84 protein-coding genes and 1 tRNA gene (2 of these 85 only partly in view) are annotated in these 115,343 nt (G+C 55.7%); 39 read left to right on the top strand and 46 right to left on the bottom strand.

Annotated features, from left to right (window positions below):
- The 6 genes from CA54_RS14890 to CA54_RS14865 form a co-directional block, all read right to left on the bottom strand.
- Positions 1-336 carry the beginning of a prenyltransferase/squalene oxidase repeat-containing protein gene (locus CA54_RS14890; RefSeq protein WP_146371558.1) on the bottom strand. Its footprint begins 651 nt before the window's first position, so only the first 336 of its 987 coding nucleotides appear in the window; it begins with the start codon at positions 334-336; the stop codon falls past the left edge of the window.
- A 147-nt stretch (positions 337-483) separates the two neighbouring features.
- Positions 484-2,184, bottom strand: a complete 1,701-nt coding sequence (locus CA54_RS14885; protein WP_390816755.1) for a polyprenyl synthetase family protein — start codon at positions 2,182-2,184, stop codon at positions 484-486.
- A gap of 183 nt (positions 2,185-2,367) precedes the next feature.
- Positions 2,368-4,206 carry a prenyltransferase/squalene oxidase repeat-containing protein gene (locus tag CA54_RS14880; RefSeq protein ID WP_146371555.1) on the bottom strand — a complete coding sequence of 613 codons (1,839 nt, stop codon included), beginning with the start codon at positions 4,204-4,206 and terminating at the stop codon, positions 2,368-2,370.
- A gap of 83 nt (positions 4,207-4,289) precedes the next feature.
- Positions 4,290-5,363, bottom strand: coding sequence for an ATP-binding protein (locus CA54_RS14875; RefSeq protein WP_146371553.1), 1,074 nt, complete (start codon positions 5,361-5,363; stop codon positions 4,290-4,292).
- Between the two features lie 164 nt (positions 5,364-5,527).
- Positions 5,528-5,980 (bottom strand): glycine cleavage system protein H, encoded by a 453-nt coding sequence (locus tag CA54_RS14870; protein ID WP_146371551.1) that lies wholly within the window; start codon positions 5,978-5,980, stop codon positions 5,528-5,530.
- Positions 5,981-6,035: 55 nt separating this feature from the next.
- Positions 6,036-7,400 (bottom strand): MFS transporter, encoded by a 1,365-nt coding sequence (locus tag CA54_RS14865; protein ID WP_146371549.1) that lies wholly within the window; start codon positions 7,398-7,400, stop codon positions 6,036-6,038.
- Positions 7,401-7,591: 191 nt separating this feature from the next.
- Here CA54_RS14865 and CA54_RS14860 point away from each other — a divergent pair, with 191 nt between their 5' ends.
- Positions 7,592-8,272, top strand: a complete 681-nt coding sequence (locus tag CA54_RS14860; protein ID WP_146371547.1) for a Uma2 family endonuclease — start codon at positions 7,592-7,594, stop codon at positions 8,270-8,272.
- A gap of 1 nt (position 8,273) precedes the next feature.
- Here the strand turns inward: CA54_RS14860 and CA54_RS14855 are convergent, their stop codons facing one another.
- The 11 genes from CA54_RS14855 to CA54_RS14805 all read right to left on the bottom strand — a co-directional run bounded on the left by CA54_RS14855 (position 8,274) and on the right by CA54_RS14805 (position 22,789).
- Positions 8,274-8,642, bottom strand: coding sequence for a diacylglycerol kinase family protein (locus CA54_RS14855; protein WP_146371545.1), 369 nt, complete (start codon positions 8,640-8,642; stop codon positions 8,274-8,276).
- Positions 8,639-9,127, bottom strand: coding sequence for a tRNA (cytidine(34)-2'-O)-methyltransferase (locus tag CA54_RS14850; RefSeq protein ID WP_146371543.1), 489 nt, complete (start codon positions 9,125-9,127; stop codon positions 8,639-8,641). The genes CA54_RS14855 and CA54_RS14850 overlap by 4 nt, the downstream gene beginning before the upstream one ends.
- 56 nt (positions 9,128-9,183) lie before the next feature.
- A complete protein-coding gene (locus tag CA54_RS14845; protein WP_146371541.1) occupies positions 9,184-12,735 on the bottom strand; it encodes a class I tRNA ligase family protein in 3,552 nt (1,183 codons plus the stop codon).
- A gap of 128 nt (positions 12,736-12,863) precedes the next feature.
- Positions 12,864-13,697 carry a purine-nucleoside phosphorylase gene (locus CA54_RS14840; RefSeq protein WP_197532474.1) on the bottom strand — a complete coding sequence of 278 codons (834 nt, stop codon included), beginning with the start codon at positions 13,695-13,697 and terminating at the stop codon, positions 12,864-12,866.
- Positions 13,698-13,927: 230 nt separating this feature from the next.
- The gene (locus CA54_RS14835) at positions 13,928-14,374 is read right to left on the bottom strand and encodes a TPR end-of-group domain-containing protein (RefSeq protein ID WP_197532473.1); all 447 of its coding nucleotides are present in this window, start codon (positions 14,372-14,374) and stop codon (positions 13,928-13,930) included.
- Positions 14,375-14,812: 438 nt separating this feature from the next.
- Positions 14,813-15,181 (bottom strand): hypothetical protein, encoded by a 369-nt coding sequence (locus CA54_RS29375; RefSeq protein WP_197532472.1) that lies wholly within the window; start codon positions 15,179-15,181, stop codon positions 14,813-14,815.
- Between the two features lie 661 nt (positions 15,182-15,842).
- Complete coding sequence (locus tag CA54_RS14825) at positions 15,843-16,964, bottom strand: tRNA dihydrouridine synthase (RefSeq protein WP_146371535.1); 1,122 nt, start codon at positions 16,962-16,964, stop codon at positions 15,843-15,845.
- Positions 16,965-16,995: 31 nt separating this feature from the next.
- On the bottom strand, positions 16,996-17,625 hold the full coding sequence (locus CA54_RS14820; protein WP_146371533.1) for a Maf family protein: 630 nt from the start codon (positions 17,623-17,625) through the stop codon (positions 16,996-16,998).
- Positions 17,622-20,906, bottom strand: a complete 3,285-nt coding sequence (gene carB, locus CA54_RS14815; protein WP_146371531.1) for a carbamoyl-phosphate synthase large subunit — start codon at positions 20,904-20,906, stop codon at positions 17,622-17,624. Before carB ends, CA54_RS14820 begins: the two co-directional genes overlap by 4 nt.
- Positions 20,907-21,203: 297 nt before the next feature.
- Positions 21,204-22,349 (bottom strand): RtcB family protein, encoded by a 1,146-nt coding sequence (locus CA54_RS14810; RefSeq protein WP_146371530.1) that lies wholly within the window; start codon positions 22,347-22,349, stop codon positions 21,204-21,206.
- Positions 22,346-22,789 (bottom strand): ribosome-binding factor A, encoded by a 444-nt coding sequence (locus CA54_RS14805; protein WP_146371528.1) that lies wholly within the window; start codon positions 22,787-22,789, stop codon positions 22,346-22,348. Before CA54_RS14805 ends, CA54_RS14810 begins: the two co-directional genes overlap by 4 nt.
- Positions 22,790-23,355: 566 nt before the next feature.
- Here CA54_RS14805 and CA54_RS14800 point away from each other — a divergent pair.
- A complete protein-coding gene (locus tag CA54_RS14800) occupies positions 23,356-25,254 on the top strand; it encodes a hypothetical protein (RefSeq protein ID WP_146371526.1) in 1,899 nt (632 codons plus the stop codon).
- 87 nt (positions 25,255-25,341) lie between these two features.
- On the opposite strand, the gene CA54_RS14795 is transcribed toward CA54_RS14800, so the two are convergent.
- Positions 25,342-27,783 (bottom strand): cytochrome c biogenesis protein CcdA, encoded by a 2,442-nt coding sequence (locus tag CA54_RS14795; RefSeq protein WP_146371524.1) that lies wholly within the window; start codon positions 27,781-27,783, stop codon positions 25,342-25,344.
- 785 nt (positions 27,784-28,568) lie between these two features.
- Between CA54_RS14795 and CA54_RS14790 the strand changes: the two genes are divergently transcribed.
- The 3 genes from CA54_RS14790 to CA54_RS14780 all read left to right on the top strand — a co-directional run bounded on the left by CA54_RS14790 (position 28,569) and on the right by CA54_RS14780 (position 31,816).
- Positions 28,569-29,951 (top strand): Gfo/Idh/MocA family oxidoreductase, encoded by a 1,383-nt coding sequence (locus CA54_RS14790; protein WP_146371522.1) that lies wholly within the window; start codon positions 28,569-28,571, stop codon positions 29,949-29,951.
- 242 nt (positions 29,952-30,193) lie between these two features.
- Positions 30,194-31,303, top strand: a complete 1,110-nt coding sequence (locus CA54_RS14785) for an SPFH domain-containing protein (protein ID WP_146371520.1) — start codon at positions 30,194-30,196, stop codon at positions 31,301-31,303.
- A 45-nt stretch (positions 31,304-31,348) separates the two neighbouring features.
- A complete protein-coding gene (locus CA54_RS14780; RefSeq protein ID WP_146371518.1) occupies positions 31,349-31,816 on the top strand; it encodes a hypothetical protein in 468 nt (155 codons plus the stop codon).
- A gap of 155 nt (positions 31,817-31,971) precedes the next feature.
- Here CA54_RS14780 and CA54_RS14775 read toward each other — a convergent pair whose 3' ends face one another.
- Entirely contained in the window at positions 31,972-33,516 is a 1,545-nt protein-coding gene (locus CA54_RS14775; RefSeq protein WP_146371516.1) for a thiamine phosphate synthase, read from the bottom strand.
- 737 nt (positions 33,517-34,253) lie between these two features.
- On the opposite strand from CA54_RS14775, the gene CA54_RS14770 reads away from it, so the two are divergent.
- The 3 genes from CA54_RS14770 (at position 34,254) to CA54_RS14760 (ending at position 38,219) form a co-directional block, all read left to right on the top strand.
- Positions 34,254-36,791, top strand: coding sequence for an ATP-dependent Clp protease ATP-binding subunit (locus tag CA54_RS14770; RefSeq protein ID WP_146371515.1), 2,538 nt, complete (start codon positions 34,254-34,256; stop codon positions 36,789-36,791).
- 106 nt (positions 36,792-36,897) lie between these two features.
- The gene (locus CA54_RS14765) at positions 36,898-37,581 is read left to right on the top strand and encodes a class I SAM-dependent methyltransferase (protein ID WP_146371513.1); all 684 of its coding nucleotides are present in this window, start codon (positions 36,898-36,900) and stop codon (positions 37,579-37,581) included.
- A 368-nt stretch (positions 37,582-37,949) separates the two neighbouring features.
- Positions 37,950-38,219, top strand: coding sequence for a hypothetical protein (locus tag CA54_RS14760; protein ID WP_146371511.1), 270 nt, complete (start codon positions 37,950-37,952; stop codon positions 38,217-38,219).
- 48 nt (positions 38,220-38,267) lie between these two features.
- Here CA54_RS14760 and CA54_RS14755 read toward each other — a convergent pair whose 3' ends face one another.
- Positions 38,268-38,918 (bottom strand): metal-dependent hydrolase, encoded by a 651-nt coding sequence (locus CA54_RS14755; protein ID WP_146371509.1) that lies wholly within the window; start codon positions 38,916-38,918, stop codon positions 38,268-38,270.
- A gap of 318 nt (positions 38,919-39,236) precedes the next feature.
- Here CA54_RS14755 and CA54_RS14750 point away from each other — a divergent pair, with 318 nt between their 5' ends.
- Positions 39,237-43,625: a protein kinase domain-containing protein gene (locus tag CA54_RS14750; RefSeq protein WP_146371507.1), complete on the top strand. Its 4,389-nt coding sequence runs from the start codon at positions 39,237-39,239 to the stop codon at positions 43,623-43,625.
- 27 nt (positions 43,626-43,652) lie between these two features.
- Here CA54_RS14750 and CA54_RS14745 read toward each other — a convergent pair whose 3' ends face one another.
- From CA54_RS14745 to CA54_RS14725, 5 genes are all read right to left on the bottom strand, one after another.
- Complete coding sequence (locus CA54_RS14745) at positions 43,653-44,555, bottom strand: alpha/beta hydrolase (RefSeq protein WP_231963069.1); 903 nt, start codon at positions 44,553-44,555, stop codon at positions 43,653-43,655.
- 110 nt (positions 44,556-44,665) lie between these two features.
- Positions 44,666-45,562 carry a patatin-like phospholipase family protein gene (locus tag CA54_RS14740; protein WP_146371505.1) on the bottom strand — a complete coding sequence of 299 codons (897 nt, stop codon included), beginning with the start codon at positions 45,560-45,562 and terminating at the stop codon, positions 44,666-44,668.
- A gap of 211 nt (positions 45,563-45,773) precedes the next feature.
- Positions 45,774-47,717: an acyl-CoA dehydrogenase family protein gene (locus CA54_RS14735; RefSeq protein ID WP_146371503.1), complete on the bottom strand. Its 1,944-nt coding sequence runs from the start codon at positions 47,715-47,717 to the stop codon at positions 45,774-45,776.
- Between the two features lie 384 nt (positions 47,718-48,101).
- Positions 48,102-49,082 carry a hypothetical protein gene (locus tag CA54_RS14730; protein WP_146371501.1) on the bottom strand — a complete coding sequence of 327 codons (981 nt, stop codon included), beginning with the start codon at positions 49,080-49,082 and terminating at the stop codon, positions 48,102-48,104.
- A gap of 101 nt (positions 49,083-49,183) precedes the next feature.
- Positions 49,184-49,256 (bottom strand) — tRNA-Ala (locus CA54_RS14725).
- Positions 49,257-49,921: 665 nt separating this feature from the next.
- On the opposite strand from CA54_RS14725, the gene CA54_RS14720 reads away from it, so the two are divergent.
- The 11 genes from CA54_RS14720 (at position 49,922) to CA54_RS14670 (ending at position 69,436) form a co-directional block, all read left to right on the top strand.
- A complete protein-coding gene (locus CA54_RS14720; protein ID WP_145378946.1) occupies positions 49,922-51,601 on the top strand; it encodes a GspE/PulE family protein in 1,680 nt (559 codons plus the stop codon).
- Between the two features lie 659 nt (positions 51,602-52,260).
- A complete protein-coding gene (locus CA54_RS14715; RefSeq protein WP_145378947.1) occupies positions 52,261-53,376 on the top strand; it encodes a type IV pilus twitching motility protein PilT in 1,116 nt (371 codons plus the stop codon).
- Between the two features lie 96 nt (positions 53,377-53,472).
- Positions 53,473-55,185, top strand: coding sequence for a GspE/PulE family protein (locus CA54_RS14710; RefSeq protein ID WP_146371499.1), 1,713 nt, complete (start codon positions 53,473-53,475; stop codon positions 55,183-55,185).
- Positions 55,186-55,348: 163 nt separating this feature from the next.
- A complete protein-coding gene (locus CA54_RS14705) occupies positions 55,349-56,593 on the top strand; it encodes a type II secretion system F family protein (protein WP_146371498.1) in 1,245 nt (414 codons plus the stop codon).
- Between the two features lie 216 nt (positions 56,594-56,809).
- Positions 56,810-57,763 (top strand): type II secretion system protein, encoded by a 954-nt coding sequence (locus CA54_RS30105; protein WP_146371496.1) that lies wholly within the window; start codon positions 56,810-56,812, stop codon positions 57,761-57,763.
- A 41-nt stretch (positions 57,764-57,804) separates the two neighbouring features.
- Positions 57,805-58,773 (top strand): type II secretion system protein, encoded by a 969-nt coding sequence (locus CA54_RS29370; RefSeq protein ID WP_197532470.1) that lies wholly within the window; start codon positions 57,805-57,807, stop codon positions 58,771-58,773.
- Between the two features lie 47 nt (positions 58,774-58,820).
- Positions 58,821-59,897: a prepilin-type N-terminal cleavage/methylation domain-containing protein gene (locus tag CA54_RS14690; protein WP_146371494.1), complete on the top strand. Its 1,077-nt coding sequence runs from the start codon at positions 58,821-58,823 to the stop codon at positions 59,895-59,897.
- The gene (locus CA54_RS14685) at positions 59,894-61,255 is read left to right on the top strand and encodes a hypothetical protein (protein ID WP_146371493.1); all 1,362 of its coding nucleotides are present in this window, start codon (positions 59,894-59,896) and stop codon (positions 61,253-61,255) included. Before CA54_RS14690 ends, CA54_RS14685 begins: the two co-directional genes overlap by 4 nt.
- An 87-nt stretch (positions 61,256-61,342) precedes the next feature.
- Positions 61,343-62,974 carry a prepilin-type N-terminal cleavage/methylation domain-containing protein gene (locus CA54_RS14680; protein ID WP_146371490.1) on the top strand — a complete coding sequence of 544 codons (1,632 nt, stop codon included), beginning with the start codon at positions 61,343-61,345 and terminating at the stop codon, positions 62,972-62,974.
- 131 nt (positions 62,975-63,105) lie between these two features.
- Positions 63,106-67,875, top strand: coding sequence for a hypothetical protein (locus CA54_RS14675; RefSeq protein ID WP_146371488.1), 4,770 nt, complete (start codon positions 63,106-63,108; stop codon positions 67,873-67,875).
- A gap of 421 nt (positions 67,876-68,296) precedes the next feature.
- Complete coding sequence (locus CA54_RS14670; protein WP_146371486.1) at positions 68,297-69,436, top strand: DUF1559 family PulG-like putative transporter; 1,140 nt, start codon at positions 68,297-68,299, stop codon at positions 69,434-69,436.
- Positions 69,437-69,594: 158 nt separating this feature from the next.
- Here CA54_RS14670 and CA54_RS14665 read toward each other — a convergent pair whose 3' ends face one another.
- On the bottom strand, positions 69,595-71,211 hold the full coding sequence (locus CA54_RS14665; protein ID WP_146371484.1) for a hypothetical protein: 1,617 nt from the start codon (positions 71,209-71,211) through the stop codon (positions 69,595-69,597).
- Positions 71,212-71,839: 628 nt separating this feature from the next.
- Between CA54_RS14665 and CA54_RS14660 the strand changes: the two genes are divergently transcribed.
- Positions 71,840-72,640: a hypothetical protein gene (locus CA54_RS14660; RefSeq protein WP_146371483.1), complete on the top strand. Its 801-nt coding sequence runs from the start codon at positions 71,840-71,842 to the stop codon at positions 72,638-72,640.
- Positions 72,641-72,679: 39 nt separating this feature from the next.
- Here the strand turns inward: CA54_RS14660 and CA54_RS14655 are convergent, their stop codons facing one another.
- Complete coding sequence (locus tag CA54_RS14655; protein ID WP_146371481.1) at positions 72,680-73,342, bottom strand: tyrosine-type recombinase/integrase; 663 nt, start codon at positions 73,340-73,342, stop codon at positions 72,680-72,682.
- A gap of 270 nt (positions 73,343-73,612) precedes the next feature.
- Here CA54_RS14655 and hpnH point away from each other — a divergent pair, with 270 nt between their 5' ends.
- Complete coding sequence (hpnH, locus tag CA54_RS14650; protein WP_146371479.1) at positions 73,613-74,725, top strand: adenosyl-hopene transferase HpnH; 1,113 nt, start codon at positions 73,613-73,615, stop codon at positions 74,723-74,725.
- 31 nt (positions 74,726-74,756) lie between these two features.
- On the opposite strand, the gene CA54_RS14645 is transcribed toward hpnH, so the two are convergent.
- Positions 74,757-75,758, bottom strand: coding sequence for an aldo/keto reductase (locus tag CA54_RS14645; protein WP_146371477.1), 1,002 nt, complete (start codon positions 75,756-75,758; stop codon positions 74,757-74,759).
- Between the two features lie 176 nt (positions 75,759-75,934).
- Between CA54_RS14645 and CA54_RS14640 the strand changes: the two genes are divergently transcribed.
- Positions 75,935-77,188, top strand: coding sequence for a hypothetical protein (locus CA54_RS14640; RefSeq protein WP_146371475.1), 1,254 nt, complete (start codon positions 75,935-75,937; stop codon positions 77,186-77,188).
- A 52-nt stretch (positions 77,189-77,240) separates the two neighbouring features.
- On the top strand, positions 77,241-77,657 hold the full coding sequence (locus CA54_RS14635; RefSeq protein WP_146371473.1) for a hypothetical protein: 417 nt from the start codon (positions 77,241-77,243) through the stop codon (positions 77,655-77,657).
- Between the two features lie 7 nt (positions 77,658-77,664).
- Here the strand turns inward: CA54_RS14635 and CA54_RS14630 are convergent, their stop codons facing one another.
- Positions 77,665-78,588, bottom strand: a complete 924-nt coding sequence (locus CA54_RS14630; protein WP_146371471.1) for a VanZ family protein — start codon at positions 78,586-78,588, stop codon at positions 77,665-77,667.
- An 89-nt stretch (positions 78,589-78,677) separates the two neighbouring features.
- Positions 78,678-80,201, bottom strand: a complete 1,524-nt coding sequence (cobA, locus tag CA54_RS14625) for a uroporphyrinogen-III C-methyltransferase (protein WP_146371470.1) — start codon at positions 80,199-80,201, stop codon at positions 78,678-78,680.
- Between the two features lie 603 nt (positions 80,202-80,804).
- Between cobA and CA54_RS14620 the strand changes: the two genes are divergently transcribed.
- Both CA54_RS14620 and rpsT read left to right on the top strand, forming a co-directional pair.
- On the top strand, positions 80,805-82,232 hold the full coding sequence (locus CA54_RS14620) for a tetratricopeptide repeat protein (protein ID WP_146371468.1): 1,428 nt from the start codon (positions 80,805-80,807) through the stop codon (positions 82,230-82,232).
- A gap of 256 nt (positions 82,233-82,488) precedes the next feature.
- Complete coding sequence (gene rpsT, locus CA54_RS14615) at positions 82,489-82,740, top strand: 30S ribosomal protein S20 (RefSeq protein ID WP_145378965.1); 252 nt, start codon at positions 82,489-82,491, stop codon at positions 82,738-82,740.
- A 142-nt stretch (positions 82,741-82,882) separates the two neighbouring features.
- Here the strand turns inward: rpsT and CA54_RS14610 are convergent, their stop codons facing one another.
- The 7 genes from CA54_RS14610 to CA54_RS14580 all read right to left on the bottom strand — a co-directional run bounded on the left by CA54_RS14610 (position 82,883) and on the right by CA54_RS14580 (position 89,592).
- Positions 82,883-83,548 (bottom strand): NYN domain-containing protein, encoded by a 666-nt coding sequence (locus CA54_RS14610; RefSeq protein WP_146371466.1) that lies wholly within the window; start codon positions 83,546-83,548, stop codon positions 82,883-82,885.
- 147 nt (positions 83,549-83,695) lie between these two features.
- On the bottom strand, positions 83,696-84,694 hold the full coding sequence (locus CA54_RS14605; protein ID WP_231963068.1) for a DUF1570 domain-containing protein: 999 nt from the start codon (positions 84,692-84,694) through the stop codon (positions 83,696-83,698).
- 53 nt (positions 84,695-84,747) lie between these two features.
- Positions 84,748-86,403, bottom strand: a complete 1,656-nt coding sequence (locus CA54_RS14600; RefSeq protein ID WP_197532469.1) for a lipopolysaccharide kinase InaA family protein — start codon at positions 86,401-86,403, stop codon at positions 84,748-84,750.
- Between the two features lie 165 nt (positions 86,404-86,568).
- Positions 86,569-86,901 (bottom strand): hypothetical protein, encoded by a 333-nt coding sequence (locus CA54_RS14595; protein WP_146371462.1) that lies wholly within the window; start codon positions 86,899-86,901, stop codon positions 86,569-86,571.
- A gap of 200 nt (positions 86,902-87,101) precedes the next feature.
- On the bottom strand, positions 87,102-87,491 hold the full coding sequence (locus tag CA54_RS14590; protein ID WP_146371460.1) for a hypothetical protein: 390 nt from the start codon (positions 87,489-87,491) through the stop codon (positions 87,102-87,104).
- 156 nt (positions 87,492-87,647) lie between these two features.
- Positions 87,648-88,064: a hypothetical protein gene (locus tag CA54_RS14585; RefSeq protein WP_146371459.1), complete on the bottom strand. Its 417-nt coding sequence runs from the start codon at positions 88,062-88,064 to the stop codon at positions 87,648-87,650.
- A 121-nt stretch (positions 88,065-88,185) separates the two neighbouring features.
- Positions 88,186-89,592, bottom strand: coding sequence for an HD domain-containing protein (locus CA54_RS14580; RefSeq protein WP_146371458.1), 1,407 nt, complete (start codon positions 89,590-89,592; stop codon positions 88,186-88,188).
- Between the two features lie 149 nt (positions 89,593-89,741).
- On the opposite strand from CA54_RS14580, the gene CA54_RS14575 reads away from it, so the two are divergent.
- The gene (locus tag CA54_RS14575) at positions 89,742-91,544 is read left to right on the top strand and encodes a TrkH family potassium uptake protein (protein ID WP_146371457.1); all 1,803 of its coding nucleotides are present in this window, start codon (positions 89,742-89,744) and stop codon (positions 91,542-91,544) included.
- Positions 91,545-91,565: 21 nt separating this feature from the next.
- Here CA54_RS14575 and CA54_RS14570 read toward each other — a convergent pair whose 3' ends face one another.
- Entirely contained in the window at positions 91,566-92,498 is a 933-nt protein-coding gene (locus tag CA54_RS14570) for a leucine-rich repeat domain-containing protein (protein WP_146371456.1), read from the bottom strand.
- Between the two features lie 214 nt (positions 92,499-92,712).
- Here CA54_RS14570 and rfbC point away from each other — a divergent pair, with 214 nt between their 5' ends.
- Both rfbC and CA54_RS14560 read left to right on the top strand, forming a co-directional pair.
- Positions 92,713-93,270 carry a dTDP-4-dehydrorhamnose 3,5-epimerase gene (gene rfbC / locus CA54_RS14565; protein WP_146371455.1) on the top strand — a complete coding sequence of 186 codons (558 nt, stop codon included), beginning with the start codon at positions 92,713-92,715 and terminating at the stop codon, positions 93,268-93,270.
- A 94-nt stretch (positions 93,271-93,364) separates the two neighbouring features.
- Complete coding sequence (locus CA54_RS14560) at positions 93,365-94,228, top strand: sugar phosphate isomerase/epimerase family protein (RefSeq protein WP_146371454.1); 864 nt, start codon at positions 93,365-93,367, stop codon at positions 94,226-94,228.
- A gap of 65 nt (positions 94,229-94,293) precedes the next feature.
- On the opposite strand, the gene CA54_RS14555 is transcribed toward CA54_RS14560, so the two are convergent.
- From CA54_RS14555 to CA54_RS14545, 3 genes are all read right to left on the bottom strand, one after another.
- Positions 94,294-94,839: a DUF2617 family protein gene (locus CA54_RS14555; protein ID WP_146371453.1), complete on the bottom strand. Its 546-nt coding sequence runs from the start codon at positions 94,837-94,839 to the stop codon at positions 94,294-94,296.
- 246 nt (positions 94,840-95,085) lie between these two features.
- Positions 95,086-95,706 carry a thioredoxin family protein gene (locus tag CA54_RS14550; protein ID WP_146371452.1) on the bottom strand — a complete coding sequence of 207 codons (621 nt, stop codon included), beginning with the start codon at positions 95,704-95,706 and terminating at the stop codon, positions 95,086-95,088.
- 12 nt (positions 95,707-95,718) lie between these two features.
- Positions 95,719-96,330 (bottom strand): peroxiredoxin, encoded by a 612-nt coding sequence (locus CA54_RS14545; RefSeq protein WP_146371451.1) that lies wholly within the window; start codon positions 96,328-96,330, stop codon positions 95,719-95,721.
- A gap of 512 nt (positions 96,331-96,842) precedes the next feature.
- On the opposite strand from CA54_RS14545, the gene CA54_RS14540 reads away from it, so the two are divergent.
- The 4 genes from CA54_RS14540 to xerC all read left to right on the top strand — a co-directional run bounded on the left by CA54_RS14540 (position 96,843) and on the right by xerC (position 100,240).
- Positions 96,843-97,253, top strand: coding sequence for an FHA domain-containing protein (locus tag CA54_RS14540; protein WP_146371450.1), 411 nt, complete (start codon positions 96,843-96,845; stop codon positions 97,251-97,253).
- Positions 97,254-97,474: 221 nt separating this feature from the next.
- Entirely contained in the window at positions 97,475-98,791 is a 1,317-nt protein-coding gene (locus CA54_RS14535) for a hypothetical protein (RefSeq protein WP_146371449.1), read from the top strand.
- 167 nt (positions 98,792-98,958) lie between these two features.
- Positions 98,959-99,186, top strand: a complete 228-nt coding sequence (locus CA54_RS14530; RefSeq protein WP_146371448.1) for a hypothetical protein — start codon at positions 98,959-98,961, stop codon at positions 99,184-99,186.
- A 142-nt stretch (positions 99,187-99,328) separates the two neighbouring features.
- Positions 99,329-100,240, top strand: coding sequence for a tyrosine recombinase XerC (xerC, locus tag CA54_RS14525; protein WP_146371447.1), 912 nt, complete (start codon positions 99,329-99,331; stop codon positions 100,238-100,240).
- A 118-nt stretch (positions 100,241-100,358) separates the two neighbouring features.
- Here the strand turns inward: xerC and CA54_RS14520 are convergent, their stop codons facing one another.
- Positions 100,359-100,832, bottom strand: a complete 474-nt coding sequence (locus CA54_RS14520; RefSeq protein ID WP_146371446.1) for an ATP-binding protein — start codon at positions 100,830-100,832, stop codon at positions 100,359-100,361.
- Positions 100,833-101,457: 625 nt separating this feature from the next.
- Here CA54_RS14520 and CA54_RS14515 point away from each other — a divergent pair.
- From CA54_RS14515 to CA54_RS29825, 6 genes are all read left to right on the top strand, one after another.
- Entirely contained in the window at positions 101,458-102,021 is a 564-nt protein-coding gene (locus CA54_RS14515) for a sigma-70 family RNA polymerase sigma factor (RefSeq protein WP_146371445.1), read from the top strand.
- 130 nt (positions 102,022-102,151) lie between these two features.
- The gene (locus tag CA54_RS14510) at positions 102,152-104,560 is read left to right on the top strand and encodes a serine/threonine protein kinase (RefSeq protein WP_146371444.1); all 2,409 of its coding nucleotides are present in this window, start codon (positions 102,152-102,154) and stop codon (positions 104,558-104,560) included.
- 136 nt (positions 104,561-104,696) lie between these two features.
- Positions 104,697-105,239: a DUF2760 domain-containing protein gene (locus CA54_RS14505; protein ID WP_197532468.1), complete on the top strand. Its 543-nt coding sequence runs from the start codon at positions 104,697-104,699 to the stop codon at positions 105,237-105,239.
- A 589-nt stretch (positions 105,240-105,828) separates the two neighbouring features.
- On the top strand, positions 105,829-106,077 hold the full coding sequence (locus CA54_RS14500) for a hypothetical protein (RefSeq protein WP_146371442.1): 249 nt from the start codon (positions 105,829-105,831) through the stop codon (positions 106,075-106,077).
- Positions 106,078-106,208: 131 nt separating this feature from the next.
- The gene (locus CA54_RS14495; protein ID WP_146371441.1) at positions 106,209-107,699 is read left to right on the top strand and encodes a tetratricopeptide repeat protein; all 1,491 of its coding nucleotides are present in this window, start codon (positions 106,209-106,211) and stop codon (positions 107,697-107,699) included.
- Positions 107,700-107,793: 94 nt separating this feature from the next.
- The gene (locus CA54_RS29825) at positions 107,794-108,165 is read left to right on the top strand and encodes a DUF6368 family protein (protein WP_231963067.1); all 372 of its coding nucleotides are present in this window, start codon (positions 107,794-107,796) and stop codon (positions 108,163-108,165) included.
- Positions 108,166-108,385: 220 nt separating this feature from the next.
- Here the strand turns inward: CA54_RS29825 and CA54_RS14485 are convergent, their stop codons facing one another.
- The 4 genes from CA54_RS14485 to CA54_RS14470 all read right to left on the bottom strand — a co-directional run.
- The gene (locus CA54_RS14485) at positions 108,386-110,407 is read right to left on the bottom strand and encodes a hypothetical protein (RefSeq protein ID WP_146371439.1); all 2,022 of its coding nucleotides are present in this window, start codon (positions 110,405-110,407) and stop codon (positions 108,386-108,388) included.
- Between the two features lie 298 nt (positions 110,408-110,705).
- Positions 110,706-112,289: a multiheme c-type cytochrome gene (locus tag CA54_RS14480; protein WP_146371438.1), complete on the bottom strand. Its 1,584-nt coding sequence runs from the start codon at positions 112,287-112,289 to the stop codon at positions 110,706-110,708.
- 124 nt (positions 112,290-112,413) lie between these two features.
- Entirely contained in the window at positions 112,414-113,598 is a 1,185-nt protein-coding gene (locus tag CA54_RS14475) for a DUF1573 domain-containing protein (protein ID WP_146371437.1), read from the bottom strand.
- 87 nt (positions 113,599-113,685) lie between these two features.
- Positions 113,686-115,343, bottom strand: the 3' portion of a protein-coding gene (locus CA54_RS14470; protein WP_146371436.1) for an O-antigen ligase family protein. Its footprint extends 694 nt past the window's final position; only the last 1,658 of its 2,352 coding nucleotides appear in the window; the start codon falls outside the window, past its right edge; its stop codon occupies positions 113,686-113,688.

The following is a 115,343-nucleotide window of genomic DNA, read 5'->3' as shown; positions in this document are numbered from 1 at the left end:
GTACAACCAACTGACGATATCGATTACCGACCCACCAAACGGATCGATACTTTTCAAATATCCGGCAATCGGCCGGCAGTCGTCAGCAGTGATCGCCCCCATCACCGCCAGGCTACGCACCGCAAAGGCAGAGTAATAGAGGTCCGATTCACGGGGAGCGTCCTCGTCACCCGGATCGCGCAGTTCCTCGGGCGTCTCCCGTCCGCAAAACCCGCCATCAGCGGTTTGCTGCGCCAGAATAAATCGGCGATGCCGTTCGCGCCTCTGCGGATCCAGTCCAGCCAATCCAGCACTGAGGCGATTGCCAAGTTCGAGAAGATAGGGTTCCGCAGGCATGGTGGAGAACGGCCGTTTTCAACCAGTTGAAAAACTGGAAATCGCTAGGTAATCGGGTGCCACTGGCGGCTCGTCCGCCAGTGTTTTACAGGTAGCACAAATCCACATGCGGCAAAGCCGCTCGTAGCACCGATTTTCATCGTGCCGTTAGGCTCCGACAGTTCCCAGAATCGGCAGGGGAGCAAGGACCGACGTGGCGGGAGATGTCTGCGAGGATTCCTCGGCGAGAACCGTGTCGACCATGAAATACAACAATTGCCGCAGCGCGTCGGGTTGTACGTCGTCGGCCAATGCTTCGGCGCGTGCGCGGGATTTTTCGATCAAGGCGTTGGCTTTTTCGAATACGCCGCACTCGTCGTAAATCCGCCGCAAGCGGCCCAAACGAAATCCGCCGTCACCCTCTCCGGTGAGGATCTCCTCTAGTTCGCTGCGCTGCTGGGCATCGGCCGCTTCGAGCGCCATGGCCAACAACAACGTCGGTCGTAGCGAAAGTGCGTCTTGACCGGCGATCAACTTGTTGTCGTCGTCGCCCTGCCAGTCTTTCAGGTCGTTGAGAATCTGGAAACCCACTCCCAGGTGTCGGCAAAATGCGGGAATCATTTCGCGATATTCGTCGATCGCGCCCCCCATCCGCAGACCGGCAAACAGTGCCGCCTCGAATGCAGGGGATGTTTTGAGGGCATAGATTTTGAGGGCATCAATCGGTGTGAGGTCGATTTCACCATTGGCTTGCCACCGCATCTCGGCGCCTTGACCATCGCACAATTTGATATGTGCTTTGGCCATGCTGTCCAACACATCGGCAACCACATCGCCACCCAATTCCGCAGCTCCACGGCTCACCAGTCGGTAACCCAGGCCGATCAAATAATCGCCCACGTTGATCGCCATGCCTGTGCCGTAACGGCGATGCAATGTCTCTTGGCCGTAACGGTAAAGGTCGTCATCTTCGATGTCATCATGTGCCAACGAAGCTTTGTGGAAGGCTTCGATAGCAATCGCGCCGCGGCGAACCGCGACTGGAATTTCGATGTCATCGCCGAATCCCGCCGCCAATCCGCTGCTGCCACTCACCGCATCATAAGCGGCAAGTGTGATGAAGGGCCGCAAACGTTTTCCGCCGTGCGCCAGCCAGTCGTAGGAAATGGCTTCGGTTGAGGCCAATGGGGAATCGACATCGCTTGAGGCCCCCGTACTGCGAATCGGCGGAACCAACTCGTCGAACTGTTCCTCAAACATGCGATTCGAGGCCCGCATCAACGGGATATAACCGTTGGTCTGCGGTTCGGGGAGCGGTTCGTATTTTTCCAAACAGTCCCAGATCCACGATTCATCCAGCGTGGTGTTTTTGCAATCTCCCGTATGCAGCGGCACCGCATACGAGGGGACGCCGGCGACCAGAACTTTGTCGATCGCCTTTTCCAACACGTTGAGACAAGCGACTCCCAAGATACCGTCGACATGGCCCGAGACAATAATCTTCAGAACAATCGGCGACCCTTCAGCAACCAGGACCTTATAGCCCAGTTGTTCGGCGCGGACTTTATAATCAGCGATCGAGCAGGCGCCGCATTTTTCGCAATCGAGACCGAATTCGTCGTAGTCGGCCGGACAGCCTTCGGCGTGTTTCAAACAGTGCGGCAGCAACAACAAACGGCGGTCGAATGGTAAGGCTAGGAATTGGCGTTTCCAGTAGAAATTGCCAATGAGCACCATGACGAAGCCGAGGAATTTTTCCGGCTGATTGATCTCTTTGAGCAGTTCGTGACCGTAGGCCTCCAACTCGCCTTTATTGAACGGCTTGCTTTTGTCGAGACGCTCCACGAAGCGCTCGGCATCGTCGCGCATCGATTCCCGCAGTTCGAGCGTTTCTGGAACCGCTTTCAGGTGGCTGGTACTGCGTCGTTTCGCCCGCTTGACCGGCTTTGCCGAGGGACTGTTCGTTTCGCTGACCGTCGCAGTGGTCGCACCTTGATCTCGCCCGTGTGATTCGCTGGATGCGATCGTCAAGGAATTCTCCTTCTCTGTCGGTCAATCTGAATGCGAACTATGTAACGGAGTTTCGGCAGGGAACGTCTCGTCGCGAGTCATCTGGCTAGATTTCGCCCGCGCGCAGCCCAGGGCGGCTACGGTGAAGATTATCGGATATAACCTTTCAAAATACCACAATTTGGCGAAATAAAAACCAATCGGGGTCGTGCGAGCGAACTCATTTTGCTCTACACAGCTTACCAGCCAGCCCACCCCGCGACCAGCGGCAGGGGATATCTCCGTTTCCGCCAATATTGCTTCAACCGCCAGCGCTGTTTCCTCGACACTTGAGGAAATACCGGCATTGCCGCCCCAACCCCCGTCGGAATTTTGCACCGACTTGATACATTGCAGGCCTTGGAGTGCCTCAGGCGCGTCGTAACGACCGGCCGCGGCGTATGCAGCCAAAACCCGTGCCGTGCCGTAGACCGGATTTTCATCATCCGGTGAAAACTGATTGCCAAACCACAGCGGCAGCCAGGAGCCATCAGCCCGCTGGACTTTGCTCAAGTAGGCAAACCCCTGCTGGATAGCCTGAGCGGACCGTGACAACAACGTTGGCTCCGCCTCCGGTTGCCGTGACTTCCAGGCGAGCAATGCCCGAATCGCGTGTGCTGTCAAATCCGCGGCGCTGCGGTCGAACGGCAAGGCGCCCCAACCGCGGCAAAACGTGGGCCAGCCACCGTCGCGATTTTGCAGATCCAACAACCAATTCACTGCAGCCGCAAGTGCCTCGGCTTCGTCGGCGGGAATCGTTTCCTCTTTGCGCAATTTGAGTAGCGCTAAAATTGCCCCGGGCGTGTCATCCGCATCCGGCACGCCACCCGATAAATCGGTCCACGCCCATCCGCCCGGATCGGCGTTGGTGTAGGGATGCACCTCGCGATATTGCTGCTGCAACAGCCAATCGCGAATTGCTGATTGGTCCGCAACAGCCAGATCGTCTTGCAAAGCGTTCACCGACAACGTCGTGGTCCATGTCGCAAGATTCGTATCGATCGGCCAACTGCCGTCAGGGCGAACCGAGTCGCGCAAAAACTTCACCCCTTGTCGCACCACCGCATGATCAGTCAACCCGCAACCCGCCAAACTCATGGTGACGAAACTCGTCAGCGGCGCCGCTTCGAGAAATCCGCCGCTGGTCGGTTGGATTTTCTCTAGCAACCGCAGACTCCGCCCAATCGCTGCTTGCCGCAACCAGCGCAACGGTAAAAACCACGGTTTGCGATGCTGAAATCTAACTTGTCCAATCGCAATCAACGCCGGCAACGCATAGCTAACGACCGGCAGGCGTATGGTTTTATAAAATTGCGGCGGGATACAGGCCAATTCAAACGGCAGTGCGGAGACTTCACTCCAATCGACCAACCCGGCCAGCGCGCAGTGTGTCAAAATCGGGACCGAAAATGTCTTGTCTTTTCCATAACGCGCAATGACCGCTGGGACTCCGCCGGCGGTGTCTATGTAAGCGTGGGCAGCGGTTACGGTCTTGGAAAACGATTCAACCGTACCGGTTGCGTGAAACACCGCGTGGGCCAACATCGTGGTGGAAATATTGCTGAGACTTTGAACCGTATCGCCCCACCCGCCGTCATCGTTTTGGTGATCCACCAACCATTGCAGCCCGTCATCAATCAAATTTTGATCGTCCTGCGTCGACGGTGTGCTGTGTTTCTGCACTATTTGCAGCGCCATGACCGCCGTTGCAGTTGAGAGTGCCGACGTCGACAACTCTCCTTCCCAATGTCCGGCGGCATTGCGCTCGGACAACAGTCTCCCCGCCGCCGTTTGATAACAGCCTTCGATGCGTTCGAGAGTGAGGGAGGGGTGTGCAAACACAGGCGGGCAGTGCGGCAGGAGTCGGGTCCGCGGTGCGGACCGTGCAAGGGATTATGGTCCGCTCAGCGGACAAATACGACTGCTTAAAAATCGAGATCGTCGAGACCGTCAATCAGGTCATCGAGTTGGTCGCGCTTTTGCGGCTGGGAATCTTGACGTTTGGGAATGCCGACGGTCATGCCCACCGCATCTCGGCCATCTGCAACCAATTCGGTATCGCGTTCCTGCGCCGCCAATTCCATGGCTGACGGAGCGCCGAATAGTTTGGAAAGGTCGATCTTGAGATTCCCAATGCCCCCTTCCTCCGAACCGGCAATCGCGGGGGTTTTATGGCCCGGGAAGATGATGGCATTTTCGGGGCAAACACGACTGCAGGCAGGGCAACCTTTTTTACAGTTGTCCTGTTGCTCGACCAAAATTCGCTCCGCCCCATCGACGCCATACACCCCAAACAGACAGAAGTCGATGCACTCCATGCAATTTGTGCAGCGGCTATAATCGATCACCGGATACCAGCGACGTTTGACCGGACCGCTTTCGAGATCAATGGGACGGTGACCATTGCTGTCAGCCGGACTGTGGCCATTCCCATTTCCGTTGACCGGTTGCCCATTGCCGTTTTCATTTTTTTGCGGATTCAAGTATTGCTGCATTTGGTCCGGACGGGGCGTGCCGCCGATCCAGTCCAGCAACTCAACGGTTTGTACGGAAGCGCTGTTGGCGATCCGCTGGATCTCGCCCAGAAAATCGGCCGCTTGATCCCGGGCGCGGAGATCGATTGTATAGATTTTTCGGTTGGGAACATCTCGCGCGCCGATGGCATTGGCTGACGGCTGCAATTCTTCCTCGTCAACCTCTTCTTCCTCCTCGGACTTCAACTCGCTTTTGCCCTCTTGCCCGCTGATGCCGTTACGATCCAGAATCCACCGCGAGGCACGGGGGTATAGCCAGGAGAGCACGATCAGATCGCCGGGGACCGATTTGAGGAACAGCATGCCGGGATGATCGGTGGTCAGATCGTACAGATGAGGAACCAGCGACACCTCCACTTTGCCGTCAAGCATGAGTTGCGTGGCGATATCTTCTTCCAAGGCCCGCAGCTGGGGATTTTTGCTTTGAGCCTGGGAGATAACCACCGTAATCCGCTGACCTGCCATAAGTCGCCGCCTCTGTCGTAAAAATACCGCCTGCGGACATCGCAGCCGCCTGCCTGGATTATAAACAACCGTGAGCGCAACCTGTAGCCCGTGGTGCGACAAATACTATTACGGATGTCATTGTCCAAAAAAGAACCTGCATTCTCTGGACGTTTTTTTACCGATTAATCGTTCATTTGCCCCTTGATGATCCGCTGCGTCGCTTCCCATCCTGCTTCGAGCAATTCGATGTACTCCGCCGGCGCCAGCGTGGGGGCTTCGGTCGCAAATTCGAATAACCAGCCCGCTCCATAATTGTCGGTGTTGATCAACGACGGATCATCCAACACCGCGTCGTTAAATGCCACGAGACGTCCGTCAGCGGGGGCGTAGAGGGTGGACAGCGCTTTGGAACTCTCCACCTCGCCCACTTCTTGCTTTTTGCGAACAACGGTATCCGCATCGATCATCCAATCCAAAAAATAAACGTCTTGCAACAGCCGTACGGAATAGGCGGTGAATCCGACGCGGTACACCTCACCCTGGGGCTGAAACCACAGGTGGCTTTCCACGTAATTGCGGTCGTTGGGAAACCGAGCTTCGTAACTTCCCATCATAAAAATCAAATCATCGGACATACATGTTCGCCGTGCGGAGTGGGGGAATTGAATTGCGAATTGCGTACGGGGGTGGTTAGCCGGGATTATCGACGTTCGGAGCTATCTCTTCAACGTCGACCCTGAAATTCGCAGCCGGTTCTCGGAGTGGAAGAATCCAAAACACCGTCAAAGCACGTCCCACGAACGAAATGAGAAACAACACTTGATAAGGATCCGCCGTGAAATTCCATCCCATCGCAAGAGTCCCCTGCTCGGCCAATTTGGCGAACAAAAATCCACCCAACATTCCGCTCACACCCGCAATCAACCCCGCCACATGCCGAAATAAGGCGATGTTGGCGGCATTGTCGCTGGGAGGCGAAAGCTTGAGCATCAAATTGGGCGCTGCGATATTCACGGCTCCCCAACCGCCCCACATCACATAGGCTCCGAAAACCCACCACCACTGCGCGATCCCCGCCAGACAGAAAAACAGCATCGCCACAGCCGTTGCCAGCACGCCCAGGATCAGGGCCGTCTTGTTGCCTAACCGGTCGGCGATGACTCCCGTCTTCCAAGAGATCGGAATTTGCACCAACTTCATCACGCTGGAGAGCAGATAATAGGTGCCGAGCGAAATCGCCAACGGTCCATACAAAAATTTGAAGATGACCACCTGCGTCAGCCCGGACCAAAATGCCAACCACCAACTATAAAAACAAAGCCGACGAAACGGCCGATCCGCGAGCGTCTGGATAATTCCCCGCAACGTCACCGATCCGCCTTTCACGCCCTGCCGCTGGTAGGCCAAGTCCGCTGCGGCTTCCTGCACGGGAATCGAGCGGATGCGGAGCATGGGCCCTAGCGACAACAAGAGCAACGCGATGCCGAGGAGCATGGTCCCCATCAAGGCCCACAGGGCTTGTTGATCGGAATAATTGCTGCGCCAATATCCACGCGCATAACCAGCGGCGACCGGCACAACCAACAACACCACCAAGGTCGCAATTTGCCGCAACGCAAAAAACCGTCCCCAGCGACGACCGGGTACTAAATCGGACAACCACGAAAAGTAAGCGACAAATGCAACCGCCTGGGCCGCTTGAGCAACGGCCAGGCAGCCGATCATGATCCACACGGGATCAATGCCAGTCGGCCTGAGCGTGGGGATGGCTAGCAAGGGAATTCCACACAGCGCCCCGCGCGAAATCAAGGAACAGACAAACCACGTCCGTTTACGGTCGCCCAACCAACGAATAATTGGCCGCCCGGCGAGCGCCATGATGCCGACCGTTTCGGGCGTTGCCATCAGCACGGCCAAAACAATCGGGCTGGCGTCTAATTCCGAGGCGAAGTAGCTCAAAAACCCGCCCGAGGTCAGCGCATTGCCGGCCGTCCACAACATCGAATTCCACAGCACCGCGCGAGTGACGGCATCGAGGTTGTCGCTGGGCTTCACGAGGCGCTCCGTTGGCCGTATTGCGAACGTGGACAGAGGGAAATCGGCAGCAATGCATCACGAATGATAGCACGTTACCTCACAATTTGCAGAGACTACCGTCTCCAACCAATTCAGGGAAATAAGTTCACCTTGCTCGCGGCGCTACTGAGTGCGACAATTAAGCAGCAGTAATTCTTCAGGAGCATGACATGGCCACCGCAACCCCAGCGAACACGACGACTTTCCCCGAGGACTGGACCGTCGCTGATTTGCAGAAGCACTTAGGCGGAATCCCTGCGGAACGTATCCGCGTTAGCCCCCCGCTCGGACAAGCCACCGAAGCGGACTTGATTCGTGCCAATGATCGCAAGCAAGGCATCTGCGAACTGATCGACTATGTGCTCGTGGAGAAACCGATGGGAAGCTTTGAATCGGAGTTGGCTGCTTTGATCATTTTTTATCTGCATGATTACTTGCGAAATAGTAATCTCGGCATTGTCTTGGGCGAAGCCGGACAGTTGCGCATTTTGCCGGATCAAATACGCGTCCCCGACGTGGCCTTCATTGCCTGGGACAGTTTTCCTGATCGACGACGTCCAACTGGTGCAGTTTACGGAATCCCTCCCGACCTAGCAGTTGAGGTTCTCTCCCCAGGAAACACCAAGGCCGAGATGGATCGCAAATTACGCGACTACTTCAAAGCGGGCACGCAACTCGTCTGGTATCTCGACCCCAAAGCACGTCACATGCGGGTCTATACCTCTGTTGATGATGTCGAGACAATTGATGAATCGGGCACGGTCGGCGGTGGGGAGGTGCTGCCCGGATTTTCTATGTCGCTAAAGGAACTGTTCGAACGGGCCGAACGGGATGCTCCCGAGCAATCCTGAGTCAATTCGCGAGTCGGTCATAAAGTGGCGGGCCGAGGATCAATAGCCCGACAATCACCGCAGCAATCGCCAGAACCAATACGGCCGCAGCGGCCACATCCTTGGCCGTTTTCGCCAATTCATGTTGCTCAGGCGAGATGAGATCGACGATTGCTTCGAGCGACGTATTGAATAGCTCGCTGGAAATCACCAGGGCAATCGTCAGCACCAAGACCGCCCAATCCCGCAGCGGGATCTGCAACCAGCCTGCCAGTCCGCAGACGGCTAAGGCGACGACGACATGAATCCGCAAGTTCCGCTCGTTACGCCACGCTTGGTATATGCCCGAGAAAGCGTGCACGAAACTTTGCAGCAGCGGCGTCCGTTTCATTCTGCTGCCCCTTCCAAGCCTCCAAATTGCCGCACCGCTTCGTAGATCACTGCTGTTGCCGTGCTGGCCAAATTCAAACTGCGGACTTCTTCACGCATGGGGTACTGCAGGCAATGCCCTTCGTTTTCCTGTAGCAGTCCAGCGGGAAGTCCGCGGGTTTCGCTGCCGAAGACGACGACATCGCCTTGCCCGAACTCGGCATCCCACACTTGGCGGCGGCCGAATTTGGTGATGTACCACCACGTGCGTTCAGGGAGCCGTTCGCGAATTTCCCTCAGATCATCAACCGCTTCCCAATCGACGTACTGCCAATAATCCATCCCCGCCCGGCGAAGGTGTTTGGCGTCGAGATGAAATCCCAACGGCCGCACCAACCACAACTTGGCACCGACCGCCGCGCACGTCCGGCCAATATTACCGGTATTTTGCGGAATGTCCGGCTGATACAGGACAATGTGCAACAGCGGTTCACTTTTCTCAGGCATCGCCACCACGCACTCAACAGAGAAATCAATCAATCCACGAAAAAATCGGCGATGTCTTACACCTTGGCAATCGCCAACGCGACATCCGCGGGGCCAACGCTCACGCTTTTAGCCCCTTCCGGCGGTGTCTCGTCGCGATTCAACGCGTCGGCGAGAGTTTCGCCGCAGATATAATCCTGCCATTGTTCGATCGCCGCGACCACTTCGGCATCGTCCGTGCAATAGGTCACAACAATGCGATTCTCAATTTCCAGGTCTGCGTCTTTACGCAGTTGCTGTACGTGCCGTACCACGTCGCGGGCCATTCCTTCACCGATTAACTCCGGCGTGAGCACCGTTGCCAGCGCAATTTGAACGCCATCCTGGTCCGCTGCCGCCCAATCGGCCGCTTGCTCGGTGCCAACCATCACGTCGTCCGGTCCTAATCCGAGCTCTTCGCCACCCAGTGTGACCGTGACGGATTCGCCACTGCGTAACGGGGCCAACAGTTGACCATCCAAATTCGGCAATTCCTTGCGGATCACGCCCAATAGTTTCCCGTACCGCGGTCCAAGTGTTTTTAGGTTGGGCTTGTAGGTGTACGAAACCAATTCGTCCAGGTTTTCGCAACCGGTGATCTGTTTGATGTTCAATTCTTCCTTGATCACGTCCAACAGATTTTCGATCGCCGAGAGATGCGCCGGGTTCGCGCAAGCGAATCGCAATTCGGCCAATGGTTGCCGCACGCGGAGGCTCGTTTTTTCACGCAGCCCGTGGCCGAGATTCACTACCAGTTGCGCCAATGCCATTCGCTCACTCAATTCCGGATCGAGCACCGCTGGATCGGCTTGGGGATAGTCGCACAAATGCACGCTCTCGGGGGCCTTCTTGTCGACCGCGCAAACCAGGTTTTGATACAGACGCTCGCTGAGAAACGGAATCACCGGGGCGAGCAACTTCGTCAGCGTGACCAACACGTCGTACAACGTTTGATAGGCGGCCAATTTGTCGCGGTCACCCGCATCCTTGGAACGCCAAAACCGGCGACGGTTGCGGCGGATGTACCAGTTCGACAGGTCGTCGATAAATCGCGCCGCTTCACGCAAAAATCCGGCAACGTTGAAGTCCTGCATTTCCTCGTTGGCGGTTTGGATCAGCGCGTGCAGGTTCGCCAACACCCAACGGTCGATCTCTGGACGCTCGGCAACTGGCATCGCTTCGGTGGTGACGTCGAATTCATCAAGCCGGGCGTAGTTGACGAAAAACGTATACGTGTTCCACAGCGTGATTAAAATTTGCCGCCGCGTTTCATCGGCGGGTGGGCTGACGACTTTACATGTCGGATGTCCTTCCGCCGTCTGATCGATCGGTCCATCCGCGGTTTGTAGAGTGACGGGTTGTTCAGGGTTCCGATGCCCAAACCGGAGGTCAGTTGCGGGATTTTGTGACATGTACATCCAGCGCAGCGTGTCTACACCAATTTGCTCGGCAGCTTCCTCAAACCAAATGGCGGTACCGTCGCCTTTATGCATTTGTTTGCCCTCTTCGTTCATCACGAGCCGGTGCCCCAGCAAGTTCTTGAACGGCGGCGAATTGTCCATCATCGTGCCCATTGCCAGCAACGCATAAAACCAATTGCGGAACTGGCCGGGGAAACATTCGGTGACGAAATCGGCCGGATACCACTTCTGCCATTCCTCGCGATTGCTGTTGTAGTGCATCGTCGAGAACGGAACGATTCCCGCATCAAGCCAGGGATTGCCGACGTCGGGGATCCGCGACATCACGTTGCCGTTTTTGGGATTCGCGATTTTGACTTTGTCGATCCAAGGACGGTGCGGCGTGTGCCCTTCGAATTCATCCCAACCTTCGACGGCGCGTTCCTTGAGCTCCGCCAATGACCCGATGACTTCAAAATCGCCGGTTTCTTCATCGACCCAAATCGGCAACGCCAGTCCCCAAAAGCGTTTTTTGGAGATCATCCAATCCCGCATGTTGGTCAGCCATTCGATTTCCCGCTCCTTGCCATCGATCGAATCAGGGAGCCAACGGATTTGTTCGGTGACCGCTTTGATTTCGTCCCGCCAGTCCATATCGATGAACCATTCGTCGACGAGGCGAAACACCAACTCGTCGCCAGTCCGCCAACAGTGCGGATAGATGTGCGGATAACTCTCAACCGCAACCAACAGATGTTTGGCCTTCAGTTTTTCGAAAACCAACGCAGCCGTCTCCGGATCGTTGGCGCGGCGGCTGGCGAAATCTCCGAATTCCGACGTGAATGTGCCATCCTCTTCCAGCGGGGCAATGCCGACGATGCCGTGTTCCGCGCCGAGCTTGTGGTCGATGTCGCCACAACCGGGAGCAATATGCACGATGCCCGTTCCCTCGCCGGCAACGACGTTCGGTTTTCCTTTGGAGTCTCGTCCGCCGTCGATGACGCGGTGGCAGCTGACACCGGATTTGTCGGCCATCGAGTCTTCGGTCGGCACGCCGCCTGATTGTTGCTGTGCAGCGAGATCGTCAAACGGTCCGTCGTACTCCCAACCGACCATCTGCGCGCCGAGGATCGTCGCTTCGATTTCGAACCCGCCCTGCTCTTTGAAGATTTGCCCCAACGATTTCAGCTTAGGGACATCCTTGGGCCATTCCCATTCTGGACGGCCGAAGCCTTCTTTGAATTCGCGTGACAGGCGTTGGAAGTCGAGGTTTTCTTTGGCGAAATAATAGACAGCCCCGTCGCGTTTGGATTTGAGTTTGACGTATTCCAATTCCGGATTCACGGCAGCGGCAACGTTGCTGGTGAGCGTCCAGGGAGTCGTTGTCCATACGAGTAGGTATTCGTCCGTGCGGTCGCGCAACGGAAAGCGGACAAAGACTGATTTGTGCACCGACAGCTTACGACCGTCGGCGACTTCCATCTGGCTATAGGCTGACCCGGCGCGACCCGACCAGGGCATCACGTCGTGCCCCTTCTTGATTTTGCCCCGCTCAAAACACTTCTTCAGAAACGTCCAGATCGTCTCGTTGTTTTCGGTCGAGAAGGTGAAGTAGCTTCCCCCCCATTCCGGACAGCCCAGCCGCCCCACGAGTTGATGCGCCGGACCGGTCGCGGTTTTGCCCGACGGTGTCGTGATCGTGACCGGCTCATCCTGGCCGACGTTTTCTGACAACTTGCGCAGTTCTTCGGGATTGTCCCAATCCATCCAATAACCGAGACGGATCGATTGCTCGGTCTGTCGTGCGGCGAACTTGAGGACGCGCTGTTTGCAGGCATTCGAAAAGGTGTCGATGCCCATGGTTTCAATGCTGGCTTTGGTAGTGAAACCGAGATCGCGTTCGACTTCGATCTCGACCCACAGCCCTTGGCAATCAAACCCGTTTTGATAACGCAGTTCGTGCCCGTTCATGGCGAAAAAGCGTTGGTAGGCATCCTTATAGGTCCGCCCCCAAGCGTGATGCACGCCCATCGGGTTGTTGGCGGTGATCGGGCCATCCAGGAAACTCCAAGGGGGCTTGCCCGCATTTTTCGCGCGCAGCTTATCAAAAATCCGAGCGGACTCCCAAAACTTGAGAACCTGATGTTCTCCCCCCACAAACTCGGCATCAGCCGAAACTTTTTCAAACATGACTCTTCAATTTTCCTATTGAATAAAAACACCGCGCCTAATCGATTCTCACTTCTCTCATTCCAGCGAAGTTTGGGAACGAGATAAATTCGCGTGGCTGACCCGATCCATGTCACGCACAGCGCAACCTACTCAATGGCGGCCAATCGTGTGAGGACGTCGGGGATGACTTTTGCCAGACGTTCTCCCCCTTCGCCAGCGACCTTGATGATCGCAGCTATGTCGACCGGTTCCAAGGCATCGGGCAAGCAAACATCGGTCACAATCGAAATCGCCAACACCCGCAACCCGGCGTGAGCGGCGACGATAACTTCGGGAACGGTCGACATGCCCACCAGATCCGCCCCCCAACTCCGCAGCATGCGGTATTCGGCCCGCGTTTCTAAATTGGGACCTGCCACAGCCACAAACACGCCCCGATGGGCGCGAATTCCCAATTCCAAGGCGGACGTTTCAACCAAGGCGATCAAGTCCCGATCGTAGGGAGCACACAAATCCGGAAATCGTGGGCCGAGACTCTCGTCGTTGCGGCCGATCAGCGGGTTGTCCCCCATGAAATTAATGTGGTCTTCGATCACCACCAAATCGCCGAGATTGTGCTGTGGATTCATTCCGCCGGCGGCATTGGTGACCAATAAAATCTCGACACCGAGTTCCTGCATCACCCGCACGGGAAATGTCACTTCCCGCATGGAATAGCCTTCGTAGAAATGAAACCGTCCCTCCATGGCCACGATGGGCAGGCCGCTCAGGGTGCCGCAAACCAGTTGCCCGGTGTGCGACTCGACCGTCGATTCGGGAAAGTGCGGGATCTCGTGATAAGGAATGGTGGCCTGCTCGTCGATTTCCGCCGCCAATCCAGCCAGTCCCGTGCCCAGAATCAAACCGACCCGCGGTTTGGTGGCGAATCGCTCACGCACAGCCTTGGTGGCCTGTTGAATCTGCTCCAGCTGCTCGCTCACGATAGATCACCCTTTTTGATCGTCTCCCCGAAATCGGCCGAACATCTGCGACCGGAATGCCCCGATTGTACAGTCCTCGACAGGAGGCGAAAGGGACAGTCACTGCAGAAATTGGCGCAATTCCACAGAGGGGGAGCAGCAGCAAACCCTGGCAGAGTTGCCCGGCGAACAGGATCCGGCAAAGATTGAAATCTTCTGGAAACAGATGGCTGCAATGGCCGACTCTGCTGTCAATCCTCAAGAATTTCAAAATCGAGATCCGACAGCAAATCATGAAACTCCGGGACACTGTGAAGGCCGGTCAAATCGGGGTCCATCAGCAGATGGTCGATATCCCAATACCCGAGCTGAATCGCGCGGCGCAGCGCGTCGAGTGCCTCATTCGTCCGCCCCAACAACGAGTAACTGCACGCCAGATTGTAAGCGACTTGCGGCACTTGCGGCCGCAATTTGGCGAGTCGTCGATCAATATCCAGCGCCTCATCATGCCGCCCCTTGAGCGTCAGCAATTGGCCCAGTTGTACTAAAATATCGGCGTAGCACGGAGCTTGAGTGGCAATGCGACTGAAAAAGTCCAATTCAAAGTCCGATTGCGAACGGCTAATGATATCCTCCAGTGACATCTCTGCCGGCGGTTCCCCCTGATGCGTTGCCTTCGAGTTATGCATGTTGGACATGATGAGCAGCCTCCTAGGCCTTATTTCAGTTGTCGGGTCCGCATCATTGCGCCGCGAAAAAAGCGAGCAGTTGCACTGGTTTGGTCTTATAACCCAAACAGGGACGGACGCATCTGCGTGATCGCCATCTATTTCCTGCCTCGCTGATTGAATTATAGCGCACCGCCGCAGCAGAGCAACGTGCGCAGACCCGTCCTCCCCCTGACCAATGACTTTTGGCTGCATATCTGCATAAAGTCGGGGAAATATGGCCCATTGCCAGTTCACGTACCGCGATCATAGACTGGCCACGCTCGCCTAACGGCGAGCATTAGACACTTGGGCTAGGGGAAATGACTTGTTTGGGGGGAGTGACCTGAGCGACATACCGGCGGGTGGGAAACCCGCCGCAGTCGTCTCTTGATTTGCCAACGTCAAGAACCTGATCGGGCAACGGTATTAGAAGTCGTCGTCGATATCGTCGCCATAGTCGTCGAGATCATCGTCGTCTAGATCATCATCGTCCTCTTCGTCTTCGTCTTCGTCTTCTTCGAACTCGTCGTCTAGTTCGTCGTCGTCGAGGTCGTCGAGATCATCGTCCAGATCTTCCTCTTCCACTTCACTCTCGTCGAACTCATCGAGCTCATCGTCGAATTCGTCATCGTCGTCTTCATCGTCATCGAATTCGTCATCATCCAGTTCTTCGGCATCCTCGAGATGAACGTCAGGCGGAAACGGCTGATCGGCGGCCGCCCAGAATTCGGGCGCTTCGCCGCTCTTGAAAAGTGGCGAAGCCGTCAAACCAATGTCAGGGCTCACAACTTGCATAGTGTTCGTCCTCGAAAGCATCCTTCTTGCGTAATCCTCAGATGAGCCGCACGAATCCCATTCGATTCGAACGCCAGCCCCGTGATGTTACGGGAAATCTGAATCTGTAGTACATTGACTTCCAGAATATCAAAAACAAATCCGCTTGCGGCCGACAATCCGAATTCTTCGTACCGTCGTCAATCGCACATACTGCCGTAGCAGTCGTTCCCGTTTCACAACTTGTGAGATGGGAACATCTGAGACGGAAAACTGGGCGATCTTGCCGTAGTGGCGCTGTCGCAGCTGACTTTTAGTTGAGCAAATCCAAGGCGGCGCTGCAAGCCGCACCGGACAGTCTGATTGCCCTGATTATTAAAGTTTCCATCCTTTGTCAAGCGTTTCCGCGACATGCCCTGTCGGCAAGTTTATGTCCCTTTGCGAAGATCCAAATCTAGACGGTCGTCACCGACACAGCAAGGCAATCGCTGCAACCACGCTCCCGATTAGACCATCGCTGTTTGGGCCTTCCATGATCATCAATTGCAATTCCCCAACGTTTGCATTTTCAATGCAATCACACTGTTTTCGACCAGGGGAATTGGCGTTTTCGATCGCGCAGGGACTCCATGCCAAACAGTTCAAATCGCCGCTTAGGGCAACGCACTATTCACAAAGTTGGCTACCATCGCTCCACAGGCCCATTGGGAACGCGGACTTCGGCTGTGGGGCGCGGGTTTTTGCGCTCGCCGTGCCGCTGACGAATCTGCTCGACAATCGCGGCAAACTCGGCTTCCGACTCAAACCGTCGCAGACGATCTTCCAAGTCCTCGGGAATTCCCAGCCGGGCACCATTCCAAGCGGCGAACTTGCGGAACATCAAACAGCTCATCGTCTCGCCGTGCTGCTGTAACATCAGTCGAAAATGCCGTTCAAGGAATTCGATCTGCGCCTCAGCTGGTGGTTCCCAGACGCTAGTGTCTCCCGCGTTGACTCGCTGCAGTCGATGGAAAATCCAAGGATCCATGAGCGCACCACGGCCGATCGCCACAGCGGCGCACCCGGTGATTCGCCGCATGGCGATTGCATCCTCGACAGTCCGCACGTCGCCGTTGCCAATCACCGGAATCCGTTCGACCGCCGCCACCGTTTCGCGAATCCCCTCCAACTGCACATTGCCATGAAACCCCTGCTGTCGCGTTCGACCATGAATGGTGATCGCCGCCACACCCAACTGTTCAAATGCCCGTGCCAACATCGGTGCGGTGATGTGCTCCCGATCCCAGCCGAGTCGCATTTTGACCGTCACGGGAATCTCGACCGCTTCGATCACAGCCGATACGGCGCGGCTGGCGTTGTCGACGTCGCACATCAACCGCGCGCCGCCACCATTGCCGGTGATCTTGGCCATGGGACATCCCATGTTGAGGTCGATTCCCTCGTAGCCCTCAGCCTCCAACCATCGCGCTGCCCGGACCAGTTCTTCGTTCACACCACCGTAAATTTGGACTGACAACGGACGATCGGCGTCGTTGGTGGCGATCAGTTCCATCGATTTACGACTTTTGTGGCTGAGTTGATTGGCGAGTACCAAATCCGTCGTCGCTAAACCCAACCCGCCCAGTTCGCGTACGACCTGTCGAAAGGCCAGATGCGTGTAACCCGCCAAAGGCGATAGAAAATACCGCGATTCCATAATCCGTCCGCCAATGCAAATCCGCGGATCTTCATCGCCGAACGGTCGCTGGGCGGGTGAAACCGTCGCGGATTGCGCATTGAGTGGATGTTGGTCTGCCGTTTTCATGACGTATTTTTGACGGGCATCGAGCGGACGATTAGAGGTTTTGTTCGTTCAAAATTTCCCGCAACAGCTCCAACGGCAAACCGATGACATTGCTCAGGCTACCGGAAATGGATTCCACGAACATGCTGCCGGCCCCTTGAATGGCATACCCACCCGCTTTGCCGCGCGGTTCATCGGTGGTGAGATACCAGTTTAACAGCTCGTCATCTTCTGCGACCATAGCGACCTGCGTCGTGGCGATGCATTCAACACGCGCGCCGCTGGCATCCGCCACGCACAACCCTGTGAGCACTGTATGTTCGCGGCCGAAATAATAGTCACGAAACCATCCGGCGACCGTCTCCTGCCAATTCGAATCCTCCGGCGGCTGGCCCAGCACCACAAGGTTTCCGTCTTTGTCGCCGCAGACACCAACCGTATCGGCCGCCACGACTGTATGAAACGCTGCGCCGGATTCCGCCAATTGCTCGCAAACGTCGTCGCATTTATCGCCTGCTATGTTGAGCAACTGAGATTTGATTGACGCCCAATCACGCAGCCCGTCAAACCCAGCTTCTTCGGCGCTGCGCGGGGGCAGAACCTGAATGGACTCCTCGGCGACGAGATGCGCTAACAGTTCTCGCCGGCGCGGGGAACGGGACGCGAGAATGACACGTTTCATGAATTCGTTGACGTCGATGAGGGACTCGTCCTCGCCGCCCAGTCTTGCAATGCGCGGACACGCGGCTTGGGGTCCTCGGCCATCGCTTCCATTGCCCGTGCCACGGCCTGACAACCGCTCAAGGTCGTAATGCAGGGAACGCCGTGTGCGACGGCGGCGGCGCGAATTTTGCCTTCGTCAGTCCGCGCCCCTTTGCCGTTGGGCGTGTTGAGGATTAAATGAATGTCACCGTTGGCTAAGAAATCCAACAGGTTCGGCCGGCCTTCTTGGATTTTGCGGACCGTTTCGACTTCGATCCCCGCTTCCCGCAAGACCGCAGCCGTACCGGCCGTTCCCACCAATTGGAAGCCGCGACGATACAACACGCGCGCCGGACCAATGATCGCCTGCTTGTGCGGCGCGGCCACACTGACGAAGACTTTGCATGGTTCGCACGGCAATTGTGACCCCGCGGCCAATTGGCTTTTCGCAAAGGCCAACGAAAACCGCTCATCGATCCCCATCACTTCGCCCGTGGAACGCATCTCCGGTCCGAGAATGATATCTACACCCGCAAACCGCTGAAACGGGAACACGCTTTCCTTGACCGAGTAATACTCCGGCCACGGTTCGGTCGTGATCCCCTGCTCTTCCAAGGAAACACCCACCATGATCTTGGCCGCCATCCGCGGCAGCGAAATGCCGGTTGCCTTAGAGACGAAGGGACTCGTCCGACTGGCACGGGGATTCACTTCCAGGATATACACGAGATGGTCACCGTTGACTTCTTTGACGGCGAATTGAATGTTCATCAACCCGCGGACTTTCAGCGCCCCCGCTAAGGCATAGGTCGCTTCTTTGATCTCCGTAATCACTTCATCCGAAAGTGAAAACGGCGGCAAAGCGCAAGCGGAGTCACCCGAATGCACACCCGCCTCCTCAATGTGCTCCATCACTCCGCCGACCAGCGTCAATTCGCCATCAGAGATCGCGTCGACATCGACCTCCGTCGCATCTTCCAGAAACTGATCGATCAAGACCGGATGGTCCGGCGAAGCATCGACCGCTTCGGTCATGTATTTCACCAACGACGACTCGTCGTAACAGATCTCCATCGCCCGCCCGCCCAGCACGTAGCTGGGGCGAACGAGAATCGGATAACCGATGCGTTCCGCCGCTTGCCGTGCGCCCTCGACATTGATCGCAATGCCGTTGGGGGGTTGCCGCAAACCGAGTTGTTCCAGGATCCCCTGAAATTTTTCGCGATCCTCAGCGGCATCGATCATGGCCGGGCTGGTGCCGATAATCGTCACACCGGCTGCCTCCAACCCCCGCGCCAAATTCAGCGGGGTTTGCCCGCCGAACTGCACGATCACCCCGTCAGGCTGCATGCGGTCGCAGATATTGAGCACATCTTCGGTCGTCAGCGGCTCGAAGAATAAAATGTCCGACGTGTCGTAATCGGTCGAAACCGTTTCCGGATTCGAGTTGACCATGATGCTTTCGATGCCCAACTCCCGCAGCGCAAAGGAGGCTTGGCAACAGCAATAGTCGAATTCAATCCCCTGCCCGATCCGATTCGGGCCACCGCCCAGAATCATCACCCGCTTTTTGTCCGACTGTTTGGCGGGCGTTTCGTCTTCCGATTCGTATGTCGAATAGTAATAGGGTGTGTACGCTTCAAACTCCGCTGCACACGTGTCGACCTGTTTGAACGTTGCCACCACGCCCCGCTCCTTGCGGTGCTGACGAATGTCCATTTCCGACGCGGCCCACCAAAAGGACAACTGCCGGTCGGAAAATCCATAACGTTTGGCTTTGAGCAGCAGACTATCGTCGACATCCTCCAGCCGGGTGACTTGGCGGAGTTCCGCCTCGACTTCCGTCAATTCCAGGATATTGTCCAAAAACCAGGGATCAATCCGCGTCAGTTCATGCACATGTTCTAACGACATTCCGGCTTTGAAGGCGTAGCGGATATAGTACAACCGCTCGTCATTGGGAGTTGCCAATTTGCGTTGGATCTCATCGTCGGCCGGTTGCTCGATTGTGCCCCACAGGTCGTTCTTACCGCCACCCAGGCCAAAATGACCTGTTTCCAGTCCGCGAACGGCTTTTTGCAGCGACTCCTTAAAGGTGCGGCCGATGGCCATGGTTTCGCCGACCGATTTCATTTGCGTCGTCAGCACCGCATCGGCTTCGGGGAATTTCTCGAAGGTCCACCGCGGGATTTTTGTGACAACGTAATCGATCGTCGGTTCGAAACAGGCCAACGTTTCGCGGGTAATGTCGTTGGGGATTTCGTCCAATGTGTAACCAACCGCCAATTTGGCGGCGATCTTGGCGATGGGAAATCCGGTGGCTTTGGAGGCCAGTGCGCTGGAACGGCTGACGCGGGGGTTCATCTCGATCACGATCATGCGACCGTTTTCGGGATTGATTGCGAACTGCACATTCGAGCCACCCGTTTCGACGCCGATCTCACGCATAATGGAGATCGTAGCATCCCGCATGCGTTGATATTCTTTGTCGGTCAGCGTCTGCGCCGGAGCCACGGTGATCGAATCGCCCGTGTGCACGCCCATCGCGTCGAAATTCTCGATCGCACAGATGATCACGACGTTGTCGTTCTTGTCGCGCATCACCTCCATTTCGTACTCTTTCCAGCCGATGATCGACTCTTCCAAGAGCACTTCGCCGACGGGCGACAGGTCGATCCCCTTCTGGACCATCGCGTCGAATTCGTCGCGGTTGTAGGCGATTCCGCCGCCCACACCGCCGAGCGTGTAACTGGGGCGGATGACCGTGGGCAACCCCACCACTTTCAAAGCCGCGCGGGCCTCCTCCATGTTGTGCACGGTTTCGCTGATCGGCACGTCCAGGCCGATTTCGATCATCGCCTCTTTGAAGGTCTGCCGCCCTTCGGCTTTGGCAATGACATCCTCCTTGGCGCCAATCAATTCACAGTTGAGTTGTTTGAGAATCCCGCGGCGCGCCAGGTCCATCGCGGTGTTCAGTCCCGTCTGTCCCCCCAACGTGGGCAGCAGTGCATCGGGCCGCTCGACTTCGATGATCTTCTGGACGTATTCCCAGGTGATCGGCTCGACGTAGGTCCGATGGGCGGTGTCCGGGTCGGTCATGATCGTGGCTGGATTGGAGTTGACCAATACAACTTCATAACCCTCTTCCCGCAACGCCTTGCACGCTTGGGTTCCGGAATAGTCAAATTCGCAGGCCTGGCCGATCACGATCGGACCGGAGCCAATAATCAGAATCTTGTGAATGTCGTCACGACGAGGCACGTCGGTAGTTCCCTCTAATCTGGCAGGATTGCAGTCGGAATCCACAACCATCACCATTGGGGGATGCCACTAGCGGCGTGTCCGCCAGTGCGCGCAGGCATCCCACAAGGCTGTTTTTCGTGGAAATCTGCGTAGAAAACCCCAGTTTCAGGATTTTCGGCGCAAAGTTGGTCCAGGATAGCAAGATGGCCAGGAGAATCAAATCCAGGCGGGGGGGAATTTGCTTGGGGTGACGAGTCGTAAGAAAACTTTCCCACGCCGAGGCCACGACTAAGGCTGTCGCGTATCACCGGCAATTCAAGTCCCTTTGTAGCACAGCACGGGTCGTAGCTCGCGTTCGATTCGCGTCAGTGCGCGCTGTGCCCGCATGACTCGGCCAATCTCCTTATAGGCTGACGGGGCTTCTTCGCGAAATTTTCCCATACGCCGCCGATCAATCCAAACATCCCGCATCTCGCGTTCAAGCTTCTTTTGGCCGATAACCTGCCGTGCGTCGTGGCGGCTGAGTGCGCGGCCGGCGCCGTGAGAACTAGATTGGAGAGCCTCTGCACAACCCCGTCCTAGGACGTGAAAACTACGTGTGCCCATCGAACCGGGAATCACCCCCCGCTCTCCCGCAGTCGCCGGCAATGCGCCCTTGCGATGCACCCAAAGCTCGCGGCCGAAATGCGTTTCCTGTCGCACATGGTTATGATCGCAATGAATCAGAGTGTTTAATTGCAGATCGATGGCAAATTCTTCTTGGAGCAGTCGACCGATCGCCGTCACCATGGCCAGTCGATTTTGCCGTGCATAAGCGACGGCCCATCGCATGTCGGTGAGATAGGCAGCGCCATTGCGTGATTCGGCGGCCCAGGTGACGGTTTCGTGTGACGAACACGCGCCGGTCGCCAAATGATGCGCCGTAATCGCCTGTCCCATTCCTCGCGAACCACTGTGCAGCATCAACCACAAGCGGTTCTCCGGATCAGCCTGGAATTCCACGAAATGATTCCCGCGGCCGAGTGTGCCCAATTGCACCCGGCCATCTCGACGACTGAACGTTTCTAGTCGCGGATGGCTCAACGGCAAATTGCTCAGTTCCTCCGGTAACGCTGCAACCGCGTGGGAGCGACGATGCCGGCCGGCGGGAACACATTCATAAAGTCCGGAGAGGATCTTCGCCGCAGCCAGAGGGTTGTTGATGCGGTCTGCGTCCGCGGTTAAGGCGACGGCAAGCATGCCGCAACCAATGTCGCCTCCAATCGCTGCTGGAAAAATCTGTGTCGCGGTCGCCATGACGGTTCCCACACAGACGTGGCGAGCCAAATGCACATCCGGCATGACGGCCATGTACCGCACATCGTCGTGCGTCGCTAAACGATTGAGCGACGCACGAACCTCGCCAGGCAATGGCTCGCTGAGCCATGCCTGGATTTTCTCATGAAGATCCGAGTCCTTCATTGTTGGTCCTCCTGTTGCGAAGGAGTCTCCGCCGGAAGGGCCAGGACCTGAAACATTAACTCGGGGGTGCGACGACGATTAATCGTAGCGGCAACTTCACTGCGAAGTTTGCCCGCCACATGGCCGAGCCGCTCGAGCACCTGAACCGGTTGGAAAACCGTATCCCTAAAATAAGGGCAGAGTGTGACCAGCAATCGCGACGCATCGGGTGCTGGCACGACACTGCTGACGTAAAAATCGCGCAGAACATCATCGTCGCATTCGCCAGAAAGTACGTAGCCAAGAACCTCGTCGACCTGTTTACAAAGTTGATACGTTTTTCGTAGCGACTTATCGCGTCCACGCTGTTTATGAAATTCGCGGGGATCCGAGCCGTCTTCGGCTCCTGGAGATCCGCACAAAGACTTGAGAATTTCCTGCAACTGTCGTTCAGATTTCATACCGCTCCCCATGCCTGTCGACATTCGGCCGTGGCGCGAATCAGACGGGCATCTAGATTTTTTGAAGAGATTTGGCGCGCAGAACGAGTACGGCACAGCCGCAACTCGGCGCGAACGGTTCACTCAGAATCGTTGCTCGATCGGGGAGGAGCCTGGCTCGACAGTCGGGGAGGAATGAGCGCAGCGGTAGCCCGGCAACTCAGGTTGCCGGCAAAGCGTCTTATCTCCGTGCCCAGCACAGGCTCGACGGAACAGTAAAGCGGTATGAAATACGCATCGTCGGCCTCCGGGAAATAAGAAGTTGGCGGTCATTAAAATTCGAAGCCCTGGGGAGACACCACTGCAGCCTTACAGGTTCGCTTGACCGACAATTATTTTCAAAAATCAGGCCCTGCCATCTTGCCATGTCTTCTTTCAGTTCAAATTCCGTCAACACTGGCCATGCGACATGCGCATCGGTACGATTCGAGAATCGGTGCTAATAAAACATCGCGACGGACGAATTGCCCGTTTTAGGCGTCAGGGCAACCATTAAAATGGACTTTTAAAAATCAGGGAGTTGGAAAATGAGTGGGGCGGGAATGGGATTCGCTGAAATATTGTTGATTTTGTTGACAGGCGGCGGCCTGGGGCCGTTGATGGGGATGCCCCCGGGACCGCGTGACGAAGCGTTGCTGCGTTTACCACCGACTAATGCGATCGTTTACACCGAATGGGCGGCGCGCGGAACGGGCAAAGAAGGAGCTCCAGGCATCGAAGGGATGATCGCCGATCAGGAAGTCTCACAATTTCTCGAAAAAGTCCATACCGCTATCGTCGACGGCATCATTGCTGAAACCGAAAACCGCTCTCCCGAAGAACAAGTGCTCGGCGAAGTCCTGCCTCGCTTGGGGTTTGAACTACTCAAACATCCCGGCTGCTTGTACCTCAGTTATGAGGAAGACCACATCATCAACGGCGACACGCCGCCGGCGATGATGATGTCCGTCGCTCAAGGTGTGCGGTTTGCTTTGGTCATCAATGGCGAAAAACAAGCGGACCAAATTGCCGCCGACTTCCTGGAATTGACACAATTTCTTCCCGGCGGCGAACGTCGCGAGTCTTTGGACCATTTGCAAATCCCTGTACCGTTGCCGGGGATTCCTGTCACCGTCCACCGGCACAACGACTACTTTATTCTGGCCCTCGGCGACGGTACCTTGGATGCGGCGATTGTCGGCCTCGATGGCAAATCGAATGGGCTGGCCGATGCCGAGCGTTTCCAAGGGGGGGTGAAGCGGGTTAGCTTTGAACGCAGCGGTGGATTGACCTGGGTCGATACGCGGCAATTGCTCAAGGTCGTCACGTCGATTCTGGAACCGGCTGGTATCGATGCGGCGGGCACTGCCGAGATGCTGGGGCTGGATTCGCTGGACTACTTCGTCTCGTCCAGCGGGATGGAAACCAATGGCCAAATCAGTTGCCGCAATTTCATCGCCACCGGCGGCAAAACCAACGGCATTCTCAAGTTGGCAGCTGGGCGGGGTATCAAGACCGATGACTTGCAGCACATCCCGGCTGATGCCGACTTTGCCTTCGCCATGAGCTTCGATGCAGCGCAGATCCTGGAGGAAGTCCGTCAGATTCTCTCAGCCGTAGGACCAGGCCCGGCGCAGGCTTTGGAGGACGCGATCCAAGAAATCGATAACGAAACCGGCCTGTCGATTGAAACCGATGTGCTCACCGCGGTGGGTGACGTTTGGACATTGCACAACAGCCCCTCGGGTGGCGGACTGCTGTTCTCCGGAATCGTGCTGACCGTCGACATCCGTGATGCGGAACAGGCGCAAGCGACCTACGATAAGATCATGGAGCTGATCAAACTTAGCCTACCGGGCGTAAACGAAGGGTTCCGAGCTCGGGGCGCGGAAATGAAAAACCGGGCTTTTCTCGGTCAAGATATTGATTACTTGAATGTGGTCGGTGATGACGACGTCCCACTAGCACCGGCGCTCTGTTTGACCAAGGACCGGTTGTACTTGGCGCTGCACCCGCAAAGCATCAAGTCGCAATTGCGATTCCTCAAGTCGAAAGAGAAATCCTTTGCCAACCAAATGGCGGTCGATTTCAAACTCCCCGACGGCGACCTGCTGTCGCTGACCTATTGGGATGCGGAGGCAACCACCAAGCTGCTCTATTCTCTGGTCCCCTATTTCGGACAAATGATCATGACCGAGGTGCAATCCAATGCGGCGGTGACTATCGACATCTTCGACATCCCGTCGGCCCGCGCGCTTCTTCCCTATATTGGGCCGTACACGTCGTCGACTGTCCGGACTCCTGAGGGCATCATGACGACGTCAACCAGCACATTACCGCTGCCGATCGGATCAGCAATGAGCACGATCATGCCAATGCTAGGCCTTCGCCGCGCTCAACACTTCGCCCCAGTGCAAGAGGCCGTTCCGGCTGACGCAGATTTTTAGCCCCGCATTTTTTAACAGGACTAAACGCAGAGTGGCCGGCGCATTGCGCCGGCCACGTTTACGTTCTCAACTCTTAAGAATCAGTCGCTATCGACGAACTTCGTCCACCGCAACCGCGTTCGCAGTCGTTTTCTTGCCGCTGACCGCCTTCTCTAGATTTTCCAGCAGCATGGCCTCTGTGTACAAGTCGCGCAGTACGATCGCCTTATCGGGTTGACCGGCAGGAAAGATCACGGTGAGCGGTACGCTGATGCTTTCAAAGTTATCCAACCAGCGCTTGATCTCCTCAGACTCGGCCGTGTAGTCAGCATAGAGCGTGACGACATCGTGGTCTTGGACCAAATCCAAAGTCTTTTTGGTGTTCAATGCGAATTTTTCGTTTCGCTTGCAGGTCAAACACCAATCGGCGGAGAAATCGACCAGGACCGTTTTATTCTCGGCCAACGACGCATTCAACGTGGCTTCGGTGAAAGGCTTCCAAGGCAGTTCCGTTTCGGATTTGAGCGTCAGATTGAATCCGAACAGACAAATGACGGCGGTCAGTAAAATGGCAGACACCCGCACGGTCGTTTTATGACGGATGTGGGAGTTGATGTCGTACAAGTTGCCAATCATCCATAAGCCCAGTGCAATGCCGAGCAGCATGATCAGCGCCGGAATGGTGTAGTCATCCTGCAGAATGTGCACGATGAAGATCACGGTTCCCATCAGCACGAAACCGGCAAATTCCTTCAACCGCACCATCCAATTTCCCGGTTTGGGCAACCATTTGACCGTCGAGGGAAATGCGCCGATCATCAGATACGGAAACGCCATCCCCAAACCCATCATGCCCCACACGAGATAAACAATCAGCGTAGGTTGTGTAATCGACCAGCCGAGCGTCGCCCCCAAAAAGGGCCCGCTGCAGGGCGTCGCTAATAGTGTGGCCAGAATACCCGTGGAGAAGGCCCCCACCAGTCCTTCTTGATGTTGATTGCCGGCTGCCGTGCCGACCATGCCCGGCATGGGGATTTCAAACACGCCCAACAGGCTTAGTCCCATGGCGAACACGACGCACGCCATGATCAGATTGAAATTCGCATTTTGAAACAGCCCGCCCCATCCGTAACCCAAAAAGACTGCCAAGGTTGCCAATACCATAAACACGGCGAGCACACCCAGCGAATACACAACGTTGAGTTGCAAGATCCGCCCACGGCTTTCACCAGCCTGCTGTGCGAAGCTCATCACCTTGATCGCAATCACCGGTAGAACGCAGGGCATAACGTTCAGAATCATGCCGCCAATGAACGCAAACAGCAGATACATCGCCAATCCATAGTCAGAGTTCTCTTCTCCGATGACGGTATAATTCGCGTCCCCACCGTTAGCTTGCCGCTCCAGCCGCATTGCCGACCGCTGTTCCATAACCTGTTCAATAAACCCTGCCGCTATACCGCCCTTGATGGGAGCGGAAACACCAAACACCACTGGGGAAACTGCCGGTGTGGGGGTGACCGTCAGGTTTCCTTCAAAAATGAATCCTACCGGCTGAACGCATTTCACGCCGGTGCACGACTGAAAAGCGACTTCACCGCTAATGGGGTAAGCGCCGGGCGCCGCATCGGCAGGAACCGTAATCGAACGGGTCCAGACGACATGCCCAGAATGTTCTAAAACCTCAAGTCCGCCAAACAACGGTTCACTCGCAGCGTGCGGAGCCGGTTCGACCGTCCAATCTCCATCGAGATTTAACTCGCCATATTTTTGTATCTGCAATGCCGTCGCATACGGTCCCAATCCCTCGGGACGGGTTTGGTCCAAACCGTACGTATGCCAATCGTTTTTGATATTGGCTTCGACGCGCAGTTCAACCGTCTCTCCTGGAGCTGCTTCGCCCGAGGAAAGTGAGACGAGCCACACGCTCGAATCATGTTCAAACTTTGTTTCGCCGGTGACCGCGAGGTTCTCTTTCGGTTTGCCTTCGCTGATCTTCACCGTTGCTTGAAAGGCTGTCTTGCCGGGCACGCAAAGCCCTTCGCTGCAGACTTGATGTGTGATCTGCCCCGAGACTGTGATCTCGCCCGGGCTTGCATCGGCGGGAATCTGAAATCGCCGGGAGAACGTTACTTGACCGAAGTATTCCTCCAACCGCATTTGCGTATCGCCCAGTTTCTCTTCATGGATCTGTGGCGCTCGACTGGCTGTGAAGGTTTTGCCCAAAGGTTTCAGTGCGCCTTGGTCGCTCAGAGCGATCACCGTCGGCGAGCCGCCGAATCCGGTTTGGGTCAGGGAAAAGGTATGCCAACCTTCAGCGACCGTGGCGGTCAACTGCAAGGTGACCTCGTCCCCCGGTGCAGCGTCAGCGGGAACGATTTTGGCGTCATATTTGATCGCGTTTTTCGCGTCGTTGACCGGCGGCTTGCTGCCGAATAGATCAGTCTGGAAAACATCGTTCTGCGCCGCCGCAGGCTGTGGGGCGAGTCCCACCACGGCAACCAGCAGCAACGCAAATAGCGAACCGAAACCATTTCGGGACATTCTCATGGAGGTTTCCTGGGCAACTAAGAGCGATAAAGGGGAGTTTGAGATGCCAACTAGCAGTTTGTCACGACGTTATAATTTGTGTTGTGTGCTACTGGCTTTGCCAGTGCAACACAAAATGGGTGCAATACTTGCGAAACACGGGCAAGGTCAGCAGCAGCCTCGTTCTTCAGTTTGAGGTAGCGCTAATATAAGTAGAGCAAGACTGTAACCGACATGTCTAGGTGCCGGTGGAGACATCGTGACTGCTATATTATCGGAAGGCAACACCGCGACGGTCTGTGCCGTGGATCACATTTCGTGTTGTATACGATATTCGCACACGCCCAACTTAGAGCGCGGCGCACCAACCGCCGTATCATACAATAAAATGCAAAATCGCGGCAATCGGACTTGTTGAAGAATCGCCATCTCACTGACCAGATTTCTCACGTTGTCGCCCCCCAGCGTGCAATCAATGCGTTCTACTCGGATCGCTGCGTGTACGGTATAATCGCACTAACCGACATTCGCTGAAAGGCATGTGGTGAGCTGGGCCTATCTCAAAACAGGCGAAAAACAGCGGATTCCAGCTGGAATTCACAAGGGTTGCCATTTCCGCTACTAGGTCGACACTTCGTACGATTGATCCGGCACGCTGCGTGGAATACCATAATTAGAAGAAGAGAACCCGCATATATCCGTGATTGAGCGTATTCTCCTTGTCACCACTTAAAATTGTTACCGTGAATTGTCGTAGCAAATACCTTGGTTGCATCAGCTAACGTTCTTATTTGGAGAGTACTCGAATGACCTCAACACGACGTGACTTTCTCAAAAAATCGGCCGCGGCCGGTGCACTCGTTTCGGCCCCGTTGATCTGGACGCCTGACAAGGCATTTGGTCGCAACCTCAACAGCAAACCGACCGTTGCCTCCATCGGCGTCGGGGGGAGCCGTGGACGTTACAATCAAGGTGGAAGCATCGCTCGCAAAGCCGCCAAACTGGGAAAGATGATCGCCGTCTGCGATGTCGATTCGGTACACACCGCCGAATTCAATAAAGACTTTGAAGGCAAGCTCAACGAGTACACCGACTACCGCGTTTTGCTCGAAAAAGAAAAACCGGACGTCGTCACCATCGGCACCCCCGACCACTGGCACGTGCCGATCGCCATCGCCGCCCTCCGCGCCGGCTGTGACGTCTACTGCGAAAAGCCACTCACGCTGACCATTCAAGAAGGCATCGACGTCCGCAACGTCGTCGAAGAAACCGGCCGCGTGTTTCAGGTCGGGACACAACAGCGTAGCGAAAACGACAACCGGTTCCTCAAAGCGGTCGCCATTGTGCAAAGCGGTCGGCTGGGGAAAAACGTCAACGCCTACGTCGCCATCGGGGGTGCTCCCAACGAAGGCCCCTTCGAATCGACCGCTGTCCCCGAAGGTCTCGATTGGGATTTCTGGGTGGGTCCCGCACCGAAGGCCGATTACTCCGAAGAACGCCGCAAGCAATTCCGTTGGTGGTTTGAGTATTCCGGCGGCAAAATGACCGACTGGGGCGCGCACCACATCGACATCGCCCAATGGGCACTCGGTTACGACAAGAGCGGCCCGGTCGAAGTCGTCGGCAAGGGAACTTTCCCGCCAATCGTCCCCGATGATTTCAATTGGGATGCGTTCCTCAACGGCGATGCCAAACTCCCCAGCGGATTTAACACCGCCGTGACGTTCGACATCGATTTGAAATTCAAGAACGGCTCCGTATTGAACGTCAACGACGTTTACAAACGTCCGGACACGAATATCGAATTTGGAAACGGCATCTTGTTCGAAGGTGAAAACGGCCGTATCTTCGTTAACCGCGGCAAACTGGAAGGCAAACTCATTGACGAGTTGAGCGAAGCCGACAATGAAGAAATTAATGAACTGGTGGCCAACCTGTACAAAGGCAAAACGCCGGGCCATCACATGCGGAACTTCTTCGAATGCCTGGAAGATCGCCAACAACCGATTTCCGACGTCGGCACACATCACCGCACGATGACCTCTTGCCATCTGTGCAACATTTCGGTGATGTTGGGTCGCGACCTGAAGTGGGATCCCAAAGCTGAAAAATTCGTCGGCGACGATCAGGCCCAAGCGTTAACATCGCGCCGCAGCCGCGATTCGTATTTGGTCGCCAGCGGAACGTAGAAGAGTATTGAGACCGGGTGGCGCTGCTGGCTCGTGCAGCGGTGTTGAATCTATTCGCACGATTTATACTGGCGGACAAGCCGCCAGTGGCACCCTCTGTTGAGTTGTTTCATCAAGTTATTTGAGCGAGTCGTGAATAGGCTTTGATCACGGCGCGCCCCCATGCCGGGGCGCGCCGCATTTCTACTCGGCCTATACGGGCAGTACATTTCACCCAATTTGCGTTCACCTAGGAGATGGCCATGGGATTGCTTGATAAACTGCGCGGCGAATTGGTGGATATTGTCGAATGGATTGACGACACCAACCACACACTCGTCTGGCGGTTCCCGCGGTACCACAACCAAATCAAAAACGGCGCGCAACTGATCGTGCGTCCCGGACAAACCGCTGTCTTCGTGCATCGCGGCGAATTGGCCGACGTCTTCGAGCCGGGACACTACGAACTCACCACTGATAACCTGCCGATCTTGGGCACGCTGCAAGGCTGGAAGCACGGCTTCGAAAGTCCGTTCAAATCGGAGGTCTATTTTGTCCGCACCACGCAGATCACCGATCTGAAGTGGGGGACTCCCAACCCGATCATGCTCCGCGACCCCGACTTCGGTCCCATCCGCCTCCGCGCGTTCGGGACCTACACCCTCAAAGCGGTCGAGCCGAAAGCACTGCTTAAAGAATTGGTCGGGACCGACAGCGATTTTTCATCGGATGAAATCAACGAGTTGATGCGTTCAATCATCAGCGAAGCCTTTGCCACGATGCTGGGCAAATCACAAATCGCCGCATTGGACCTCGCCGCCAACTACCGCGCCCTCTCGGGCGACCTACGCGAGGCAGCCGTTGAACGGGTTGACGATGAATACGGACTCGATATTCCGCAACTATTCATCGTCAATATTTCACTTCCCGAAGAAGTCGAAAAGGCGCTCGACACCCGCAGCAGCATGGGAGTCATCGGCGACATGAGCCGCTATCAACAGTTCCAGATGGGCAAAGCCATGACCGCCGCCGCGGAAAACCCGGCCGGTGGCGGCGCGTCCGAAGGCATGGGACTGGGAATGGGATTCGCCATGGCCAATCAAATGTTCCGCGGCGCGGGACAAGCTGGATCAGGCATGCCCGCACCCCCGCCTGCCCCCGGCGCCGTCGCTTGGCACATTGCGGTGGGTGGCGAAACACAAGGCCCCTTCACGGCACAGCAACTGTCCCAAGGCATTGCTGCTGGACAAGTCACAGCCGATTCGATGGTCTGGTCTGCCGGCATGCCCGCCTGGACCACCGCCGGACAAGTCCCAGCACTCGCCTCGCAATTCGCCGCGACTCCTCCGCCACCACCACCGCCGGCGAAGTAGGCGTGAGGCGACTGGCCTATGCTCAAGTCAGGTCCAGATAAATAAATGAAGCCGACAACTACAAAAAGGCTTTTGTCAGGATCTATTTACGTAGTGACAACGGTGGTTTTCGTGCTTTTGCTCCAGCCAGCTCTTCGCCATAAAAAAGGGCAGGTAATTGGCGACTACCGAGAATATGATTTGCAATTCTTATACGAATCAATTCTTGCCTACAAAAAAGAACGAGAAGAATTTCCAGTCGCATTTAACGATCTTGCAAATCTTCACGTTGTCAGCAGCCGATACGGCGACGTCCTATTTCATGAATCCGAGGCTCGTCGGTTGTCGCAAACGGTAAAAACAGACCTATCTGTACTAAAAACCGAGCAGGGTAATGCTAAACGTCCTACAATTCTGGCGTATTTTGAATTGGTTGACGACAACGGAATGACGTTTGTTCTATATCCAGATGGAAGAATTGAAAAAATGCTTCTTCAAGATGCGGCTCGGCGTTTTCAAAACGGGTTGGAGTGAAGGAGCAGATGGAGATAAGCAGATGGGGCATTCCCGATTCTTTTCAGGTAGGAGTCTCGCAAGAATCTGTGAAACACGCAAACATTCACCACAAATCCAACTCGCATAAAGATCCGTTTTGAGTCAGCCCGACAAGGATTAACTTCAATTGAATGCTAGCGATTGTTCGATAATGCTGTCATTAACTGCGAGGCGGCCGTTTGGCTGTTTTCCTTGGAGCAGACGGCGCTGCTGACGGCGACTCGCGTGGCGCCGGCTTCTGCTACTTGGGCGATGTTATCCGCTGTGATGCCGCCGATGGCGTACCAGGGCAGGGTGATCTCCGCGGCAACTTGGCGGACGAATTCCAGTCCCGCCAGATCCGTGAACTGTTTCGTCGTGCTGGAAAACACGGGACCGACGCCGATGTAATCGGCACCCTCCACCACGGCTTGCCGCGCTTGTTCGATGGTGTGCGTCGAAACGCCGACGAGTTTCTCCGTCCCCACAATCCGCCGGGCGTCTTTGAGCGATAGTTCCTCCTGGCCGACATGCACGCCATCGGCATCGGTGAGTACGGCCAAATCGGGACGGTCGTTCATGATATAGAGGGCTCCCGCTTCGCGCGTCCATTGGCGGACGCGACGGCCGAATTCGACCAATTGACGATCGGGCATTTCCTTTTCGCGTAGCTGCACAATGCTCACCCCCCCAGCAAGCGCCTCGCGAATCGCCGGTCCACTGCCGTGATGACATAGCGCTTCGCTGACCAGCAAATACAAATTGCGGCCAGCCAACCGTGCTTGATTGTGAAGCGTCGATAAGATCGATTTTTCTAGCGTATAAAACCGATAGCGGAGTTGTTCGAATTGGCCGCCCAAGTCCGCAGCGAGGATCTTGCCATACTCCTCCAACGTCCGCACCGCTTCCTGCACGCGTTTCAAATTCGCCTGCAGGACTTCCGCGGCGGAATCTCGCTGCGCTTCGGCGGTTGTGGAAATCGTCGTTCCCACGTCCGACAGGGTATCCCGCGCCGCAGCCAAGTCGTGCGGCGCGATTGCGGAAATTGCCGCCGCGAAATCGTGTCGCCAACTTTTGAGCAGCGCAGACAAATGCGCATCGTCGCTGATGAAACGGACGTAATCCTCGACCACACGTACCCCTTCGCGAGCGCGGTTGGCGGCGGCATCGATGATTCGCATCGCGTTGTGACGTTGTGAAACGTTTGGCTGTGAGAATTCGATCCTGACGTCGGTTTCAAGCGGCGCAGCGGAAAATCCTGTTTTCTCATCCACGAGTTGCGTGAGCTCTTCGCGCTGCACCCCTTGTTCGCGGAGCCAAGCCGAGACATCGGAGTCAACAACCAACAACCCCCACAGCAGATGTTCGGTCCCGACTTCACTGTGACGTCCTTGAATGCCCGCAAGATGCCGCGCTTCCTGAATGGCCCATGCGGACGGTTCATCAAAAGGAACGGTCTCGGTCAGTGCGGACTCGACGGTTGTCTCCACGGGAGGGACGCTCTTCTCGTCAGGGAAAACCGTCTCCACTGTGGAAATCTCCACATCGAACCCGCCCAAAATCTCGCTGGCACGTGATTCTTCCAGTAAAAGGCTACGTAATAGATGCCGCGGAGCCACGGCTGACGATTGGCCGGTTGTGGCAATTTCGGTCGCCCGGTCTAGAACTCTTTGGGCAGCGGGAGTCAACGGTTGTTGCATTTTGGGTGTGCGGCTTTGGGGCCGAATAGGCGAAGTCCAAAGGGATTAGTTTATTGTCGAGACAGTTCAGAGCAGGATGACCACTTTCAAGCCTGGCAAAGGTGTCTTCCAACGCAGGACATTCTTTGCAAGTCATGCACTCGCCGCTGCTTAACAGGCTCCGCCTCTCGGCACGTCTTGCCATCGGCGCGAACGGTCACTAGAATTCGCGGTATATCCTGATAATTTCAATGGATGAGGAAGACTTTGCAGCCGGGTGAGTTTGGGTTTGTTCAAACAGCGGCCTCTGACCATACATTGTACCGAAAGGGTAATCGAATTGTGAGGTTGCGGCTTTTCCAAGGACCGTGAAAGTTGGACCTGCCGTTTCTGTTGATCTTTTCGGTTCTGTGGGAACGAAAATACCGCCTCCACGAATCAGGATATCACGGGAGACTGTGGAAACCCAATCAACTTTCCCGGTAGTAACGTCTGCGATTCCCGCAGTCTCGGGAACTTTGATGTTGCGGAACGGAAACCCGTTCACACATCGAAACGTGAAGTATTGTTAAGTGACCGTCATCCTGCGGAAGGCACGGATCGTAGAAAAATTGTTACGAGCGTTGCGATCGGCATTTAAGAAGTGTGATGGCGGATTGAAGAAGACTGAAACATCGGTTTTAAATTATAGAGCAAGCGCGGTAGTCAGCGTTTGAGAAATTGTCTTGCACCCTCGCAAGATTTAGGGAGAACCTCGCATGTACGAGCGATTTACCGACCGAGCCCGAAAAGTGATGCAACTCGCCAACCAGGAGGCGCAGCGGTTCAATCACGAATATATCGGCACGGAACACATTCTGTTGGGACTAGTCAAGGAAGGCTCCGGCGTCGCCGCCAATGTCCTGAAAAACCTGGACGTCGACCTGAGAAAAATCCGTTTGGAGGTCGAAAAGATCGTCCAATCTGGTCCCGATATGGTGACGATGGGCAAATTGCCGCAAACCCCACGGGCCAAAAAAGTCATCGAATACTCGATGGAAGAAGCCCGTAACCTGAATCACAATTACGTCGGCACTGAACACATTCTGTTGGGCTTGCTCCGCGAACAAGAAGGCGTGGCCGCTCAGGTGTTGATGAACCTTGGCCTGAAGCTAGAAGATGTTCGCGAGGAAGTGTTGAACTTGCTCGGCCACGGACTGGAAGGCGCCGAATCGGGCGAACGCAGTCCCGCCGCTGGAAGTCCCAAAGCGGGCAAAAGCAAAACGCCCGCATTGGATAGCTTCGGCCGCGATCTGACCGAATTGGCCAAACAGGGCAAACTCGATCCGGTGATCGGTCGTACCGATGAAATCGAACGGGTGATCCAGATCCTCTGTCGTCGCCAAAAGAACAACCCGGTCTTGCTGGGTGAAGCGGGCGTGGGTAAGACGGCCATTGTCGAGGGCTTTGCCCAAATGGTCATCGATAACAACGTTCCCGACTTGCTGCGGGACCGCCGGATTGTCGTGCTGGACTTGGCGATGATGGTCGCTGGAACCAAATATCGCGGTCAATTCGAAGAACGCATCAAAGCAGTCATGAACGAAGTGCGTCGTGCCAAAAACACGATCTTGTTCATCGACGAATTGCACACTCTGGTGGGCGCCGGTGGCGCGGAAGGGGCGATTGATGCCTCCAACGTGCTCAAACCCGCACTGAGCCGGGGCGAATTGCAGTGCATCGGAGCCACTACGCTCGACGAGTACCGCAAATACATCGAAAAAGATGGCGCCCTGGAACGCCGGTTCCAGACCGTGATGGTCGAACCGCCCAGTGCGACAGAGACTGTGGAAATCCTCCGCGGCTTGCGGGATCGGTACGAATCGCACCATCGCGTGCAAATCACCGACGACTCGTTGGAAGCGGCTGTGGAACTGTCCAACCGTTACATCACCGGCCGTTGCCTGCCGGATAAGGCGATCGACGTCATCGACGAAGCGGGTGCTCGTATCCGCCTCAAATCGATGGTCCGCCCGCCCGATTTGAAGGAACTCGATGAAGAAATCGAAGGCCTGAATCAAGCCAAAGAAGAAGCGGTCGCCAATCAAGACTTCGAAAAAGCGGCCAGCTTGCGTGATCAAGCCGACAAGCTGAAGAAGAAGAAAGAGTCCTTGACCCGCGATTGGCGTGAGAAATCCCGCGAAACCGACGGTGTCGTCGACAACGATGTGATCGCCGAAGTCGTCGCCAAAATGACCGGCATCCCGCTCACACGGTTGTCGAGCGAAGATGCGGTGCGGTTGCTGCAAATGGAAGATGAACTGCACAAGAAGGTCATCAGCCAGGAAGAAGCCATTAAACAGGTCGCCAAGGCGGTCCGTCGTAGTCGTAGCGGGTTGAAGGATCCGCGGCGTCCTACGGGTGTCTTCCTGTTCGCCGGTCCGACGGGTGTTGGAAAAACATTACTGGCCAAAACGTTGGCGGAATTCATGTTCGGCGATGCCGAATCGCTCATTCAAATCGACATGAGTGAGTACATGGAGAAACACAACGTCAGCCGTTTGATCGGTGCCCCTCCTGGTTACGTCGGCTACGAAGAAGGGGGCCAACTGACGGAAAAAATCCGCCGCCGCCCCTACGCCGTGGTGCTGTTGGACGAAATCGAAAAAGCGCACCCCGACGTGTTCAATATGCTACTGCAAATTATGGAAGAGGGACACCTCACCGATAGTTTCGGTCGCAAAGTCGATTTCAAAAACGTGATCTTGATCATGACCACCAACGCCGGTGCCAAGGTGATTCAATCCGGCAGCGAATTTGGTTTCGTCAAGAAGGACCTCGATCACAGCTACGATGGTATGAAACGCCGTCTGATGCACGAAATCGAAGATGAATTCAAGCCGGAGTTCTTAGGCCGTGTGGATGACGTCATCGTGTTCAAGCATCTCGACCGCGAGAACTTGAAGCTGATCATCGACATCGAATTGGAGAAGGTCTACGAACGTCTTGGAGAACGAGGCCTGAATCTGATTCTGACCGACGAAAGCAAAGAACTGATCATCGACAAGGGTGCGTCGGACATCGATTACGGTGCCCGCCCACTACGTCGCTGCATCGAAACCTTTATTGAAGATCCGCTTTCCGAAGAGTTGCTCCGCGACGCCTTCGAAGGCAAAAACACGATCACCGTTCGCGTTAAAGAAGTCGGCGATACCAAGCAACTCGACTTCGACGCCTCGTTCGAAGAATCGGCTGAACCCGAAATGGCTGCGGTTGGTTCCGAGGACGAAAACAGCGGCGAGTCCGAAGAATCGTAAGACGCGAGTCTCTCGCGAATAAACAAGAAACGCTCCGGTCCTTGCAACCGGGGCGTTTTTTTATTCCCTTTGGTTCCCACTCCCTTGTTTCCATAAGGATCCGGCAATGCCGCTGCAGCGCATTCTCGAACCGGAAGTCATGGACTCCGCCCAGGAAGCCATCGACTACGACACAATGGACCATACGGACGTCAATCGCGTTTTCGTTGATGATCTGTTGGCATTCGCACAGTTTGAGAATCCGTCCGTCACAGAGCTGCGAGTTTTGGACGTTGGCACCGGGACCGCGCAGATTCCCGTGGAATTGAGCCGGCGGCAGCTTCCGATTCACGTCACTGGTGTCGACCTCGCTGATGAAATGCTCAAAGTCGGCCGGCAAAACGTCGCTGCAGCCGGTTTCACGCAGAACATCATGCTCGAACGCGTCGACGCGAAACAACTCCCCTATGCCACGGAAACGTTCGACGCTGTGATATCCAACAGCATAGTGCACCACATTCCCGATCCCTTGCAGGTGATCGTCGAAATGGCCCGCGTGGTTCGCTCGGGAGGAGTGCTCTTCGTCCGCGACCTGCTGCGTCCGGATGACGAAGCGGAACTGGAGCAGTTAGTTAGCACCTATGCGGCAGACACCAACGACGAGCAACGGCAACTCTTTCGACAATCGTTGCGTGCGGCGCTGACGGTTGCAGAGGTCAAATCGCTGCTGAGCACTGCGGGTCTACCGGCACAATGGTGCGTGCAAACGACCGATCGCCACTGGACCCTCGCCGGGCGATGCGGTGTGTAGCGGTTGTAATCAATGGAAGGCGCCCGCACTCGTTGCGCCGAGCGCAATTTTTGTGCAGGCTGTGTGGATTGTGAAGAGTACTTCATAGTCAACACCGAGAATTTATCTCCAAACTACTCAAGCCTCTCAAAACGCAATGTCGATGGTGGTGTTGGGATGCAGCAATGTCCCCACGCATTCGCAGGGTCCGCTCTGTAGACCGATCCAATCGATTCCGGTCCGCACAGTGGCCCCGACGATTGGGCCTTGCAGTCGGGAGCAAGGCGGCGGCAGAGAGAGTGAGGTTGAGGGAGCCGGAGAGGGTCCGGTCGTAGCCACGGAGGCGATGCTGATTTGATTGACGCGAAATCATCATGTTGGAGTATTGAATGACCCATCACGCCGATGTGGATAGTGGACATCTTAAAGTTGTCAATTCTTGTTTGGGACAGTCGTTACACCGTTTGCAGAACAACATGACTCAGGTCCGACAAAGCCAATCGCGGGACGAAGGCGAATTCCTGTCCTGGTTGAAGCAATGGTCCAAACGCAGCGATCAAATCGCTATGCGGTTGGAACTGATCGACATGCAACTCGATCGCATGTTCCCCGCCCCGGAACCGGCGCTACAGTTGCGGGTCATCGACGCTGACCGCTGAGCAACGGGCCGTGGATTATCCCAGCGCACTGTTGTTCCAGTGCGCCGTTTATTCCAGCGCACCGCGGACAACGATATATGCGGCCACGCCCAGCAGCGTGGCCGCCGCGATCATTTGCAACCGATTGCGCCAACGGTACATCGCCAGCATCCCCATGACAAAGATAATGGTCATGCCGGGATCGCCCCAGTGGACGCGTGGATAAATCCAACCCTCTGTGGAAAACGGCCACAGCAACTGCAATTTCCAGTCGCCCAAAGTCGCCGTCCCGGACACCACCAAATCGGCGGCAAGATGGCTCAGGGCGGCCGCTAACGCCACAAGCATCCAAACGGCATATCCAGCAACCGTTCGCTCTCGTCGCAGTGGCAGCGCTCCCAGGCCTTGATCAGCGGGAAGCTCCAGCCCGCAGCGCTGCAGTCCCCGTGCACTGACATTGGCCAGTCGCGTGACGACGTCGAAACGATAATCGATGACGCCAATCAAAATCCCCAGCACGCCGCACGTCAGGAAACTATGCCCCCAGACGCGGTGCGCCTGATCAAACAGCACTGGCCCTAGCACCAACGTCAGGCCGTCCCAATCCGGGCTGATTGCCACCAGCCCCGCCAGGGCCACCACCTGCCAGCCATAGCGGCGGTGTAATCCCATGGCCAGTGCTCCGTTGATGCCCAGCAACGCATGTTCAATTGTTGTCATGTATACCAGTGCTTCAAATTGTTCGGAAGATCACTACAACCAGTATGACCGGACCGCCGATCGATTGCCAATTGGGGCAGACTGCATCAACAACAGCCATGAAACAATGAAGCAGTTCGCCGAAAAAATTAAAAGTCGTTGTCCTTCGCTATGGCCGCTATGATAAACTGGATGAGGCGCTCTTCGGTTTCTACACACGGATTTCTATACGTACCGGCGGATCACCCGTCGGTCGAATCGTCAGTGGACGAAGTTGAATGTGCATGGCACGATCCGATCATGTGATCGCTCCACACATTTGCTTCAAGCAGGCATTTCATGAGTAGCGTCGATCCCTTGGAAGCATCAAGCTCAGTTGAACCGGCACCGCGGGTTCCCGAGGGGGCATGCGCCCGGTTGATGTTTCGCGGACCGGACGGACAAACCATCGAGAAGAGCGTCCTGCGCTATACGACGTTGATCGGTTCGGGCCCGCGCTGCAACGTGCAACTGCTGGATCCGGAAATCGCCGAGGCACATTGCATCGTGACTGTCGAATCGGGCGTGCTCCGCGTCCGCGACCTCCGCAGTGCCGCGGGAACACGCGTGAACGACCAGTCCATCCAAGTCGCCACCCTCGCCGAAGGGGACACGATCGAGGTCGGCCGCTTTTCGTTTTTGGTGGCGACAGATCTCCAAGGCGCTCCCCCCATCCCCGATGTGCCCGAAGCCATCGAAGGTGACGAGCCACCCTTTGCTGAACTCACATTCGTCGGCCCCGATGGCGCGCCGCTGAAAAAGAATATCCTCCGGCCATCAACATTGATCGGGTCGGCCCCCGGCTGCAATATGCAACTGGTCGCCAGCGCGATCAGCCATGCGCATTGCGTGTTGACGATGGAGTACGGCAGCCTTCGTGTGCGGGACTTGCGGAGCGAAACGGGAACCAAGGTGAATGGTGTATCGGTCGAAATCGCCGCACTGGCAGATGGCGACAAGCTGGAATTCGGCTCCTTCGCGTTTTTAGTGAAAACCAACCTTCTCCCGCGCCCCCTGCCGGCCGGCCTGCCACAACAGTCGCCTGCCGTCGACGCAAACGCAGCAACGGCGGGTGAAGAATTGGCGGCCGTCCAGTCCGAACTGGCAAATGCGCAGGCAGAACTGGCCGAGGCACAAAGGGAACTGGCTAAGACACAGGCCCAGCAGTCTGAGGCTCAAGCAAGTTTGAAGGAAGCGACGGAGAAACTTGAGCTGCAACAGCAAAATTTCCAGCAACAGCTCACCGAGTTCGAGACCAGGCAGACGGAATTTCAAAACGCTCAACAGCAACTCGAGCGCGACCGCGAGCAACTGGAAACGCAAAAGCAGGCGGCCGATGAGGCTGCAGCGCAGTTTCAGCAGCAACAGAACGACCTGCAGGCCGAACAGTCGCAGTTTGCCGAACGGCAACGGGAATGGGACGTCAAAATCCAGGAGCATCAGGCTCACGTCCAACATTCAGAAGCCGCGCTGATTGCGCTCGATTCCAACCGCAAGCAACTCGAACAACAGGACGCGCAACTCACCGCTGCCCGCACGGAACTGGGTGACCGCGAACAAAAACTGACCGACCGTGAGTCCGCGGCAGACGCGCGGCAGTCGAAGTTGAACTCCCAACAAACAGAGTTGGAAAGCCGGCAGCGCGCGTTGGATGAGTTGCGTCAGGAATTCAATCAGCGCGACACCGAGTCGCAATCAACGCTCGACCGCCTTGCCCAACAGCAAGAGACATTGGAGACGGAACGTGTCCAATGGGCTGCTCAACAGAAGGCGGCCGAAGAGCAGCGTCACGCCTTGGATCAATTGCGTGAGGAGCTAGACCAGCGCGATACCAAATCGCAGTCGCAGCTAGTTCGTCTGGTACAGCAACAAGAGTCGTTGGAAACGGAACGCGTTAAATTCACCGCCAAACAACAGGACTTGGCCGCGGAAAAACAGCGACATCAAGAGGAGGTCGCCAAGTTCGAGACCGAATGGATGCGCGTCGAAGAGCAAAAGGACCGGGACCAAGCGAACGGCGAAATGCTGCGGATGCGTTTTGACGAACTCGAGGCGAAGCGTGCCAAATTCTTGACGGAGCAACAAACCTTCAGCGCAGCCAACAGTGAATTCGAAGCCGCTCAGGCCGCCGCTCGCAAAACGCAGGATGAAGAGAAACTCAAACTGCAAGAACAACAAACGCTCATTGAGTCGCGCGAGGCCCAAGTCGCCCGTAGCGAACAAGCTGCCGAAGAAGCACAAGCCGCGCATGAATCGGCAGTCGCCGCATTCCACCAGGATCAAGAAAATCTAGAGACATCGAATCAGGAGTTGGCGCAGCAGCAAGCGAATCTCGAAAAACTCCGCCGCCAACTCGACGACGACACCCAGCAACTCGCTGAGCAACAACAAACACACGACGCGCGTGAGGGCGAACTACGGCAGGAATCGGAATCCTTGCGAGAGCAACAAAGAGCGCTCAAAGAACAACAAACCTCCCTCGCGCAGCAAGCCACTGAACAGGACCGCCAGCGGGAAGAGTTGGAAAACCAGCGGCAAGAAATGATCGCCAGCGAGCAAAGTCTGCGGGAAGAACAGGACGCTCACGCACGCGAAGCCGCAGAAACCAGCGCGGCGCGATTGGCGTTTGAGACCGCTCAGTCGACGGCCAAAACCGCTGCCCTCGAAATCGAGGAACAAAACCGCGAAACAGCCCAACAACTTGAGCAGAAGCAGGAGCGTCTGGCGGCGGACCAACAGCAGTTAACCGACCAACGGGCGGAGTTGGAACAACAGGCCCGGCAGGTCGAAATCGAGCGTCGGGAATTGAGCGAACTTAATATCGAACTGGAAGAACAACAGGCGACGCTCAAGCAGAACACGGAATTGCTGGAACAATCCGCCGCCGCACACGAATCGGCTGTGCAAACCTTCGCCGCTCAATCTGCCGATCACGATTCCGCACAGCAAGCGATTCACGAGGAGCAGTCGCAGCTGGAAACCGCACAAATGGAATTCCTTCAGGCTCTGGGTATTTTGAAATCGGACCAAAATGAACTCCAGCAGCAACGCGAAGCGGCCGTGCGGGCCGAAGAGGTTATAACGCGTGAACGGGAAACACTGCAGCAAGTCCGTGCGGCGCTCGATATAGAGTTAGAGGCGCTGAGTCAGCAACAGGCCGAACATGCCCAACAGGCGGCCCAGCTGACTGACGAAGCAGCGGCTGCCGAAGAAGCGCAACAGCAACTACGCGAGGAAGAAGCGCAACTCGCCCAACAACGCGACAGCCAAGCGGACAAACAACAACAATTGGAAGTGATGGCCGGCGAAATCGAATTGCAGAAAACCACCCTCGACAATAACGAACGTGAATTGGCCGAAGCCCGCGCTGCTTTCGAAGCCGACGTGGCGGCGTTCCAAAATGACGTCGCGGAACTCGAGACACAAAAAACAGATTTCGCCCAGCAACAACTAGAAGCCACCTCGAATCTGATCGACGAGTTTCGCAACGTCTCGGCCGAGATGGACGAATTTCAGCTAGAAATTTCCAACCCGCCCGCCAACGGCAATGGCCACGACGATCGACGGCCTCAGGAAACAGGCGATGCTTCCTCGGTGGTCGCCGTCTCCGCGACATCACTCGCCGGTGGCGGTATTGGACGCACGCACATCGACTGGTTGTTGGACGGTCGCCGCTACCGCGGATTTTTCATCGGACATTTCCGGGTCCTCGAACTGCTCGGCACCGGCAGCACCGGTTGGCTTTACGAAGCTGAGGATACCCGCGACGGCAGCACGGTCGTCCTCAAAGTGCTCTCCGCCCAGCATCTCGCCAATGCCGGCATGCGGGCACGGTTTGATTTGGAATCCCGCGCCGCCCTGGAGTTCGATCACCCCAACATTATTCGCGCCATCGAGTCGGGTAGCGCCGACGACGCCCAGTACCTCGTCATGGAGGTTGCCTACGGGGCGACGCTGCAGGAACTGATTGAACTCAATGGGCCAATTCCCTGTCCGCAAGCTTGCGACATCATCGCCCAAGCTGCGCGGGGACTACAGCACATTCACGAAGCGGGTATCATCCATCGCGACATCAAGCCGGCCAATTTATTACTGCTGCACGACGGCGAATTGAAAATCATCGATTTCGGGCTAGCGCTCATCCGCGGCGACGCCGATGAGCTAACGTTGAAAGTCGATCACGGGCACGACTGCATGGGCACGCCCGACTACATTCCGCCCGAACAAGCCCGCGACAGCTTCTCCGTCGACGCCACCGCCGACATCTACAGCCTAGGCTGCACGCTGTATTTCGCACTCACGGGCGAAGTTCCCTTCCCGCACAATGCCGTCAACGACAAGCTCAAGGCACATCGAGAAGATGCCCCGCGGCAAGTCAGTGAATTAGTCTCCGACGTCCCGCAGGAAGTCTCCAACATTGTCCACATGATGTTGGCCAAAGACTGTAACGAGCGCTATCAAACGGCCGCTGAGGTCGCGCAGGCGCTCAAACCGTTTGCGCAACGCGGACCGGTTTACTTCGACTTTCACAAACTTCTGGCCGACCGCGCCATCACGGCAAAAAAACGGATGTTCCTGCTCGCTAACCACGACATCAGCCGCCCTGTGAAAAATACCAACGTCAAAAGCAAAACCGCCGATGCCAAGAAGTCGACCCCCGCCATCGAACCGGAACTCGCCGGCTCGTGACGGTTCGAAGCTCAACCGCTCGCCAACTTATTGCTTCTTGACCAACTGTGATTCCAGCCAATCGGCTAACACGGCGACCTCTTCGGGAATCGTTGGCCAGGGATGTCCGCCGCCCGGTTTGACGATCAATTTGACTTCGACCCCGGCGTTTTTCAGGGCCTCGACCATCACCTCAGATTGTTGCAACGGGACCGCCGGGTCAGCGTCGCCATGAATGAATAAAAATGCCGGCGCCTGTTTGTGGACCAGCTTCGCCGGTGAAATCGCCTCGATTTTCTTTGTGATTTCCTCGTCGCTCAGGCCGTCGATGCCATCGCGAAAAGCCAAAGCTCGCACAATTTGACCAAACCGGTCAGACCCCTTGGGATCGACGGCTGTGGTTCCGTACATCGTAAAATCGGTCGGCGGAAAGAAGATCGCCGTGGCTTTGACATCTGTGCCGTCGGACTTCTCACCTTCATGAGCGGTCACGGATGCCAAACAGGCCAAGTGCCCTCCAGCGGATGCACCGGTCATTCCCAAATTGTTGGGGTCGACTCCATACTCTTCCGCGTGCTCTTTCACCCAGCGGACGCCCCGCTTGATGTTTTGTAGCATTTCCCCTGCGGAGAATTTGGTAATCGAACCGGGCCGCACGGCGAAGACGGTGAATCCCTTCTTGGTGAAGATGTCGTACATCTGCGCCATTTTGTGCTGTCTGATCTTACCCCGGTCGGAATGCCAGGCGCCGCTCACGACATCGACAATCCCCACGCCGTTTTTCTCGCCGGTTGGCACAAAAATATCCATCACCAGCGCCACACCGTACTCTTGACCATACACCACGTCTTCGTGCTGTTCATACGGCCCTTTTTCCGCTGCATTCACCGCACTGGCGGCCACAGCCAACCCGAACATCATCGCCAACGTCAACATGCAATTTCGAATCATCAATCCCATCCCCTATCTGTCGAGGTCACTCGTTTTTAAGGACCGTCACGGTTAGTTATTAAGCAGATTTAAGTACTAATGCCAAAGCGTTATTTCTCAAGCGGATCCTATCATGCCTCGACCGGCGCGGGACTCCAACCGCGCAGCGCGTTTTGCCCCGCCGTCCGCCCCGTGTCGATCAATTCCTTTGGTGTGGAAAAATCGAACCACTGAATGCCGGAGACGTCCGGACGGATCACCAAGTCCGCCGCGTCGCGCACCTGTTTGCGAAACAGACTCTCGCCGATTTCGTCCATCCGCATCAACACGTCCAGCGCCGTCCCGCAATCCTGAATCCGCTGCATATCGGAACTGACGTCGACCGCAATCACCTGATGCATACCGTAAGAGCGAGCCACTGTCGTGGGCAAGGAATAAAACACTCCCACGTCGCTGAGCAACATTCCTTCAAATTCCACCGGCGGAAAAATCCCCGGCAACGATGATGACGCACGCACTGCTTCACGCACCGATCCCCGCTCTAAAATCACTTTGTGTCCGCTCCGCAAATCGGCAGCGACAATGCTCAAGGGGATCACCGCGTCGGCGATGTCGGCATCGGGGAGTAGATTGTCAACCACATCCCGCAACACCAGTCCCGGCAAAAGGGAAGGGTGGCTAATCACGCGATGGAAAATACGATTCGCACGCAGGTAATCCTTGGCTCGACTATACCATGCAAAAACTCCGCCGGTCGTCTCGGCCGCACCGTCGGAACCTTGTGTGCCGAACATGATCTTTTGATGCCGCTGAAATTCCTCGGACAGCAAATACTCCAGCCCCGACTTTTGGGCATAGTGGATGTCCGGGTTAAACGCATACATGGCGCCGGCCAAACTGCCGATGCTGACTCCCACGATGCGATTCAGCGAGATCTCCGCCTCCAACAACGACTCGATCACGCCGAGATGCGCCAAACCGCGGGCACCACCGCCGCCTAGTGCCAAAGCTGTGCTGCACGAATCCATGTTCCCTGTCCCAACACCTCACACCCAAATCAATCCAGTAGGTTCACGATGTTGTTTATAATGACCGATGCCGGGCGTGCGCGTCCACCGATAGACCTGCGAGCAACCGACGAATCTTATACTCCTCCGGCGCATGTCGCCCGAGGCCGCCAAAGAATAAGAAAGGCCGCGCGGCAGAAGTTGAGTTTCCACCACGCGGCCCAAGTTCGTTTTATTTGTAAGGCATCATGATTTCATCAGGCTCCAAGCCGGCAATCGACTTGAATCCGCCTTCGACAATCGCCTCGCCCACAGCAGTCACGCTGCGGAAATATCGATCGCTGGGGCGCTGACCCAAAAGCTTGGCCGTCAAATGCTGACAGAAGCAATCGGCCGCATCCTGCACCAACGTGTCGGTTTGCCGTGCGGCGTACAAGGCTGTGCACAACATCGTGGTGGCATCTTGAACCCGCTGCGACAATTCGGACATGCGGCATTGACGGTCCGCCAATTTCAATTGGAACTTCCGCATCGTGCCAGTGATTTCCAAGCTGGAACGTTGCAGCCAATCGGCGGCAAACTCCGCATGCACCTTGAGATTCTTCGGCATCCGCGGCCAGTCGGGTGTTTGGCTCCGCTGCAATTTGCGAGCGGTCAGCCATTTGCCGTACTGCACCATCGGTCCCGAGAGTGCCATCAGATGCGACGGGTTCATCATGTTCGGCTGTTTGATGCCCGCTTTTTGCAGAGCAAAACCGATCGGCTCGAAGAACTGCTTGCCGTGTTGCTTGACCAACGATTTGAAGTAGGCCATGCCGAGCATTTCCCCTTCGCCTTCGTAGATACACGGCGCCAAAAACTCGTGGATGTTGTCGCCCAGAATATGCCCTTCCAGGAACGAACGTCCGCCGTGCGTCTTCATGAACAACTCAATCGCCGCATCCTTCTGGGCTTCGCTGCCGAAGATCTTGGCGATAATACATTCCATCTCGCCGCGATATCCTTGGTCGATCAGATTCGCGCACCATTCCGACAGTCCGTCGGCGGCACCGATATATCCGGCCAAATGCCCCAGGCGGCGCTGCACCAATTCCCGCGTGGAAATGGCCGCTCCATAAGTTTTGCGGTACTTGGCCCAAGGAATCATGCTGGCCATCATGTTCCGCATGTTACCCGAGGCTGCCGCACACAAGGCGACGCGGCCCAGGTTCAAGCCATGATAGGCAATCGTCAAACCATCGCCACGGCCCGGCTTGAGCAAGTTCTCAGCCGGCACGCGCAGGTTATTGAACTTGATCCCCATGTTATACGTGTGCTTCATCGCATAAATGCCGTAGGGGACGAGTTGGAAGTTCTCGTTTTCCTCATCCGGCAAGTCGACGATCAACACAGCGGGCTTGTCTTCAATCAGGCAAACCAACCCGATCGTTCGTCCCGGCTGCACGTTGGTGATGAACAATTTTTCGCCGTTGACGACATATTCATTGCCCTGCAATTCCGCAACGGTGCTCAGCGCCGTCAGGTCCGAACCGGCACCCGGCTCAGTCAGGGCAAATGCGGAAAGCCGTTCGCCCGAGGCGAGTCGTGGCAGAAAGCGTTCTTTTTGTTCGGCGTTGCCGAAGGTCCGCACCGGATCGACCGCGCCGATACAACCATGCACCGACGCCAACCCGCTGATCGTGGGATCCAGCATCGCCATTTGGGTCAAGAACTGCGCGAAGTTCGCGAACTTCGCGCCTGAGCCGCCATGCTGTTTATCAACCAGCAAGCCCCAATAGCCGGCGCCGCCCAACTCCTGCAAAATTTCGGGGCGGATCTTTTTCTTCTCGTTGAGAATGTTGCCCGCTTCACGATGCTTACGCACGATGGCCAGTGAATCGTCCATCACCTTCGCGACGCCCGCTTCGGGAGAGCTGGTCGTGAAGTCGAACAAATCGACGGGGACCTTACGATCCCAGACCGCCCGGTGCGCTGGACTGTTGGCCGTTTGATACTTCGGCGCAAACATCTTTTCGACTTGATCGTCGGCGCTATCCACAGCCCCGGTGCGACGCGCTTCATCGTCGCTCTTGCCAGCCAGCTTAAAGGCGGTTTCGGCGAAGGACACTTCCTCGCGTTCCGTCTCGTCGGATTGCGAAACCGGTTTAGTCTCCGCTTTGGGGGTTTCGGTGCTCATGCTGTACTCCAGTCTCCTGGTTCCATGCCCAAGTCTGCTGGGCCGATAATGATGGTGTCAGATTCCCAGCGATCAAACATCGCACAGGGCGAATTACGTCCGCGCCAAGTTGTACCCAAGAACGTTGAGGAGGCCGCAGGGAATCCCGGCCGATCCAGTCACCTAGAAAACCGACCGACCGTTCGGTCGGGGTCGATGTTAAGACTGTGTATTATACACGATCATCTTATTACAGCAATAATGGTTTCGGCGTTTTTGCTAGGGCAGTTTCCTATGCCGAGCAGCGGTCAGGCAGGTCGACGGATTGTCCTCGGCAGCGAATTCCACCGCTTTTCAGAGGCGACTAACCCAACCCCAACTCCTATGCAATCGAGGGCTGGCAAACTAACTCTCAAACCGCGGCCATACCAAACTCTGACGCTCCAAAGTGACTGGGTGCAGCAGTTCAAGAATGACGACCGCATTGCCCCCCAAAGGACCATCGGCCCAAAGTGTCATTCCGATCAAATCGTCGCTGGGTAGTTCAACAAGATCGATGGTTTCACCATCGGCGGTCCGTATCGCCGTCAATTCCCAACCGACGATTTGTTTCATAAGCAATGGATTTGACACCGGCACCAAAATCGATCCAATCAGGTACCGACCTCGGCGTCGCTCAAGAGTCATGCCAAGAGAATAATGATACCGCGATACCGATTCACTAAACATTCTTACCGTATCAGGGCTGAGGTACGACGAGCGTGGGTCATAACTGGCAGTGAGGGCATTTAAATAGATGTTGCACAACCGCTCATCAGTCATGTCTTTGGCTTGTTGAGCGATGCGGCGATAGCGCGAGCGAAGACGGTCCGTCACCTCTTGTAGTGGAACGCCGTGCAACTTTTCGATCAGCAACTCCCCCTTGATTCGCAATCGCCAACGTTCCCTCAGTTGGTTATCGTCCGTTGCGAAACCGGGATCACCTAATGGCAATTCCTCATGGTTGGTAAACTCTTGCTCCCTCGCAAGAAATTCTTCCGCCCACGTTGCTGCCTGTTTGACACGTCTCCGGTAACGCTGGCGAACCAATTTTGGAAATTCAAATCGGCCTTGCTTTGCTGCATCGTCGAGACTTTTTTCGAAATGGCGAAACTCCGCAAGGTCTGCCTGCAGGAAATACATCCGCCGCGGATCGAGCCAATCAAAGTATGCCTGAAACCATTTGGAGGAGAGTTCGTCGTTCAGGGGCTGCCTGGAAATATGGGCTTCTTCGAGGGTTTCCACCGCACATTTTATTGTTGCGGCCGGAGAGAAGCTGGCTTCAGCGGCGGAAGTCTGCGCTGTTGGCAATTGAGCCAACACATACGAAGCAGCCGCGAGCGTCATTGGTGCAAGAAACCTCGACCACATCTCGGCACCTCGCATGAAGGAATACCTTTCCTAAGCGGATACGTCGCAATGGTAAAACTAAAGAGAAAACAGAGAAGTGGAGCGGAGGGGACTCGAACCCCCGACCTCTGCATTGCGAACGCAGCGCTCTCCCAGCTGAGCTACCGCCCCTTGTTCTCTTCTTCGTCTTTCAACCGCGTCTTTCAGTCGCGTCTCTCCATCCGCTTTCGTCGAGCCTAGGTCGCAGCGAAACTGTGACTGCCGTGAGCTGATCACAAGCTGATGGAGCCGTTTGTCGTCCTCACCAAGCGTTGACATTGCCGAGGCGTTGTCTCGCTGGACGGAGGGCGAAAGCGGCGTTCATTATAGAGACCGATCAGGGGCTGGCAAGCCTGTGGCGGCGGCAACCTTCGCCCAAAATCCACAAATCGCGTTTATAACAAGATTTGCAGAATGTCAATTATCGCCAAAGGAGTGCTTGACACCTATTTCTGGTACAATCAGAATCAGTAGGTGTAGACAAATTTATTTCGCAGGTTGTGACTGCTAAGGCGAAGACCAACGCAGACGCAACCCTAATGAAATCCGAGGATAAGGTAGAGCGGCTGGTTCTCAGCTCCGTTTCCTCTCCTCAAGACTATCGTGAAATCACCGTGACGAGTTGCCTCTTTCCCCCAAAGGCCCGCCACCGGCAGGTCTCTTGAGTGGGTGACATCCCGTTGCAGGTTTTCGTTTAAGAGTTTGTTGGTCTCCTTAAGACCGTGCCAAGCGATGCATGTTTCGCACCTGCTGGCCAGCGAAGGGGGGACCGGTTTTTGGCCGTGGCGGGAGAATCAATGCAACAGTTAGTCGATTCGGGCAAAATCTCAGCGGACCAGCTTGCCGAGGCGCAGGGCATGGCGGCCAGTATGGGAATTAGCGCCGACGAGGCATTGGTCTCGTTGGGGTATGTGACCGCTGAAGACATCGGTCAGGCCCAAGCATCAGAACATGGTTATGAGTGGGTGGACATCGAGGGCCGGCAAATTCCCATGCAGGTGATCGAACTGGTCCCTGAATCGGTCGCCCGGGAAAACACCGTGATTCCCCTCGCACTGGAATCAGAAGCGCTAATTGTCGCCATCCACGACCCGATGGCCTATGAGGTGTTGGACAAACTGCGCTTCATCCTCGACCGGGATGTCGACGTGGTCCTGGCCTCGAAAGAGGCGATCCAGGCGGCCATCAACCGTCACTACGGCCAAAGCGAAACAGAGTCGGTCGACTCCATGCTCGCGGAATTCACCGAAACGGCGATCGATTTCACCGAAACGGACTACGGCGACGGCATCGACTCCGACGAGGACTCAGAAGCCCCGATCATCAAACTGGCCAACCTGATCATCCACGAAGCGGTCAGCATGCGGGCCAGCGACATCCATATCGAGCCGTTCGATGACCGCATCCGCATTCGCTACCGGATCGACGGAGTACTGGTGGAACGGGACAGCCCACCCCGCCGCCTGCTCGGTCCGTTGATTTCCCGTATTAAAATCATGGCGACGATGGACATCTCCGAAAAGCGGCGTTGCCAGGACGGGCGGATCAAGACGCGTGTCGCCGGGCGAGATTTCGACCTGCGGGTCAGCATTTTGCCCTCCAACCATGGCCAAGCCATCGTGATGCGGATCCTAGACCGAGACAACATTAAGGTCGGCATCCGGAATCTGGGGTTTGGCGAAGACAACTACCGTCGTTTTCAAAATATCATCCGTCGCCCCAACGGAATTTTCCTGGTCACCGGTCCCACGGGAAGTGGGAAAACCACCACCTTGTACAGTGCATTAGGTGAACTAAACCGACCAGACCGCAAGATCATCACCGCTGAGGACCCGGTCGAATATTATCTGCCGGGGATCAATCAGGTCGAGGTGAAGAGCAAAATCGGCCTCGATTTCGGTCGCATTATTCGCGCCATGTTGCGGCAAGCCCCGAATGTGATCCTCGTGGGAGAAATCCGCGATACAGAGACTGCTGACATGGCAATCCAGGCTTCACTGACTGGACACTTGGTATTCAGTACGCTACATACGAACGATGCGCCTGGATCCGTGACACGGCTAATCGACATGGGAGTGCAACCATTCTTGGTCGCATCGAGCTTAATGGCGGTTATGGCTCAACGTTTGGTGCGGGTCAATTGCGTGAAATGCAAAGTCCCCTACGAGCCGGATCCGGGCGAATTGCAACACCTAGGAATTACCCCCGAAGAGGCGGCAAACGCCAACTGGATGAAGGGGAAAGGGTGTTCACACTGTCAACACACTGGCTACCGAGGCCGGTTGGGCGTGTTTGAATTGATGTTCATGAATTCTGTTTTGCGAGACATGACCTTCCGCCGCGAACCGACGCAAAACATCCGCCGCCAGGCACGCCTGTTCGGCATGGAGACGTTAGTGCAAGACGCGACAAAGAAGGCTGTGGAAGGACTTACGACGCTGAATGAAGTTTTCCGCCTCCATTCGGGTGGCCATTAATCTCCAGCGGCGCCGAGCTGCAAAACCTGTGTTAAGCAGGTCGCTGCGGCTGGGGAAACAACGCGGAATCGAATTTCTGGCTGAATCACAAACAGTCTGGGACTCGAAGAGAACTTTGGAGTCGGATAGAGGGACCCTGCAAGCCAGGCGTGGCTCGCGAACGCAGGCGATACCGGGGAGAAGTGGTGAAAAATGCTGCATCGCGTGTCGGACGAGCCAGAGAGCGTCAATGTGCGGAGGTTCGCTTGCAATTGAGTTAGTCCGTCGCAAATCCACTGATTTAGCGATTTGGCGTTTTAGGATAGAAAAGCCAGCAATTCGAGGGATTCCTTGAGTGAGGCGAAATTTCTGCTTAAAGTTCAAAACCTGTCCGAAAGCAGAGGCGGACGTAACGACCAATTTATTCAGATATAAAAATGACACCATGGATCGGCTTAGGCAGTTTGTTGACTATCGTTCCTCGAGTTTCGAGGGAGCGATTTTCTAGGCAGCAATTTTGACGGAAACGACAAGAGAGGATTGATAGAATGAATTGCGGGGACGGGCAGAAAAGATGACCCTCTGAAGTTGTGGGGCATTGCCCGCGCCGGTTGGTGGCTGCATCGACTGGATTAATTTTCGCATTCAAGCGTTTTAGCGAGTTGAGGAGCAATCGCCACATGGCGACGATTCAAATTGATAAGTTGCTGCAAACGGTCGTTAATCAAAAGGCGAGTGATTTGCATATCACGGTCGGCCAGCCGCCGGTGTTGCGGATGGGTGGACGGATGGTGCGTCTGGACACGAAAGTGTTGGAGGCGGACGATTGCATGTCGCTGATGAAAAGCGTGACGCCGGAGCGGAATCAGCAGGAACTGCAAGAGGTCGGGGGGACGGACTTCGGTTTTGCCTTCGGCAAGCTGGCTCGATTCCGTGTTGCGGTCTTCAAGCAACGTGGCAACATCGGCATGGTGTTGCGGCGGATTCCGAACGAGTTTTTAACGTTTGAACAATTGGGTCTGCCGCCGATTGTGCGGGATCTGATCATGCGTCCGCGGGGGTTGTTCTTAGTGACCGGCCCGACGGGAAGCGGCAAGACGACCAGTTTGGCCAGCATGATCAACTACCTGAATGACACCGTCGACCATCACATCATTACGATGGAAGACCCGATCGAGTATTACCACGAGCACAAGAAAAGCACGATCAATCAGCGGGAAATCGGCGTCGACGTACCGGACTTTCCTGAAGCTTTGCGGCGCGCATTGCGGATGGATCCCGACGTGATGCTCGTCGGCGAAATGCGGGACTTAGATACAATTCAAGCAGCCATTACGGCTGCTGAAACCGGGCACGTGGTGTTTGGCACGCTGCACACGACCGGGGCGGAGGGGACGATCAACCGGATCATCGACGTATTCCCCACAAGCCAACAAGAACAGATTCGCACACAGTTGTCAGTGGCCATTATCGGGATTTTGAGCCAGGCCCTATTGCCGCGCAAGCCCAAGGGATTGGTGGCGGCCTACGAGATGTTGGTGGTCACACCGGCGATCGCCAACTTGATTCGCGAAAACAAAACCTATCGCGTGCCATCGAGTATTCAGACCGGTAAAAAGTACGGCATGCAACTGCTCGACGACAATTTGTTCGACCTGTGGAAAAAGGGGATGGTCGAAGAGCACGATGTGGTGAATCGCTCGAATCAACCGGGCGAAATCAAAGCCAAAATTGCCATGGCCAAGAAGGGATTGCTCTCTGAAGACGAGGAAGAGGACGAATTCGATTTTGAGTAGCGTATTCTCGCCGGACTTGAACACTTTTGGTGTTCCCGGTTGTGCCTTGGATCGTGTGGGATTAACCGCACGTATGACTCTAACGAAAGATTGACAATGGCTGCCCGACGACTGGGACAGATTCTGGTTGACCTGGGGTATCTCACCGAGGACCAATTGTGGGATGTCCTTGAGGAGCAAAAACAAAGCCCGGGTGAAATCATCGGCCGTGTCGCGGTCCGTATGGGCTTGGTCACTGAAGATCAAATCAGCGAAGCCTTGGCCGAACAGTGGGGCATGCAGGTCATCAACCTGCCGGAGACGAACATTCCCGCTAAGGTGCTGGAATTGGTCCCCGAGACGATGGCCAGTATCTACAAAATCCTGCCGATCTCGCTCGTTGACAACACCCTGACGGTGGCGATGGCGGATCCACAAAATGTGGGCGCGCTGGACGACTTGCGGAATTTTCTAGGGTACGACGTGCGCGGGGCCGTCTCCTCTGTCGAGCATGTTGAAGAAGCAATCAATCGGTATTATGCCGACAAACAAGACAGCATTGAAGATGTCATCGGTGAGTTAGAGGGGGGAGAGCTCAGCGATGCCAAGATGTCCGACCAAGTCTTTGACTTGGCATCGGTCGAAGAATTGCAGGATGCGGCTCCGATCCGCAAGCTGATCAACATGGTATTGCTGCTGGCGATCAAAGACCAAGCCAGCGACATCCATTTTGAACCTTTTGAAGACGAATTCAAAGTGCGTGTGCGGGCCGACGGCGTGTTGTACGAAATGGTCCCGCCACCGCGGCACTTGGCCAGCGCGATTGTTTCGCGGATTAAGGTCATGGCTGAGTTGGACATCACCGAACGGCGGATGCCGCAGGATGGCCGGATTGAATTGAACGTGGGCGGAAACTCGGTCGACCTGCGGGTGAGTGTCTTGCCGACGATGTTCGGCGAGTCGGTCGTCATGCGGGTCTTGGACCGGACCGTTGTGCAGTTGGACCTCAACAAGATCGGTATGGACGCGGGGATTCTCACAAAATTCCGTGAAGTGATTCGGCGGCCAAACGGGATTTGTTTGGTAACCGGTCCCACGGGAAGCGGCAAAACAACGACGCTGTACTCGGCACTTAATGAACTCAACGACATCGGCACCAAGATCATCACGACCGAAGATCCGATTGAATACGACATCGACGGTCTGGTTCAGATTCCAATTAATCCGGACATCGATGTGACGTTCGCCACCGTGCTGCGGGCGATTTTACGGCATGACCCCGACTTGATTCTCGTTGGCGAAATTCGCGACTACGAGACGGGTGAAATCGCCGTACAAAGCGCGCTGACCGGACACTTGGTCTTTAGCACTTTACACACCAACGATGCGCCGACCGCCATCACGCGTCTTCGCGACATGGGGGTTCCTCCGTTCTTGATCACGGCTACCGTCGAAGCTGTGCTCGCTCAGCGACTCGTGCGGCGGATTTGTACCGAATGTCGCACGCAATTCGAGCCGAGCGATGAATTGCTGATGGAATTGCAGATCCCGATCGAGACGGCGCGGAAGTACAACTTTTATTACGGCAAAGGCTGCGCTCGTTGTAACAACACCGGCTACAAGGGCCGCGTGGGTCTGTATGAATTGATGGACATCAACGACGATATGCGGGATTTGATCGTGGCGGATGCCTCGATCGATGATTTGCGAATACTGGCCCGTAGCCAAGGCATGACAACCTTGCGTGAAGCGGGTTTGAAATTGATTTTTGACGGGCTCACCACGATTGATGAAGTCGTGCGTGAAACCGTGATGGAGAATCTGGATTAATGCGGCCCGCTGAATCAGGGTGACCTGGGCGGCTTGACTGCCTGTTTGAAGGGCATCCGAGATGGGGCGTTTTTGGCGAGTAGTCCGGCGTACGGCGCGGCGGACCGAATGACTATTTTCGTGTTCAAGCCGCTTGTCTCAAGACAGAGTGGGGAAACTTCTGATGCCAAAATTTCAGTTTGAGGCGATGGACCATAAGACGGGTGCCGAAGTCACGGACACCATTGATGCTCCCTCGGAGGCTGAAGCGCAGAGCCTGATCCGGGAAAAAGGTCTACTCGTCACCAAAATCACAGAAACGGGCCGTAAAAAAGCGACCAAAACGGCGACCAAACGGCGTGGTGACGGCAAGAAGCGTGCCTTCACACTTGGTAAAATCAAACCCAAAAAACTTTGCACCTTCACCCGTCAACTCTCGACACTGCAAGATGCCGGCTTGCCGATTTTGCGGAGCTTGAGAATTTTGGAAGGGCAGTCCAAACCGGGTGTCTTGAAAAACACGTTGATGAACGTGATTGAGGATGTCGAGTCGGGAAACACGCTATCCGAAGCGATGTCCAAAAACCCCAAAGCCTTCGACAACCTGTACGTCAACATGGTCAAGGCGGGTGAAGCCTCGGGTGCCTTGGAAATCATTTTGCAACGCTTGGCCGACTTTAAGGAACGCGCTCAAAGCCTGAAGCGGACTGTCCAAGGGGCCATGATTTATCCGGTGATGGTGATTTTAGTCGCCACGTTGATCGTCGGCTTCATCATGTATTGGATCATTCCGAAGTTCGCAAAAATCTTTGAAGACTTCGATACAGAACTCCCCGGCATCACCATTATGTTGATCACCATGAGCGAATTCGTGGTGAACTATTTTTATCTGTTCCCTGCGGTTCCATTCGCGCTTTGGCTGATGAATAAAATCATCAGAAAAAACAAGACGGGCGAGTATATCTTGGACTACATGCTGTTGAAGATTCCCGTCTTAGGCAAAATCGTTTCCAAGTCCACCACCGGACGGACCTGCCGGACTTTGGGAACGTTGATTGCTTCCGGGGTGCCGATTCTCGAAGCCTTGATCATTGCCCGCGATACTTCGGGCAATGCAGTGTTCGTCAAAGCGTTTCAAAACATCTATGTGGCGATTCGCGAAGGGGAATCGATGGCGGTGCCGCTCAAGGAGGCCCGCATTGTCGACGACATGGTGGTGAATATGGTCGACGTCGGTGAGGAAACCGGTGCGTTGGACGTCATGCTCTACAAGATCGCCGACACCTACGATGAGGAAGTCAAGATTTTGGTCGACGGCATGATCAGTTTGCTCGAACCGTTAATGGTCGTCGTGCTTGGTTTCATCGTCGGATTTATTGTCATCGCCTTGTTCATGCCGTTAATCAAACTGCTGAACGACCTGGCATGATTCTTCATGTCGGCGGCACGGACGCGAAACTTTATCACCTCAACAATTGAATGTTTATCCAGCGGGCCTGCTCATCCCCTCGCGGCTACGGCGGAGACTCCTCACCCAAATCACGGCGAGGTTTTCGTAGCCCGACCGGGAGTGGCGGCAATTTTTTGAACCGCGATTTTCTGAACACATCAGCCTTATCCAGCACTAGCTTGGAGCCAGAACGTCATGCACTATCCCCTTCGCCGACGGAATTCGCCGCAACAGGCTCGCCGCGGCTTTACGCTTATTGAATTGTTGATTGTGATTGTGATCATCGCCATCCTCGTCGGACTCTTGGTGCCGGTGGTGATGGGCGTTATGCAAAACGCGCGTATTGCTCAAGTGCGACAGGAAATCTCGCAGCTGGAAAATTCGATCACTGCTTTTAAAACTTCGTACGGCGTCGAACCCCCCAGTCGGTTTGTGCTCTATGAAGATTTGGCCGACTATCTTGTCGCCGATGCCGACCCGGTTCGGGACAGCATTCGCATTAAAAGCGTGACGCAGATCAAAACGATGTGGCCACAGTTTGCTTTCACCGGCACGGTCGATTGGGACAACGGAGCCAGAACGGGACCGTATGTGTTGAACGGCGCTGAATGTTTGATGTTCTTCCTGGGTGGGGTGATTGAACCAGGCTCGAGTCCGCCGCGACTACTTGGTTTTTCTAAAAATCCCGCCGCACCGTTTTTGGGAACAGGTGAATCCCGCGAGGGACCATTCCTAGAGTTTTCCGCTTCGCGAGTTCAGGACAACCAAAACGCCAGTGCTGACGAGGGCTTGGATGGATTGGGCGTGCTGGGGATTCCCGAATACGTGGATACGTTGGCTGGACAAACAACACCCTACTACTACATCCACAATGACAACTACCGCGCTCACGATGATAATGAGTTCGCCGCCTTGTCGCCGCCTCTGCCCGCCGTGTTGTTGCCCCGCGCGTATAAGCAGGGGGATTCGGCACGCAGTTACTACAAGGAGAAGACCTTTCAAATCATCTCGCCGGGATTTGACACCAGTTACGGAGCCGGTGGGTCTTACGAAATCGACGACACCGCTCACGACGGCACTGCCGGACATATTGACGTAAATGACCGCGACAACATCACCAATTTTGCACCGGCCGAGCTACGACCGTAAGTGTACTTTTCGTAACGAGACCCTGGGAGCAATCGGGACTCATGACAAGCGATATTCCTCATAAGCGACGGCGCGGATTCACGCTCATTGAGCTGTTGGTCGTGCTGGTGATTATTTCACTCTTAGCTGCGCTGGCGATCGGAGTGATCGGCGCCGTGATGGGCAATGCACGGACCGCTGCCACGTCGGCGACCTTGACCAAGATCAACGGACGCATCAAGGACCGCATCCAGACGCTCGCCGAATTGGACTATGAGCAATATGAACTCCTGGCGGAAAACGATGGCTTCCAACGTAGCAACGAGAAGAAAGTCGTCGCCCGCAAAATCGCCATGCTGGAAGCCTTTCCGCAGACTTGGGCCGAGTTTGACACTCTGTTCCCGGAATTAGTTACCGAAATCACGAGCAAATACGGATCGAACACATTCACCCCCGCCACCGAAAGTGCGGAGGTGCTGTACTACATTCTCACCGAGGGGCCGATTCCCGGCAGGGGTCGACGCAAAGTTATCTCCGGCGTGGGGCAGGTCCAAGCGGATGAATTCAATAGCTCCGACACCTCTGACATCGATGGCGACGGACTGTTGGAATTCGTCGACGGTTGGGGAAATCCCTTCCGGTTTTATCGCTGGCCGACACGGCTGGTTCGGCCAGATGGTGCAGGTGCGACCATAACCGCCGCTCAGCTGGCCAATGCCCAGGTGATCATCCCTTCACTGACGGCGGCGAATGCGGTCAAAGACGCCAACGACCCGTACGATGCGATGGCCGCTTCGAATGATCCGGACCAGTTTGAAAGCGCCTACTTGACACCGAGCACCTACAACGTGCCGTTGGTGATCTCTGTTGGCGAAGATGGAGTTCTCGGTTTGTATGAACCGACCGATACGTCGAATTTTGGGAACCTGGCAAATTATGAACAGACGCCCGGCAACGCTATCGATCCCGCGAATTTTGAAAACCTGTACGACAACATTAGCAATTTGAATAACTCCGCCGCCGGCAACTAATCCGTCGCGTTGGCGACAAGCTGTTTGAGACTAAGGTAGATCAAACTATGCGTAACAAATATCAGACCAACAACGGCGACCGCCGCGGCGGGTTTACGCTGGTTGAAATGCTGATCGTGATTGCGATCATCGCCATCTTGGCGGCGGTTACGGTGACGGCGATCTACGCCACCGCCAACAGCGACCGCATCCGCGGCGCCGCCCGGCAAATGCAATCCGCCATGCAAGGCGCCATGGCCAAAGCCGCCCGCGCCAAAAAACCAATCGGCGTGCGGCTCGTACGCGATCCGCTCGACTCAACCGGAACCGCCAGCCAGACGATCAGCAGCATGGTTTTCATCGAGCAGTTGGATGACTTCGAAGAAGGGCAGATTCAATTTGAAGAGGCTCCGACCGGCACAGGGGTCTTACGATACATTAATCACATCAATGCCGAGCCCACTTGGGAAGAGCTACGTAACCGTGGCCTGCTCCCTGACATAACACGAATCAAAGTCACCGTTGCGGGGACCGAACAAATCTACATCGTCAATACCACGGAAACTGGTACGGGCGATGCCAACCCCGACCAACTCATACTCATTTCATCTGAAACGTTCACCACGGCTGCTCCGTCAGGCAGGATCACTCCCCATGCATCAAGCCCGGGCTTATCCACTGTTTTGTCCGAATACAAACTTGAAATGGGGAACGGTCCGCTGGCAAATCAAGAGCCGTTAGAGATGCCCAACGGGAATGTGATCGACCTTTCTTACAGCCAAGTTCCGGCTGCCTGGTTAGAACAACAAACCGTTCCGGACACGACCGACCCCATTCCCGGGGGCTGGGTGAAGGTCGCCGATTTGCCGGCTTCCAGCGAATTCATCATTCAACGACAGATCGACATCATGTTTTCCCCGCAGGGCGTTGTGACTGGGCCGCTGGCAGCGGCGGGGAAGATTCATCTGATGTTGGCCGAGATCGAAGATACCTTGGTCAATCGCGCGCCGGAATTGGCCGAAGGGGAGAATATCATCACTTCGATTTATACCAATACAGGCAATATCGCGGCAGCACCGGTGGATAAAACGAATCCGCCGGCGTACTACAACTTTGCGGAATCTGGAGAGGTGGCCGGACGATGAATAGACGTACGAACCGACCCATCCGCTCGGCAACTTCGCCCTCCACCCTTCGTGGCGGTGTGACGTTGGTCGAGGTCTTGATGTCCCTATTGGTCGTGGGCGTTGGCCTGGTGAGTGTAGCGGTCTTGTTTCCGCTCTCAATCCTGCGAACCATCGAAGCGACACAACTGACCTCGGCAACGATGGTACGGTACAACGCGGAAGAAATGATCGATGCGTTTCCGGCTCTTGCTTTTAATCCCGATGGGGACGCAGATGTCGCTGAACACGCAAACACAAATTATATTGTCGATCCGTTCGGGTTCGATGTGCTGACCACGCTCTCCGGAGCGGCAGTGCCCGCCACGGGCGCATCACCTGTCCCCTTTGGTGGGGTTCCCGGTGCGTCAGGAGATCCGGGAGTTTTAGAGCGTTTTCCCGGCTCAATCGCCACGGGCACAATCATTCCCGACTTGGGCCCTCCACCCAACCCTTCGAGAGCAGTCAATTTTGTAACGCAGCCTGATAGTTGGGACACGCTGCTGGATGAAACCAGTTCCATTCCCGCCAATTATCTCCCGGCGACTCCGTCGATCGAATTTCCCGGCGCTGCTGCGGCGATCGGTCTGACGGCGGACTACGATGGGACGGTTCTGGGTGTCCCGGTGTACCGCGCCATCTTTTTCGATGCGACGGGCGATCGAAGCCACACGCGGGTGTTAACCGGCATTACGAATATCGCCAACAGTGTCCTGACCTGGAACGACCCGTTGCCAAACGGTTTCACCCCCGCAACCGCTTGGTTGCAGGCGCAGGAACGGCATTACTCATGGTTACTGACAGTGCGGCGCGGCACCCCTTCAGACCATCCTGGCCCGGATAAACAACCGGGCGTCGCGGGTGTAGATGATAATAGTGACACCGTGATTGATGACGTCGGGGAATTAGGCTGGCCCGGGTCGGATGACCTATTAAGCGAAAACGCGCTAATTGAAGTGGTCGTCTTTTTCAACCGCACACCAGAAAACGGCGACCCGATGTCCGATCCCCCGACTGGGGCCGATGCATTGGCGGAAAGCGCTTATCCATTGCTGGCACCGGGTTTCCAACGGGGAGTCGCTACTGTTTCGCTGGATTGGGGCACGAATCCTGAACCATTCCTCAAGGAAGGGAAGTTTATATTTGATCCCGAAGGGGCACGGTGGTATCGCATTTTGAAGATCACCAGCACCGGCGACACCAGCGCACGACTCGACCTGGACCGCGGAGCTGAAACGAACAGCGTGTTCAGCGAGGACGCGGCGGAACAGGGATTGGGCGTCTTTTTGCCCGGTATCGTGGATGTCTATCCGATTGCTCGTAAATCGGCCGAGTTTTGATACCGCGTGGCCTCTCCCTAGATGGAATGGCCGAAACGTGCCTCTCTCGCGAGTTGCATTTTGAACACTTATAAAGTCAAACAAATCATGAATCCGATCTCCCGCACACCCCGAGCCGTCACGCAACCGCGACGTGGTTTTACGCTCGTCGAATTGCTTGTGGCGGTGGCGTTGGTCTTGTTGTTGATGACGCTGTTCGCGCAAATCTTTGCCACGGCGACCGGTGCTCTCAGCACCCAACGTGGGATTGCTGAAAACGACCAACGCGCTCGACGGTTACAAACAACACTCGCCAGCGACTTGTCACGAATGACTTATCGCGCGTTGGTGGGTACTGACGGAATCGTCCCCATTCTCGATGACAACATGTCTGGCATTGCCTGGGAACCGGTAGATGGTTTGCAAGAGGGATACTTTTACCTGGCAGAAAATGATCCCAATAACGATACCGACGACGTACTGCAATTCACGATGCAGGCGCACGGTTCCCAGATTTGGGCCGATACTGATATTCCCCCATTTGTCGGCAGGGCGCTGTTCATTCCCAATGGCGATGCTGCCACAGAACTCAATCAGCCGGAAGCGGACGACGGGAACCTGACCTGGAACGGGGGGGCCGGTACGTTAGAGATTGCCCTCGAAAACGAAAACAGTCGCGGCGCCTCCCAATTTGCGGAGGTGGTGTACTTCCTGCGGCATGGAAACCTGTACCGGCGAATGTTATTGGTTCGTCAACAGTTCGCTCCTTCCTCATCGCCGGACCACCCGGATTTGAACAGCGTGAACTATGGCGGGACGAACACCTTCTGGAACGACTTCGATTATTCGGCATTTTTCGACAATGACGCAGTCACACCCGCCATGGTGATGCTGGATCAAAACGCATTGAATAACCAAACGGGCGCCGCTATTTCATTGGGCATGCCCAAGTACCGGTTTGGTTTTTGGGGCGACTTCCAAGTTGCCGAATCGGGGATGCCCCGGGAATTCACGGATGTCGCCGAAACGAATTTCATTGGTCGCTTCACCCACGAAGAGACTTCGAATCCGAACTTTCTCTATCCCGGGCAGGATGTCGCTGCGGGAAATCCGCACATGGATCGTCTGACCGCACTGAACTACGATGCCGCTCGCGGGATCGTGACCGACGGGACCGCAACAGTGGCGGGAACGGCGCCGTGGGACCTTGCTAACGGCACACGGCGGTCGGAGGACATTGTGCTGAGCAATGTGCACTCGTTTGATGTGCAGGTCTATGACCCCGCCGTGGGAGACTTCGTCAATCTCGGCCATTCGATACCGGGTGGAGATTTCAACCGGGCGAATAATCGAAACGTGGGAGCCGACGGCGCCCCCGGTGAAGCCGGGACGGACGACGACGGCATCAATGGAGTGGACGACGATGGCGAGCGGGGTTGGCCGGGCACCGATGATTACGGCAACCGCTACGACACTTGGCACCGGGATGCGACACTCATCGGAGATCTAGGATCCCCTTATGCCGTTATGACAGCGGGGCCAGATTTAGCACCCGGTGTAGTTAATTTCGATGACAACTCAGATGGCGTCGATGACGATGCCGGGGAACTGGGGTGGATCGGTACAGATGACGTCGCTCTCCGCGCGATCAAAATCACGATTCGTTATCTCGACACGACCAGCAATCAGATGCGGGACTTGACGATCGTGCATTCGTTCGCCGATCGCGACAGTAATTAACACCGCACGAACAAAATAATTGCAGTCCAGGGCAAACCGACGCGGCAAAACGCGTAATAAGAAGTACAGCAGTCAATCAAGCCGGGCCAATTCAGGTCTGCGGACGTTACAGCAAACGCAGGAGTGATTCGATGCGATCCAAACTCGCGAACAACCCAACCGGCCGCCGGGGCATTTTGAGCGGCCGACGTATGCCGCAAATCGCTGCCGACCGTGGCGGATCGGTGTTGATTGCCGTGCTGTGGCTGATGGCCCTGTTGTGGGTCTTGGGAATCTTCTTTTTCCTATTCGCCAACACCGAACAAAACGCCGCGCAGCACTACTCCGATGCGGCCAAGGTTGACAACCGTTGCGGCGTCGATCCTGACGTGTTGTGGGACTGGGCCTTGCGGCAATTGATTGTCGGCGCGAATTTCGACGACGACGGCGATTTCGACATCTCAGTCGGCAATCTCGATACGGAAAGCGAGAGCGCTCTGTATGTGTTCGACAATCGCAACCGGTTCAAAGTGACACGGCACTCGATATTGGGGCATGTGCTGGGCAACGACTTGCACGCGTACAACGGCGAAGGGATCCATCTGATCACCGACATCAATGGCAACCCCGCCGTCGATCAGGACCGCGACGGCGTAGCCGATGCGGATCAGTCGTTGCTGGAGACAAATTATTCGGCCGTAACCAATGGGGGAACCCCCTTCGACGTATCGAGTTTGTCGAACCCGCCGCCGACATTGGATGCCGGTTATACGTCACCGGACATCAACGCACCGTTTTTGGCCTACCTGGGTACCACACCTGATGGCACACAAGTGTTGAAACCTTCGTTTCATAACCCGCAGTATCTGCGCGACGGCGGAGCACCGATCACGGACTGGGACACAGCGAACACCATCGACTTCAGCCGTCGCGTATTTCGCCCGCATGTGAATCATCAATCGATGGATAGTGCAGGGACCCCGTACTCGCGGTATCTGACATCTCAATTCACCAAACCGGATGGGGTCATTGTCGAACCGTTTCAGTTTACAAACAATGCTACAAATATTTTTAATCTGAACGAAGGAGTCTGGACCGGCGCCGGAACAATTGAATATGACGCGGATCCGGATGGCGATGGGGTCAAAGAAGCGGTCTGGATGGATTTAGGATTTCCATTACAAGAGTGCGACGGCAAGCTCTTCAAAACGATGTTCGCCGTGACGGTACTGGATGCGGATGGTTTGTTGAACGTGAATGTGGCGGGTAACACGACGGGGACGCGATTTATTATGTCGGGGGATTTCGATCCGACGACAGGTGTTCGCTTCAATCAGTCCAACCAAGGATTGTCCCCTTCGGAATTGAGCCTGCACTATGCGTTCTCAGCGGACCCCCTGACCGTTGCGGACACCAACCCGGCGTGGAATTCGGACCGGGCGATGTTCGGCATCAACCCGGCGGCCATTGACCGCGAAGCGTTGGCCAACATGGAGACCTTTAAGTTACTGCACGGTAGCGCGACATATACCGAGCCGACCCCTGGCACGTATGTTTTTGATTCGGCGTTGGCGGGACGTTACGGCGACATCGATTTGTTAAACGACCCGAGCAACGGCGTGCTGCTGAATGTTCCACCGAATCCCAACCCTAATTTGTACCCGCAGCCGGGGACCCCCGGGGCCGATGATGACGGCGACGAGAATCAAGTCGCATCCAACGATCCGTACAATCCGTTCACGCTGGCGCAGCCGCTGGACATCTCCGGCGGGGGGCTGACGATCGACATCTCCAGCGGTTTCGGCACACAGCCGGTTCGCCCCACAGGTATTGCCGACCCGTTCCGCTGGCTGCAGTACAACGACTACGCGATTAACCCCGCTGCAATTAGCTACGAAGACATTTTTGCAAACTTAGCAATCTGGACGGCGCCCAACATGGCACCCGCCACCTTCCAACGGGACGAAGCGGACGAGATGTTTGTGTTGCCGGGAAATGAAGACATCCTAGGACTGGCCAGTCGCGACGCCGCATTTTCGGTGGAGGAGATGGCGGGGTTGCATAAGAGCGACAACGACCCAGATGCCAATTTGGTGAATTCACGATTGAAAGAACTGCTGCCAATCACATTAGGGGCAACAGTCAATGCCGACTTGCGTAAGCAATTTACCACGTCAAGCTGGGATATGCGACGTTTCGGCCGGGCAATCGGCGACCCGACGGCAGCACCGGCAGTGGCTCGGCCTTGGGAATTCAACGACGATGTGACCGTCGACTTCAACAGGTTTCCACCGCAATTCGGAGATCCTTTCGGGACGCCAGTCCCCCCATCGCGCCATGAAGAGGGCACCGCTAGCCCGTTGGATCCTTTTCGTCCCGAGGTGCGGCGGCTGCTGACGATTGAGATCCCGGACCCAGCAAACACCGATCCCAGCTCCCGCGACGATTGGCGGCAAGGCCGGTTGAGCTTGAACCAGATCTTGGTTGGGTTCGATACCGATGGCACACCGATCTATCGAGATTTGACGCCGCATCCGACCAACCCCACCGCGGGTGGCGCGCAGATTCAACCAATGGTGCATCAGAACCTGGCACCGATGACACAAAGTAATATCTCCAGCGGCGACTACAATGCAGCGCTGCCGTATCCCTTTGGTACCTACCCAGCAGACGGAGTGGCCCAAGAATGGTGGGCACGTTACGACCGGCAGCGTCTTGCTCGGGATATTTATGTTTTGCTGTACACGTTGGGCGGCGGAACCGATTTCGATGTCACTGCCGGTCCACCTCAGTATTCTGCCGAGCAGTTAGAAGAGATGGCGCAGTTTGCTGTGAACTACGTGGACAGCATGGATGCGGATAACGTCATCACAAGATTTGAATACGACGGCGATCTTTCCGATGGCTGGAGCCCAGGGGCCGGCCTGCAGGTCTATGGCGTCGAAGCCCAGCAATTGACGTTCAGCGAGGTTTTGGGCATCCGGCAGCCACAGATTCTGTCCAACCATACCGCCACGCTGCATGACGAGTTGAACAAGGATCACTATTCCCTGCACATCGAACTGCGAAATGCCAGCCCGCATCAGGTCGACTTGAATGACGGGACTTGGCGGATTCGCCGAAATGATGAAGGCAGTCTCGACAACGGTGTGATCGATGTAGGGGCGACGAATGAAAACGCCATGATTTTTGGGTCCGGCGCGGGAACCGTTTCGGCGGGTGGGCAGTATACGATCGCCATCAATGACGGCGATAACCCGTTCCCCATCCCCAACCAACTCGATCAGCACCCGGCCGATTTTCGCGTCGATTTCGATCAAGATGGTGATTACGATTTGATCTGTCCGAACGTCGCGGATACTGGGATTGGCAATGCCACTGCAGTCGCCGACCCAGCGATGTTTCCCGGACCGCTCTCCAATCTCGATACTTCACACAGCTCCCACGACGACGGCCGGTTTAGCTTGGCTTGGGAGGCGCCGAACCCGGCGACACCCGATCCGAATTTCCGCGGCGATTTTCTCAACCCACAGATGACCTCTCTGGGCACGCTAAACATCAGCCAGTTTGAGCTGGTTTTAGAACGTCGCCAAAATTTGGATCCCTCCACCGGTTTGCAGGACACCGGTCCGAATCCCAATCCGGACGATTCCCGAAACAAATGGATCGAAGTGGACCGCATCGTCGTTGAGTTCAAGCTATTCGGACTGGAACAAGGCGACACCGCTCCGCAGATCCCCGGTCGATTGGAAACGTTGAAGAGCAGCGAACGGGTCGAGCCATTCGCTCAGGATAATCCGCTCCCCACCAACACAACCGCAGCGCCGTCGCCGAACAACCGCTACAACTCGGTCGGACTCGCCATGAATTCGGTCTCCCCCGCGAACTTCCAAATGTGGCAGCCGCATTTTGATCGCTATTATTCATCGGCCATGGAATTGCTGTCGGTGCCGTTGTACGGTCCGGACCAAGTGATTCAAAAACTTGCGCAGCCGATGACCTTGCCACTGCGTTTGGGCTTCAACCCCACAGGATTGGGCGACCCAGCCGGTACGCGGCGGCGTATCGCACAAGAAAAATTCCTCTTCCCCGAATTGGACAACAACCCCAGCAACGCGCCGGTTGTCGGCGACAATCGTTGGTACCGGTTGTTTGAGTTTGTTGAAGTTCCCACGCGGATGCACGAGTTGCTCGGCGATCCGGGGCGTGTGCCGGGAAAAATCAACCTGAACACGATTCGGCACATGGGACCACTGGGCGCCATGATCGACGGCCCGCGTGTGCATGGCCTCGATTTGCTCTCTCTGGATCCGACAGATAGTACGAGCACGGTTATTCCCGGACAACGCGATTGGTGGAGAGAGTTCCTGGCCGCTCGTGACGCCGTGCTGTTGCCCGATGGTACGCCTGTTGCCCCTAATGGGCGTGACCCGGTTACAGGTGAATATCTGCCGGGGCTGGCCGGATCGCGGCCGTTCCGTGATTTTGCACAATTAGGTGCTGGGGACGGCCTGGCAATCAATGACACATTGTTGCGGTCACTGCCCGGTGATGACTTCGGTGTTGACCAAACCGGGCGACGTTTGTTCGAAGTGGGCTCCAGAGCTCAGCACGACGGCAGCGCCAGCCCCTCTACGGATTATTACATGCGACACCGCTTGCTCTCCAAGGTTGCCAATCATGCCACGACACGCAGTCACGTCTATATCGTGTTTGTAGAAGTCGGTTTTTTCGAGGTGGTTGAACCGACTCCTGGGCAGCCTCAAATTAGCGGAACGACGACTTCAACCGGACATCGCGGATTTTTTGTAGTTGACGTTTCCGATCCGCTGGGAAATGACGCGTATTCACCAGGGACTTCAGGATCGCGTGGTCGGTTCGATTTCCGGAAATTTGTGAAATACCGACGGACGATTGAGTAGTGGAATCCCAAGTTTTTAGGAATTCTGCGTCTGGTATGACAATTGCATTGTGAATAACTCGAAAATTACGCGTTTTTAGACTATGACAGGCTACAGCATCATGGCAATAATGGAAGGGGCGTGCCTATTGTCGAGTTTCAACTGAGAATAGCAGCTCATCGAGGGGATTTCTCTCGACTGCCAGCAGCTATTGTGTACCAATGTGCGGGACGATCCATTGTCGATTTCTAAACCCGCATGAATGTCCAAGTCCTTGAAAATTAAGGACGTTACGACAAACGCGACCAGAAAATCGCAATCGGTTCAAGAGACGTAAAACATCGAGTGATTCGAAACAGAAACGGCTTCGCTAGCTAATTCGGGCGGGCCAAACGGGACTCAACTTCACACACCACCAGTTCATTCAAACGGAGAAGTTCACATGAAACGAAGTAGCCAACGAAATGTAGCAAAATGCCGCAAAGGTTTTACATTGATCGAATTACTTGTGGTAATTGCGATCATTGCCATGCTGGTCGCCTTGATCAGCCCGGCCGTTCAAAACGCTCGTGAAGCAGCCCGCCGGACACAATGCATCAACCGCCTGAAAAACTTGGGCTTGGCGATGCACAACTTTGCCAATGGCCGTAACGGAGCCTTCCCGGATCTGCACAGCACCTTGTCGTACAACGACGGATCCGCCGATGTGGAGCGGGATGTCGCCTGGACGTACGCCCTGTTGGGATACGTTGATCAACGCCCGATCGCGGACAACTTTCAAAGTTTCTATGACTCCCCAGGTGGTGTGTTGACGACCGATCCAGGTACGGCACAGTTGACCATTTTCACCTGTCCGGATGACTTGAACAATTCCAGCGCCCCGGGTGGTTTGTCGTATGTCGTCAATGGCGGTATCGGCGCGTTCTCGCTGGCTGGTGGAGTTGGTCCTGGTTCTGGGGAAGACGGTTCAGCGTATCCCGGCACCGGATCCAGTGTGGGACTTCGTGACGGTGTGACTGACCCGACCTACGGTCATGATCCGGCTTTCTCGAATAACGTTGACTGGAACGGCGACGCAGCCTTCGACTCGATCGACCAGACGACTGCTTTCAGAACGGGAGTCTTCTTCCGTCCGAACAATTTGATCAAGATGACGATCGACCGGGTATCGCGCGGTGACGGTCTGCAAAACACAATCCTCATTACGGAAAATATGAACGCCGGTTCTGATGGCGATTGGTCCAGCCCCCGCTTTGCCAATATGGCTTTTGCCGTCAACGCCAACGTGGATGGTAGCAGCATTCCGCAAAACTTTGGTGCCGCCGGTCGCGGATTGCTCGACATGCCTGGTAGTGCCGAGGACTGGACGGGTTCGCAGTTGAACGATGCGAATGAAGGAATCTTGCCGGGAGCCAGCTTCGCCCCCAGTTCAGGACACCCCGGTATTGTCGTGGTGTGTTGGGCTGATGGTCGTGTGAAAGCTCTCAACGATACCATCGACCAGCGTGTTTACGTTCGTCTGGTTACGCCGGACGGAACCCGTGGCGGTCAGTTGGTCCAAGACGACAGTGCCACGGAATAACTAATAGCTGTTCCCGTTTGAATGCGGGTGCTGTGAAAATAGGATCCCATGGTTTCCTTTGCCGGAAACCATGGGATTTTTTTGTTGAGTTTGATGTTCGTTGCACTGGTCGCTGCTGGACGGTAAGTCCTCCGCTTAGCGCAATGCCGACGAAGCGATTAACAGCGGCGATGCCGTCCCCAACGATGATGCGACCAAGTCCAGCGGCGGTGGCAGTGGTGGTGGCCATGATTGTGGGGTTTCGGCGGCGGATTCTCCTCTAGCCCATCGATCACTTTGTGGGTTTGACCCACCAGCGCCGCGTGGTCCGCTTCGCTGATGTGTCCCCGCGCCTCGGCCCAATCCAATTGGCGGATGTATTTGGTCAGCAAGAACGTTACCGCTTTGGTATGGCCGCTGCCGTGTTCGGATAACCTCAAAGCGATTTTCAGCGTGCAAGAGAGCCGGAATTGCAACCTGCGAGGCAAGTTGAGTTGATCCGTAGCATCCTTCAGATCCTGGATCGTTGGCGTGTCGGTTTCCACATCCACCGTGCGATCGAAGTCGGCAAAATGATCGCCATTGGCAAGATGGTTGCCGGCAAGATCGGTCACACCACCGGCACCATCGCTCGCCGTACCATCACCGTCGATGATCAAGCGGAAATTGTCGTTGTATAGTTGATCCAACGCATTCACGACGATTTGGTCCGTCTCGGCATTGTATTGCACGGATGCGATGGCGACTTCCGTCTCATCCCCATCGTTGAATGGATCTCCGTCGCCGTTGGCATCGCCATTGGCCTGCAGGATTGTGTAATTGGCGGCATTCTCGGCGGCGATTGCGTCGAGATCGTCATCATTCATTTGCACGACAAACGATTGACCATCGTCGCTGAGTTCTACCGATTCAACCACCGGGGGATCGGTATCGGTGACCACAGGCACTTGCTCGTAGCTCAATTCCAACGTCAAGCTGGTCGGACCGCTATTGTTCACCAATGCGGACGGGGTGACGGTGAAACTGATCGTCCCATCGGCCGCCAAGGATTCCAACAATGATTGCGGCAGAATGATCGTCGCGGTCGATTCGTCGTGGTCTACCCCATCGGCCAGGAACAATTGGTCGACATATTGACCCTCGGCGCGCAAGACAAGGTTTTCTAAAAAGAAGTTCAGGTCACCATTGGCTCGAATAGTCAGGGTCGCATCGCCGTTGGGAGCCGGCAGATCACTGAAATCAAACGTCAAAACGTTGGGAAAAAAGAGGTTGTTTGTCTGAGTCTGACTGGCTGTGAACAGTTCCCCTTCTGTAGCATCCAGCGACCGCACCTCAACGTCGTCGACGAACCAGTCATCGGTATCGATCGCCGTGCTTCCACCGGTCATCATGAAGCGGAATTGAAAATTGGCATGCAACGCATCGGTCGGCAACGCGACCGTCATATGCCCGAATTCCTGCATATGGCTGCCGCTGCCGAGCTTGCGATCCATGTCGACCCAATCTCCCGCCGCATTGCGATATTGCAGCACGAGATCGTTACCCGTTTCGACAACGTTTCCTCCGCCACCGCGCTGGAAGCGATAGGTGAGCGTCACGTTTGATTCGTTAGAGAGATCGAGGGCGACCGATTCCAGCACATCGCCCGTGCCAGCGGCGCCGTTGATGCGTGCAGCGTAGGGGGCTGAGGGTTCGTCGCGACCGACATCGTCAATCGTCGCATTTTGAACCGCCGACCAGTTCGCAGCATCAAACTCGGTCGAATCGAAGGTGTCACTGAACAAGGTCGCGGACATTACGACTCGTTCTTCGAGTGGTTCCAGCCCCAGCGAGTTCTTCGGCCGTTTGAGCTGCCTGGAAGGGGAGGGGGGACGAATGGGAAAGTGAAAACCATCAAGCAGATTCGACCAAGGCGACATGATAGGCCCCGACGTGCGTAAAGCACGGTTGCCGCGCTACATGGTCCCTCGAACAGGTTTTCCAACCGCTGTTTGAAACCGAACCGAGGGTGCAACGCGTTGGATTAAATGACCATCCATGACAATCCTCCACGAGCTCCATAGCGAGGGGCCTGACTGTTGACTTCATCCGTCAATTCAACCGTAGCTCACGGTATTGGGCGAAGCAAATCGAACTGCGGTATAATTATTGCTGCAGTCCGAATTTCTTGTTGGGCGGGCGGGACACAAAAATCGACCGAGCGTTTAGATTGGTTGGTCAGTCAGTCGACCGGCGCCAATGGGTCAGGCTTGGGAGGCACATATCGGTTTGCCGCCGGAAAGGCTTTGCCTTTCTGCTTTGCGTTGTGGTACGATCAGGGGCTTAACGGTTGCACTAGCCACCCGGCAACGATGGTCGGAATGGCCAGCCACTGCTGATTCGATATTTCGTAGACAATGACTTTCTATTGATTGCCAAACGCTCATGACTCATTCTCGCCGAAGCTGTCTGCTGTTTTTGATGTTGGCGGCCCTGGGCTACGCGGGATGCGGCTCCGCCAAGTATGAAGAACGTCTCGCAGCGACATCGACGATGTTTCGGCACAAAGAAAAGCTGAACCAAAATCTACAGGGAATTTTTCACGACGAGGCCACAGGGATTCAGATACGCCCGCTCGCCGGATTTGACCGCATCGCTGCACCCGAAGCAATCGAAGGGCCGGATGGAGAAATGATTGTCCCCGAGTTGGACGATCGCCAGCCGCCGTTTTTTCTTGAAGAACTCCCCGGCATGATTGCCGCTTGGAAGTTGCCAGTGACTGCTGTCGTGGGAGGCGATACGCAAAGTTCCACGGCCTATATGTACGTACTCAGTAGTCTAGGACCAATGAACCCCGACGCCGACGATTCGGGTTTCCGCACACTCGTACTGGATATACTGAATCGTGAACTGGATACAGACCTCAGTGGTGGGTCACTTCACGAATCGACTTATCCACAAGATAGCCAGGACGGTTTTGTTCCCAAAGTGGCCTACCTCGAACGGTCCGTTGTGCCCGAACGGTTGGTCGATGATTTGTCGATGGAATTTTCCGTCTACTTCCACGAATCCGGAGAGGACATCGTCTGTGTGATGATTGTCCTTCCCAAAAACGTCTCCGGGCTCAACGATTATCTGAACAAGATCGAACTCAGCCTGCAGACGTTGGGGATCAAATCCCGGAAATCTGACTCGGGGAATTTGAGCGGAGACGGGACCAAACCGGCCCGCTCCGGCGGCATGTAGAACGGTGACGGGAATTGGCAAAGGCATGGCGTCTGTCGGTCAAGTCGTGTCGTTGCCCGCGATTCCCTCGGCCAAGCGTTCGGCCAGTGCGGCGTTGCTCTCCTCGACGAACTGCGCATAGATGCTCGTCACCATCGGATGCGCATGGCCCATTTGCCGTTGTAGAAACAATAGGTTTCCGTCGGTTTTTAAATAGCCCAAATAGCCGTACGTATGTCGCAGCACCTGCACGCTCGCTTTGGCCCCTAGTCCGGCCGCCGTCAGAATGCGTACCACACGGCGGTACAGACCAGTCCGTTCATAAGGCCGTCCGCGTTCGTTGATGATCAACGGTTGTGAGGCATCGTTGGCAGCGACTTCTCCTTTCAACAACGCCGGCCGGATCTCAGCGATGTATTCTTGAATGCGGCGACTGATAAATTGCGGGATATACACCTTGCGGTCTTGCCGGGGCGTGCCAACGACGTCCAACACAGCTTCGCCCGGTCCCAGTCGCGCGTCCCGGACGGTCAAACGACAGAACTCGCTGTTGCGCAATCCGGAATAAAGCAGGCCCGTGATAATCACCCGGTCCAGGACCGCCGTGTTCAGCGCTTTGCCGGTCGCATCGACGATTTGATCGTCGAGATAGCGATTCAACTGTTCAATCTCCGGCAGCGAGAGAAAATTCTCGCGTGTCAGTTCCCATGCCGCCCGTTTCATGCAGCCACTCCTCTGCCCGGTTCGGGATGCCTAATCGTACCGTCGCAGAGAGTACCGCAACAATTCCGATACGTAAAGTCGCTCAGTGGTGTTCCTCGAGGAACGGGCGTCATTCCGCGACAAGGTGTATTTCGAGCGTTTTAAGGCTGACAGGCAGCCCCAAACGTGATAATACCCTCTAAGACAACAAGACATCCCAAAACCGCCGGACCGGATTTCATGCTCTGCACCGTATCCGCCGAAAACATTTGATCATGCAAGGAGGCGTGAATGGGTGTTCCCATTTCGCAGATGTGGACCGTTGCGTCTTACGTATTGGGTAAAAAAATACGCGGTGTGCGACGGTATCCCATTGTATTGATGCTGGAACCGCTCTTCCGCTGCAATCTCGCTTGCGCCGGCTGCGGGAAAATCCAATACCCCACGGATATCCTTAAACAGAATATGCCGGTCGACAAAGCCCTGGCTGCTGTCGATGAATGCGATGCGCCGATCGTCTCGATTCCCGGCGGGGAGCCGCTGTTGCATCCGCAGATTCATGAAATCGTCGAAGGCATCGTCGCTCGCAAGAAATATGTCTACCTTTGCACGAACGCCATTTTGCTGGAAAAACATCTGCACCGATTCAAGCCCTCGAAATATCTCAGCTTCTCCGTGCATGTCGATGGCTTGCGCGAGGAGCATGACGAAGCGGTCTGTCGCGATGGAGTGTATGACGTCGCGATCGCCGGAGTCAAAGCGGCGATCGAACAAGGCTTTCGCGTCACGACCAACACGACGCTGTTCGATAATGCCGACCCGGTCCGCTACCGCGCGTTCTTCGATGCGATGACCGACCTAGGCGTCGAGGGGATGATGATTTCTCCCGGCTACAGTTATGAAAAAGCCCCCGACCAGGATCACTTTCTCAAACGGGAAACGACTAAGAACATCTTTCGCCGTTTGTTGGACAATCCCGATCGCCGCTGGCAGTTCAACCAATCGCCGTTGTTCTTGGAATTTCTCAAAGGGGATTGGGACCTCACTTGCACACCGTGGGGCAATCCGACGTACAACGTTTTCGGCTGGCAAAAACCGTGTTACCTGTTGCAAGAAGGTTATACCGAGACGTTTCAGGAATTGCTGGAGACCACCGAGTGGGACAACTACGGCATTCAAAGCGGTAACTCAAATTGCCAGGACTGCATGGTGCATTGCGGGCACGAGCCGACGGCCGTCGATCAAACATTCGGCAGCCTGCGGGGATTTGTGCGGACCGCGCAGCTGACCCTCTTTGGAGCCCCGCGCCGTAATGACCGCACACCCCCCCCGCCTGAAAACACGATTCCGGCGCCGCATCGACTACCACAAAAATTGGTGCAACTGGAAACGTCGTCTCGCTGATGGCCCTGGGATCGGTATTTTCCGACAAGCCTTACCGGCCGCGACCGGTGATCGGATAGGCAGTGTCCTGAAATCCCTGTCCGGTATGACAGCCGGGGGGGACGATGCTGTCGATGAATGCTTCGTCCTCGTCGGTGATTTCCACCTTTAAGGCGGCCACGTTGTCGGTGTACTGCTCCATCGTCCGCGGGCCTATGATGATTGAGGTGAGAATCGGATTGGCCAAACACCAGCTGAGTGCGAATTGACTGGGGGCGACTCCTTTACGTTCGCAATGGCCGGTGATTTCCTGAGCAGCGATGAAACTTTCTTCGCGCAGTTCCGCTTGTTGCATCCGTTTGTCGTTACGCGAAGCGCGGCTTCCCTCGGGAAACGGTTCACCCGGACGGTACTTGCCGGTCAGAATCCCGCGTGCCAACGGACTGTAACTCACAACGCCGATGCCGTGTGCTTCGCAGAGCGGAAATAGCTCGACTTCGATATCGCGATTCACGATGTTGTACAGCGGTTGCACACAAACAAAACTGCTGAGGTTCAAAATATCGCTGGCCCAAAGAGCTTCGCTCAGTTTCCAGGCGCGGAAATTGGAGCAGGCGATATGACGGACGCGGCCGGAACGGACCATATCGTCTAATGCGCGCAAGGTTTCTTCGATCGGTGTGTCATAATCGGGCACGTGCACATAGTAGATGTCGACGTGATCGACCGCCAAACGTTTCAAACTGGCGTCCAACGCGTTCATCAGGTGGTAGCGACTCGCCCCGCGATCATTGGGGCCCTCTCCCATCGGCTGGCCTCCCTTGGTCGCCAACACGACCTCATCGCGACGTCCGGCGATTGCCTTGCCGACGACCTCTTCGGACTTGCCGGCACTATACATGTCGGCGGTATCTAAAAAGTTGATGCCGTCGTCGAGCGCGCGATGCATAATCTGGATCGACTCCGACTCATCGGTCGGTCCGCCGAACATCATGGTGCCCAAACAGAGCGGAGAGACTTTGACGCCACACGCGCCGAGATTACGATAGTCCATGGTGTGATTGCTTTATAAAAATGGAAACGGTTTGACAGATCCAACAATCCCGGATGGGCAACGCAGCACAAAGACCCGGAATGGTTGACATTATTGGCGGATCGCCCGGAAAATGAAACCGGCTCGCACCATTGTCATGCTAAAACGATTCATTTTGCCCTTTGGTAAGGAACGTCATGAACCTGCGATATCTAAGGGCCGTCATTGCCACATGTGCGGTCTTCATGCTCGAGGCTTCGCTGAGCGCCGAGGATTATCAGCTCGATGTGCGGCAAATCACCCATGGTCCCCAGCATCATTTTTTCGGCTACATCGGCCAAAGCCTGACAATTCCTTGGAATCAAAGCGGGCAGTACATCTTGGCGCTGCGGACTGATTTCCACGACCGTATGCCGCGGCCCGACGATGCGGCGGAGATTGTGTTGATCAACACCCAGGACAATAACCGCGTGCTGCCAATCGAAACGACGCGGGCGTGGAACTTTCAGCAAGGGACGATGTTTTATTGGCATCCCCGGCAAGCGGAGACGCAATTTTTTTTCAACGATCGCGATCCACAGACCGGACGGGTCTTTACGGTTTTGTATGACATCGAAAAACGGTCCCGCGTGCGCGAGTATCGGTTCGAGGGGACTCCGGTTGCCAACGGTGGTGTGTCGCCGAAGGGGGATTTCTTTTTGGCGATCAACTATGGACGCATGGCGCGGTTGCGCCCGGTGACCGGCTATCCCGATGCCGCTGACCCCACCGCCACAGAATTGGCACCGGCCAACGACGGGATTTTTCGCGTTGATATTGAGAGCGGCCGTCGCGAACAACTCGTTTCGTTTCAGCAACTGCGCGATCACCTGCGAGACAAGACCCCACTCTGCGACGAAGCGGCTTTTTATATCAACCATTCGTTGTCGAACCGTGAGGGCGAATTCGTCTATTTTTATGCCCGTGGCCGTCTTGGAAGGGAGTCGATGGCGGTCAATGTTCCTTGCTCGATCCGCACGGATGGGACACAGCTCGCTCGACAACAGTTTATTGGTGGACATCCCGAATGGGATACCGGCCTGGTGGTGATCGGCGCGCTCGCCCCGCGGCAAGTTCGCTATGACATCAACCAACAGGCTGTCATTGGTCAAATTGGGACCGATACGACTTTTCCCAAACCGGGAGGTGACGTTGCTTTGTCTCCCAATGCCGATTGGTTCGCCAACGGTTATGCGACCGACGGCGGGAAGCAGAATCGTTATGTGTTACTCCGCCGGTCGGATGGGCTGACCTTGCGGTCGTCGGCATTCTCGCGCGGACCGTACACGCGTGGCGGCATGCGGATCGACTCAGCCCCGCGTTGGAACCGCACCGGCGACGCACTGCTGGTCCCGGGCATTACCGCTGACGGAACGCGGCAACTGCATGTCATTCGTATTCAAACGAAGTAAGATGCCTGCTGTTCAACTTTTGACTCGACAGCTGAAACGAAATTGCTCCTCCATGGCCAAATCCGAAATCGCCATTCTTGTCATTCTGCGTATCATTGGCATCGGCGCGCTGTTCGCCTTGCCGGCTGTGTTTTTTCCGTACGACTGGATGAACGCCATTCACGGTGAGTTGGGGTTGGGTACGCTGCCCGACGCCCCGATTGTCAGTTATCTCACGCGATCCCTCTCAGCGCTCTATTTCACATTGGGCATCGTGACGCTGTACGTTTCTCGCCACATCCGCCAAAACCGCGGGATGGTCTCGATGTGGGCCAAAATGGCCTGCGTCGTCGGCGTGCTGCTGACCGGTATCGCCATTGCTGCGGGGATGCCGATGAGTTGGATCATCAGCGAAGGTCCCCCGGCTGTCTTAACGGGGATTATCGTCTTGTGGTTGCAACGTATCTCTACGGAGACATCACCGGAATAGCAACCGCTCACGGGAGCAGGCGGACGTTATCCAGAAAGAGCACGCGCGGTGATTGCAAATTCACGGTATAAAATTGCATCCGCTTAATGCGACGCAAATCCAACGTCCGACCGTGCGGGGCAATGGCTACGTCCGCTAACCGAATCCGCGGTGAATTCAGGCCCGGCTGAAGTAGTATCGCGCGGTGGAACCGATCGTTGGTTTCGCCGTTGTGATCGACATCCTCGATTTTAATGATCAACGGCAACGGTTCCGCACCGGTGAGCAGAATGTCAAACGTCAGCCCCTGATAAGGCGACCAATCCTCGACCGGCCAATACAGGCTGAACGAAGGATACTTGGCCGGTTTGAATCTGATGGCCATGCTCATTTCTCCATCGCTGGCCCAACGCTTCGCCTGTCCCAACACACAATTCTCGCCCGACCATTGCCATCGCGAGAATTCCAACCGGCGTTCAAATGACCCCAGCATGGGCAATTCGCGCTGTTGAATCAGCGCGTCGGCCAATTCGATGGCCGGCGCGCGCCAAGCAGCGACCAGACAGGCAACGCCGACTGCGAACGCCGCTATCCGCAGGACGCGGTATTTCCAATGCCAAGAGATGGCCCAAATCAAAAACGCTGCCGACCCCAATAGATTGGCAGCCACATCTTGCCAACTGGGATATCGTCCGAGAAAGCCCTGCACGTATTCCGCGGCGATGCCCAAAATAGCCACAGTACCCCAAACCAGAATTGCCGCAATGAGGTCGTTGTGCGGCAGCTTTTTTCGCCCCCACCAAAACAGCATGACCGATAACACGCCGAATAGCGGCGCGTGCCCCAAGTCATACAAGGCATGCATTGCACGGCTCGCGCGGGGTAACGGCAAGAGCAATACGACGGCGACCACCACCAGCAATACGGCGATGCGGCGAAGAGCAGGCGTCATTGCAGTCCGCACTGTTTCCAACAAAACTCACCTCGTTGTCTGTTCATCACGAAGTTCGCCTTGGCCCGGCGGCGTCTCCAACCGTTTTTTTATCTTGCAGATTCATATTCTTGAATGGACGTGAATAGCCCCGGCCAGGTGTAATCACGCGCTTCCGTATGGATCGTCAATCCGACTTCCTGCGCAGCCGCGGTTGTCACCGGACTGATGCTCGCCAAACGAATCGTCTTTCCAATATGGTCTAGCGCCTCGGGGCCAACCAGTTGACTGAGCTGGCGAGCGATCGAAGGGCTGCTCAAAGCGATCCAATCCACTTCGCCGCGATCAAGGACCTCGACGACCTGCGGATCGAAGCTGTCCACATCCACATTTTGATAGGTCACAACCTCGTCCACCGTTGCTCCCGCGCTATGGAGCGTCTGTGGCAGTACATCACGGCCACGACTCGCCCGTGCCCACAACAGTCGTTGGCCTTGAACATGCGGTGCCAGCGTCGCGGCCAGGGACTCCGCGCGAAACTCCGGCGGCACCAGGTCCGCTGTGAGGTGAAACGTTTCCAGCGCCGCTGCCGTGGCCGGTCCGATGGTTGCCAGCTTCAGCCCGCCCAAATCGCGCATATCGCCGCCGGTTTCACGCAGGCGGGACAAGAAATACTCAACGCCGTTCGCGCTGGTGAATATCAACCAGTCGTAGTCGGCCAATCGCGAAATGGCATCATCGACAGCGGTCCAATCCTCAGGCGGCAGAATATCGATTGTCGGCATCAATAGGCAGTCGGCGCCGAGATCATTGGCTTGTTGAACCACGGGCAATGCCTGTGCCAATGGACGCGGAATGCCAATGCGGCGGCCCAACAGCGGGCGCTGCTCGAACCATTGAATGGTTTCCCGCTGAAGAACGCAGTCTCCCACCACGATCAACGAAGGCGCCCGCAGTTCCGCTTGGCGAACCGCTACTGGCAAATCGGTGAGCGGCGCCGTCACGCTCTGTTGGCGGGACGTAGTTCCCTGGCTGATGACGATCGCGGGCGTTGCGGGGGACTTGCCGAATTCGATCAGCCTGCGGGCGATCTCCTCCAGTCGATGCAATCCCATATAGAACACCAACGTACCAGGAAACGCGGCCAAGGCTGTGTAATCGAGCAGGGAATCTGTCTTGGCCGGATCTTCATGTCCAGTCACAAAGGCGACGGCAGAGGCCCATTTGCGGTGTGTCAACGAGACCCCGGCATAGGCACTGGCGCCGGTGGCGGCGGTCACGCCCGGCACAATTTCGTAGTCAATTCCCGCAGTCCGGAGAGCTTCGGCCTCTTCTCCGCCACGGCCAAATATGAAGGGATCCCCGCCCTTGAGACGGACGACGGTTTTTCCCGACCGCGCTTCATCAATCAGTCGTTGATTAATTTCCGTCTGGTTGAGCATGCGGCCGTACGCGGTGTGGGAACGGCACGTGCGCTCGGTGTCGGCCGAAGTGTTGAGCAATAATAGTGGATTGACCAACCCGTCGTAGAGCACAAAATCAGCCTGAGACAGGCATTTTAACGCTTTGAGCGTGATTAGGCCGGGATCACCAGGGCCGGCGCCCACTAAATATACTTTGCCGCTGCTGGCCATGAAAATTGCTCAATTCGGGCGTCCGCGCAATGTTGTTCGCCCCGCATTGGGCGGCGAATAGTCCCATACTCTGAATAGTGTACCACTCCCCGAATCGGGAGTGTTATTGAAACGCTGACCAGCTATAGTAGAATAGAGTAAGGGTTTTGCCTACCCACCTCATTTGCCACGTCGCGCTATAGCGAAGTCATTGTTCTTCGGGCGAAAACGATCGGGCTCTCGGATTCGACAGATTTGTCATCGCGGGTGATTGTACTGGCGGATCAATCTGTACTTGGTGAACAAACGCCGGTTGGGCAACGCCTTTGAAAAGAGTCTTGATGATTCCTATTTGAGCAGATTCAGACACGACACTGTTTGCCAAATTCGCGGCGCGATGCGAGGTTGAATTTGGCAATGGTGATTCCCGGCGGCACGTTGCTGATTTCATATTTTCGATAATCCGTGTATCGACGCAGCGGTCCGTTCGAAACTGATTCCCACGACAAATCGACACGTCTTATATTTTTTTATGCAGGTCATACCGGCCCGGCGAGAATCCTCTTCGGTGCCCACTGCTCGATTTGTGGTTCGAATCATGCATCCCAACGATGAGGCTAAAACATGGCAATGGACAAAAACAAGATTGCGGGTGACTGCTGGAAACGCGGCACCGAGGCGCTTGGAAAGCAAAATTGGGACTATGCCATCGAGATGTTTCGCCAAGCGGTTCGGCTGGTGCCTGACAACAAACTGTATCGCGAAACGTTACGGGGCGCCGCGGAAAAAAAGTACAAGAATAACGGCTCCGGCGCGCGAATGGCCAACGCTAAGTTAATGGGTCTGCGCACAAAGCTCAAAAAAGCCCGCATGATGAAAGACTGGGAGTCCGTCGACAAGTTGGCCGAAGATGGTTTTGCGATCAATCCTTGGGACGGCCAGTTGAACCATGATCTGGGTGATGCCTGTGCGGCCCGCGGTGAAGCGGCCACCGATGCCGGCGATGATAGTTTGGCTTCAGGTTTTCAGTCGATTGCCGTTTTTTCGTACCAGCGGGCACTTGAAGCGACTCCGGGGAACAGAGCGCTACTGCGTGCATTGGCCCTGCAATACGAGGCGCGGCAGAACTATCGGCAAGCGATCGAATGCTGGGAGAAAATCCGTCGGATGGACCCGCACGATGCGGAATCGCGTTCTAAGTGCAGTCAACTTGCAGCCCAATCGACAATTAATGAAGCCAATTTCGACGACGCACAAAGCACCAAAGACGTCATGGCGGATCACGAAGTCGCCAGCCGGATCAAGAGTGGCCAGCAACAGGCCGATGGACCGGGCATGTCTCTCGAAGCCGATTTGCAACGCGCGATCCGCAAAGAACCCGAAAACAAAGACAATTACCTCAAAATTGCGGACTACTACGAACGCGCCGGCAAACTGGCCGAAGCAGTAGAAATGCTCAATACCGCATTGAAGTTATCCAACAACGATCCCAACATCCGCGAGAAACTCGAGGACATCGAGCTTTCGCAAGCTAATAAAAACGTGGTCCATGCGAAGGAACTTGCCAACAAGGAGAATACGGAAGCGAACGTGAAGCGTGCCAGAGAACTCGAAACCAATTATGTGAAGCGCGAAGTCCAAATTCTCACCCAACGCGAGCAACGCTACCCGTCCGATATGCGAGTCAAATTGGAACTCGCGATCCGCTTGATGCGATTTGCAAAATGGCAAAAAGCGATTCCCTTGCTGCAAAAAGCGGCCACCGACACGCGGGTCCGTGGAGAAGCACTGGTTCGGTTGGGAATGTGCTTTAACAAAGACAACAAACCGCAACTGGCCCAACACCAACTGGAACAGGCGATCACCGAGGTCGACCACGAGTCCAACCCCAAAATGTATAAGGAGATGCTCTACCTCTTGGGGACCATTTGTGAGAAAAGCGACGAAGTTGACTCTGCCATCAAATCTTACAGCATGTTGCTGGCCGTCGATTATGGTTACCGAGATGCGGTCAAACGCCTAGAAAACCTGCAATCGCGGCCCAAACGCTAGGTTCGTCCAAATACCGCGGTCGTGGTCGAGAAGGGCATTTCTCGGCCGCTGAGGGCCTATTTGGCCCCCGAATAGCCCTGCAACGGCTCAACCTCCCCGAAATTGCTGATTTTTCCATGTTGTGAGACCGGTCGTACGCTGGTGAAGCGTGTGAATTTTCGCTAAACTGTCCCACTTGAATTCAAAGTCGCCCTCTGGGAGCGACTGTTATATCAATGACTGCTGATGTATTGTTTCGAGGGAAACACGTAAGCTTATGCCCAATCTGAAGAGCCAAAAGAAACGACTGCGACAAGACGACAAGCGCCGTTCACGCAACCGCATCGCCCGGTCATCGCTCCGATCGGTGATTAAGGGATTTCGCACCGCCGCTGTGGGTGACAATGCCGAGGAGAAGCAAGAGAAGTTTCGCCTGGCTGTCAAAAAGTTGGATCAAGCCGCTGCCAAAAACCTGATCCACAAAAATGCCGCCGCTCGGATGAAATCGCGATTGAGCAAACTGCTCTAACCCGGCAAAGCTCAGCAGCAGCAAGACAGACATCGGCATCAAGCCGCCCCACAATTCGGGCGGCTTTTTGCATGCGCTTTCACATACGCGATTCGTCGCCGAGGGATTGCGATCATGCCATGCGGGGATCTGCGAAACAGCGTCATTCCAAGAAATCGTCGTCGATGATATCGGGCAGACCTTGCTGAGGGTCGTCGCCGAGGTCGTCGCCTTTGCGGTCATCGTCCCTGAGGCCGCTTTCACTGCGGTCTTGGTCTTTGAGGCTGCTTTCTGTGGGGCCGTTCTCCGTGATCGCTGCGTCTTCGATGTCGCCGAAAATGTCCAGCCAATAATCCACTTCCTGATCGCTAAGATTGGGATCCTGTTTGGGGGAAGGAGAAGGCAGCGTCTCCTCTTGCGGCTGACGGTGTTCCCAGAGGGTGTACCACGCCTCGCTGTCGATGAAACGTGATTTGCGTCGTGAGGCGGCTTGTTGCAAACGGCGGTCGCCCGAGATGACGGTGACCTGTTTCGGGGCGGAGTGTGCCGCAATCAGTTGTTCAATCGCGGCGTCAGCCTCACCCGGCGCCTCGGCGAATAGCACAGTCATGCCGGCGACGGTGTAGATCGAAGACCGACCGGGTGGCGGTTCCCAAGCGTCGAAGACGATCGTGGTTCGACGGCGAAGTTCGGGCGAGAGCACAGACTTGAGAAATCGCAGAAGCCGGTTCCGGCACCGCTCTAAGTCGCCCGGACCATAGCTCGGGCGGGCCATGCCGGCCGCGTGCATCAAGTTATAGCCGTCGATGATCAGGAACTCTCGCGCCATGAGATGATCCTTCCCCAGCGGCAATGACTGTAAGAATGCCAACGCTCAGTACAGCGACTGTAAGCAGTCACGTTACCATACAGGAATGCCGCACGAAATCCTACAGGGTTCGCGTCTACCGCGCATCTCGTCGAGCGAGGCAGCATGCTACGGGGCGTTGGCGCGGGAGACTGTTTCGCGGCGCTTGGTGCCGGTAAATTGCTCCTGCGACGGTGTCGACAGCCAATCGCGATAGGTATTGAGCGTCGCCACGTAGTTGAGGAATCGCGCATCGGCTTGGGGCAATGCGGCAACCAGCGACGTGCTTAGTAAATCGGGGCTGCTGGTCTCGTGCAGACTTTGGAGGTAGTCCAACAACACTTGTTTGCCGTCGGGAGTGCTATGCAGCATGAAATGCACCCAAGCCCAGGATTCGCGATAGTCGGCGCGATGCATTTGTTCGACTTTTTCCAGCCGTTCCAGCCGGCGGATATCGGGGCGCCAACCACTCTGTACGGCTCGCGCCAAACGGACGGCGTACTCATTGTTCACGGTGCCCGGTTCGACTCCAGGAACTTCAAAGTATTCGGCAAGCCCTTCGTCTAACCACAGCGGCACGGTCTGCAGCGAGGCGTGCAGCAGTCCATGTGTGAATTCATGCCGTAAGTCCTCGCGGATTTTGTCGCCCCAAAACGTATAGACGGCCAGTTTATCCGGGGTCCCGATGAAATAGGCGCGACGGAACGGCAGTCCGGGATAGGTCTCTTCGATGTACTTGCGATATTCCATCTCGTTGGAAAACAAGTAGACAGTGACCTTTTCGCCCGTTTCGTCCTCTGGGAGCTGTAGTTTTTCGTGAACCTGCTCGCGAAGCACTTTCAGCTCTTCCACAAGCGGATGCTTGGCACCCAATTTGAGATCGCTCATTACGATCAACTGTTCAGCGGCGACGGAATGGCGTTGTGGCAGTCCGCCATCGTTCTCCCGCTTTCCCATCAATTTAGAGATGCCGTTGCCGCTGCCAGCGGAGTGGCAACCGGCGAGCAAAATCAACGCCATGCCACACAACCAGACCGTTGGCAATCGCCGCAAGTCCTGCTGGAATCGGCAGGTCGTCGCTGTGGCCCGCATTGGGGTTACGGGCCGGTGATCTTGCAGTGAACTCAAGTGAGCATCCTTGCCAAGTGAAGAAACAACGCATGGTCGGCATCCGCGCCGAATCAACTTAACGGTCTTCCGTTTGTACGGTTCTTATCAATTTTTCGTCCAGTTCGAGCCTCAATCTTTTGCCAAGTCGATTTCCATTCATGGAAATACCGCGAACCAAGATAATTACGTAGGAATCTCAATCGGTCGCTCAATTGGATTTCCGACAGAAAGGTCGACGAAACATTCAGCCGTGTCAGGTTTTGCAGCATGCGGTCCTGTGGAACGCGGGGCCAACGGCGGATTGCCTCAAGATCGAGCAGCCAGGTGCGATCATCATTTTCGTTTTGAGACACAAGTATGTTTTTGGATTTGAGATCACGATGTTCAAAGCCGCATGTATGCAGCCATCTCAATTGGCCAGCCAACGCGACGGTCAGGCGACGAACGATCGCGCGTCGTTGCCGCGGCTCAAGCCGCACCAGGTGATCGTGATGCCAGTCGAACAGCGTGGTCGAGTCGGGAATCGATTCGGTGAGCAGGTATTGCCGCACATCCAACCCCTGTGCCGATTCCACAAACAACAGTGGTTTAGGGGTGGCGATATCGCGCCGCAATAGTGCGTGTCCGTTTTCCCAGGCGCGGCGCACGCTCGATCGTCCGAGCCATTGTGACAACAGCGGCAGGATCCCGCGGAGTTTCAGGCTTTTCCAAAACAAACGCGGGTATTGAGGAATCGTGGGAATGGCAACAGCGGCCACGCGGCGCTTCGGTGATTGCTTGTACCAAGCTGTGGCGGCGGCAAAGATGTGCTCCGGTTGTGCGCAGATGTCGCGCAGGACTTCGCGTCCCAAGACCGTCAAGCCGCGCCCCTGTTGGGAGCCGACGCGCAGTTTGACGAGATGCCGTGTCCCCTGCCGCCATTTGCGATCCTTTCGGCGCCAATGCCGCTGCGCGCGGCGCGAACAACAGGCTTGCACATCACGGGCCAGCGATTTGACCGAACCGGAAAGTCCTCGCTGTGCGCAATAGGCACGAAAGAACCGATATCGATCGGCTCGCGTGGTGCGGGTGGCGAAGAACTGGTGCAGCATCGCCAAGTTTTGTTGCGCGGCTTCCAGTCCCAACGATTTTTGAATATGCGCGCAATGCAGGTCGATGAGCCACAACTGAACCGGCGCCGCCGGTTGGTCGCGGATCAGAATATTTCCCGCGTGAAAATCTCGGTGGACAATGCCGGCGTCATGGAGTTTTCCGGTGAATCGTCCCAGCTCCACCGCCAGTCTGCGGCGAAATGAGGATGCAGCGGCTGATGACATTGCGGCAAATTGCGTGCGCAGGAAACCATCGAGCGGCTGGGTACCGGGGATTTCTCGCGTGATCAGATAGTTGTCCCACACAAAACCGCCGCTGCGCGTTTCCGCCCAAGCGACCGTCTCGAACGTCGGAATACCAAGCGCTCGCACCCGCGCCGCCATACGTTGTTCCAACACCGCCTTGGCGGGGCGGATCACGTTTTGCAAAAACGGTTTTACGCCGGCGACTTTGTAATGTTTGATGTAAAACCGTCCCGACGCGGTGTCGAGGCAAATCACTTCGCGATGGGCGCCGGTCTTAATCACTTCCACCCGCTGTTGTTGTTCCCAATCGCGCCGCCGCAACCCGTTGGCATCCAACAACTCCTGCTGCAGATCGCTACGAATCTGCCAATGCGTGTCACCGCATCGCACAGTCGCGAAATTCGTTTCGCGCGGCGCTGCAGTCATGCGGAGCCGGGGCGAGGATCTGAGGGAGGTTTTTAGAGAGGTCACGAAGGGACGGTTTTTCTTGCGCGGATGGGGAGAGAACGGATGAGGTCGGGGAATCCGTATTCTGGATGATTCGGCTTTAGATGTTTATTCTTGTTCGGAATTCCACCAACGCTGAGTCGCTTCGGAGGCGTCTTGTTGGAATGGGGCGATGATGTCGTTTAGCAGTCCGCTGGCGATCGATCCACCAACCAAATCACCATGACCGGCGGCAATCATATTCTCAGCCAAGGTCGTGTGTTCGTTCCACTGAGATGCCGGCCAATCGCGGATGTCCACATAAGCGTCAGTCAGTCCCGCCTGCTTTTTGGGAACCAAATGATACGTCTCATCAGTGCGGACGAGATGATATTCAAAAGCGGTAAAGACTAGTCCTCCGCCAATCAAGGCTCCAAATACTACGGCGAGTAATCGGCGCATAGGTTTTGTCCGTTGATGCAATGAGCAGATCGTTGAAAACAGTGATGCTCCGCCGGGCATAAGCGTTCCCTGCAGCGAGCCCAGTCCGGCAAAGGGGGCGGATTCTCTCAAAATCGGGCAACTGCGGCAAGACGGGATTCGGCACCGCGCGTTATCTCAAAAACCGTGCACCCTGCGATGACTGAATTACGGCGGACATGTCATTCGATGGCAATATCTTGAATGACCTGGGTCTCGCCGTTGGGGTTTTTGTAGACAATCGTGATCACATCGGGGTGTGAACCGTCGGTGTAGACAATGAGCTCTTTTTCCGCCGGAATGCGGTCATCAGGGAGTCTCATTTCGCCCGTGACTTCGATGACCTTGTTTTTATACGTGGCGTCAAAATCCAAGACCTGCAACGAGTCGCCGGCGATCCATTCGACCGTGACCGGAATCCGAATGATATTCTTGTAGGCGGTTCCATCATGAAATTTCACGACGGCCGTTTCCTGCACGTCAGTCCACGTGATGTGTTGTTGGCCAAAATGCGCACACCCGGTCAGCGACACAATCAACGACGCCAGCACGATGAGGTTTTTGACTTTCATCCTGAACACCCTTGGCAACGAGCCCAACCGATCAAAAAGCGGCTGCTCGTTTAGGGAAATTCGGAGATTTTGTCAATCCGAAGGGCGGTGCGGAGCGCTATAAGTGCGGCCAGGCAGGTCCAACCGGGGCGGGTGCCCCTCACGTTCAACCAGCGATTAGGCGGCTTCGGTTTCACGTGCGCAATCATCGGCTGCAACCGGTTCTTCGAACTGTGTCGTGGTCTCTTCAACCTCGACCGCGTCGCTCTCAGCGTCTCTCTCAGAGACAATTTCGTCGACGGCTGTCTCTTCGCTCGCGTCGTTGGCTGTATCGCGCAGGCGAATGAGGCCTTGGCGGCCGAGCGAGGTCAATTGGTAAAACACGCCTTCGTGGCGATCTGCGAGTTCGAAATCCAGGAACCCGAATGCGATCAGTTTTCCGTGAATTCGCGGCAGATGCTCTTCGGCAATCCCCTCGATACCTTGGACGCGGGTCAAGCGGCCCTGTTCGTCCGGTGTCGATTCGGAGTAGGCACGCAGCACGTCGAGCCACTCGGGATTATCTTGCAACTGGCTAAGCTCATAATTAATCATGCGCAAAATATCGGACAGCCGGACAGCGGATATCACACGAATGGACACACACCTTACAACCGGCACGATCGAACGCGTTCGCCAGTTTTGAGATGGCGCGGACGCGTGACCCCGAGCGGCGTCACATATTGGTCAGCGCGTCACCGGCATCGCCAAGTACGCTATTCAGAGCGGCATCGACAGCGGCATGGTGTCGACGATCATCGGCATAAATGCGACACACCGCTGAGCTGAGTGGAACTTCGGCAAACAATTGTGAGTCGGCCAGTTCGCGGGATTCGCCCGTTGCGGGATTGAAGAGATAATTTTGTCCACCGGCGGGTAAGCGTGTGCTCGGGCGATGGTAGTGACGAGCGACGTCGATCTTCAGGTTGGCGTCGCGCGACTCGGGCGGCATTTTTTCACGGACGCGGCGCAACAACACCTCCGGTTCGGAAAAAATTGTCATCCGTTCCGACAGGCCGGCGTGAAAATAACGAATGCGTTCCGCTGCAACCTTCCAAGCGACATCTCGCCGGAAGAGCCGCCGCCAACTTTCCCCCAACCGTCGCAGGTCCGCATCCGCGGCGTCCCCCCAACGTTCGACGTCGACCATCAGCGAAAACTCCGTAAACCGCCGGTAGCGGTCCAGATCGTCCAGCGGATTGGCCGGGAAGAGTTGCTGCATACTTTCCGTGAAGATCTCCTCCAGGGCGACATCGAGTCCGCGGACTGCACGATGAAAATAGATCGTGCGAAACAGATTCGCGCGGACTTCGATAAAATTGATCAACGTCGGCAGTCCCCGCGGATGGATGGTCAGGCCGGCGGGGGTGAAAAAGCTGTAGTGAATCAATCGCGAGATATCGAAGGCTCGCGTGTTGTAGCCGGACATGTAACTGTCGCGGAGCACAAAATCCATGTTGTCGACCGTGTAGATGCCGCTAAACAGGCTTCGTAAATGTCGCAACCACAAGGGGTGGTCGTTGTCTTGCGGGTGATCGGGGCGCGGGCGGCGTATGAGCCAGGCAACGTGCGCCGGGTCGAGTTGTTCGTCATCTCCCAATGCGCCGAACGGGCTACGACGGATTTTTTTGAGCAATTCGGCGAATTCCTGTTCAATCACCGCCACACCCAAATCTTCGTGGGTCAGCGAAAACTGTGACAGAAAATGGTCGTCGAAAAAATGCCCGAACGGGCCATGGCCCACATCGTGCAACAGTGCCGCCATACGGACCAAGCTATGCACATATCCGGCCGAAGGCGTCTCCGGGCACGATTCGCATAAAGAATCATACCAGCGCTCCATTGTCTGCGATGCGAGGTGCATGGCTCCTAAGGAGTGCGGGAAACGGGTGTGTTCGGCTGAGGGAAACACCCAACGCGCGGTCTGCAATTGATGAATCTGTCGCAGTCGCTGCACCCACGGGTGGTCGATGATCTCTTGCTCGGCGACTTCGCCCGTCGGCAAACCGGATTTGGCGATGAAGGGGATGTACCCGTGCAGAGGGTCGTGGGAGAGGCTTTCGCTGGTAAAATCGCGTATCACTGGTGTACAAACTCCGTTAAACTGGGCGGGCCGTATCATAGTCGCGCCTTGCCGCGCGGACTAGGCTTTGACAAAAAAGGTGCTTGGTGTTGGTCTCTACTTTCCAACCCCGCCTACGTGATTTCCCAACCAGGAATGCCCCCTACGAAATGTCTACGGAAATCCCTCCTTCAAACATCCCCCTGGCCGTCGCTCGTCAACGCACCCGCCGCGCCTCGCGCGTGCTGGCTGCCGAACGCGTGATGCAGGTTGTGGGGGTTGTCTCCATCGTATTGCACCGCAGTTCGCGCCAGTGGGAGTCGATGACCGATCTTCCGTTGGGAATTGCAACACTGTTGATCATGCTGGTTTTTGCAGTCGGTTTGGGCTTGCGGTACTACTGGGCCGTGAGTCATAAGTCCTTCGTGGCGGAAAATCGCGTGTCACTCGGCGTCGTTGCTTTGTGGTTGTTGGGTGTTCTGATCACGTTGGTTTTTGGTGGTGGCAGTGAGGGGCGTTTCGGCACAATCAACGATATCAGTGAAGCGGCTATTTTTCTGCGGACGGGCGTCGGTTTTGTGATCCTGGTCCGTTGGATATCCTCCGGTGGTCGCAATCCCGCTTTTATTTTGGTCGCTTCGTTCCTCGTGCTGGTGGCGGTGGGGACCATTCTGTTGATGCTGCCCCGCGCTCGCGCCGAGGTAGGGCAGGGGGGCGCGCCGTTTCATGTGGCGTTGTTCACAGCGACCAGTGCCAGTTGTGTGACTGGATTGATTCTGGTCGACACCGGCACCTATTGGAGTGCGACTGGTCAAACCATCATTCTCTGTTTGTTCCAAATCGGCGGACTGGGGATCATGACCTGCGGTTCGCTGTTCGCCCTGGTCTCAGCGCGGCGCATGCAAGTCCGTGAAACCGCTTTTTTGGCCGATATGCTGGAGACTGAGAATACCGGCGCGCTGCGCAAATTGATGATTTCCATTGTCCTGTTTACCGCTACGGCAGAATTGATCGGGGCGGCCTCCTTGTGGGGACTTTGGCCCGATTTGCCTTGGCACGAACGGGCCTTCCACTCGGTGTTTCATTCCGTCAGCGCATTTTGTAATGCCGGCTTCGCCTTGATGCCGGATAGTTTTTCCAGCATGCAAACCCGTTGGCAGATCTGGGCCGCGGTTCCGGCATTGATCATTGTGGGGGGCTTGGGTTTTGCAGCAATGGCCGATTTGGGACGCGTTTTTCGCTGGCGAATAGCAAACCGTACCCGCGCCGGCAGTGTGAATGTGCCGCACGGGCGGATGCGTTTGGGGAATACCTCTTGGTTAGTCGGCGTGACAACCTTGGGCTTGTTGGCTTGGGGAACCTGTGGGTTCTATCTGTTGGAGTCCGGCGCAATGATGCAGGAATTGACTGTGGGCGAACAGGCTTCCGCTTCGTGGTTTCAGTCTGTCACTTTTCGAACGGCTGGGTTCAATACGGTCGACCTAGCCGATCTGCAGCCGGGAACCAAATTCTTTGGGATTATGATGATGTTCGTCGGAGCGTCCCCCGGTTCAACCGGCGGCGGAATCAAAACCGTTTCGTTCGCGCTCAGTATATTAGCAGTGGTTGCGCTACTCCGCGGGCGTGAACAAATCGAATTGCGGGGCCGTACCATTCCGCAGTCGATCGTCAAACGCTCATTGATGATCGTTGCGATGGGAATCTTTTGCGTGCTGACAACCACGCTTTTGATCGTGGTGATCGAAAACCAGCCGGAGTATTTTTTGGATCATCTCTTCGAAGCAACCAGCGCATTTGCCACGGTCGGGGTCTCGACGATCGACACCTCTTCCCTGCGGATCCCCTCGCAATTCGTGATCATCTTGACGATGTTCGTGGGACGGGTGGGACCGTTGACGTTGATCGTGGGACTAGCCAGTAGCGGAAACGACGGCCGGTACTCCTATCCTGAAGAGCGGGTCTTGCTTGGTTGATGTACGCTAACGGCAAGATCGTCAGCGCTGAATGCGCAATCGCGGCAGTGCCGCCTGCAGTGCTTTTTCTGCCGTCGGGGAGATGGCCGTCTGGGATAAATTCAACGTTTCCAATCGTCGACAAGCATGCAGGTGACGCACACCGGCATCGCTGATTTGAGTGTCGGCCAATTCTAATTCGTCCAACACGGGAAATCCGTGTAACGCAACCAATCCGGCATCGGTGACGGCGGTCCCGGACAATTCCAGTTCTTCCAGATTTTTTAAGTCGCGGATTTCGGTGATCCCCGCATCCCCCACCAGTGTGCCGTTGAGATCCAAATCCTTGAGTTGCCGCAGTTGGGTTAAGTGTTGCAAGCCGCGATCCGTGATCACCGTGTCGTTCAATTCCAAATCAATCAGCTTCCGCATCAACTTGAGGTGCACCAAACTTGCATCGGTTATTGCCGTCCGCGATAGATCCAGATCTCGCAAATGGATCAGTCCCGCCAGTTGCGAAACGCCTGTATCGGTGATCCGCGTGCCAATCAAATACAAACTTTTGAGTTGAGTCATCCGCCCCAGATCGGCGGCGCCGGCATCTGTGATTGCGGTGTCGTCGAGACGCAAAATATACAACCGCCGACAGGTGGTGAGGTGCCGCAGTGCGGCATCGGTGACCTGCGTTTCATTGAGTTCTAATTCTTCCAAGTCCGCAATGTCGGCGATCCGTTGCACCAGTCGATCATCAGCAGCAGTCCGATTGAGCTGCACCTGTACGGCTGGGCCCAGATGCCAAGGCCACATTCGCCCCCGCGCCACGACGTCGACCTCTCCATCACTATCGCGGATTTCGGCAAACAGGGCTGCGTGTTGTCGAGATATCCACCACATCTTGCCCGCCGAATAGGTAACCTGAGCGCACAGCAAACAGGCTAGACAGGCGATCCATTTATGGTGACGTTTCAATTTCATACGCGATGGCTGGTTGATTGAGGAAGATCTCGTCAAACGACCGGGATGCTAGCGGATTTTTGACATTGCGGCGAGAGCGACTCAATTTGTTTCTGAGACCATTTTGCTATAGTGCAATGTAGCGATCTGGTGAATTTGGGTGTTGGAGCACCATTCACCAGGCTGCTCGTTGGTAGGCAGGACAGGACCTTCTTGGTTTGAGAGACGTTTTTTCATGGAATTTCGCGAAACAGCACTATCCGGTATGTATTTGATTCTCCCCCGGGTCTTTGAAGATCCGCGCGGGTTTTTCATGGAAACCTATCATCAGGCAAAATTTGCCGCTGCCGGAATTCCAGCGGTTTTTGTGCAAGACAATCATTCTCGCTCCAGCCGCGGAACACTGCGTGGGTTGCATTATCAAATCCAACATGCCCAGGGAAAATTGGTCCGCTGCGTTCGCGGCGAAATCTATGACGTCGGCGTCGACCTCCGCCGCGATTCGCCAACGTTTGGACAATCGGTGGGCGAAATCCTCAGCGAAGAGAATAAACGACAACTGTATGTCCCCCCCGGATTTGCCCACGGCTTTTGTGTGGTCAGCGAGATCGCCGAAGTCACCTACAAATGCACCGATCTGTATCATCCAGAATTTGAACGCAGCCTCTTGTGGAACGACCCACAACTAGGCATCGAATGGCCAATCGAAGAGCCCACCCTCTCCCCCAAAGACGAAGCAGGCGTTCTCCTAGCCAATGCGGAGTGTTACGAGTCGAGCAGCGATCTGAAATAAACCAGCTTAAGCTCGATAAGTCTCGGGTAAATCGCCACTGGTGGATCCCTTATATTCTGGCCACCGGCCACTCCTTTATGGGCACTAAAAATCCATGAAATACGGCGCCCACGTCTTCCTTTGGCAAGACCGTTACGATGACAGCGCGTTATTGCGCATGCTTGACGATGCGCAAACGTGGGGACTCTCCTTTCTCGAGGTCGCCATTGGCGATGACATTCACTTTAACGCTTCAAAGCTGGGCGACGAGGCGGATATGCGGGGGTTGGAATTGGTGTTCAGCCCAGGCGGAGCGTGGCCCATGGAGTGCGACATCTCACTGGCAAATGCCAATGATCCGCATCCCGCAGTGCAATGGCATCGTCACGCTATCGAGCAAGCGGGGCGAGCCGGAGCGGTTGCTTATACCGGCGCCATCTATGGTCACCCCGGAGCCGTCCGACGGCAGCGTCCTGATGCGGACGAACCGAAACGGATAGCCGAGTCTCTCAACCAACTGGCTGAAGATGCCGCTGATGCCGGCGTGCAACTTGTCTTAGAACCGATGAGCCATTTCCGCACACACGTGGCCAATACGCCGCAACAGGTCAATCTATTGATCTCACTGGCAGACCATGAGAACCTATTCAGCCTGTTCGACACGTACCATCTCGTCACCGAAGTGGCCGACTTTGCCGCCGCATTCGAGGAAATGCGCCCGCACCTGTGGGGCTTGCACGCCTGCGAAAACAATCGCGGCGCTCCGGGAACCGGCCTGCTTCCCTGGCATGCGTTGTTCACCGCCATGACCGCCGCCAACTGGCAAGGCTACATCGGGTTTGAAAGCTACAACTCAACCTGGCGCGACGGCGACTTCGCCTTAGAGCGGGGCATGTTCCACAACGTCTGCCCCGATGCAGAATCCTTTATTCGGCACTCGATGTCGTTTGTCGAAGCGGGATTGTCCGCTGCAGATTAGCAGTGCAGGGGAGACATGCCGGTTGCGACCAATGAGGGGGGATTCAGCCATGGGCGAACATTGGCTCAGCGCAATTCAAACAAGGATTGCGTTTTGACAACGCCGTAATTGTCGGGGAAGGTGTGGAAAGCGTGGACGATCAAATGATCGGCGGTTGCTTCGGTTTCCATGAAACTCAGCGGCGTCGGCGCTAAGCGGCCGGCCGCGTCGAAACGGTGGGCCAATTCGGCCTTTGAGCAATCCGCCAGCAGTTCTTCGTGAAAATGCAGGAAGACGTCCGGCTCCAATTTCTCCAATTGGAAACTGACGTGATAGTTCACGCCATCGGCCAGTTGCAGGCTTTCGCAGCGATGTCCTTGCACACCATGCGACAGAATCCGACGCCGTTTGGGCAGTGGATGCTCCCGACCGGTCATCACCTCACAGAGCATTTGTCCGTTCCGGCAAAATGTGATCACGTGGCCAGCGTCGCAGATCTGCAACTTCGCTTCGTAGTCGTTGCTTTTGATCGCTGCCGACGCATAGACATTGATCAACTCGGGATGGAGTTCGCGGCTGAATAGCCGAAACACCAACCGTGCCACATCGGGCCGAGCAAAATCAACGTCCATCGCTCCACGCTTTCACTGAAATTCACAATCGCCACAGGGTGGTTGCTAGCGAGGCTGCACAACCGGTCATCAAGGTTCGATTATAAATCGGATGGGCGGGAACCAACAGAGGATTTTTGTGGGAAAATTGGACAAAGCGAATGATTCAATCGAATCGCATAAATGGGGCTTGACAGCGAGACGAGCGACTGTTGTTGACGGGCCGCACCGGGGTGCAGAGAGCCGCCCATAGCAACACTCAGGAGCTTATTTTTCAGCATATTCAATTTTGCAACCGCGCTGTAACGTCTCGCCGGGTGCGGGGCGCTTTCCCGACAGCAGTGCGCGGAGGGCATCGCGGAGTGATTGTTTCGTCACCTTGTCGGGTTCGTCATGATTGTCCAACGCCCCCATATAGGCGACTTGGCGTTTGCGGTCGAGGACGTAGAATTGCGGCGTACGCACGGCACCGTAGTTGCGTCCGACTTGTTGGGTCGGGTCGCTGAGATAATCAAACGGCCATTTGTGTTTCGCCGCATGCGTGCGCATCGATTCCAACGAATCGTCTGAGACATTCATGGCCACCAGCGCGACCGGTTCGTTTGCGAATTCTTTCAGCAGCGCTTTCAATCGCGGGGCGTAGACCCGTGAGGCGGGGCAATGATTGTCTGTAAAAAAGAGCACGAGAATCTCGTGCTCTTTGTAGTCGGACAGTTTGTGCCGCTTGCCATCGGTCCCCCGCAGGTCCGAAAAATCGGGTGCGGGGGCATCGACGTCGAGAACCTTATTAAATTTACCCGCCAACGCGGCATCCACACTGATCGTGATCACGATCAATGCCATCCAGGTCAGGATGCGGGCGTGGCGGTTCGTCGAAGGTATAAGCACGACAGATTCCGTTTACGGTTTTTGCAGCTTCGCGACAACTTCCATGACCGTCTCGCTGTCCTTGGGTGCTTTGACGGAAGTGTCTTTGTGCACGATTTTTCCATCCTGGTCGATCACGAACGTCCAGCGGCTCGCAGTCACGCCGCGCGTCAGGACTTGCTTTTTGCCTTCAAATTCAAAATTGAAGTCGCCCCCTTTTCTAAGCGGGACACCGAATGCTTTTGCCACCTCACCTTTTTCATCGGCTAGAAGTGCGAAGTTTAACTTGTGCACTTTTTTGAAGAGTTGGTGGTTCTCCGGAGAGTCGCCACTCACACCGACAACTTCAACGTCTTTGCTATTCAACTTCTCCATGTTATCGCGGAATCCACAGGCCTGTTTCGTGCAACCCCCGGTGAGATCGGCTGGATAAAAATAGACGACCAGAATTTTTTTGCCAACATGATCGGTCGATTTCCACTCTTTGCCTTCGTCATCCACACTGGTGAATTCAGGCGCTTTGTCGCCGACTTTCAATTTCACAGGCTTGTCTTTGTCTTTAGCGGCATGCGCCGCTCCCGCCACCACACAGCAGGCCGCCACCGTGCATGCAATCACCGAAAGCCGTTTGCAGAAGTTCGACATGTTTCCGTCCTCACTTGGGGGAATGGTTTGTGTGTTCATCCTCGATCGCATTTCAAGACCCGGCGATTCCGCGCTAGGAGCATGCGCCAGCAGATGATCTTCAGGGGTGGGGGAATTCGCGGCGCGGCTACGCTCTGTTTGTTCCTCACACGAAAAAACGAGGGGACTCGCGACCCAGTCCGTCGAGCGTCGATCCGACTGTCAGTCTGTATTGTCCTTGACGAGTTGTCAACTCGACAGGCTACCCGATGGGTTGCTGTTCTATGCAGACCTCAAGCCGGAAAAAGGGCCGATTTGCAGCCGAGCGAGCTCGCTCCCCGTTTCACCTCGTTAAAATACACTGCGACATTTGTCATCCACCCGGGACAATCGTAATACGTTGAGCATTATCGGGTTGTGTACTACGTTCCATCGCGCAGTGGGGGAATTCCCCGCTTGACATAGGCTGTGGGAGTGGGACAATTGTATGTATTGTCCCTATCCTGAGTTGCGCCTTCTGCACCGAGTTCACCATGCAGGCTAAGTTGATCCCTAAACCGAGCGGGGATCCCATTATCATCGCCGATGACTTGACGCTTGTGGGGCGGCACCGCGAGTATTGCGATGTCGTGATCGACAGCGGCAGCATCTCAAAACTCCACTGCGTGATCGTCAAAACCGATGGCTTGTTGTTTGTCCGCGATCTGGGGAGCACCAACGGCACCAAGGTGAACGGTCAGCGCATCACCCGTGGCGCCCTGCTACCGGGAGACGAACTGGCCTTTGCTAAGGAAAAATTCGTGGTCTTTCTAGGCCCCGACGTCGAAGAGGCGAGCAATCCCGACGAGACGGAAGTCGTTACGGAATTCAGCATCCCCGCTGTGATGCGCCCCAAACGGGGTGACGATGATATCGAATTCCTGTCTGACGATTCCGATCAGTAAGCTCGCCCGTTGCTGTTTCTCCGCGCGGCCCCCATGCCCCGCTAACGATGGCGCAATATCTGAAGCGCCCATCCCCTCTTGCGATCCATTGCCCATGGTCTGCTTGCGACCGTTGAATTGGGGACCTAGTTAAACCCGAACGATTGAAGTGATTCTGCCGGAAATGCCGATAACGGAGCTAGGAAGTTTCCACATCCGTTTCTGAGCAGGTATCTCACAACATGCGTTGTTTGCTGGCATTGACCGTCTGCCTGCTGTTTTCCGGCTGCATTGTGCTGCAACCGCGCGCCGAAAACCCGTTTCCCAACATGAACACCATTGCCGTGGTGCCGTTTTTTAATCAGTCGGCAATGCCGGGGGAAATCAACGATTTGGGCCGCACGTTCGGTCTGGCCTATGCGTCGGAACTACAAAAAATCCACGGCTACGACGTGTTGCCGTTGGGTACGGTTGAGACCGCGATCCTGGAAAACCGCCTTCAATTTCGTAACGAAAACGATGTCTTGGAACTGGCGCGACTTCTGGAAGTCGATGCGGTCGTCATTGGTACAATCACCGCCTTCGATCCCTGGTACCCGCCCAAAATCGGCCTGAAGGTCAATTGGTACTCGACCAAAAACTGGACGATGTTCCCCGACGGAGAACCGTGCGGACCGTGTGAAGATGACGAACTGGACGAGAACGGCGATTGCCCCTGCCATTACAATTTCCCGAAACTTCGCACCAAAGACAACAATAGCATTATCCGCGGCCAAAACGCCGCGTCTGTGCTTGCCGACAGCAACCAAGCCTTACCGTTGTTTGGATATGAAACCAATTCTCCCGCTACGACATCGCTGGGAACATCACGCGCCAATCGGCCCCTAACAGCGTCGCCGACACCGGCACAGACGGGCCAGTATCCACCGGTCGCAAGACGTCGTTTTCCTGCTCCCAACTTAAAACTGCTCTCAGCTGCGCCGCCGGTTTCGTCCTCTCCGATTCAATTGCTGCACCCGGTTGCACAAATTCCGTTAGGTGAAGACCCGGCACAGTACGGACCGATTGTGCGGCAGACTCCACAAGTCGTCGCGCTCGCCAACCAGGCGCCGTTGGCTGCCACGCCGGTTCTTCAGGCGAAAGGCGATTTCGCGGTCACACCGCCTCCGCCGCTGCCCTCACCAATGCCAGAAAAACAGCAATTACCGCGGCTGACTGCTCCTCCGCCTTCGACCGAAGAAATTATCTTGGAGCCGGTCCCAATGCCGCCGGAATTGTTGCCGACGCCCGGGATGTTCGTCGAAGTTGAGCAAGACCACACGAAACCGGTGATGTCCTATACCAGAATGTTCGATGGTAAGGATGAGGCCGTTGTGGCGCTATTACGCGATTACGTAGAGATCACCGGCGACAAACGCAGTGGCGGTTGGGAAGGCTATATGCAACGTACCGATGATTACATCACCTTTTGTTGCCACATCATGATTATCGATACGTTGACACTGCACGGCGGCGGCTTGGCGACGAAAGTTTGGCTGAAGATCCGAAAAGACCGATAAGCCCGCATTGAGATACCGATAACAGTGAGTGGCCAGTGGTGAGTGGCCAGATTGCAGGCTGATTAGATGTGGGATGGTTACCTTCGTGGTGACCTGCCTATCAGCCTGAATCGGCCAGCTCGACAGTCTACAGCCTAAGGACGACAGCCTAGAAAAAAGGTGCAAAGATGCAACGTGGCGTGAATGTCTTGGCGTTGGTGAAGGATTCAGAACGGTACGTCTTTCTGTATGACGAAGAAAGCGCCGCCACGTTATTGCGGACGTTGGGCAAATATGCCAGCGACCGCGAGTTAAGCTTCTCCTGGTACGACGCCGCCGTCCTCAGCCAAAAAATCCGCCGCCTGGCCCGCGAAAACCAGGAACAAGCCGGAGCAATAGGCGAACTGGATCGCTGAGCTTAGGCTTGAGGCGACAGGCTTGAGGAAATGAGTTGGCTGGCCGGTCTCAAGCTGGAGCCCTACAACCTCTGCACGGCCGTGTCAAATGCCTTAGACGTCCTCAACACTCCTCACCCCTGTAGCCTCACGCCTATTCCCCATGCACACCGCCATCGCCGACTTCCTGCGTTACCTCCGCATCGAGCGCAATGCTTCGGAGCTGACGATCAAATCTTACAAAGAAGATCTGGATAGTCTGCTCGAGGCGCTGGATGAACGATTAGGTGGGGTTCCTGCGGCTGTCGATCAAATCAATATCAGTACCCTGCGGGCCTACATCGCCTATCTACACGATTGCGAATATGCGCGCACCACGATTGCCCGGCGGTTGGCTTGTTTGCGAAGTTTTTTCCGCTACTGCCATCGCGAAAAACTGGTCGAGTCCAATCCCGCTAAAGCGCTTCGCACGCCGCGAGCGGGCAAACGTCTGCCGCATTTTTTGTCGACTGAGCAATTGGCGACGCTGCTGGAAACCCCGTTGGCCAACACGTGGGATGGACTGCGTGATCGGGCGATTCTGGAAACACTTTACTCTGCCGGCTTGCGGGTTGCTGAGTTGGTGGCGGTCGACATTGAGGATTGGGATCGCGATGCTGATGTGCTCCGCGTGATCGGAAAGGGCCGCAAGGAACGCTACGCACCGATTGGGTCGTATGCTGCTGAAGCCTTGATTCGATGGTTGGAGTGTCGGGCGACGCGTCCGAACATCAAGCCGGCAGCCCGCTTTGCCGTGTTTCTCAATAAAAACGGCGGGCGGCTCACCACGCGAAGCATCGGTCGCATGCTCGACAAACACCTCAAGACCGCCGGCTTGGACCGCATCACCAGCCCGCACACGCTAAGGCACAGCTTTGCCACACATCTGCTGGATGGCGGCGCGGACTTGCGGAGCGTCCAGGAATTGTTGGGCCACAAAAGCTTGACCACCACCCAGATTTATACGCACGTCAGCACCAAGCGGCTGCGTGAAGCGTATCAACTGGCGCATCCTCATGCGGCTAAGAAAGCTTGAGGGAGAAGGCTGTCAGCGTCTTCTCGTATAAAGAAACGACGGGGTCGGCCGCGCCGGGTGGGGGATGGGGGGGGCAGATTACCCGGGAAGCGGCCAACGCTCCGTCGCTATGAATTGCTCAGTGTTCGATGGTACGTTTCTTACTGATGGTGACGATGTTTCCCGGGGATTGATATTCAACCGAATCCAGAAAAGCCTTCATCATGTAGATGCCGCGACCGTCGATCCGCATGAGGTTTTCCGGCAGTGTGGGATCGGGAACGTTCTCGACAGTAAAACCGGCACCTTCGTCCTCAATCTGAAACCAGCATTTGTTGTCGCAGATCGTGGCTGTCACGTACACTTTTTTTGTTGGGCACATCGAGTTGCCATGTTCAAATGCATTGAACACGGTTTCCTGAAGTCCCATTTGCACGGCATATTGATCACGCGGATAATAGCTCAGTTTTTCCATTGCCGTGGCGACGACGTCTTGGATACCCGCCAATTGATTCGGGTCGCTGAGTTCCCACGATAGCTGCACCGCCTGATTGATCATCGGACGTGCGTATTGCTGGGAGTCGGTATTTGCGAGTGTATTCGTAGAGACCATAAAAAGGTTCCCCCGTAAAGGACAAGGAAAGACAGGGAATCGAAAAAGAAAAAATGAATCGGTCGGATTGCAGCGTCATTCATCCAGCGGTTAACTGCTCAACCAGGTTTGATGAATAGCGCGAATGTGGGCGATCGCGAATGCGAATCCATAAAAATCATGAGCGACGATCCCGGCCGAACCGGTAGTCTTGCAAGAATCGGAGGGGACGGATTTCTCGTTGCCGTCCGTTATGTTGCGGAGAGGCTCGCCAACGAACAACCGATCTTTTTCCGACAGTGGATGTCCGCACCTGGGACAATGTGCATTCATTCCGGATGTGGAAAGGACTAGGTCGCATTGACATTGATAAACCGCCATGATTGCCCTCCCTGTCCGAATGGGGTGACGATGAATCGTCCCCGGTTACACGGTAAGTATGAGTGAAATTCATTACACCCATAACGCGGTGAAATCGCATCAAACCGGCAAATCCGGGACAGAGATCACGCAAGAATTCGCGGAATGCTTCGCTTTTTCAGCGGATTTGTGCGTAGCTTGCGTGTAGAATAACCGGCGAGAGTAGTCCGGTCGTTTACCGGAGGAACGATGTCGACTTGTAGATGTCGATTGGGGTATTGCTGCTATGAATTCGCGATCAGACCAGACAACAGAGCTCCTGCAAATGGCGGCCGCCGGCGACGAAAAAGCGGCGGACCGACTGATGCCGCTGGTCTACGACGATTTCCGTCGCCTGGCCAACAGCTACTTGCAACAAGAATCGCCGGGGCATACATTGCGGCCGACGGCTTTGGTGAATGAGGCCTATTTGAAATTGGTCAATCAGACCAAAGTCGATTGGAAGAGCCGCACGCATTTCTTTGCCGTAGGCGCGCAAGCCATGCGACGCATCCTGGTCGACCATGCGCGGACCAAGAAACGCGTGAAACGCGGAGGCGGTGCGCGACGCATCTCTCTGGATGAGGAATTGACGGTTTCACCGCAGCGCAATGAAGATGTGTTGGACTTGGATGAGGCGCTGAAGAAAATGGCGGAGGAGCATCCGCGGGCGGCTGAGATCGTCGAGTTGCGGTTTTTCGGCGGGTTGAGTGTGGCTGAAGCGGCCGAAGTCGTCGGTGTCTCCGAACGGACGGCAAGAAACGATTGGACGTTTGCCCGCGCCTGGCTGCGACGCGAACTGGCCCTGTAGAATCTCACTTTCCCATTACAGTACACGACCCCCACTTCACATTTCCGATATGCCGGTCAGCACACCGAATCGTTTCAAGTGGGCAGACCGCGATTTGTCAAAACTCTCTCCCAGCCTAAGGCGTTGATTTGTGATTCCGGACCGTAACAGCCGCATTCGAGACCTTTTCGTGCAGGCGATCGATTTGGATAAAAAATCGCGCGCGAAGTTTCTCGATCAGGAATGCGGCGACGAACCGGAGATTCGCGCAGAAGTCGAATCGCTGCTAACGCATCATGCTCCTGATACAATTCTTCCCGAGGGACTGCCGTCCAATCCCATCGCTGCGGCGGCGAGCGGTGTGAATCAACGACCATTCCGCCGCATCTTCGCCACGACGATTCGTGAAATCATCGAGCGAGGCTTTCGCCATCGTTTTTCGCGTTACGTCATCCTTTTTACACTGGGGATCCTGCTGAGCGGGGTCGGCATTTGGATGTATTTGGGCATGGAAGGATCGTTGCGAAAGATTCTGGCCACCAAGTTGGAATCGTTGCTGGATGCTGACATCGCCGCGCTGGAAATTTGGATGGATGATAAGAAAGCGTCTGCGGAAGTCTGGTCGCAGCAGCGCGACGTCATCGCTGCCACGCAGGAACTGGTGGCACTGGCGAAAACAGAATCTACGACTCGCGAGGACTTGCTGAACTCCCCCGCATTGGCGCGTTTGCGTGAAGAATTACACGTGTTTCATCACCGCGACGGCAACTCCGGTTTTGCCCTAATTGACCGCACAGGCCGGGTCTTGGCGTCTGAGCGGGACGACGACATTGGAGTCCGCTTGAAAGCCGGCGGAATGACCGAATTGGCCAAAGTGCTCGCGGACAAAACAACGATCACCAAACCGTTTCCGCAAGGCGCTTTTGCACCGGATCAGACAATTCGCCGCGACGTCCCGGTCGTCTGGGCCAATGCTCCGGTGCATGACGCTCAGGGGGAAATCATCGCGGTGTTGGGGTTCGGTTGGTTGGCCGATCATCAATTCACCCGCGTCCTCTCGGTCGGCCGCATGGGACAATCCGGTGAAACTTATGCATTCGATTCGCAGGGACTGTTGTTGTCGGAAAGCCGTTTCGACCCGGAACTTCGCCGCATCGGCCTGATTCCTGATACGCCCGATTCCCGTTCGATTTTCACCGTGCATGTTCGCGATCCGGGAGGAAATCTACTGACCGGGTATCGACCAAAGACCGCGCTGCGCAACCGCCCCCTCACAAAAATTGCCGCTGAAGCAGTTGCCAGCCGAACATTGCATGACCCGAAGCTCCATCGCGGCGTGATACTCGACCCTTATCGGGACTATCGCGGTGTGCAGGTGATCGGTGCTTGGCAATGGTTATCGCAATACAACATGGGTGTTGTGTGTGAAGTCGACAGCGAGGAAGCGTATGAGTTGTTGCGGTATCCCATTGTGGCATTTTGGATTCGTACCGGATGTTTGGCCGTCGCCCTTGGCGGGTTGCTGATTGCGGCCGCGCGGATTGCGATTCTCAAAAAAAAAGTCGGGACCTATCAGCGTCTCGGGCAATACTCGCTGCTTCGCAAAATCGGTGAAGGCGGAATGGGCGAAGTCTATCTCGCCCGCCATGCACTACTGCGTCGTCCGACAGCGGTGAAACTTCTGAAAGGAAACCGACAACGTAGCGAGGATGTCCGCCGGTTCGAACGTGAAGTGCAGCTGGCCAGTCAGTTGGAACATCCCAACACGATTGAAATCTACGACTACGGCCGCACGGCAGATCAGGTGTTTTTTTACGCGATGGAGTATTTGCCGGGAATTTCATTAGCCGAACTGGTCGCGCTGAGCGGTCCGCTTCCTGCAGCGCGGGTCATATTCTTGTTGCGACAAATCTGTGGGTCACTCCGTGAAGCACATGGCATTGGGTTGATCCATCGCGATGTGAAGCCACAGAACATTATGCTGTGCGACTTAGGGGGCGAGGCTGATTTTGTGAAGGTATTGGATTTTGGCTTGGTCAAAAGCGTCAGCGATACCGGCGGGACGAAGATTACATCGCCGGCAATGATCGTGGGAACGCCGATGTATATGTCGCCGGAGCGATTACAAACGCCGGACGAGGTCGACGCTCGCTCTGACATTTATTCCGTCGGGGCCGTGGCCTATTTTCTGCTTACGGGACAGCAACTGTTTGACGGGATGAGTCAGATGGAGATCGTGTACCACGCCGTGAACGAGCTGCCCGACCCGCCATCGGAAGTCGCCACAACGGCGGTGCCTCCGGTGCTGGACCGGTTGGTGATGGACTGTTTGGCCAAGTCGCCCGCATCGCGTCCGCGCAACATTCCAGCAGTCATGGCGATTCTGGAAGAACTGGCCGAACACGAGGTTTGGACGTCGCACGATGCACGCTATTGGTGGGATGCCAACGTGGCCAAATTGCGAACCACCACCGCCATCGCCACGTTGTTGGAGACATTGCCGGGATCGGCCGAGACAGTCGCCCAGACGTATGCCGCCAGTTCACCGACTCAACGGTGATTGGTTGGGCCACCGCAAGATGGAGTGAATTGGAAAACGAGCGTCGTGTGGTATAACTCGGCCAAACAATATCGCGCCGCACGCGCTGTCGCGGCACAATCGATCCATTCGATTCTTCATTGATAAAGGAAATTCTGTGGGAAAACTGGGACTGGCATTTAAGTCGTTTTTTAGAGTGTTCGGAAATGAAGAGTTCGCCAAATCGGTGGAACAGTTGTTGAGTGGCAAACAACTGACCGCAGAGACGCCCGCTACGCCACCTCCGCCCAAAAAACCACCGGCGCCCAAAAAGCCAGTGCGGAGCGATGCCGTGAGCCTGTTGTCCGCCCTTCAGCGAGAAGCGCGATTGTTGGATTTCCTGCAGGAGTCGATCGCTGAATATGAGGATGCACAAATCGGCGCAGCGGTCCGCGATATCCACCGGGATAGCGCCGCCGTGATTCAACGGATGTTCGCCCCGGCGGCTGTGGTTACCGACGACGAAGGCGCATCATTGGAAATTCCCGCAGGCTATGATCCAGCCGAATTCCGGCTCACTGGAAACGTAGCGGGCGATCCGCCACATCAAGGGACGCTGCAACACCACGGCTGGAAGGCAACACGGTGCGACCTGCCGCAATGGACCGGCGGCGAAGCAGCCGCAAACGTCATCGCCCCCGCGGAAGTCGATGTGGCGTGAGGGGAGTGGCGTGAGGGGAGTGGCGTGAGGGGAGTGGCGTGAGGGGAGTGGCGTGAGGGGAGTGGCGTGAGGGGAGAGGTGGCCGCTGTGTGCCTCTTCGTCTTTCTTCACGCCTGTGCCCTCAAGCCTCCTCCCCCCAATCCTTTCAGAATCTTTTTAAGATCGTTTGGACTCCTCCCCAGTTGTGACCTATGTTTGATCTGTCAGGCAAACGTTGCCGAGCCGCTGCCACCTGTTTGTAAGAAACGGGTGCGGAGCGGATCTTGGGTTTGCTGGGTATACACGCCGTAAGTGACATCTCCAACAAGAGATGCTGATCTTTGAGGCGTGGCAAGGAGAGCTGGGAGCTTCGAGGGGACCTTGCCACGCCTTTTTTCTATGCGCTGTTACCCGTTGCCTCCCTTCTCCGCACCGTGTGGCAAGATATTCCGGTTGGTCTAATCAGGGCGAATAACTGAATTTTGCCGATTCTAGCCGAAGCCGTTTCCCCTGTGCCGCCGATATCTAGACCGTAACACTTCAGAGGTTTCTTTCAGCAACCTCATCTCAATTTACGGTCCAGCAATTCAAATATCGGGCAGTCATTGCCGTGCGGAATATTCCCTCTCATTCATTGGAGCGTGTCGACGCATTCTTTGCTGCGCAACAACCGGGCAAACGCATCTCGCGCGTGTTGCTGTGGAGCGGATTGATTGTCGGCGGTTTGCTGTGGCTCCCCACGGTCTTGACTGACAAACCGACGGTTAATGACACGCCGTTGACGGTCGTTGATCCCTTTGTCAACGTGCCGTTGATAGGCGAATCCACGAACTCCGTTCATTTCGAACAGGCCAATTAATGCCGAACCAGGTTGGCAGGATGAGCACCTCTCCATTGTCACGCATATACCCCTCACTCTTTGTAGCTCTCATGATCGCCGGCGTATTGGCGAGCATCACGGGCTGCGCTGGCCCGGGCATGCGCCTGTCCATGGCACCGCGCTCTGCCCAAAGGCTGGGAGTGGAGAATGCGGCCGCCCTGGAACAGATCAATCAACGCTATCAAGCGGGCGATTTGCATGGTGCGTATGATGCCGTCAAGAAACACCGTCGCAAGCACCCCTACTCCTGGGAAGCGCGCATCACCGAAGCCTGTATCGCCGCCGATTTAGGACGCACCGCGGAGAGTATTCAAGCCTGGCAAGCAGTCGCAACCGCGCAACCCCAGTCGGCCAAAGTGCTCCATCAAGCGGGGATGCATTTGGTACAATTGGGAGCGATCCCGGCCGGTTTGCCGGTGCTTCAATCAGCGGTCGAACGTGATCCCAGCAATGTCAAATACCGTTTGGATCTTTCGGCAGCGTATCTAGCATCGGGGAATTCGCATACTGCGCAAGAGGTGTTGATGCAGGCTCATCGCCAACTCCCTCAGGAACCAACTGTGCCGGTTGCGATAGCACGCCTCTTTGAAAGCCAAAACGTTCATAACCGCGCCGCCCACTATTATGGTGTGGCATTAAAACAATCGCCGGACGATCCCACGCTGCTCCGCCAACGGGGGCGAATGTGGTACCAACTGGGGAATTATGAGTTGGCGCAGAAAGACATGGCCGCATGCGAGACAGCCATGATTGCCGGCGAGCATTGGCCCGCACTATTAGAGTACGGCCAAGTCTGCCTAAAAATGGGTGATGTACAATCCGCCCAACGCATCGCGATGACATTGGGCGAAAATCCGTCCGCCCTGACGTCGGACTTTCAGCAGTTCAGCGTCGCCGTTGCAGCCATGCCGGTTCCCAAACCGGTGCTTGTTCCGCAGCCCGAACCCTTCACTCCTTTCGAAGCACCTCCGGCATTACTAGCCGCGGCTCCAGTCCCGACTTTTGTTGCTCAACGGCCACAGAGAATCCAACAAGCGTCTGGAGTCATCGTCGTCAATCATCCACCGCCAGCGAAATCAACCACGGACACAAAATCGAGCACGGACATACAACCAATTGTGGAAGTACAACCGGAAGAAGTCCCGGCAGCAATCACGCCCGTGGACATTACGATTCCGATCCTGCTGCCGCCACCCAGATTAGCGATCCCGGTCGCCCTGTCGCCGATTACGGACCCTTCGATTACAGCGATTACAGCGATTACAACTAAAACCACACCGATTACAGCTGCACCGATCAAGGCCGCACGAAAAACAGCGACGCCGATTGTGTCGGGACCGGTCCTCCTACCACCAGACGCAGCACCGCCCGCTGCTGAACCCGTGGCCATTGCTCCAACGACTGTCGAAACGGGTTGGCGGACCACACAGAAAAAGAGCAAGCCCTCCAAGCCAGCCCGGACAACATCTCCTAAAACACGCAAATCGGCGGCGACAAAAACGAACAGTTGGAAGCCGCATGTGAGTGAAAAGCGTGTACAGAGTTATCGCAAGACCGGGGATGCGCGAACGCTTGTTAAGAAGAAATTGGCCACGGATTAACACGGATGTGACACGGATAACGTGTCCTTAGTTGATCTCTGGCTATGCGTGATTTGTAAAATCGGGCGATCAGATACGGCGAAAGGAACTGCTCGTGGGACCGACTGCGACCATCTTTTTGCCGAAACCTGTCTCTGAACAATTGCTGGTTAGCCTCGACTCCGAGCTGCGGAGTGCCGCTGCTAGAATCAAAACTTCTCGCAAAGGGTGCGATTGGAACATCTGGATGACCTCTGATTCGACTAGTTTCACGCATCCATTCCAAGTTCACGTTTGGGAAACATCCAAGCGATTAGAGGATTGCGGTGTAGACCTTAAAGAATTGGCTTTGGACTCTTCTGTCTTCCAGGCGATTGTCACCGTTTCAGCGGGCTGCAACGAATACGAAGATTGGAATTTGACCGCAGTCCTTGCCAAAAAGATCGCTGATCGTTTCGGCGGTATTGCTACAAAACCGGAAAAGTAGCAAAAGGCTCGCATTGTTTCTGTCGTTGCACGGTGCGTTGTGACGCACCATTCTTCGTGGGACAACGGATTAACAATTGCAAAACGACCGGGCAGGGGCTGCAAACGTTCGCATTTCTTTTGCTGGATGGGATGCCGCTGGCTAAAGCAAAAACCCTCACCCCGGCCCTCTCCCAGAGGGAGAGGGGGAAATGTAGATGCCGTTGGGTTTATCTCGACGATTACTCTTGTGTCGCTGCGGGTCGTGGTTTTAGGTGGCTGACTGTTTGTAGGGTCATTCGCTGGCGAAAGAGTACCTCGTTGGTTTTGGCGTCGGTAACGGTGTCCTCAAACTGCAGGACGCCGAACGGGACGCGGTCGGATAACCAGAGGGTGCGGCGATAGACCGTCATGCGGCCGTCTTCGTCGGGGGTGTATTTGACCTGCGAGACCGCTTCACGGCATTCGATTGCGTCGGTTTGCAGCGGCGTGAATAGGTAGCGGACGTTGCGGTAGAAATATTCGCGCGTGCGAGGCATGCCTTGCAGGAAGATTTCCGCGATCCGTTTTTCTCGCGCTGAAACCGCACCGGGCCAGAGCAGGCATTCGTCGGGCGCCGCGCCGGCGGCAATTGCTTGTTCGTTGAGGTACAAGTTGATTTGCTCGCCATCGCTCGCCGATGTTCCGTAACCGGTTCCACGCTCGACGCGCACGTGCCGTGCCGCTTGGCCGTTGATTTCAAGTTCTCCTTGGCTGGTCAGCCGCAGGCGCGTCATTTGACCGAGATGGTCGATGCCCTGGAATTCGGCGAAGGGCAATGGGGAGTCCGTTTGTTGGGGGAGCGAAGGAATCCAACATTGTAGCGGCGTTTGCGGTTCCGGCGTTTCTGTCGAGTAGTCGGCCAGTCCCCAATAGTGCATGACGTTCATCACCCAAGGATTGGACCAGGGGTTTGAGCGCGAAAAGGAAGCTGAAAACGCCGATACCGACAGCAGTAGGCAAGCAACAATGCGAAAGGATCGCTTGTGGCCCCACTCATCCAGCACCGGAAGCATGGTGAGCAGCCAAAACGGAATCAGCCAGAAAACCCACCGCAGTCCGCTGGTGTTCCCGCCATAGTTGTCTGTCTTGTACATCACGAATAGCAGCATCCACAAAGTCAGCCCCAAGCCAAGACGGTTGAACAACCGCAATGGAAATTCGCGCCAGCGCCGACCATAAATCCAGCCGACGACCGTTAGTAAAAATATCGGAGAGAGTGAGAAAATACCGTGATGTCCGATCAGGCAGTTCAAGAAATAAGTCACGCGTGACTCGTTGCCCGTATCAATACCTTGAGGCTGAATCCAATAGCTGGGAACTCCCTGATGCACGTATTCATACACGTTGGTGCCGAAATACGCATAAAATGGAACCAAGCCGCCGCTAGCCAGATATGTGGTGTAGAAAAAACCACCCAGGGGGATCAGTGCCGCCGGTATGAACCAGCCGCACGTCAGCTGCCAGGATTGGCGGAGCAGGATCACAAACATTGCCGCCCCAAAGACGAACGCCGGCAGTTCGTTGGTGACCGTAAATGCCGCAAAAAATCCGCACAAGGCGAACAGTCCGCCGCTGCGCCGCCCATCAGCGATGATTCTTGTCGCCGGGTAGAGCGCGAAGACCGTACTGCAGGTGGCGACGGAATGGTTGTTGAAGGTGATTAGAAATGTCGACAGGAACGTTGCAAACGAAGCAGCCGCGACGACGAAGACCGCACTCATCCCGGTACGCACATAGCGGTTGGCCATCACGGCGATTAGTATCAGCGCGATCATCCACGGCAGCCAGTTGACGATGATCAACAGCAGATGCGCAACATCGTAAGTCTGGCGATCCAAGGTCCAGCCGGTCGCCTCTTTGATTGTCCAATACAAACCAGCGACGAGCGTGGGGAGCAGCGCCGGTTTGGAGGAATAGAAATGTTCGTTCCAGCGGACTTTGTCGATCGTATCCCAACCGGGCCGCTGAATGATCTCGTCGATCTGATACGTACCGCGTTCAACGAGCGACCAGACGGTGCACCAACGTGAGCGATCATTGGCGCTGAAGGCGGGCGTTTTCGGCGGGCGAGCCGTGGGCCAGCGCCGTGGTCCGAACCGCAACTCGGCGTTGAGGATGTCAGCCAGCGAGACGGCGGCGGTCAGGACGATCAGCACTGCGCACGCAAATTGGGTCAAGCGCCGCGCCGATCCGTCATTCTTAAAATCGTCCGATGTCGTCATAGCAACCCGTTGCAAAAGGGTGCCACTGGCGGCTTGTCGGCCAGTGCAAACTGTGTGACCAGAAAAACACTGCTGGACAAGCCAGCAGTGGCACCCGACTCTCGAATGTTCTTGGTTTTTCAACGGGCCGATCAGACCGTTGCGGATGAGGGAAGGGGCGCCGGTGGATGTATGGAAGTGCCGTCCATCTTAGCTACGAATGTGCAGGGATGAAACGCGCAGTAAAAAATGCCTTGGCCCCCAAGTTGAGGCATGGGAACCAAGGCAGCTTAAAACAGGGTGCGTGTGTAGCCGGCTGTCAGTCACGACCGGGGTGGGCGACTTTTTTCCAGTATTCGGCAAAGTCGAATTTGGGGCTGTTATCGAGGTCGTGGCATTGATTGCAGAGTTGCTTCTCGGCAATCCCCTGATCGAGATGCATGTTTTTCCGCCAACGGATCAATTCCTCATCTTGCGGCGGTAAATTGCCGGCGACCCGTTGGTTTTCGAGGTCAGCGTGGATGCTGCCGGGACCGTGGCAGTTTTCACATTGTTGGCCTTTTAATTGCGGCGTCGAGCCGGCATCCACGAATCCACGTTCATAAGGAAAGACCTGTTGTGGATTCCAACCGGTGACATGACAGGCCAAGCATTCGGGGTCATGCACTCGGGAGATCCAACCCTCTTCTTGTCCTTCGCGCCCCTTGCTGAGGGAATCGTAGGCATGCGAGTGGCGGGTGGTGCTCCATTTGGAAAATGCTTTGGTGTGGCAATCTTTGCACTGATCCACACCGACGAATCGTGCTCCCGACTCATGCGCAACCGGTTTCATGTTCTGGACGATTTGCTCGTCATGCAATCGCTCCTGATAGCGCCGCATCACGTCAGTCATCGCTGGAGTTTCGTGAAAACGTTGGTTGTCGAGCTCGATCAATTCAAATTTCAGCTTCTGCTCCGCTTCGGGATAATACCCGATGACACCGATATGCTTGCCTTTGTGGCCCACGGTGATGAACATCGTTTTCGATTCGCCGATTTGTTCGGCTTTGTTGTCGGGATCTTCATAACCGCCAGCCGAAACGACAACGTCGAATTGGGGAAAAGCCTCAGCCAAGGCGCGCGATTCTTCCAGGGGGGCATGCGAAAGCAGCACGAGCAGATCGGGTTGCGCTGCGTTGTCTTCATCGGTCAGTGCGGCCAATTGTTTGGTGACCGCATCGTGAGCATTGATGATGTCGACGTCAGGCATGGCGCCGTCGTTTGCGGGAGGTACGATCTCGTTGCGGTAGGCATCCCCGACGATTGAGATCACGCCAATGGTTTTGCCGGCGACTTCGGTCGTGAAATGCCGTTTGGGCATCGTCAGTTCTTCGGATCCAAACAGGACGACATTTGCGCCGAGCAATGGCAATTGATCCTCGGTATCTAACGAGAGCAAATACCCGGCATCCAGGCGAAGTTCCTCGGTTCCCAAGCCCATCGCGGCATAGCCCATTTGCTGCATCGCATCGAGTAAAACTTCGAACTTGATTTGGCTTTGTCGCCGGGTCCGTTTGAGCGAACCTCCCAGGTCGAGTTCGGCGCGGGACCAGCCTTTATCATCAATTTGGCGAAACAGATCCGCTCGCCGTGAAAGGCCGCCCGACTGCGTTTCGGAACAGCCGCACGGTTCTAAATAGCCGTGGGTCTCGCCCGTCACACACAACACAAACTCCGGCTTTTCCCAGCCTTCAAAGATCGGTGCGGGCGGGGGATAGTTGGGCTTGTCGTCTTTTTTGGGTGTCGTAGAGGTCGTGTCGCCCTGGGACGGATCGTCATCTGAGCCGCACGAGGAGAGACAGGCGGCACATACCGCACTGGCAACGATCAACAACGGCATGGTCTGCCAACGTTTCCAAGTCATCCCTCACCCTCCACTGGTTTCCGACGGCTTTGGACACCACAAGCCTGACTGTTTCTATCGCAAGCAGTCAAAAAATCCAAGGGCTGTTTGTTGTCGTACCACGTTCTCGGCAAATTCTGTCGGCTCAATAAGCTTGGTACTTTGCACGAAACTGGATGGACTTTATTTCGGGGTGACTGGTTTCGACAATGAACTCGGCACGTCCTTTGTTTTCGGGAGTCGTTACGGTATCGGGTGGGATCTCGAACTTCACCACATATCGTTGAAGTGATTTTCCCTCAAAGTTCGTATCGCGTTTGATACTCATCTGCACAAATTCGTTGGTGGATTTGATGACATTGAAGTCATAAGTATCGGTATCATCCGGGACACTGACAAACATACTCAATTCGGCAGTAACCCCATCGGCAATATTGAACCCTTTGAAATCAAGCGTCATGGTGCGGGCATCAAAGCTCTTTCCGACAATTTTAAGCGGACCGGTCCGTGTTGTGACGACCGATAGTTCTTCCACATATTCCGTGCCGTCCGGGGCTTTCAAGGTGACCTTGATCGGTGCCTTAAATTTGCCGACAGGAATGTCCGGTTGAATCAACGCGTCGATGCGATACCCACATTTGCCGTTGACGCCTTCGGCTCGGCCCTCCTTAAATTCGAGTTTTTGGGACTCGACTTGAACGAATTCCGAATCGGTTACGGCGGAAACCAGTTCGATGTCCTCTAATAATCGTGACCCGATGATTCCCGAAATCCGGACCGGTTCTTTGCCGACAACATCGGGCGCGATGAACGTCCGGGCCGGGTAAACAAACATCGTATAGGCGACTTTTCCGACGATTGTGAGGGCCAGGTATTTGTTGTCTGGATCGTTCGTATTTAAAGGCGCCACAGACTTGAAGTGTTCCTCTGCGCCGTCTTTCACCTTCCAAGCAACCGTCACGTCCATCGATTCACCCGGCTGTAGTTCTACCCGTTCGAGATCTTTGTCCTCTTTCAGCATGAATTTTGTACAGGTGCAGGTGGCTTTGCCCTTGATGATGCGCAAGACCCCTTCGCCGTCGTTTGACACTTTAAAGACGTGCTCGCCTTCAGTACCGCGTTCCATGACGTCGAAATCGTACGTCGTTTCATCGACCACGGCTTTGGCAGGCGGTCCGACGGATTCCAAATAGGGATCGATGCCCACATCTTCGGAAGTCGATTCCGCGTCTTTTTTGGCCATCCAACTGCTGGCGTTGCTCACGACTACAGCGGCGCCAAGTGCGACCCCGCCCAGTACCATCGCGATGACAATATCTTTTGCCTTCATGAATTCAGTCTCTTGCGATAACGGAAATGAACATACGCACTAGAAAAGTGTAATGACCCGTTTATTGTAAGTTGATACCCCACCTGGTCAATCAGATTCAGTAGGGGGGACCGGCGCGTCCGCCTGATTCGCCATTTTTCTTAACAATTCCAGCGTTTTTTCGGGTAATACGCGGTCAATATGCCCTGCCTGTTGCGTGGTTTCGTTCAATTGCAGTGCGAATTGGGCTTCTTGCTGTGCGTCCGCCACACGCCCGTCCCGGGACAAGGCCTCGGCCAATCGTCCTCGGATTTCGGCCGAGTTGGGATACAACTCAGCTGCGCGCGTAAACGCCACCACAGCCTCGCCAGCCAACTCGGGCGACTGCAGCCGCAGGTTTGCTTGAAGGTAATACTCTCCCAAAATACGAAAATTGTTCCAAGATCGTGGGTTTTTCTCCAGCGATTTCCGTAACATTTCCGTAGCTTTTTGCACCGTTTTCCGAGTATCCTCGGTTTTTACCAAGCCCCCCCCAAACTCCAATTCGGCCAATTTTCGCCATGATTCGCCCGCATACGGATCGGCCACAGTTGCCGCCAGATACGCCTGCCGTGCCCGGACCGGATTGCCTCGCTCCCACAATTGATAGTCCCCTTCAGCAAGGAGCTGACTCGCCCGCGAAACCGGTGCCGTGGCAAATTGCCAACAGGCGAGGCTAATTCCCAGTGACAACAGCAAAGCGACCATCCCAGCCGCACGTGGAAGAGAGCGGGCCGACGGGGAGAGTTCTGCAGGCGGCAGGATCATGACCACGCACAGCAACAGCATCTGGCAGAGCGCCGGCATGGCGATTCCGCCTGCTCCGGAAAGATGGACCATCAGCGTAGCGGCGGCGATGAGAAAAACGGCTGGCCGCGGAGAATTTGGCCCGATTGCTCTGCCGGCCAGCGGAATTGCCACACACCAAACGGCCAGAATACTCCAGGTCACCGCTGAAAACTCTGTCACACCAACCACACAAAATGCAAGAAATGCCCCACAGGTACTCGCCTGGGGAACGGGAATCATGATCTGACCAGCGGGGCGTTGCGATCGGGAGTTTCGTTTCTGTTTAGCAGGTTCAAGTGACGGATCCGAGAGTTGGCCGGGGACCAGGCCGCTGGATTGCCGGATCGCGACGATGCACAGGACCGTCATTGCTGTGAGACCGACAACGGAAATCAAGCCGCCGTTGACCCATACGTCCAACAGTGCATTGTGAGGATCAGAGATTTCCTCGCTCGATTCAGGGCGTTTGTATTGCAGATAATGGTTCCGGAAATTCCCCGGACCAATCCCAGTGAGCGGATGCGTGCGGATCACGTCCCAGGTTCCTTGCCAGTATTCCAGACGATAGCCCAAGGATTTGCGCGTTTCAGCTACGACCCAGCGATCCAAACCCCCGCTCATGACCATCGCCGCGACCAACCCGGCAATCACTAGCACCGCCGCAATCACGATTCGCCACGTATGTCGTGGAAGTGCCGTCCGCGCGGTGATCATCGATAGAATGATTGCCGCTCCTCCAACCATCGTGCCGACATAGGCCGTGCGACTTTTCGTGAGCAGTAGACACGCGGCGATCAACAGCGCCAGTCCGATGCCACACATCCAAGAGGCCACAGGCACGGGCTGTGAGGTGGAGTTCGCAAATCGCTGTGCTAACACAGCCGCTAAAACAATTAGCCAGACGGCCAACAGGCCGGCGAAGGTGTTGGCCAAGGCGA

This window comes from Symmachiella macrocystis (genome assembly GCF_007860075.1).
Lineage (GTDB): Bacteria > Planctomycetota > Planctomycetia > Planctomycetales > Planctomycetaceae > Symmachiella > Symmachiella macrocystis.
This window is presented reverse-complemented; position numbering and strand designations above follow the sequence as displayed.

What these genes read in the sequence shown, in the direction of transcription:
- CA54_RS14475 (WP_146371437.1), bottom strand. Translation starts at nt 113,598, where the DNA reads ATGAAGGCAAAAGATATTGTCATCGCGATGGTACTGGGCGGGGTCGCA.
- CA54_RS14730 (WP_146371501.1), bottom strand. Translation starts at nt 49,082, where the DNA reads ATGACGCTCGCGGCTGCTTCGTATGTGTTGGCTCAATTGCCAACAGCG.
- rpsT (WP_145378965.1), top strand. Translation starts at nt 82,489, where the DNA reads ATGCCCAATCTGAAGAGCCAAAAGAAACGACTGCGACAAGACGACAAG.
- CA54_RS14870 (WP_146371551.1), bottom strand. Translation starts at nt 5,980, where the DNA reads ATGTCCGATGATTTGATTTTTATGATGGGAAGTTACGAAGCTCGGTTT.
- CA54_RS14810 (WP_146371530.1), bottom strand. Translation starts at nt 22,349, where the DNA reads ATGAAGGACTCGGATCTTCATGAGAAAATCCAGGCATGGCTCAGCGAG.
- rfbC (WP_146371455.1), top strand. Translation starts at nt 92,713, where the DNA reads ATGGAATTTCGCGAAACAGCACTATCCGGTATGTATTTGATTCTCCCC.
- CA54_RS14530 (WP_146371448.1), top strand. Translation starts at nt 98,959, where the DNA reads ATGCAACGTGGCGTGAATGTCTTGGCGTTGGTGAAGGATTCAGAACGG.
- CA54_RS14610 (WP_146371466.1), bottom strand. Translation starts at nt 83,548, where the DNA reads ATGGCGCGAGAGTTCCTGATCATCGACGGCTATAACTTGATGCACGCG.
- CA54_RS14785 (WP_146371520.1), top strand. Translation starts at nt 30,194, where the DNA reads ATGGGATTGCTTGATAAACTGCGCGGCGAATTGGTGGATATTGTCGAA.
- CA54_RS14645 (WP_146371477.1), bottom strand. Translation starts at nt 75,758, where the DNA reads ATGGACTATCGTAATCTCGGCGCGTGTGGCGTCAAAGTCTCTCCGCTC.
- CA54_RS14735 (WP_146371503.1), bottom strand. Translation starts at nt 47,717, where the DNA reads ATGAGCACCGAAACCCCCAAAGCGGAGACTAAACCGGTTTCGCAATCC.
- CA54_RS14755 (WP_146371509.1), bottom strand. Translation starts at nt 38,918, where the DNA reads ATGACAACAATTGAACATGCGTTGCTGGGCATCAACGGAGCACTGGCC.
- cobA (WP_146371470.1), bottom strand. Translation starts at nt 80,201, where the DNA reads ATGGCCAGCAGCGGCAAAGTATATTTAGTGGGCGCCGGCCCTGGTGAT.
- CA54_RS14655 (WP_146371481.1), bottom strand. Translation starts at nt 73,342, where the DNA reads ATGAAACGGGCGGCATGGGAACTGACACGCGAGAATTTTCTCTCGCTG.
- CA54_RS14555 (WP_146371453.1), bottom strand. Translation starts at nt 94,839, where the DNA reads ATGGACGTTGATTTTGCTCGGCCCGATGTGGCACGGTTGGTGTTTCGG.
- CA54_RS14485 (WP_146371439.1), bottom strand. Translation starts at nt 110,407, where the DNA reads ATGACGACATCGGACGATTTTAAGAATGACGGATCGGCGCGGCGCTTG.
- CA54_RS14560 (WP_146371454.1), top strand. Translation starts at nt 93,365, where the DNA reads ATGAAATACGGCGCCCACGTCTTCCTTTGGCAAGACCGTTACGATGAC.
- CA54_RS14535 (WP_146371449.1), top strand. Translation starts at nt 97,475, where the DNA reads ATGCGTTGTTTGCTGGCATTGACCGTCTGCCTGCTGTTTTCCGGCTGC.
- CA54_RS14520 (WP_146371446.1), bottom strand. Translation starts at nt 100,832, where the DNA reads ATGGTCTCTACGAATACACTCGCAAATACCGACTCCCAGCAATACGCA.
- CA54_RS14570 (WP_146371456.1), bottom strand. Translation starts at nt 92,498, where the DNA reads ATGAAATTGAAACGTCACCATAAATGGATCGCCTGTCTAGCCTGTTTG.
- CA54_RS14710 (WP_146371499.1), top strand. Translation starts at nt 53,473, where the DNA reads ATGGCTGCCCGACGACTGGGACAGATTCTGGTTGACCTGGGGTATCTC.
- CA54_RS14750 (WP_146371507.1), top strand. Translation starts at nt 39,237, where the DNA reads ATGAGTAGCGTCGATCCCTTGGAAGCATCAAGCTCAGTTGAACCGGCA.
- CA54_RS14760 (WP_146371511.1), top strand. Translation starts at nt 37,950, where the DNA reads ATGACCCATCACGCCGATGTGGATAGTGGACATCTTAAAGTTGTCAAT.
- CA54_RS29370 (WP_197532470.1), top strand. Translation starts at nt 57,805, where the DNA reads ATGACAAGCGATATTCCTCATAAGCGACGGCGCGGATTCACGCTCATT.
- CA54_RS14575 (WP_146371457.1), top strand. Translation starts at nt 89,742, where the DNA reads ATGTCTACGGAAATCCCTCCTTCAAACATCCCCCTGGCCGTCGCTCGT.
- CA54_RS14795 (WP_146371524.1), bottom strand. Translation starts at nt 27,783, where the DNA reads ATGAGAATGTCCCGAAATGGTTTCGGTTCGCTATTTGCGTTGCTGCTG.
- CA54_RS14630 (WP_146371471.1), bottom strand. Translation starts at nt 78,588, where the DNA reads ATGACGCCTGCTCTTCGCCGCATCGCCGTATTGCTGGTGGTGGTCGCC.
- CA54_RS14855 (WP_146371545.1), bottom strand. Translation starts at nt 8,642, where the DNA reads ATGAAACGGACGCCGCTGCTGCAAAGTTTCGTGCACGCTTTCTCGGGC.
- CA54_RS14705 (WP_146371498.1), top strand. Translation starts at nt 55,349, where the DNA reads ATGCCAAAATTTCAGTTTGAGGCGATGGACCATAAGACGGGTGCCGAA.
- CA54_RS14515 (WP_146371445.1), top strand. Translation starts at nt 101,458, where the DNA reads ATGAATTCGCGATCAGACCAGACAACAGAGCTCCTGCAAATGGCGGCC.
- CA54_RS14820 (WP_146371533.1), bottom strand. Translation starts at nt 17,625, where the DNA reads ATGAAACGTGTCATTCTCGCGTCCCGTTCCCCGCGCCGGCGAGAACTG.
- CA54_RS14545 (WP_146371451.1), bottom strand. Translation starts at nt 96,330, where the DNA reads ATGTCGAACTTCTGCAAACGGCTTTCGGTGATTGCATGCACGGTGGCG.
- CA54_RS14860 (WP_146371547.1), top strand. Translation starts at nt 7,592, where the DNA reads ATGGCCACCGCAACCCCAGCGAACACGACGACTTTCCCCGAGGACTGG.
- CA54_RS14740 (WP_146371505.1), bottom strand. Translation starts at nt 45,562, where the DNA reads ATGGATTCGTGCAGCACAGCTTTGGCACTAGGCGGCGGTGGTGCCCGC.
- CA54_RS14635 (WP_146371473.1), top strand. Translation starts at nt 77,241, where the DNA reads ATGGCCAAATCCGAAATCGCCATTCTTGTCATTCTGCGTATCATTGGC.
- CA54_RS14780 (WP_146371518.1), top strand. Translation starts at nt 31,349, where the DNA reads ATGAAGCCGACAACTACAAAAAGGCTTTTGTCAGGATCTATTTACGTA.
- CA54_RS14805 (WP_146371528.1), bottom strand. Translation starts at nt 22,789, where the DNA reads ATGAAATCTGAACGACAGTTGCAGGAAATTCTCAAGTCTTTGTGCGGA.
- CA54_RS14685 (WP_146371493.1), top strand. Translation starts at nt 59,894, where the DNA reads ATGAATAGACGTACGAACCGACCCATCCGCTCGGCAACTTCGCCCTCC.
- CA54_RS14640 (WP_146371475.1), top strand. Translation starts at nt 75,935, where the DNA reads ATGAACCTGCGATATCTAAGGGCCGTCATTGCCACATGTGCGGTCTTC.
- CA54_RS29375 (WP_197532472.1), bottom strand. Translation starts at nt 15,181, where the DNA reads ATGCAAGTTGTGAGCCCTGACATTGGTTTGACGGCTTCGCCACTTTTC.
- CA54_RS14835 (WP_197532473.1), bottom strand. Translation starts at nt 14,374, where the DNA reads ATGTCCAACATGCATAACTCGAAGGCAACGCATCAGGGGGAACCGCCG.
- CA54_RS14680 (WP_146371490.1), top strand. Translation starts at nt 61,343, where the DNA reads ATGAATCCGATCTCCCGCACACCCCGAGCCGTCACGCAACCGCGACGT.
- hpnH (WP_146371479.1), top strand. Translation starts at nt 73,613, where the DNA reads ATGGGTGTTCCCATTTCGCAGATGTGGACCGTTGCGTCTTACGTATTG.
- CA54_RS14540 (WP_146371450.1), top strand. Translation starts at nt 96,843, where the DNA reads ATGCAGGCTAAGTTGATCCCTAAACCGAGCGGGGATCCCATTATCATC.
- CA54_RS14675 (WP_146371488.1), top strand. Translation starts at nt 63,106, where the DNA reads ATGCGATCCAAACTCGCGAACAACCCAACCGGCCGCCGGGGCATTTTG.
- CA54_RS14715 (WP_145378947.1), top strand. Translation starts at nt 52,261, where the DNA reads ATGGCGACGATTCAAATTGATAAGTTGCTGCAAACGGTCGTTAATCAA.
- CA54_RS14790 (WP_146371522.1), top strand. Translation starts at nt 28,569, where the DNA reads ATGACCTCAACACGACGTGACTTTCTCAAAAAATCGGCCGCGGCCGGT.
- CA54_RS14800 (WP_146371526.1), top strand. Translation starts at nt 23,356, where the DNA reads ATGAGTGGGGCGGGAATGGGATTCGCTGAAATATTGTTGATTTTGTTG.
- CA54_RS14770 (WP_146371515.1), top strand. Translation starts at nt 34,254, where the DNA reads ATGTACGAGCGATTTACCGACCGAGCCCGAAAAGTGATGCAACTCGCC.
- CA54_RS14875 (WP_146371553.1), bottom strand. Translation starts at nt 5,363, where the DNA reads ATGGCAGGTCAGCGGATTACGGTGGTTATCTCCCAGGCTCAAAGCAAA.
- CA54_RS14480 (WP_146371438.1), bottom strand. Translation starts at nt 112,289, where the DNA reads ATGACTTGGAAACGTTGGCAGACCATGCCGTTGTTGATCGTTGCCAGT.
- CA54_RS14590 (WP_146371460.1), bottom strand. Translation starts at nt 87,491, where the DNA reads ATGAAAGTCAAAAACCTCATCGTGCTGGCGTCGTTGATTGTGTCGCTG.
- CA54_RS14765 (WP_146371513.1), top strand. Translation starts at nt 36,898, where the DNA reads ATGCCGCTGCAGCGCATTCTCGAACCGGAAGTCATGGACTCCGCCCAG.
- CA54_RS14690 (WP_146371494.1), top strand. Translation starts at nt 58,821, where the DNA reads ATGCGTAACAAATATCAGACCAACAACGGCGACCGCCGCGGCGGGTTT.
- CA54_RS14495 (WP_146371441.1), top strand. Translation starts at nt 106,209, where the DNA reads ATGGCACCGCGCTCTGCCCAAAGGCTGGGAGTGGAGAATGCGGCCGCC.
- CA54_RS14585 (WP_146371459.1), bottom strand. Translation starts at nt 88,064, where the DNA reads ATGATTAATTATGAGCTTAGCCAGTTGCAAGATAATCCCGAGTGGCTC.
- xerC (WP_146371447.1), top strand. Translation starts at nt 99,329, where the DNA reads ATGCACACCGCCATCGCCGACTTCCTGCGTTACCTCCGCATCGAGCGC.
- CA54_RS30105 (WP_146371496.1), top strand. Translation starts at nt 56,810, where the DNA reads ATGCACTATCCCCTTCGCCGACGGAATTCGCCGCAACAGGCTCGCCGC.
- CA54_RS14850 (WP_146371543.1), bottom strand. Translation starts at nt 9,127, where the DNA reads ATGCCTGAGAAAAGTGAACCGCTGTTGCACATTGTCCTGTATCAGCCG.
- CA54_RS14885 (WP_390816755.1), bottom strand. Translation starts at nt 2,184, where the DNA reads ATGCGCGACGATGCCGAGCGCTTCGTGGAGCGTCTCGACAAAAGCAAG.
- CA54_RS14825 (WP_146371535.1), bottom strand. Translation starts at nt 16,964, where the DNA reads ATGAAAACGGCAGACCAACATCCACTCAATGCGCAATCCGCGACGGTT.
- CA54_RS14595 (WP_146371462.1), bottom strand. Translation starts at nt 86,901, where the DNA reads ATGCGCCGATTACTCGCCGTAGTATTTGGAGCCTTGATTGGCGGAGGA.
- CA54_RS14670 (WP_146371486.1), top strand. Translation starts at nt 68,297, where the DNA reads ATGAAACGAAGTAGCCAACGAAATGTAGCAAAATGCCGCAAAGGTTTT.
- CA54_RS14720 (WP_145378946.1), top strand. Translation starts at nt 49,922, where the DNA reads ATGCAACAGTTAGTCGATTCGGGCAAAATCTCAGCGGACCAGCTTGCC.
- CA54_RS14665 (WP_146371484.1), bottom strand. Translation starts at nt 71,211, where the DNA reads ATGTCCGCGACCTTGTTCAGTGACACCTTCGATTCGACCGAGTTTGAT.
- CA54_RS14660 (WP_146371483.1), top strand. Translation starts at nt 71,840, where the DNA reads ATGACTCATTCTCGCCGAAGCTGTCTGCTGTTTTTGATGTTGGCGGCC.
- CA54_RS14620 (WP_146371468.1), top strand. Translation starts at nt 80,805, where the DNA reads ATGGCAATGGACAAAAACAAGATTGCGGGTGACTGCTGGAAACGCGGC.
- CA54_RS14775 (WP_146371516.1), bottom strand. Translation starts at nt 33,516, where the DNA reads ATGCAACAACCGTTGACTCCCGCTGCCCAAAGAGTTCTAGACCGGGCG.
- CA54_RS14745 (WP_231963069.1), bottom strand. Translation starts at nt 44,555, where the DNA reads ATGATTCGAAATTGCATGTTGACGTTGGCGATGATGTTCGGGTTGGCT.
- CA54_RS14845 (WP_146371541.1), bottom strand. Translation starts at nt 12,735, where the DNA reads ATGTTTGAAAAAGTTTCGGCTGATGCCGAGTTTGTGGGGGGAGAACAT.